The organism is Roseobacter sp. MED193 (assembly GCF_000152965.1).
Classification (GTDB): Bacteria; Pseudomonadota; Alphaproteobacteria; order Rhodobacterales; family Rhodobacteraceae; genus Pseudophaeobacter.
Genome location: NZ_CH902583.1, coordinates 98,987 through 214,329, shown reverse-complemented (window position 1 = coordinate 214,329; position 115,343 = coordinate 98,987). Strand labels below are relative to the sequence as shown.

Annotated in this window: 107 protein-coding genes (1 of these 107 cut by a window edge); 47 read left to right on the top strand and 60 right to left on the bottom strand. The window is 57.0% G+C overall.

All coding sequences use genetic code 11. The features are described 5' to 3' along the window. Together glp and lexA are read left to right on the top strand one after the other, a co-directional pair. Positions 1 to 998, top strand: partial view of a gephyrin-like molybdotransferase Glp gene (gene glp, locus MED193_RS03515; RefSeq protein ID WP_009808268.1) — the 3' portion only. 175 nt of this gene lie to the left of the window's left edge; only the last 998 of its 1,173 coding nucleotides appear in the window; its start codon lies off the left edge, out of view; its stop codon occupies positions 996 to 998. A 137-nt stretch (positions 999 to 1,135) separates the two neighbouring features. After that, entirely contained in the window at positions 1,136 to 1,852 is a 717-nt protein-coding gene (lexA, locus tag MED193_RS03510; protein ID WP_009808267.1) for a transcriptional repressor LexA, read from the top strand. 50 nt (positions 1,853 to 1,902) lie between these two features. On the opposite strand, the gene MED193_RS03505 is transcribed toward lexA, so the two are convergent. After that, positions 1,903 to 3,909, bottom strand: coding sequence for a ComEC/Rec2 family competence protein (locus MED193_RS03505; RefSeq protein WP_039966610.1), 2,007 nt, complete (start codon positions 3,907 to 3,909; stop codon positions 1,903 to 1,905). A gap of 77 nt (positions 3,910 to 3,986) precedes the next feature. Here MED193_RS03505 and gltX point away from each other — a divergent pair, with 77 nt between their 5' ends. From gltX to MED193_RS03490, 3 genes are all read left to right on the top strand, one after another. Continuing rightward, positions 3,987 to 5,387 (top strand): glutamate--tRNA ligase, encoded by a 1,401-nt coding sequence (gene gltX, locus MED193_RS03500; protein ID WP_009808265.1) that lies wholly within the window; start codon positions 3,987 to 3,989, stop codon positions 5,385 to 5,387. Positions 5,388 to 5,517: 130 nt separating this feature from the next. Then, the gene (gene gltA, locus MED193_RS03495; protein ID WP_009808264.1) at positions 5,518 to 6,813 is read left to right on the top strand and encodes a citrate synthase; all 1,296 of its coding nucleotides are present in this window, start codon (positions 5,518 to 5,520) and stop codon (positions 6,811 to 6,813) included. Positions 6,814 to 7,156: 343 nt separating this feature from the next. After that, on the top strand, positions 7,157 to 8,095 hold the full coding sequence (locus MED193_RS03490) for a calcium-binding protein (protein ID WP_039965820.1): 939 nt from the start codon (positions 7,157 to 7,159) through the stop codon (positions 8,093 to 8,095). Positions 8,096 to 8,251: 156 nt separating this feature from the next. Here the strand turns inward: MED193_RS03490 and MED193_RS03485 are convergent, their stop codons facing one another. The 8 genes from MED193_RS03485 to MED193_RS03450 form a co-directional block, all read right to left on the bottom strand. Continuing rightward, positions 8,252 to 9,028, bottom strand: coding sequence for an enoyl-CoA hydratase-related protein (locus MED193_RS03485; protein WP_009808261.1), 777 nt, complete (start codon positions 9,026 to 9,028; stop codon positions 8,252 to 8,254). 121 nt (positions 9,029 to 9,149) lie between these two features. Continuing rightward, positions 9,150 to 9,635, bottom strand: a complete 486-nt coding sequence (locus MED193_RS03480) for a cytochrome c-type biogenesis protein (protein ID WP_009808260.1) — start codon at positions 9,633 to 9,635, stop codon at positions 9,150 to 9,152. Continuing rightward, complete coding sequence (locus MED193_RS03475; RefSeq protein WP_009808259.1) at positions 9,632 to 11,602, bottom strand: heme lyase CcmF/NrfE family subunit; 1,971 nt, start codon at positions 11,600 to 11,602, stop codon at positions 9,632 to 9,634. Before MED193_RS03475 ends, MED193_RS03480 begins: the two co-directional genes overlap by 4 nt. Before the next feature lie 175 nt (positions 11,603 to 11,777). After that, complete coding sequence (gene ccmE / locus MED193_RS03470) at positions 11,778 to 12,221, bottom strand: cytochrome c maturation protein CcmE (protein ID WP_009808258.1); 444 nt, start codon at positions 12,219 to 12,221, stop codon at positions 11,778 to 11,780. 22 nt (positions 12,222 to 12,243) lie between these two features. Continuing rightward, on the bottom strand, positions 12,244 to 13,272 hold the full coding sequence (argC, locus tag MED193_RS03465; RefSeq protein ID WP_009808257.1) for an N-acetyl-gamma-glutamyl-phosphate reductase: 1,029 nt from the start codon (positions 13,270 to 13,272) through the stop codon (positions 12,244 to 12,246). Between the two features lie 134 nt (positions 13,273 to 13,406). Then, a complete protein-coding gene (locus MED193_RS03460; RefSeq protein ID WP_009808256.1) occupies positions 13,407 to 14,216 on the bottom strand; it encodes a glutamate racemase in 810 nt (269 codons plus the stop codon). A 23-nt stretch (positions 14,217 to 14,239) separates the two neighbouring features. After that, positions 14,240 to 15,118 carry a lysophospholipid acyltransferase family protein gene (locus tag MED193_RS03455; protein ID WP_009808255.1) on the bottom strand — a complete coding sequence of 293 codons (879 nt, stop codon included), beginning with the start codon at positions 15,116 to 15,118 and terminating at the stop codon, positions 14,240 to 14,242. Between the two features lie 170 nt (positions 15,119 to 15,288). Further along, complete coding sequence (locus MED193_RS03450) at positions 15,289 to 18,711, bottom strand: indolepyruvate ferredoxin oxidoreductase family protein (protein WP_039965818.1); 3,423 nt, start codon at positions 18,709 to 18,711, stop codon at positions 15,289 to 15,291. A 179-nt stretch (positions 18,712 to 18,890) separates the two neighbouring features. Here MED193_RS03450 and MED193_RS03445 point away from each other — a divergent pair, with 179 nt between their 5' ends. The 5 genes from MED193_RS03445 to grxD all read left to right on the top strand — a co-directional run bounded on the left by MED193_RS03445 (position 18,891) and on the right by grxD (position 23,762). Next, the gene (locus MED193_RS03445) at positions 18,891 to 19,796 is read left to right on the top strand and encodes a LysR family transcriptional regulator (RefSeq protein WP_039966609.1); all 906 of its coding nucleotides are present in this window, start codon (positions 18,891 to 18,893) and stop codon (positions 19,794 to 19,796) included. Between the two features lie 432 nt (positions 19,797 to 20,228). Further along, positions 20,229 to 22,394 carry a phosphoribosylformylglycinamidine synthase subunit PurL gene (gene purL, locus MED193_RS03440; protein ID WP_009808252.1) on the top strand — a complete coding sequence of 722 codons (2,166 nt, stop codon included), beginning with the start codon at positions 20,229 to 20,231 and terminating at the stop codon, positions 22,392 to 22,394. A gap of 168 nt (positions 22,395 to 22,562) precedes the next feature. Further along, positions 22,563 to 22,799, top strand: coding sequence for a BolA family protein (locus MED193_RS03435; protein WP_009808251.1), 237 nt, complete (start codon positions 22,563 to 22,565; stop codon positions 22,797 to 22,799). Positions 22,800 to 23,046: 247 nt separating this feature from the next. Next, positions 23,047 to 23,292 (top strand): hypothetical protein, encoded by a 246-nt coding sequence (locus MED193_RS03425; protein WP_009808249.1) that lies wholly within the window; start codon positions 23,047 to 23,049, stop codon positions 23,290 to 23,292. A gap of 107 nt (positions 23,293 to 23,399) precedes the next feature. Continuing rightward, positions 23,400 to 23,762: a Grx4 family monothiol glutaredoxin gene (gene grxD / locus MED193_RS03420; RefSeq protein WP_009808248.1), complete on the top strand. Its 363-nt coding sequence runs from the start codon at positions 23,400 to 23,402 to the stop codon at positions 23,760 to 23,762. A 138-nt stretch (positions 23,763 to 23,900) separates the two neighbouring features. Here grxD and MED193_RS03415 read toward each other — a convergent pair whose 3' ends face one another. Both MED193_RS03415 and MED193_RS03410 read right to left on the bottom strand, forming a co-directional pair. Next, positions 23,901 to 24,299 carry a cell division protein ZapA gene (locus MED193_RS03415; protein ID WP_009808247.1) on the bottom strand — a complete coding sequence of 133 codons (399 nt, stop codon included), beginning with the start codon at positions 24,297 to 24,299 and terminating at the stop codon, positions 23,901 to 23,903. Beyond that, the gene (locus MED193_RS03410; RefSeq protein WP_009808246.1) at positions 24,299 to 25,069 is read right to left on the bottom strand and encodes a hypothetical protein; all 771 of its coding nucleotides are present in this window, start codon (positions 25,067 to 25,069) and stop codon (positions 24,299 to 24,301) included. Before MED193_RS03410 ends, MED193_RS03415 begins: the two co-directional genes overlap by 1 nt. Positions 25,070 to 25,334: 265 nt before the next feature. On the opposite strand from MED193_RS03410, the gene tkt reads away from it, so the two are divergent. Next, positions 25,335 to 27,356: a transketolase gene (gene tkt, locus MED193_RS03405; RefSeq protein ID WP_009808245.1), complete on the top strand. Its 2,022-nt coding sequence runs from the start codon at positions 25,335 to 25,337 to the stop codon at positions 27,354 to 27,356. 46 nt (positions 27,357 to 27,402) lie between these two features. On the opposite strand, the gene MED193_RS22220 is transcribed toward tkt, so the two are convergent. The 3 genes from MED193_RS22220 to MED193_RS03390 form a co-directional block, all read right to left on the bottom strand. Further along, positions 27,403 to 27,819 (bottom strand): hypothetical protein, encoded by a 417-nt coding sequence (locus tag MED193_RS22220; protein ID WP_050757567.1) that lies wholly within the window; start codon positions 27,817 to 27,819, stop codon positions 27,403 to 27,405. An 83-nt stretch (positions 27,820 to 27,902) separates the two neighbouring features. Beyond that, positions 27,903 to 28,724 carry an FkbM family methyltransferase gene (locus MED193_RS22215; RefSeq protein WP_009808243.1) on the bottom strand — a complete coding sequence of 274 codons (822 nt, stop codon included), beginning with the start codon at positions 28,722 to 28,724 and terminating at the stop codon, positions 27,903 to 27,905. Between the two features lie 39 nt (positions 28,725 to 28,763). Continuing rightward, positions 28,764 to 29,711 carry a DUF808 domain-containing protein gene (locus MED193_RS03390; RefSeq protein ID WP_009808242.1) on the bottom strand — a complete coding sequence of 316 codons (948 nt, stop codon included), beginning with the start codon at positions 29,709 to 29,711 and terminating at the stop codon, positions 28,764 to 28,766. A 242-nt stretch (positions 29,712 to 29,953) separates the two neighbouring features. Here MED193_RS03390 and gap point away from each other — a divergent pair, with 242 nt between their 5' ends. Further along, on the top strand, positions 29,954 to 30,955 hold the full coding sequence (gene gap, locus MED193_RS03385; protein ID WP_039965816.1) for a type I glyceraldehyde-3-phosphate dehydrogenase: 1,002 nt from the start codon (positions 29,954 to 29,956) through the stop codon (positions 30,953 to 30,955). Positions 30,956 to 31,070: 115 nt separating this feature from the next. Then, a complete protein-coding gene (locus MED193_RS03380; protein WP_009808240.1) occupies positions 31,071 to 31,214 on the top strand; it encodes a hypothetical protein in 144 nt (47 codons plus the stop codon). A gap of 101 nt (positions 31,215 to 31,315) precedes the next feature. Here the strand turns inward: MED193_RS03380 and coaD are convergent, their stop codons facing one another. The 3 genes from coaD to MED193_RS03365 all read right to left on the bottom strand — a co-directional run bounded on the left by coaD (position 31,316) and on the right by MED193_RS03365 (position 33,430). Continuing rightward, positions 31,316 to 31,813 (bottom strand): pantetheine-phosphate adenylyltransferase, encoded by a 498-nt coding sequence (coaD, locus tag MED193_RS03375; RefSeq protein ID WP_009808239.1) that lies wholly within the window; start codon positions 31,811 to 31,813, stop codon positions 31,316 to 31,318. A gap of 230 nt (positions 31,814 to 32,043) precedes the next feature. Next, positions 32,044 to 32,478 carry a CBS domain-containing protein gene (locus MED193_RS03370; RefSeq protein WP_009808238.1) on the bottom strand — a complete coding sequence of 145 codons (435 nt, stop codon included), beginning with the start codon at positions 32,476 to 32,478 and terminating at the stop codon, positions 32,044 to 32,046. Positions 32,479 to 32,533: 55 nt separating this feature from the next. Beyond that, on the bottom strand, positions 32,534 to 33,430 hold the full coding sequence (locus MED193_RS03365; protein WP_039966606.1) for a LysR family transcriptional regulator: 897 nt from the start codon (positions 33,428 to 33,430) through the stop codon (positions 32,534 to 32,536). Positions 33,431 to 33,598: 168 nt separating this feature from the next. Between MED193_RS03365 and MED193_RS03360 the strand changes: the two genes are divergently transcribed. Both MED193_RS03360 and MED193_RS03355 read left to right on the top strand, forming a co-directional pair. Next, positions 33,599 to 35,098, top strand: coding sequence for a CoA-acylating methylmalonate-semialdehyde dehydrogenase (locus MED193_RS03360; protein WP_009808236.1), 1,500 nt, complete (start codon positions 33,599 to 33,601; stop codon positions 35,096 to 35,098). Between the two features lie 203 nt (positions 35,099 to 35,301). After that, positions 35,302 to 35,901 (top strand): L,D-transpeptidase, encoded by a 600-nt coding sequence (locus tag MED193_RS03355; RefSeq protein WP_009808235.1) that lies wholly within the window; start codon positions 35,302 to 35,304, stop codon positions 35,899 to 35,901. Between the two features lie 100 nt (positions 35,902 to 36,001). Here MED193_RS03355 and MED193_RS03350 read toward each other — a convergent pair whose 3' ends face one another. Continuing rightward, positions 36,002 to 37,678 carry a UDP-N-acetylglucosamine-peptide N-acetylglucosaminyltransferase gene (locus tag MED193_RS03350; RefSeq protein WP_157041261.1) on the bottom strand — a complete coding sequence of 559 codons (1,677 nt, stop codon included), beginning with the start codon at positions 37,676 to 37,678 and terminating at the stop codon, positions 36,002 to 36,004. A 638-nt stretch (positions 37,679 to 38,316) separates the two neighbouring features. Here MED193_RS03350 and MED193_RS03345 point away from each other — a divergent pair. Next, a complete protein-coding gene (locus MED193_RS03345; RefSeq protein WP_009808233.1) occupies positions 38,317 to 39,744 on the top strand; it encodes a Hint domain-containing protein in 1,428 nt (475 codons plus the stop codon). 172 nt (positions 39,745 to 39,916) lie between these two features. Here the strand turns inward: MED193_RS03345 and MED193_RS03340 are convergent, their stop codons facing one another. Next, on the bottom strand, positions 39,917 to 40,681 hold the full coding sequence (locus MED193_RS03340; protein WP_039965814.1) for a DeoR/GlpR family DNA-binding transcription regulator: 765 nt from the start codon (positions 40,679 to 40,681) through the stop codon (positions 39,917 to 39,919). Positions 40,682 to 40,849: 168 nt separating this feature from the next. On the opposite strand from MED193_RS03340, the gene MED193_RS03335 reads away from it, so the two are divergent. From MED193_RS03335 to MED193_RS03295, 9 genes are all read left to right on the top strand, one after another. Further along, positions 40,850 to 41,818, top strand: a complete 969-nt coding sequence (locus tag MED193_RS03335; protein WP_009808231.1) for an ABC transporter substrate-binding protein — start codon at positions 40,850 to 40,852, stop codon at positions 41,816 to 41,818. Next, on the top strand, positions 41,818 to 43,521 hold the full coding sequence (locus tag MED193_RS03330; RefSeq protein ID WP_009808230.1) for an iron ABC transporter permease: 1,704 nt from the start codon (positions 41,818 to 41,820) through the stop codon (positions 43,519 to 43,521). The genes MED193_RS03335 and MED193_RS03330 overlap by 1 nt, the downstream gene beginning before the upstream one ends. Next, positions 43,509 to 44,558, top strand: coding sequence for an ABC transporter ATP-binding protein (locus MED193_RS03325; protein WP_009808229.1), 1,050 nt, complete (start codon positions 43,509 to 43,511; stop codon positions 44,556 to 44,558). Before MED193_RS03330 ends, MED193_RS03325 begins: the two co-directional genes overlap by 13 nt. Beyond that, the gene (locus MED193_RS03320; RefSeq protein ID WP_198133849.1) at positions 44,559 to 45,626 is read left to right on the top strand and encodes an MBL fold metallo-hydrolase; all 1,068 of its coding nucleotides are present in this window, start codon (positions 44,559 to 44,561) and stop codon (positions 45,624 to 45,626) included. Further along, the gene (locus MED193_RS03315) at positions 45,623 to 46,168 is read left to right on the top strand and encodes a histidine phosphatase family protein (RefSeq protein ID WP_009808227.1); all 546 of its coding nucleotides are present in this window, start codon (positions 45,623 to 45,625) and stop codon (positions 46,166 to 46,168) included. Before MED193_RS03320 ends, MED193_RS03315 begins: the two co-directional genes overlap by 4 nt. Positions 46,169 to 46,603: 435 nt before the next feature. Further along, the gene (locus tag MED193_RS03310; protein ID WP_009808226.1) at positions 46,604 to 47,749 is read left to right on the top strand and encodes an acyl-CoA dehydrogenase family protein; all 1,146 of its coding nucleotides are present in this window, start codon (positions 46,604 to 46,606) and stop codon (positions 47,747 to 47,749) included. 117 nt (positions 47,750 to 47,866) lie between these two features. Beyond that, entirely contained in the window at positions 47,867 to 48,907 is a 1,041-nt protein-coding gene (locus tag MED193_RS03305; RefSeq protein ID WP_009808225.1) for an enoyl-CoA hydratase/isomerase family protein, read from the top strand. 3 nt (positions 48,908 to 48,910) lie between these two features. Continuing rightward, the gene (gene mmsB, locus MED193_RS03300) at positions 48,911 to 49,783 is read left to right on the top strand and encodes a 3-hydroxyisobutyrate dehydrogenase (protein ID WP_009808224.1); all 873 of its coding nucleotides are present in this window, start codon (positions 48,911 to 48,913) and stop codon (positions 49,781 to 49,783) included. A 268-nt stretch (positions 49,784 to 50,051) separates the two neighbouring features. Next, a complete protein-coding gene (locus MED193_RS03295) occupies positions 50,052 to 51,647 on the top strand; it encodes a choice-of-anchor L domain-containing protein (protein ID WP_009808222.1) in 1,596 nt (531 codons plus the stop codon). A gap of 8 nt (positions 51,648 to 51,655) precedes the next feature. Here MED193_RS03295 and MED193_RS03290 read toward each other — a convergent pair whose 3' ends face one another. Beyond that, positions 51,656 to 52,417 carry a helix-turn-helix transcriptional regulator gene (locus MED193_RS03290; RefSeq protein ID WP_009808221.1) on the bottom strand — a complete coding sequence of 254 codons (762 nt, stop codon included), beginning with the start codon at positions 52,415 to 52,417 and terminating at the stop codon, positions 51,656 to 51,658. Positions 52,418 to 52,545: 128 nt separating this feature from the next. On the opposite strand from MED193_RS03290, the gene MED193_RS03285 reads away from it, so the two are divergent. Continuing rightward, positions 52,546 to 52,992 carry a hypothetical protein gene (locus MED193_RS03285; RefSeq protein WP_009808220.1) on the top strand — a complete coding sequence of 149 codons (447 nt, stop codon included), beginning with the start codon at positions 52,546 to 52,548 and terminating at the stop codon, positions 52,990 to 52,992. Between the two features lie 35 nt (positions 52,993 to 53,027). On the opposite strand, the gene uvrA is transcribed toward MED193_RS03285, so the two are convergent. The 3 genes from uvrA to lpdA form a co-directional block, all read right to left on the bottom strand. Further along, positions 53,028 to 55,886 carry an excinuclease ABC subunit UvrA gene (gene uvrA, locus MED193_RS03280; RefSeq protein WP_009808219.1) on the bottom strand — a complete coding sequence of 953 codons (2,859 nt, stop codon included), beginning with the start codon at positions 55,884 to 55,886 and terminating at the stop codon, positions 53,028 to 53,030. A gap of 192 nt (positions 55,887 to 56,078) precedes the next feature. Beyond that, positions 56,079 to 57,245 (bottom strand): MFS transporter, encoded by a 1,167-nt coding sequence (locus tag MED193_RS03275; protein WP_009808218.1) that lies wholly within the window; start codon positions 57,243 to 57,245, stop codon positions 56,079 to 56,081. A 385-nt stretch (positions 57,246 to 57,630) separates the two neighbouring features. Continuing rightward, positions 57,631 to 59,025, bottom strand: a complete 1,395-nt coding sequence (lpdA, locus tag MED193_RS03270; protein ID WP_009808217.1) for a dihydrolipoyl dehydrogenase — start codon at positions 59,023 to 59,025, stop codon at positions 57,631 to 57,633. Between the two features lie 255 nt (positions 59,026 to 59,280). Here lpdA and MED193_RS22210 point away from each other — a divergent pair, with 255 nt between their 5' ends. After that, complete coding sequence (locus MED193_RS22210; protein WP_009808216.1) at positions 59,281 to 59,712, top strand: hypothetical protein; 432 nt, start codon at positions 59,281 to 59,283, stop codon at positions 59,710 to 59,712. Between the two features lie 132 nt (positions 59,713 to 59,844). Here MED193_RS22210 and MED193_RS03260 read toward each other — a convergent pair whose 3' ends face one another. From MED193_RS03260 to MED193_RS03245, 4 genes are all read right to left on the bottom strand, one after another. Further along, on the bottom strand, positions 59,845 to 60,423 hold the full coding sequence (locus tag MED193_RS03260; RefSeq protein WP_009808215.1) for a DUF924 family protein: 579 nt from the start codon (positions 60,421 to 60,423) through the stop codon (positions 59,845 to 59,847). Between the two features lie 138 nt (positions 60,424 to 60,561). Beyond that, positions 60,562 to 61,836: an MFS transporter gene (locus MED193_RS03255; RefSeq protein WP_009808214.1), complete on the bottom strand. Its 1,275-nt coding sequence runs from the start codon at positions 61,834 to 61,836 to the stop codon at positions 60,562 to 60,564. Positions 61,837 to 62,033: 197 nt separating this feature from the next. Next, positions 62,034 to 63,104: a tRNA preQ1(34) S-adenosylmethionine ribosyltransferase-isomerase QueA gene (queA, locus tag MED193_RS03250; RefSeq protein WP_009808213.1), complete on the bottom strand. Its 1,071-nt coding sequence runs from the start codon at positions 63,102 to 63,104 to the stop codon at positions 62,034 to 62,036. A gap of 77 nt (positions 63,105 to 63,181) precedes the next feature. Next, complete coding sequence (locus tag MED193_RS03245; protein ID WP_050757618.1) at positions 63,182 to 66,484, bottom strand: AsmA-like C-terminal region-containing protein; 3,303 nt, start codon at positions 66,482 to 66,484, stop codon at positions 63,182 to 63,184. A gap of 209 nt (positions 66,485 to 66,693) precedes the next feature. On the opposite strand from MED193_RS03245, the gene MED193_RS03240 reads away from it, so the two are divergent. Both MED193_RS03240 and MED193_RS03235 read left to right on the top strand, forming a co-directional pair. Then, positions 66,694 to 67,167: a peroxiredoxin gene (locus MED193_RS03240; RefSeq protein ID WP_009808211.1), complete on the top strand. Its 474-nt coding sequence runs from the start codon at positions 66,694 to 66,696 to the stop codon at positions 67,165 to 67,167. A gap of 188 nt (positions 67,168 to 67,355) precedes the next feature. Beyond that, a complete protein-coding gene (locus MED193_RS03235; protein ID WP_009808210.1) occupies positions 67,356 to 68,195 on the top strand; it encodes a ferritin-like domain-containing protein in 840 nt (279 codons plus the stop codon). 488 nt (positions 68,196 to 68,683) lie between these two features. Here MED193_RS03235 and MED193_RS22205 read toward each other — a convergent pair whose 3' ends face one another. Next, positions 68,684 to 69,259 carry an SDR family NAD(P)-dependent oxidoreductase gene (locus MED193_RS22205; protein WP_198133848.1) on the bottom strand — a complete coding sequence of 192 codons (576 nt, stop codon included), beginning with the start codon at positions 69,257 to 69,259 and terminating at the stop codon, positions 68,684 to 68,686. Then, entirely contained in the window at positions 69,201 to 69,512 is a 312-nt protein-coding gene (locus MED193_RS22200) for an SDR family NAD(P)-dependent oxidoreductase (protein WP_009808207.1), read from the bottom strand. Before MED193_RS22200 ends, MED193_RS22205 begins: the two co-directional genes overlap by 59 nt. Positions 69,513 to 70,021: 509 nt before the next feature. Here MED193_RS22200 and MED193_RS03220 point away from each other — a divergent pair. The 4 genes from MED193_RS03220 (at position 70,022) to MED193_RS03205 (ending at position 74,019) form a co-directional block, all read left to right on the top strand. Beyond that, entirely contained in the window at positions 70,022 to 71,353 is a 1,332-nt protein-coding gene (locus MED193_RS03220) for a M23 family metallopeptidase (RefSeq protein ID WP_039966600.1), read from the top strand. After that, positions 71,343 to 71,891, top strand: coding sequence for a polymer-forming cytoskeletal protein (locus MED193_RS03215; protein WP_009808204.1), 549 nt, complete (start codon positions 71,343 to 71,345; stop codon positions 71,889 to 71,891). Before MED193_RS03220 ends, MED193_RS03215 begins: the two co-directional genes overlap by 11 nt. A 195-nt stretch (positions 71,892 to 72,086) precedes the next feature. Continuing rightward, positions 72,087 to 73,322, top strand: a complete 1,236-nt coding sequence (locus MED193_RS03210; RefSeq protein ID WP_009808203.1) for a calcium-binding protein — start codon at positions 72,087 to 72,089, stop codon at positions 73,320 to 73,322. A gap of 166 nt (positions 73,323 to 73,488) precedes the next feature. Further along, entirely contained in the window at positions 73,489 to 74,019 is a 531-nt protein-coding gene (locus MED193_RS03205; RefSeq protein ID WP_009808202.1) for a hypothetical protein, read from the top strand. 43 nt (positions 74,020 to 74,062) lie between these two features. On the opposite strand, the gene MED193_RS03200 is transcribed toward MED193_RS03205, so the two are convergent. Further along, a complete protein-coding gene (locus MED193_RS03200; protein WP_009808201.1) occupies positions 74,063 to 74,608 on the bottom strand; it encodes a peptidylprolyl isomerase in 546 nt (181 codons plus the stop codon). After that, positions 74,601 to 75,107 carry a peptidylprolyl isomerase gene (locus MED193_RS03195; RefSeq protein ID WP_009808200.1) on the bottom strand — a complete coding sequence of 169 codons (507 nt, stop codon included), beginning with the start codon at positions 75,105 to 75,107 and terminating at the stop codon, positions 74,601 to 74,603. Before MED193_RS03195 ends, MED193_RS03200 begins: the two co-directional genes overlap by 8 nt. Positions 75,108 to 75,244: 137 nt before the next feature. On the opposite strand from MED193_RS03195, the gene pgk reads away from it, so the two are divergent. From pgk to MED193_RS03165, 6 genes are all read left to right on the top strand, one after another. Beyond that, entirely contained in the window at positions 75,245 to 76,435 is a 1,191-nt protein-coding gene (pgk, locus tag MED193_RS03190) for a phosphoglycerate kinase (protein ID WP_009808199.1), read from the top strand. A 273-nt stretch (positions 76,436 to 76,708) separates the two neighbouring features. Continuing rightward, complete coding sequence (locus tag MED193_RS03185; RefSeq protein ID WP_009808198.1) at positions 76,709 to 77,008, top strand: septum formation initiator family protein; 300 nt, start codon at positions 76,709 to 76,711, stop codon at positions 77,006 to 77,008. A gap of 243 nt (positions 77,009 to 77,251) precedes the next feature. Next, positions 77,252 to 78,241 carry a pyruvate dehydrogenase (acetyl-transferring) E1 component subunit alpha gene (gene pdhA / locus MED193_RS03180; RefSeq protein WP_009808197.1) on the top strand — a complete coding sequence of 330 codons (990 nt, stop codon included), beginning with the start codon at positions 77,252 to 77,254 and terminating at the stop codon, positions 78,239 to 78,241. A gap of 16 nt (positions 78,242 to 78,257) precedes the next feature. Next, positions 78,258 to 79,625 carry a pyruvate dehydrogenase complex E1 component subunit beta gene (locus MED193_RS03175; protein ID WP_009808196.1) on the top strand — a complete coding sequence of 456 codons (1,368 nt, stop codon included), beginning with the start codon at positions 78,258 to 78,260 and terminating at the stop codon, positions 79,623 to 79,625. A gap of 99 nt (positions 79,626 to 79,724) precedes the next feature. Next, positions 79,725 to 80,063, top strand: a complete 339-nt coding sequence (locus tag MED193_RS03170) for a hypothetical protein (RefSeq protein ID WP_157041259.1) — start codon at positions 79,725 to 79,727, stop codon at positions 80,061 to 80,063. 17 nt (positions 80,064 to 80,080) lie between these two features. Continuing rightward, positions 80,081 to 81,385, top strand: coding sequence for a pyruvate dehydrogenase complex dihydrolipoamide acetyltransferase (locus tag MED193_RS03165; protein ID WP_039965809.1), 1,305 nt, complete (start codon positions 80,081 to 80,083; stop codon positions 81,383 to 81,385). A gap of 97 nt (positions 81,386 to 81,482) precedes the next feature. On the opposite strand, the gene cysE is transcribed toward MED193_RS03165, so the two are convergent. The 24 genes from cysE to fabD all read right to left on the bottom strand — a co-directional run bounded on the left by cysE (position 81,483) and on the right by fabD (position 103,389). Then, positions 81,483 to 82,301 (bottom strand): serine O-acetyltransferase, encoded by an 819-nt coding sequence (gene cysE, locus MED193_RS03160; protein WP_009808193.1) that lies wholly within the window; start codon positions 82,299 to 82,301, stop codon positions 81,483 to 81,485. A gap of 146 nt (positions 82,302 to 82,447) precedes the next feature. Further along, a complete protein-coding gene (locus tag MED193_RS03155) occupies positions 82,448 to 82,690 on the bottom strand; it encodes a hypothetical protein (protein WP_254655429.1) in 243 nt (80 codons plus the stop codon). 127 nt (positions 82,691 to 82,817) lie between these two features. Further along, complete coding sequence (locus MED193_RS03150) at positions 82,818 to 86,783, bottom strand: glycoside hydrolase/phage tail family protein (protein ID WP_009808191.1); 3,966 nt, start codon at positions 86,781 to 86,783, stop codon at positions 82,818 to 82,820. Then, positions 86,783 to 87,277 (bottom strand): peptidase, encoded by a 495-nt coding sequence (locus tag MED193_RS03145; protein WP_050757617.1) that lies wholly within the window; start codon positions 87,275 to 87,277, stop codon positions 86,783 to 86,785. Before MED193_RS03145 ends, MED193_RS03150 begins: the two co-directional genes overlap by 1 nt. Further along, positions 87,277 to 88,164 carry a DUF2163 domain-containing protein gene (locus MED193_RS03140; RefSeq protein ID WP_009808189.1) on the bottom strand — a complete coding sequence of 296 codons (888 nt, stop codon included), beginning with the start codon at positions 88,162 to 88,164 and terminating at the stop codon, positions 87,277 to 87,279. Before MED193_RS03140 ends, MED193_RS03145 begins: the two co-directional genes overlap by 1 nt. Further along, positions 88,164 to 88,796 carry a DUF2460 domain-containing protein gene (locus tag MED193_RS03135; RefSeq protein ID WP_009808188.1) on the bottom strand — a complete coding sequence of 211 codons (633 nt, stop codon included), beginning with the start codon at positions 88,794 to 88,796 and terminating at the stop codon, positions 88,164 to 88,166. The genes MED193_RS03140 and MED193_RS03135 overlap by 1 nt, the downstream gene beginning before the upstream one ends. 14 nt (positions 88,797 to 88,810) lie before the next feature. Next, complete coding sequence (locus tag MED193_RS03130; protein WP_039966595.1) at positions 88,811 to 89,470, bottom strand: phage tail tape measure protein; 660 nt, start codon at positions 89,468 to 89,470, stop codon at positions 88,811 to 88,813. Positions 89,471 to 89,541: 71 nt separating this feature from the next. Further along, complete coding sequence (locus MED193_RS03125; protein WP_009808186.1) at positions 89,542 to 89,748, bottom strand: rcc01693 family protein; 207 nt, start codon at positions 89,746 to 89,748, stop codon at positions 89,542 to 89,544. After that, positions 89,745 to 90,068 carry a gene transfer agent family protein gene (locus MED193_RS03120; RefSeq protein WP_368072266.1) on the bottom strand — a complete coding sequence of 108 codons (324 nt, stop codon included), beginning with the start codon at positions 90,066 to 90,068 and terminating at the stop codon, positions 89,745 to 89,747. Before MED193_RS03120 ends, MED193_RS03125 begins: the two co-directional genes overlap by 4 nt. 39 nt (positions 90,069 to 90,107) lie before the next feature. Continuing rightward, a complete protein-coding gene (locus MED193_RS03115) occupies positions 90,108 to 90,521 on the bottom strand; it encodes a phage major tail protein, TP901-1 family (RefSeq protein WP_009808184.1) in 414 nt (137 codons plus the stop codon). Between the two features lie 68 nt (positions 90,522 to 90,589). Then, positions 90,590 to 90,997: a DUF3168 domain-containing protein gene (locus tag MED193_RS03110; protein ID WP_009808183.1), complete on the bottom strand. Its 408-nt coding sequence runs from the start codon at positions 90,995 to 90,997 to the stop codon at positions 90,590 to 90,592. After that, positions 90,994 to 91,341, bottom strand: coding sequence for a head-tail adaptor protein (locus tag MED193_RS03105; protein WP_009808182.1), 348 nt, complete (start codon positions 91,339 to 91,341; stop codon positions 90,994 to 90,996). Before MED193_RS03105 ends, MED193_RS03110 begins: the two co-directional genes overlap by 4 nt. Next, entirely contained in the window at positions 91,338 to 91,937 is a 600-nt protein-coding gene (locus MED193_RS03100) for a hypothetical protein (RefSeq protein ID WP_039966593.1), read from the bottom strand. Before MED193_RS03100 ends, MED193_RS03105 begins: the two co-directional genes overlap by 4 nt. Positions 91,938 to 92,101: 164 nt before the next feature. Continuing rightward, positions 92,102 to 93,283: a phage major capsid protein gene (locus MED193_RS03095; RefSeq protein ID WP_009808180.1), complete on the bottom strand. Its 1,182-nt coding sequence runs from the start codon at positions 93,281 to 93,283 to the stop codon at positions 92,102 to 92,104. A 28-nt stretch (positions 93,284 to 93,311) separates the two neighbouring features. Further along, positions 93,312 to 93,872, bottom strand: a complete 561-nt coding sequence (locus tag MED193_RS03090; protein ID WP_009808179.1) for an HK97 family phage prohead protease — start codon at positions 93,870 to 93,872, stop codon at positions 93,312 to 93,314. 31 nt (positions 93,873 to 93,903) lie between these two features. After that, positions 93,904 to 94,122 (bottom strand): hypothetical protein, encoded by a 219-nt coding sequence (locus tag MED193_RS03085; protein WP_009808178.1) that lies wholly within the window; start codon positions 94,120 to 94,122, stop codon positions 93,904 to 93,906. Beyond that, complete coding sequence (locus MED193_RS03080) at positions 94,115 to 95,326, bottom strand: phage portal protein (protein WP_009808177.1); 1,212 nt, start codon at positions 95,324 to 95,326, stop codon at positions 94,115 to 94,117. The genes MED193_RS03085 and MED193_RS03080 overlap by 8 nt, the downstream gene beginning before the upstream one ends. A gap of 175 nt (positions 95,327 to 95,501) precedes the next feature. Continuing rightward, positions 95,502 to 96,908 carry a DNA-packaging protein gene (locus MED193_RS03075; RefSeq protein WP_254655428.1) on the bottom strand — a complete coding sequence of 469 codons (1,407 nt, stop codon included), beginning with the start codon at positions 96,906 to 96,908 and terminating at the stop codon, positions 95,502 to 95,504. Between the two features lie 521 nt (positions 96,909 to 97,429). After that, positions 97,430 to 98,584 carry an endolytic transglycosylase MltG gene (gene mltG, locus MED193_RS03065; RefSeq protein WP_009808174.1) on the bottom strand — a complete coding sequence of 385 codons (1,155 nt, stop codon included), beginning with the start codon at positions 98,582 to 98,584 and terminating at the stop codon, positions 97,430 to 97,432. Continuing rightward, positions 98,585 to 99,850, bottom strand: a complete 1,266-nt coding sequence (gene fabF, locus MED193_RS03060) for a beta-ketoacyl-ACP synthase II (protein WP_009808173.1) — start codon at positions 99,848 to 99,850, stop codon at positions 98,585 to 98,587. Positions 99,851 to 100,091: 241 nt separating this feature from the next. Continuing rightward, on the bottom strand, positions 100,092 to 100,835 hold the full coding sequence (locus MED193_RS03055; RefSeq protein WP_009808172.1) for a HisA/HisF-related TIM barrel protein: 744 nt from the start codon (positions 100,833 to 100,835) through the stop codon (positions 100,092 to 100,094). 157 nt (positions 100,836 to 100,992) lie between these two features. After that, on the bottom strand, positions 100,993 to 101,226 hold the full coding sequence (locus tag MED193_RS03050; protein WP_009808171.1) for an acyl carrier protein: 234 nt from the start codon (positions 101,224 to 101,226) through the stop codon (positions 100,993 to 100,995). Positions 101,227 to 101,637: 411 nt separating this feature from the next. Continuing rightward, positions 101,638 to 102,375: a 3-oxoacyl-[acyl-carrier-protein] reductase gene (gene fabG, locus MED193_RS03045; protein WP_009808170.1), complete on the bottom strand. Its 738-nt coding sequence runs from the start codon at positions 102,373 to 102,375 to the stop codon at positions 101,638 to 101,640. Between the two features lie 78 nt (positions 102,376 to 102,453). Beyond that, positions 102,454 to 103,389 (bottom strand): ACP S-malonyltransferase, encoded by a 936-nt coding sequence (gene fabD / locus MED193_RS03040; protein ID WP_009808169.1) that lies wholly within the window; start codon positions 103,387 to 103,389, stop codon positions 102,454 to 102,456. 242 nt (positions 103,390 to 103,631) lie between these two features. Here fabD and MED193_RS03035 point away from each other — a divergent pair, with 242 nt between their 5' ends. Continuing rightward, positions 103,632 to 104,909, top strand: a complete 1,278-nt coding sequence (locus tag MED193_RS03035) for a cytochrome b/b6 domain-containing protein (protein ID WP_009808168.1) — start codon at positions 103,632 to 103,634, stop codon at positions 104,907 to 104,909. Positions 104,910 to 105,510: 601 nt separating this feature from the next. Here MED193_RS03035 and MED193_RS03030 read toward each other — a convergent pair. Together MED193_RS03030 and MED193_RS03025 are read right to left on the bottom strand one after the other, a co-directional pair. Further along, positions 105,511 to 106,086, bottom strand: coding sequence for a YceI family protein (locus MED193_RS03030; RefSeq protein WP_009808166.1), 576 nt, complete (start codon positions 106,084 to 106,086; stop codon positions 105,511 to 105,513). Positions 106,087 to 106,295: 209 nt separating this feature from the next. Next, positions 106,296 to 106,847 carry a hypothetical protein gene (locus MED193_RS03025; protein WP_254655427.1) on the bottom strand — a complete coding sequence of 184 codons (552 nt, stop codon included), beginning with the start codon at positions 106,845 to 106,847 and terminating at the stop codon, positions 106,296 to 106,298. 360 nt (positions 106,848 to 107,207) lie between these two features. Here MED193_RS03025 and rpsF point away from each other — a divergent pair, with 360 nt between their 5' ends. The 4 genes from rpsF (at position 107,208) to MED193_RS03005 (ending at position 108,952) form a co-directional block, all read left to right on the top strand. Continuing rightward, a complete protein-coding gene (rpsF, locus tag MED193_RS03020; RefSeq protein WP_009808164.1) occupies positions 107,208 to 107,561 on the top strand; it encodes a 30S ribosomal protein S6 in 354 nt (117 codons plus the stop codon). Between the two features lie 27 nt (positions 107,562 to 107,588). Beyond that, complete coding sequence (gene rpsR / locus MED193_RS03015; RefSeq protein WP_005982441.1) at positions 107,589 to 107,816, top strand: 30S ribosomal protein S18; 228 nt, start codon at positions 107,589 to 107,591, stop codon at positions 107,814 to 107,816. A gap of 13 nt (positions 107,817 to 107,829) precedes the next feature. Next, complete coding sequence (gene rplI / locus MED193_RS03010; protein WP_009808163.1) at positions 107,830 to 108,447, top strand: 50S ribosomal protein L9; 618 nt, start codon at positions 107,830 to 107,832, stop codon at positions 108,445 to 108,447. A 136-nt stretch (positions 108,448 to 108,583) separates the two neighbouring features. Next, positions 108,584 to 108,952 (top strand): hypothetical protein, encoded by a 369-nt coding sequence (locus MED193_RS03005; protein ID WP_009808162.1) that lies wholly within the window; start codon positions 108,584 to 108,586, stop codon positions 108,950 to 108,952. Positions 108,953 to 109,009: 57 nt separating this feature from the next. Here the strand turns inward: MED193_RS03005 and MED193_RS03000 are convergent, their stop codons facing one another. Both MED193_RS03000 and MED193_RS02995 read right to left on the bottom strand, forming a co-directional pair. After that, on the bottom strand, positions 109,010 to 109,225 hold the full coding sequence (locus MED193_RS03000; protein ID WP_009808161.1) for a helix-turn-helix transcriptional regulator: 216 nt from the start codon (positions 109,223 to 109,225) through the stop codon (positions 109,010 to 109,012). Between the two features lie 10 nt (positions 109,226 to 109,235). Then, positions 109,236 to 109,745: a hypothetical protein gene (locus MED193_RS02995; protein ID WP_009808160.1), complete on the bottom strand. Its 510-nt coding sequence runs from the start codon at positions 109,743 to 109,745 to the stop codon at positions 109,236 to 109,238. A 191-nt stretch (positions 109,746 to 109,936) separates the two neighbouring features. Between MED193_RS02995 and MED193_RS02990 the strand changes: the two genes are divergently transcribed. The 3 genes from MED193_RS02990 (at position 109,937) to MED193_RS02980 (ending at position 113,049) form a co-directional block, all read left to right on the top strand. Further along, on the top strand, positions 109,937 to 110,320 hold the full coding sequence (locus MED193_RS02990) for a glycine zipper domain-containing protein (RefSeq protein ID WP_198133847.1): 384 nt from the start codon (positions 109,937 to 109,939) through the stop codon (positions 110,318 to 110,320). 249 nt (positions 110,321 to 110,569) lie between these two features. Next, positions 110,570 to 110,992: a transglycosylase SLT domain-containing protein gene (locus MED193_RS02985; RefSeq protein ID WP_050757616.1), complete on the top strand. Its 423-nt coding sequence runs from the start codon at positions 110,570 to 110,572 to the stop codon at positions 110,990 to 110,992. A gap of 98 nt (positions 110,993 to 111,090) precedes the next feature. Beyond that, positions 111,091 to 113,049: a bifunctional 2',3'-cyclic-nucleotide 2'-phosphodiesterase/3'-nucleotidase gene (locus MED193_RS02980; RefSeq protein ID WP_009808156.1), complete on the top strand. Its 1,959-nt coding sequence runs from the start codon at positions 111,091 to 111,093 to the stop codon at positions 113,047 to 113,049. Between the two features lie 106 nt (positions 113,050 to 113,155). On the opposite strand, the gene MED193_RS02975 is transcribed toward MED193_RS02980, so the two are convergent. Continuing rightward, positions 113,156 to 115,343, bottom strand: a 2,188-nt coding sequence (locus tag MED193_RS02975) for a methyl-accepting chemotaxis protein (protein WP_157041448.1), incomplete at its 5' end; no start/stop codon positions are given.

Genomic DNA, 115,343 nt, shown 5'->3' with positions numbered 1-115,343 from the left:
ACGAAGTCGAGCTTCATGCCATGTTTCAAGTTATTGGCGAGGCCGCTGCCGGGCATCGCTTTGAGGGCAGCCTTAAGGCCGGTCAGGCAGTACGGATTTTCACCGGTGCACCCGTGCCGGATGGCGCAGATTTTGTGGTGATCCAAGAGGATGTTGCGCGCAAAAAAGACCTGATCACCATCCAGAGCGCGCCTGGTGCTTCCAACAATATACGCCCCAGCGGCGGCGACTTTGGGAGGGGCCAAACAGTGACCGCCCCCCGCCTCCTGCGCCCATCTGATGTGGCACTTTTGGCGGCAATGAATATCCCAGTGGTTCCCGTTCGCCGGCGTCCCGTGGTCGCTCTGATCTCGACCGGCGACGAGTTGGTCATGCCCGGCGGCACGCCAGGGCCTGATCAAATCATCGCCTCCAATACCTTTGGTCTAAAGGCCATGCTGGAGGATTTCGGCGCAAAGGTTCTGGTTTTACCTATCGCAAGAGACAGCGAGTCCTCGCTGAAAACAGCCTTCTCCCTGGCGCGCGATGTAGATTTGGTAGTGACCATTGGCGGCGCCTCTGTCGGTGATCACGACTTGGTCGCAAAGGTCTCGGCAGATCTTGGGATGGAGCGGTCTTTCTACAAGGTCGCGATGCGCCCTGGAAAGCCGTTGATGGCCGGCAGCATAGGTAAGAACGCTATGGTTGGGCTGCCCGGAAACCCCGTATCTGCAATGGTTTGCGGCCACATCTTCTTGCGACCTATGATCCAATCCATGTTGGGAACAAACCACGTGTCTCTGCCGCTGATGACAGCTGTTCTATCCCATGACCTCGCTGCAAACGGCCCACGCGAACACTATATGCGCGCCACGGTTTCTCACGGAGAAGTTACGGTTGCGGCCAATCAAGACAGCTCCCTTTTGTCCGTTTTAGCCGAGGCAAATGCGCTGATCGTCCTACCGCCGCATGCCCCGGCCCAGACCAAGGGAAACACTCTGCAATATCTGCCAATCTAGCCTTCAATAGAGTGTGCGTTGTTCTGTCCTCAGAAAGTGATTTCACCGCAAAAAATCCAGCGATGTTCTTGTACTGTTGACACAAAACGGGAACATGAATAGAACAAAATTTAACAGATGCAATTGGAGGGACAGAAATGCTAACCAAGAAGCAGTTGGATTTATTGAACTTCATCCACCGCCGCCTGCAAAAGGACGGTGTTCCCCCCAGTTTTGATGAAATGAAGGTTGCTTTGGACCTGCGCTCAAAATCGGGCATTCATCGGCTGATCACCGCATTAGAAGAACGCGGATTTATCCGCCGCCTTGCCCACCGGGCCAGGGCTATTGAAATTCTGCGCCTGCCTGAAAACATGGGCGGCGTTCCTGCGCCGTCGGCAAACCAGACCACAGCCGCAGGCGCTTTTTCCCCTGCCTCTGCGCGGCCACCCTCCACGCCCCGCAGTACCCCTGCGGCATCTGTTCTCGCCGCGCTGGAAATCCCTGTCATGGGGCGCATTGCTGCTGGTGTCCCAATCGAAGCAATCAACCAGATCACCCATCAGATCGCGATCCCTCAGACAATGCTATCGTCTAATGGCAAACACTACGCGCTGGAAGTTCGCGGTGATTCCATGATCAATGCTGGAATTAACGATGGTGATATCGTGGTGATCCGCGAAACAGATACTGCAGATGACGGGGACATCGTCGTCGCCCTTATTGCCGACGAAGAGGCCACATTGAAACGTCTGTTCCGGCGCAATGGTGCAATCGCGCTTGAGGCAGAGAACCCAGCCTATGAAACAAGAGTTCTGTCTCCTAATCAGGTCAAAGTCCAAGGGCGTTTGGTCGGCTTGATCCGCAGTTACTAGGCTCTGATGCATTCCCCCATAGTTCCCGCTTCCTTTTCTGCTCAGGAAAATCACTGGCGCGACCAGGGGCGATTGCCCGCTATGTCGGCTGCCGTCACCATTCTGCCATCGTGATCTATCCGTATACTGCCGCTACGCCGCAGGCGCTCTGGCCCCAAAACCTCGCAGTCGCCTCCGAGCTCCAGTCGCCTGTTGGAAACAATTAGATCCGTGGGCTGACAGTCCGTAACCACATCAGCATGCCGTTTGCCTGTGATATGGACCACCCGACGCCCCCCCACCCAGACCCCTCCTGCATCGATCTGCGAGTGCCAAAGCGCGGCTGCCGTGATTTGTGGCAAAGGCGTTCCATCTGCTGCGAGCCAGCGGGCAGCGATGTATCCCTGGCTTTTCTCACGGGACAACGCCCTGCCTTGCGGGGTCAAGACCCCGACCAGACCACCATTGGCAGAAATGAGCAGCAGCGGCCGCTCGACCTGGGCCCAGGTAAGCGATGACAACCCGATGAGTAGAAAGCCCGCCCATCGCAGCCGTCCCTGCCAAAGAAGCACAAAAAGCGCGCCGAGGGTAAAGAGCGGCAAGCCCCAGATACCTGGCATCACCACGCCACTTTGCGGCTTTGGAAGCGCAGATACCCAGGCGGCTACCGCTAAAATCCATTCAAGGCCGCTCTGCAAAAAGAAGATACCGATCTGCTCCCCCCCTAGGGGCGCCAGGCACATGGCCAGTACAGCAGCCGGTACTACGACCAATCCCATTATGGGAACGGCCAATACGTTTGCAATGAGCCCATAATGGGAGACAACATTAAAGTGGGCCGCGCCAAAGGGCGCTGTAGCGGCTCCAGCAACCGCAGATGACAAAACCACCGTGAGCACTGAGCGCAACCATGCTGGGCCCAATAGGGACCTTCGTGTTCTGAACCAGCCAAAGACACCAACAAGGGCGGCGGTCGCGGCAAAGCTCATCTGGAAACCCGGCGACAATAGTGTTTCCGGCCGCCGCAGCAAAACAAGCGTCGCCGCAACGGCGACCGCACGCAACGAAAGGGCGCGACGGTCCAGAAGAACGGCAACGAACAGAACCAAAACCATGATGAAGGCCCGTTCAGTCGAGACGTTGCCGCCCGAAATGCCGAGATAGAAGAGCCCAACCACCAGAGCAGCTCCTGCTGAGATCTTTTTGATATTCCACCGCAGCGCAATGGCCGGAATAACACACAGAGAGAACCGCAGCACCGTAAAGACAAACCCAGTGAGCAGCCCCATATGGAGCCCAGATATCGCGAGTAAATGAGCGAGATTGCTGGCTCTGAGGTTTTGAAGCTCCTGCGGCCTCACCCCGCTCCGGTCTCCCGCGATGATAGCGGCGGCCACCCCTCCGGTCGCTGGTTCTAGACGCTGTTGCACAATCTGAGACAGGCGATAGCGAAACCGTTGAAGATATAGCCCGTGGCGTGGGGGCGCCAGCACCACAAGCGGCGTTCGGGTATAGCCATTGGCGCCGATCTTCAAAAACCAAGCGTATCGGCGAAAGTCAAACCCACCAGGTTCACTTGGGCCCTGGGGAGGCATTAAATGTGCGGTGGTTGCAAGCCGCACCCCAACCTGGGGTATTGCGCTGTCTTGGGCCAAGGACAGACGCACCCGTGCGGGCCGGTTTCGTGGCGCCACGCGATTCAATCGCACCTGATCGAGCGTCAGACGCAGCGCGCCACTGCTGGAGCGATCTATGGCAATGAGCCGTCCTTCAACCGGGCCATAGTAGCGAAATGTCAGCACCGGCGCCTGCACCAGGGTACTGCGCACCCCGGCAAGAGCAAAGCCAAGCGCCACAAGCAGAATTGCCCAGACAAACAGCGCCCGAGCGTCGCCGCTCCGGGTCAGCGGCAGCAACAGACCGCTGACCAAGGTGAGCAAGCACCAGCTGCCCACACCAGGGTCGCTGCGCAGTAAAAAGAAGCATCCGATACCGATTCCCAGACACACAGGGATCCATGGCATCAAATGCCCTCGCTGTGCCTGCAGTGCCTGATCAATCCGCAGCAGGATCTGCATGGTTGCTCCAGCTACGCGGCCTCGGTAAACAGGCGCAAACTCCAGCTCATTCTTGGCTTCCAAAGGCAGATCACCTCATGTCCAAACCCATCGTCACTCGCTTTGCCCCCTCTCCTACAGGTTATTTGCATATTGGTGGTGCCCGTACCGCTCTGTTTAACTGGCTTTTTGCGCGCGGCCGTGGTGGCAAGTTTCTCTTGCGGATCGAAGATACTGATCGCGCACGCTCCACGCCCGAGGCAACAGCGGCTATTTTGCAGGGCATGAATTGGCTGGGGCTCAACCACGATGGCGAGATAGTCAGCCAGTTTGACGGGGCGAAACGTCATGCTGAGGTTGCAGAACAGCTTCTGGCTGAGGGCAAGGCCTATAAATGTTTTGCCACCCAAGAAGAGATCGCAGCCTTTCGCGATGCCGCCAAGGCAGACGGGAAGTCCACCCTTTTCCGCTCTCCCTGGCGCGAGGCGCCGGCAGAATCACATCCTGATGCCCCCTATGTGATCCGCATCAAGGCCCCTCAGGATGGCAGCACGGTGATCAAAGATCAGGTCCAGGGGGATGTCACAATCCGCAACGATCAACTGGACGATATGATTCTGCTGCGCTCGGATGGAACACCGGTCTATATGCTCGCCGTCGTGGTGGACGACCACGATATGGGGGTGACCCATGTGATCCGTGGGGACGATCATTTGAACAATGCCGCCCGCCAGATGGTGATCTATGATGCCATGGGCTGGGATATTCCGGTCTGGGCCCATATTCCCTTGATCCACGGTGCAGATGGCAAAAAGCTGTCCAAACGTCACGGAGCTCTTGGGGCGCAAGAGTACCAAGCCATGGGTTATTGTGCGGCGGGTATGCGAAACTATCTGGCCCGTCTGGGTTGGAGCCACGGCGACGACGAGTTTTTTACCGATGCCCAGGCCCGCGATTGGTTCGGCCTGGAGGCAATCGGCAAAAGCCCGGCGCGCTTTGACACAAAGAAGCTGGAAAACCTCTGTAGCCAGCACAACGCTGTTAGCGACGACGCTGCATTGCAGCAAGAGATCCAGTCTTATCTGGTCGCCTCCGGTCAATCACCGCTAGATGACGTAAAGTCAGCAAATCTTGAACGTGCGATGTATTGCCTCAAGGATCGAGCTAAAACCTTCCCCGATTTGCTTGAAAAGGCGCATTTTATCCTGACATCTCGGCCTATTGAACCAGATGAAAAAGCGGCTAAGGCCCTGGCAAATGTATCCGATGGTATACTGGCTCAATTGACGCCGCAGTTGCAAAGTGTTAGCTGGACGCGTGAAGATCTTGAGGCGCTTCTTAATGCATTTGCAGAAGCCCATGACACCAAGTTCGGCAAACTGGCCGCCCCCCTGCGGGCCGTGTTGGCCGGTAGAGCTGCAACGCCATCGGTGTTTGACATGATGCTGATCCTGGGCCGTGACGAAACGATGGCCCGGCTCAACGACGCCACAGGCTAACCCTGTCCTTAACCGGTCAGTAAGCCTGTTCCTATACCACCTCACCTGCGCGATCCGCGCGCAGGTTCTGCCTGCACCGTGCCCGGGATGAAATTCCGGGTATTCGTGCCTGATACAGGAAGGGACATCTATGACCGAGACACAGAAGACCGCAAAGCTCAGCCTGAACGACCAAGAATATGAGCTTCCCATTTTCTCGCCTACCACCGGGCCTGATGTTCTGGACATCCGCAAACTTTATGCCCAGGCCGGCGTGTTCACTTATGACCCGGGTTTCACATCGACCGCCAGCTGCGACAGCACCATCACCTTTATTGACGGTGCAAAGGGCGAGCTGCTGCACCGCGGCTATCCAATCGATCAACTGGCGTCACAATCTCATTATCTAGAGGTCTGCTATCTTCTCCTCTACGGTGAGCTGCCAACGGCGGCACAGCTGGAAGATTTTGAAGCCCGCGTGACCCGCCACACCATGGTGCATGAACAGATGCACAACTTCTTCCGTGGTTTCCGCCGCGATGCGCACCCAATGGCAACCCTGGTGGGTGTTGTCGGCGCCATGTCCGCCTTTTACCATGATTCGACCGATATCGCCGATCCGTGGCAGCGCGAAGTTGCCTCGATCCGCCTAATCGCCAAGCTGCCCACGATTGCGGCGATGGCCTATAAATATTCCATCGGTCAGCCCTTCGTCTATCCCCGCAACGATCTGGATTATGCAGCCAACTTCCTGCACATGTGCTTCTCGGTGCCGGCCGAAGAATATCACGTGAACCCAATCCTGAGCCGTGCGATGGACCGGATCTTCACCCTGCACGCGGATCACGAGCAAAACGCCTCAACTTCGACCGTGCGTTTGGCCTCCTCTTCCGGCGCAAATCCTTTTGCATGCATCGCGGCCGGCATTGCTTGCCTCTGGGGCCCAGCCCATGGCGGCGCCAACCAGGCCTGCCTGGAGATGCTCAAGGAAATCGGTTCCGTTGACCGTATTCCTGAATTCATCGCCCGTGCCAAGGATAAGGACGATCCCTTCCGTCTGATGGGCTTTGGTCACCGTGTTTACAAAAACACCGACCCACGCGCCACGGTTCTGAAACAGTCTGCCGATGAGGTTCTTGAACTCCTAGGCGTCGAAGACAACCCGCTGCTGCAGGTGGCCAAGGAGCTGGAACAGACAGCTCTGAATGACCCCTACTTCAAGGAAAAGAAACTATTCCCGAATGTGGATTTCTATTCCGGTATTATTCTGGAAGCGATGGGTTTCCCCACTTCGATGTTCACCCCGATCTTTGCGCTGTCGCGCACTGTAGGCTGGATCTCCCAGTGGAAAGAAATGATCACCGATCCACAGAACAAAATTGGTCGCCCGCGCCAGCTCTATCTTGGCCAAACTGCCCGCGACTACGTGGATATCGAAAACCGCTAAACTAGGTCTGGTGCCAGACTTCAAAGCCTCGCCATTTTGGCGGGGCTTTTTTATTGGTTGTCCTGTTGGAAACAGAGCCAATAGGAAAACCTTCCAGTGAGTCGCCTGCAATCCAAGTTAGTCATTTTTGTGTGCAGGAGACCGCTATCTATGGTCCCCATCGCGCTTCTTTTTGACCATTTAGGGGAATTGGTTCCTTTCGGTGAACAATAACGTCAGCGTAAAATCATTGTGGAGGGCTTGGTTCGAATTAAAAGACAAACACATTTAAATTGTCTTGTTCCAATGCTCCAACCAGAGGTATTTTAAACGAAATTCTAATCACTTTCTGGGGGACAATTCTATGATGTGGATGGCACTTTTGGGTATCGGCCTGGTTGCCGGTATCGCCTTTATTATCGACGACGATGATGATGCTCCGGCGGATAGCGGTGGCGGTGATGACACCGGTGGCGGAACTGACACCGGCGGCGGCAATGACACTGGTGGCGGCGCGGACATCGACTCCTTTATCGGCGCCAGCGGTGATGATGAGATCGAAGGTGACGAAGAAAACAACACGATCTTGGGTAAAAACGGCACCGATACACTTGATGGTAATGGCGGCGACGACCGGGTCTTTGGTGACGGTGGCGCCGATAGCGTCCAAGGCGGCGAAGGCAATGACAGCGTCTTTGGTGGCAATGGCGAAGACCTGGTTCAAGGTGGTGAAGATGATGATCTTGTGCGCGGTGGGCGCAATGATGATGTTCTCATTGACACAACTGGCACTGACAGATTGCAAGGCGATGGCGGCGATGATCTGATCATAGCAAGCGGGACCATGGACCCTGATGCTGAAGCGGCCTTCCTTGCGGATCCGACACCTGAAAATGGCATCGGGAACTTGCTTGACCAATTGCAAATCGATTTTTCTGCAGACAGTGACACTGAAGGTGATCAAGCCTTTGGCGGCTCTGGAGACGATACTGTGATTTTTGGCGTTAATGACACCGTTGGCGGTGGCAGCGGAGCGGATACTTTTGTGACCGCCTCCTGGCTCGAAGGTCAAGAAGCTGCAACAGTGACTGATTTCGACCCAGCCGAAGATCAGCTGATGTATGCCTATGACCCTGCGGATGGTGAACCTGAGCTCACAGTGGAACTGATCGAGAACAGTGACGGCACCTCTGATGCGGTTATCTCTGCCAATGGTTCGGAGGTGATCCGCGTTCTAGACCAAGACGACAGCTTTGATCTGACGGAACATGTGCTCCTGCTCAATGGCGTGCGTGCGGCGTAACGGCGTCATCTACCGATAGTCTTCCACAGCCTGCGTTGAACCTGCCAGTTCAACGCAGGCATTTTTGTGTTTGCCATGACCCGGCAGCCGACGCCAAAAAAAAACCGGCGGGGCCAACCCGCCGGTCTTTTTTGTTTCAATAAAGATGAAGATTCCTCAGCGCCCCTCAAAACTGGCAGGGCGTTTTTCTAAAAACGCTGTGACGCCCTCATTGAAATCGCGGCTTTTTCCGCATTCCCCTTGCAGGCTTGCCTCCACCGAGAGCTGCTCAGGCAAGCTGTTGCCGTAGCTGGCGCGGATCGCGGTTTTGATGGAGCCAAAAGCCTTGGTTGGGCCCTTGGCCAAATAGGCTGCACGGGCACGCCAGGTCGCTTCAAACTCGCTATCGGGAATGGCTTCCCAGATCATGCCCCAATCGCTGGCCTGCTTGGCGGAGATCTTATCAGCAAACAGCGCCGCCCCCATAGCCTTGGCCAGGCCCATCTGGCGTGGCAGGAACCAGGTGCCACCAGCATCGGGCATCAGGCCAATACGCGCAAAAGCCTGTAAAAAATAGGCACTTTCCGTCGCTATAACCACATCCGCAGCGAGGGCTAAATTGGCGCCTGCGCCGGCCACCGGCCCATTGATCACCGACAGGGTCGGAACCGGGCAATCATAAACCGCTTCCAGCATTGGGGTATATTCGTCACGCAGAGTGCGCTCCATATCAAGATCACCATTGCCGGAGGCATCGCTCAGGTCCTGACCAGAGCAAAAAGCCGCGCCTGCACCGGTTAGCACAACAGCCCGTGCCTCAGATGCTGCACGTTTCATCGCATGAGTGATCTCAGCACGCATCTGCCCTGTGAGTGCGTTCATCTTGCTTGGACGGTTCAGCGTGACAATCGCCAGATCATCCTCAAGCGCATACAGGATTTCCTTGTAGTCCATCAAAACCTCATATCTCACATGCCTCAAAGGCAATTTCAGGCGTTTTACCCTGCAGTCAAGTAACCGTGGCGCAAACAATGGAGGACGAAAAGCCGGACCCCGCGTCACAAAAGCCAAAATATCACTCGTCGAGGATCTGACTCAACCGCGCTTGTTCCTCATCACTCAGCGCCTGCTCACCCTCCTTGGCTGCGCGCCCACGACCGCGCATATAGCCAGCCGCCACGCCCAGGGCTAAGATCAGCATCAAGGGGCCAGCAGCCCAAAGCATCCAGTTGGCGCCGGTAGTGGTGGGGCGTAACAGCACATATTCGCCGTACCGTTCCACCACGAAGTCGATCACCTCGCCATTGCTGTCTCCAGCCACCAGACGCTCTCGCACCAGGACACGCAGATCGCGGGCCAGATCGGCATTGGATTCGTCGATATTTTCATTGCGGCACACGAGACAGCGCAAATCCTTGGACAGCTCACGAGCGCGGGCCTCCAGCGCCGGATCCGACAGAACCTCATCCGGCTGAACCGCCTGGACGGGGGCAGGTAGGACTGCAACGGAACACACCAGAGCCAAGGCCAGTGCGGAGGCACAGGTCTTTAACCTATTCATTCTGCAGCGACCCCCGCTGTTGCTTTGGTGTCGCCCTGGCCCTTAGCCGCGCCAGCCGCAACCCGGAACCGACGATCACTCAAGCTCAGGAAGCCCCCAAGCGCCATTAACAGACAACCGCCCCAGATCCAGTTGGCCAGGGGTTTAATATAGGTCCGCACGGTCCAGCCACCGTCTACCTGCTGGTCACCGATCACCACGTAGAGGTCCCGCGACAGTCGATAGTCGATCGCGGCCTCTGTGGTCGGCATCTTTGCCACTGGGTAGTTGCGTTTTTCGGGATACATAACCGCCACCGGACGACCGGCACGGGTTACACTGATCGTTGCCATGGTGGTGAAATAGTTGGGCCCGCGCGTGTTTTCGACCCCATCAAGCCGAAGCTCATAGGCGCCAACAGTAAAGGGCTCACCAATCTGGGCAATGCGGATATCTTCTTGCTCCCAAGCCGTTAGCCCGGCGATGGCAAAGATGGTTACACCGAGGCCAGCGTGGGCCGTAGCCTTTCCCCAATCCGCACGTGGCAGACGCATCAGGCGCGCCAAACTGCCGGTACGGCCCCACAGATCAACCAAAGCGCCAAACACTACCCAGGACCCCAGGAACAGGCCAATCGGGCCAAGGCCGGATCGTCCTGTCTGCATCGCCCAGGCCAGAACCGCCAGCGCCAAAGCCAGCGCAAAGACATAGCGCAGCCGTTTCAGCGTCCGCCCCAGGTTGCCGCGTTTCCAGGGCAACATTGCTCCAATCGGTAAGATTGCGCCCAAGAGCACCATAAAGGGCGTGAAGGCTGCATTAAAGAAGGGAGGCCCAACCGAGAGTTTCCGCCCAAAGGCCATTTCCGCCACGATGGGCCAAAGCGTGCCAAAAAAGACCACAAAGCAACCTACAGCCAGTAGGATGTTATTGGCTACCAGCGCGCCTTCGCGGCTGACCAGCCCAAAAACCCCCCGCGCCTGCATAGACTGGGCGCGCGCGGCAAATAGCGTGAGCGCGCCGCCAGTGAAGAACGCGAGGATCATCAGAATGAAAATGCCGCGTTCAGCGTCATTGGCAAAGGCATGGACAGATGTCAAAAGCCCGGACCGCACGATGAATGTCCCAATCAACGAGAAACCAAAGGCAAGGATCGCCAGGAGGATGGTCCAGCTTTTCAGCGATTCCCGTTTCTCCACTACGATGGCCGAATGCAGCAGGGCTGCGGCCAAGAGCCAGGGCATAAAGGAGGCGTTTTCAACCGGATCCCAGAACCAGAAACCGCCCCAGCCCAGTTCATAATAGGCCCACCAGCTGCCAAGCGCGATACCGATGGTCAAAAAGATCCAGGCGGCCAGGGTCCAGGGGCGCACCCAACGGGCCCAGGCCGCATCGACCCGGCCCTCAATCAGGGCGGCCACGGCGAAGGAAAAGGCCATCGAGAGCCCCACATAGCCCAGGTACAAAAACGGCGGATGAAAAGCGAGGCCCGGATCCTGCAACAGGGGGTTCAGATCCTGCCCGTCAAAGGGCGGCACCGCCAGACGCAGGAAAGGATTGGAAGTAAAGAGGATAAAGGCGAAAAACGCCACCCCGATAGAGGCTTGAACTGCCAGAACGCGGGCCTTCAGCGTCTGCGGCAGTCCACCACCAAAGACCGAGGCTACAGCGCCAAACAGGGCAACGATCAACACCCAAAGCAGCATTGAGCCCTCGTGATTGCCCCAGGTGCCTGAGATTTTATAGAGCATCGGTTTGGCGGAATGGCTGTTCAACATCACCAGCCGCAGGGAGAAATCTGAGGTTACAAAGGCCCAGACCAGCGCCCCAAAGGCAAAGGCGGTAAAGAAGAACTGCGCCTGCGCGGCGGGTTCTGCCACGGCCATCCATCCGGGCCAGCGTTTATGGGCACCGATCAGCGGAACCACCATTTGAACAATGGCAATCATGAAGGCGAGGATAAGGGCGAAATGTCCGAGCTCTGTAATCATGTCTTTGTCTATAGTCTTAACCGAGAAGCGGGCCAATGGTAAAACCCGCGTCCAGCCGCCGCAGGCTCTTCACTTTTACCCTCCCCCTTCTGAGATTCCAAAAAAATACCCCCAAAGAGCGGGCTCTGAGGGGGCACTTTTTTGGAATGAGTAGGACGGGTTTCCCTCAGCCGGATCAGGTCTCAGGCTCTTGATAGACACCCTGTGCTTTCAGGGCGTCAACAACCTCTTTGGGCATGTAGGTTTCATCGTGTTTCGCAAGAATTTCAGAGGCTTCAAAGACACCGTTGATATACTTTCCAGTACCAACCATACCCTGGTTCTCTTCGAACAAATCCGGCAAGACCCCGGTAAATGTTACCGGCACCGTTGCGCCACCATCTGTCACGGAAAACCGTACGGCTTCGCCCTGCCCCCGCACCAAACTACCTTCTTCGACCAACCCACCAATGCGGAAGGTCTCGCTGGGCGGCGGTGGGGTTTCCATCACCTGGCTGGGCGAGCGGAAATAGTTGATCCCATCCTTCAAGGCAGTGCCAATGGCTATAGTTGCCACCACCAAGGCTATGGCCGCTAGCGCGATGACCTGAATCCGGCGCTGTTTCTTGAGGTTCTTCATCCTTCAAACCTTTCGGGTGCGATCACGGGAACAGGGGAGCCATCATCAGCCCCGCTGTCTCCTCTTCACCTAACATTAGGTTGGCGTTCTGCAAGGCCTGGCCGCTGCTACCTTTTGTCAGGTTATCCAAGGCGGCAAAGACGATTGTCCGCCCTTCGATCCGATCCGCCGCCACACCGATATGGCAGAAGTTGGACCCCCGCACATGATGGGTGCTAGGCGCTTCGCCAAAGGGCAGGACTTCGACAAAGGGTTCAGCGGCGTAGGCGGTTTCAAAAGCCTGATGAATGGCCGCAGCATCGCCTTTGACATAGACGGTTGCCAAGATTCCCCGGTTGGTTGGCACCAGATGCGGGGTGAACTGGACCTTCACCGGACGCCCTGCCAGCGCGGAAAACTCCTGATCAAATTCGCCAAGGTGGCGATGGGTGCCTCCGACAGCATAGGCGTTGTAGCCCTCGCTCAGCTCTGCATGCAGCAGGTTTTCCTTCAGGGCGCGACCCGCGCCAGAGACGGCGCATTTCAGATCCAAGATAATCTCATCCAGATCAATCAACCCGTTGGTGATCAAGGGGCGAAGGGCAAATTGGCCCGTGGCCGCATTGCAGCCGGTCCCAGCAACCAGACGCGCTGATTTGATCTCTTCACGGTAGAACTCGCTGAGACCATAGACAGCCTCTTCTTGCTGCTCTAGCGCCGCATGAGGGTTGCCGTACCATTTTTCATATTCCGCCGGATCCCTCAGTCTGAAATCGGCCGATAGATCGACGATCTTCAGCGTCTTTGGAAGGGCTGCGATCACCTCCTGGCTGGTTTTATGCGGCAAGGCGCAGAAACACAGATCAATACCAGAAAAGTCAATTTCATTTATTTTACAAAGCTTTGGAAGCTTCATGTGACGCAGATGTGGAAACACTTGGGCCATGTTAAGCCCAGCCTTACGCTCTGCCGCCAGAGCTGCAATTTCGATATTTGGATGGTTCGCAATCAGCCGAACCAACTCCGCGCCTGTATAGCCACTGGCGCCAAGGATTGCCACTTTATGGGTCATGTCAGACCTCGCATTCTGAATGTGTATTTGGGTTTCATGCCGCAGCGTGAAACGAGAACTAAAGGAAGAGCTGCGCCCCGACTTTGTTCCAGATCATGGGCGGGATGGTACACCACCCCCCGATCCGGCAACAATCAGGCCGCCTGAAAACGGATTTCTCGTCGGAGAAACTGCGTTGCCCGGTCACTGACACGGGCGGGATCACCAGTAGTGAAATACCCGCCGTTACCGGTCCCAATCATATCCGGGTGACGGTCCAGGTAATCGGCAAGGCTGTCTGCGACCAGGTTACCCTGACTAAAGACCTTTACCCCAGCCCCCAGCGCGGCCTGAAACTCTTTTTCCATCAACGGGTAATGGGTGCAGCCCAGGATGGCTGCCTCTGGCTCTGGCATCTTACGCTTCAGCGCATCCACATGGCTGCGCACCAGGGCTTCTGCCAAGATCATGTCCCCGTCTTCGATGGCATCGACAATGCCACCACAGGCCTGGGCCTCCACGTCAACGCCAATGGCGCGAAAAGCCAGCTCACGCTGAAAAGCGCGACTGGACACGGTGGCGGGGGTGGCAAACAGTGCCACATGTTTCACTTCGACCTCGCGCGGCGGACTGTTATCGCCCCACTGGCGCTCGGTCATGGCCTCGATCAAGGGAACAAAAACACCCAGGACCCGCTTGCCAGCAGGCAGGCCTTCTTCTTGCATCCGCCGTAGGGCAGCAGCGGAGGCCGTGTTACAGGCCAAGATGACCAGATCACAGCCCTTGGACCACATATCATTCACGGCGGCCTTGGTCAGGTTAAAGATATCCTCTGCATCGCGAACGCCGTAGGGAGCACGGGCGCTATCCGCATAATACAGGAAATCCACGTCCGGCAGACGGGATTGGGCGGCTTTCAGGACGGTGAGCCCGCCCAGACCGGAATCAAAGATACCTACAGCCATGATCTCTCTTTCAGGCCTGACTATCAGGCGCGATGTTTCTCCTCGAACTCAAACCCGTAGTCATAGGATTTGAGAGGCTTCGGAGACAGCTCATACGTGGCTTTGCGCAGGAAATCCATCATTCCTTTTGTGTCTTTGGCCAGGGGCGTCAGGATATCGCGGCTGATCGGCTCACCAATCACCACCTTCACCGGGGTATCCACCCGTTTGTTGAACTCTTTGATCAACAGCCCCATGCGCAGCGTGCTGTGCAAATGACTGGCAATCTGGAATAGCCGCGAGGTATGGCCCTCAAAAAACACCGGTACCACCACCGCATCGGATTTGGCGATCATCCGCGCAGTAAAGCCGCGCCAACCGGGATCCATCGGGTGGGAAAAGGGCTTGGCCGCGGTGGAAACCGTCCCGCCAGGGAAGATGCCAATGGCCCCGCCCTGCCCTAGGTAATCAAGCGCCGCCTTGCGGGTCTGAAGGTTGGTCTTTAGCGCCTCTTTTGTTTCAGCAAAATCCACCGGCAGAATCACCTTGTTCAGGTCTTCGGCCTTGCGAAAGATCTGATGGGCCAGAATACGGAAATCGCCGCGCGTTTCGGCCATGATATGCCCCATCATCAACCCATCCAGAATTCCGTAGGGGTGGTTTGCGATCAATATCACAGGCTTATCCTTGGGGATATTCGCTAGGCTGCCGCCTGTGACATCCAGGGTCAGACCATAGCGATCGGCCATCACGCTCCAGAAACTGCGCCCATTGGCCACTTCCTGCTCGTAGCCATCGGCACGTTTGATCAATCGCAGCCGACCCGTGGTGTTTTCAAGCAGGCGGATCACGGTACGTCCAGGTGCCGATCCAGCAGAATGGGCGTAGGAAATATCACGGGCGATATGACGCGCTGAGGACAAAAGAAATCTCCCGAATTGTGGCGAGGCAGTCTAGGTCACTTATAAGACAATTTCTTAACAGCGACATGACAATAGGCCGTGCCGGCGTCACCTGGGCCAAATGACATAAGGGGAGGCAACCGATTTGGTCACCTCCCCTTTGTTCAGCATATGCCCTGTGTGCAGTGCAGTTATTCCGCCGCGTCCTTGAGAGGCGCCCCAGCCTGGCGCAGCGCAATCAACAGTTCTTCGCGGCGTTTGGCGGCCTTGGTCTCGCTTTCCAATTTCACCGGACCAAAGCCCCGGATCTGCAGCGGCAGCTCAGCGAGTGCAATCAGCGGCTCAAGGGTGTCGGCACTCGCTTTGGGCAGCCATTCTTTCATGTCGCGCTCATATTGCTTGATCAAGGCGCGCTCCATCTTGCGCTCAGCCGTATAGCCAAAGACATCCAGCGGCGTATTGCGCAGCGGCTTCATCTTGGCCAAGAGGCGCAGCCAACGGGTCATGCCGGGGCCAAATTTGCGCTTTTGCGGACGGCCATTGACCAGCTTTCCGCCAAAGATCGGCGGCGCCAGATTGTAAGAAACCTTCAGATCGCCTTCAAACTCTGCCGTCAGCTTCTCATGGCTCGACAAAAGTAGGCGGGCAACCTCGTATTCGTCCTTATAGGCCAGCAGCTTATGATAGCCCTTTGCAACCGCTTCTTTGAGCTGCTTGTCAGAAATCTCGTCCAAAAGCTTAGCGTAGCGCTTGGCCAGACCGCTGCCCTGATAGGCCACCAGCTGATCGCTGCGGAAGGCAATGATCTCGTCCAGAGTTTTTGGCAGCTCAACCACATTGGCAGGCTTGGCAATCTTGGCGGCCTCGGCGGGCGCGACAATGGCCCAGCGACCAATCTCAAAGGCGCGTAGGTTACGCTCAACCGCCGCGCCATTCAGCGTGATTGCCTGGGTGATCGCTGCGTGGCTCACCGGGATAAGCCCCTGCTGCCAGGCGGCGCCAAAGACCATCATATTGGAGAAAATGGAATCTCCCATGGTGGCACGGGCCAGTTCCGATGCATCAAACAGCGACAGATCATCGCGCAGACGCGCCTGAAGTGCGACCTGCAAGCGGTCGGTGGGCAGGTTGAAATTGGTATCGCGGGTAAAGTCCCCGGTGATGATTTCATGGCTATTGACCACACCGCCGGTCTGGCCGGTTTTCATCAACCCAATGGTCTTGGCGCCCGCACTCACCACCAGATCGCCGCCAATCAATGCATGGGCTTCACCAGTGGCGACGCGAATGGCGCTGATGTCTTCAGGCCGTTTCGCCAGACGGCAGTGGATATGCACTGCGCCGCCCTTTTGAGCGAGGCCGGCCATTTCCATCATGCCCGCGCCTAAGCCATCAATCTGCGCCGCCTGCGCCAGTACCGCTCCGATCGTCACCACGCCGGTTCCACCGACGCCTGTGATCACCACATTATGGGTACCCGAGATCTCCGGCAGTTTGGGGTCCGGCATGTGCGGCAGCTTTAGTTCCGCCGTAGCTTCCTTGCGGATCTTGGCACCCTCAACCGTGAGGAATGAAGGGCAAAACCCGTTGACGCAAGAGAAATCCTTGTTGCAGGAGCTTTGATCAATCGCGCGTTTGCGACCAAGCTCGGTCTCTTTGGGCACAATGGACACGCAGTTGGACTGAATACCGCAATCACCGCAACCTTCGCAGACATCCGAGTTGATAAAGAGCCGCTGATCGGGATCAGGGAACAGCCCCCGTTTCCGGCGACGGCGCTTTTCGGCGGCACAGGTCTGAATATAGATGATGCCAGAGACACCTTCGACCTGTTCAAATTCCTTTTGCACCTCCATCAACTCGGCACGTTCATGCATCCGCATGCCTGTCGGGAACAGCTTGGCGTCGACATCTTCCTTGTCGTCATAGACCACCGCAATGGTCTTCATTCCCATGGCCTTGAGCTCATGGGCAATCTGATGCGCCGTCAGCCCGCCCTCAGCCTGCTGGCCACCGGTCATGGCAACCGCATCATTATACAGGATTTTATAGGTGATGTTCGTGCCTTCAGCCAGGGCAGCACGAATGGCCTGAACCCCAGAGTGGTTATAGGTACCATCGCCAAGGTTCTGGAACACATGGCGACGCTTGGAAAACGGCGCTTCGCCGATCCAGTTGGCACCCTCCGCCCCCATATGGGTAAAGCCAGAGGTTTCACGGTCCATCCACTGCACCATAAAGTGACAGCCGATACCGGCATAGGCACGGCTGCCCTCTGGCAGCTTGGTCGAGGAGTTATGCGGGCAACCCGAACAGAAATAGGGCAGACGTGCCGCGATCTCTTCTGCGTTGTCCGCTCGCTTGGCATCATCCAGCGCGGCCAGACCCGCCTTGACCGCCTCGGTATCACGGCCTTCCTCAATCAGGATGCCGCCAAGTTTCTCGGCAATCATGATCGGGTCAAGCGCATATTTGGTTGGGAAAAGCTCTTCGCGATTGGCGGCACCTACGCCCCCCTTATACCAGCCGTAAACCCGGCGCCCGCGACGGTCGTCAAAGATCGCCTCTTTGATCTGCACCTCAATCAGTTTGCGCTTTTCTTCAACCACGACAATGAGATCCAGACCTTCAGCCCAGGCATTAAAGCCCTTCATGTCCATCGGCCAAGTCTGCCCAACCTTATAGGTAGTGATCCCCAGGCGCTCTGCCATGGCTTCATCAATGTTGAGCAGCGACATTGCATGCACAAGATCCAGCCAGTTTTTACCAGCGGCGACAAAGCCGATCTTGGCACCGGGTTTGCCCCAGACGCGCTTGTCCATCTTGTTGGCATGGCTAAAGGCTTCGGCGGCAAAGCGCTTGTAGTCGATGATGCGGTCTTCCTGCTGGAACCGATCATCCTGCACCCGAATATTCAGCCCACCTTCAGGCATCTCGAAATCTGGCCGCACGATCTGCATACGGTCCGGATCGCCATCCACCACGGATGTCACCTCGATGGTGTCTTTCATGGTCTTAAGGCCAACCCAAAGCCCGGAGAACCGGCTCAATTCATAGCCATAAACCCCGTAATCCAAGATCTCCTGAACGCCCGCGGGGCTAACAATGGGGAGGTAACAATCCAGCAGAGACCATTCTGATTGGTGCAGCACAGTGGAGCTTTCACCGGTGTGATCGTCGCCCATGGCCACCAGCACACCGCCGTTCTTCGAGGTGCCCGCCATATTTGCATGACGAAAGGCATCGCCAGAGCGATCAACGCCGGGACCCTTGCCGTACCACAGACCAAAGACACCGTCGTATTTACCCTCACCACGGATCTCAGCCTGCTGCGCCCCCCAAAGGGCCGTTACTGCAAGATCTTCGTTGAGCCCATATTGGAAAGTCACATCAGATTCAGTGAGCTGCTTTTGGGCCCGCTCCATCTGCATATCCACAGCGCCAAGCGGTGACCCCCGATAGCCCGTTACCAGACCCGCAGTGTTGAGCCCCGCGGCAACATCACGCGCCTTTTGCATCATCATCAGACGAACCAGAGCCTGGGTCCCATTCAGCATAATAGGTGATTTGCTCAGGTCATATTTGTCGTTGAGTGAGATTTTTTGCGTGCTCATTCGGGCCTCCCAACCAAAAATTAGCTTGCAGTACTTGCCCTCACAATAGGTCACAATTACTGACCTGTATAGGCGGTTTTTTCACTTTTCTCTCGCACAGACATGGAAAATTGATAAAAACCTATGATTTCATATAGTCTGCGACAGACAGATCGAAAGAGATGGATATGGATTGGGATATGGATTGGGATAAGCTCAGAATATTTCATGCGGTAGCGGATGCAGGCAGCCTGACCCATGCCGGGGATAAGCTTAACCTGTCCCAGTCAGCGGTGAGCCGCCAGGTACGTGCGCTTGAGGAAAGCCTCAATGCGACACTATTTCACCGCCATGCGCGGGGATTGATTCTCACGGAACAGGGGGAGCTGCTTTTTGATGCAACAAAATCCATGTCCACCCGGCTCGAGGCGGCATCTGCCCGCATTCGCGACAGCGAAGAAGAGGTTTTTGGTGAGCTGCGCGTGACCACCACCTTTGGCTTTGGCACCCTTTGGCTGGCGCCCCGCCTGACCAAGCTGTTTGAGCAATATCCCAACCTGAAAATCGATCTGATGCTCGAGGAACGCGTTCTCGATTTGCCTATGCGCGAGGCCGATGTCGCCATTCGCATGAAAGAACCGAGCCAGGCGGATCTGATCCGTAAACGGCTGATGACCGTTCAAATGAAGCTTTATGCCTCGCGCAAGTACCTGGACCATAACGGCACGCCGGAAGCGGCCGAGGATATTAAATACCATCGCCTGATCTGCCAAAACCAGCGCTCTGCTCAGGTGGGCTCGGCCTCAGTCCTGGTGCAACGGCTCCTGACTCACAATCCTGGTTCCCTGCTGACTGTGAACAACTACTTTGGCGTCTTGCAGGGTGTTTTGCACGATCTCGGAATCGGGATCCTTCCGGATTATGTCACCGAAGATTTCCCAGATCTGGTCGAAGTATTGCCCAATGAAGAAAACAGTGTGGTGCCCGTATACCTGGCCTACCCAGAAGAATTGCGGCATTCGCAACGAGTTTCTGCATTCCGGGACTTTGTCCAGAACGAGATTATGGCCCACCGCAAACATATGAAAGAACTGGGCAAATTATAAGCACCGCGAGAGAGCACATGAAAAAGCTCTCAAGCCATGCAAAAACCGCATAGCAGCAATGCTGCCATACCTGCATGAAAGATCTTGAAGGGTCAGCAGAGTAACCCTAAATGGGACCTATGAAGACGGGGCAAACGCCTCACTTCATACCTCCCTGTTGGACTTCGGCCGAGCTTAGTGCTCGGCCTTTTTTTTGGCAATTTGTCAAAAAGGGTGAAAGACTCAAGTCAATCCCGTTCGATTACTCTAGCAAATCCCGCGCTGCCTAAAATTGACGCAGCTCAAGCCCTGCGCGCCCAAGATGCGCGCATCAAGAAAACAGGATGCCCTGGACCAAATCGACACGACAGTGACTTGAGATACCCCCTTCCCCATTGGGCGTGGTTGCTCTAAAAGCCGCCTCAGTAGCACCATGGGGGGCCATATCGCGCCATGCAAGAACCAGCCATTACATCCGAACTGATCGCAAGCCACGGCTTGAACGCCGAAGAGTATGACATGATCCTAGAGATCATCGGACGCGAACCCAGCTTCACTGAACTTGGCATCTTCTCGGCCATGTGGAACGAGCATTGCTCCTATAAGTCTTCCAAGAAATGGCTGCGCACCCTGCCGACCGACGGTCCGCAGGTGATTTGTGGTCCTGGCGAAAACGCCGGCATCGTCGACATTGGGGACGGGGATGCAGTGGTTTTCAAAATGGAAAGCCACAACCACCCTTCATATATTGAACCCTATCAAGGTGCGGCCACCGGTGTTGGCGGCATCCTGCGCGATGTCTTTACCATGGGCGCGCGCCCCGTCGCCTCGATGAATTCGCTCTCTTTTGGTGAACCCTCGCACCACAAAACCCGCCAGTTGGTCAACGGTGTGGTTGAGGGCATTGGCGGTTATGGCAACTGCTTTGGCGTGCCCTGCGTTGGCGGCGAAGTCCGTTTTCACCCAGCCTATAACGGCAACTGCCTGGTCAATGCCTTTGCGGCGGGCCTGGCGAAAACTGATAGCATCTTCTATTCTGCCGCTTCTGGCGTTGGTATGCCGGTGGTTTATCTCGGCGCCAAGACCGGTCGTGACGGCGTTGGTGGTGCAACCATGGCCTCTGCCGAATTTGACGACACCATCGAGGAAAAGCGCCCTACCGTTCAGGTTGGCGACCCTTTCACAGAGAAGCGTCTGATGGAGGCCACGCTTGAGCTAATGCAGACAGGTGCCGTGATCTCGATCCAGGATATGGGTGCCGCTGGTCTCACCTGTTCTGCGGTGGAAATGGGCGACAAGGGCAAGCTGGGGATCAAATTGAATCTCGAAGACGTGCCCCAGCGCGAAGAAAACATGACCGCCTATGAGATGATGCTCTCAGAAAGCCAGGAACGCATGTTGATGGTGCTAAAGCCAGAAAAAGAGGCCGAAGCCCGTGCGGTGTTTGAAAAATGGGATCTGGACTTTGCCATCGTGGGTGAGACCATCGCCGAAGATCGCTTCCTCATCCTGCACAATGACGAAGTCAAAGCAGACCTGGTGCTGTCCAAACTGGCCTCTACCGCGCCCGAGTATGACCGGCCTTGGGTGGCGACCCCTGCAGCAGAACCTCTGACGGATGCGGATGTTCCCACCATTGATCCAATTGATGGGCTTAAGGCGTTGCTTAGCTCGCCCAACTACGCTGGCAAGCAGTGGGTCTATGAGCAATATGACACCACCGTTATGGGCGACACCGCGCGCCGTCCTGGGGTGGGATCGGGCATTATCCGGGTGCATGGCACTGACAAACGTCTGGCCTTCACCTCGGATGTGACACCGCGCTACGTCAAGGCAAACCCGGTTGAGGGTGGCAAACAGGCGGTGGCAGAGGCCTATCGCAACCTCACAGCTGTGGGCGCCAAGCCCCTGGCAACAACGGACAACCTGAACTTTGGCAACCCAGAAAAACCCGAGATCATGGGCCAGTTTGTTGGCGCGATCCAAGGCATCGGTGAAGCCGTCGCCGCGCTGGACATGCCCATCGTATCGGGCAATGTCTCGCTCTATAACGAAACTGACGGTCAGGGCATTCTGCCGACCCCCACAATTGGCGCGGTTGGCCTGATTGCAGCGGGTGAAGAAGCCATCACCGGCGAGGCCCGCGACGGTCATATCGCCCTTTTGATCGGTGAAACCCAGGGCCATCTGGGCCAGTCCGCCCTTCTGGCAGAGGTGTTTAACCGCGAAGATGGCGACGCCCCAGCGGTGGATCTTGCGGCAGAAAAACGCAATGGCGAATTCATCCGCACCAACCGTGAGCTGATCAAGGCCTGTACCGATCTCAGCGATGGCGGTCTCGCTTTGGCAGCGTTTGAGCTGGCCGACGAAGGCGGTGTTGGCGTTCAGATCGACGTGGCAGACACTCCCGGTCTGTTTGGTGAGGATCAGGCCCGCTATCTGGTAGCCTGTAACTTTGACCAGGCCGAAGGTCTGATGCTTGCTGCCGGCCAGGCTGGGATAACCTTGACAACTGTTGGCCGATTCACTGGCGACAGCGTAAAGATCGGCGGCTCCGAGGCACCACTGGCTGAATTGCAAGAGGTCTTCCGCTCGGGATTTGCTGCTGCGGTGGCCTAAAGACAAGACTTCTGCAATCAATACAAAGGCGCGCAATATTTGCGCGCCTTTTGATTTTTATCGACAGGTTCAGGCCAGCGCTGATGCCGTGCTAAATCGCTTGAGTGCTTGCACTGCCCCCATGCTCCCCCTAAGTTTCAACCAAGACCAATGCCAAGGATAGCCCAAATGCCAATGCAAGCCCAAGAAATCGAAGACCTCCTGCGCCAGACCTTCCCGGATGCGGAAATCCAGGTGGCAGGCAACGACGGCGTGCATATGTCCGCCATGGTGGTCGATGAGAGCTTTCGCGGCAAAAACCGGGTGCAGCAACAGCGCGCCGTCTATGCCGCCCTCAAGGGTAAGATGGATGGCTCCAACGGAGAATTGCACGCCCTGGCCCTGACCACCAAGGCGCCTGAATGACGCTAACAGGATGGATCATCCTAGGCGCTTTGGCAGCCCTGATTGTTGCAGTGGTTGTGCACGACGCGTCGAAACCAAGGCGGCATCGTCCACTGGCTAAAAGGCAGCCAGGACTAAGCGCAACAAAGCACCCGAATAAACCGGAGCTTGGCCTCGAAGCGGTCGACCATGAGCTGGTCGAGAAAGTTCAGAAGGAAAACAAGCGGCTCCAAGGATTGAACGGGCGGGGCATTCCGGGTCTGAAAAGATGATCCAATTTGCGACCAACCATCTCGTTTGGATTGTTAGCGGATGCCTTCTGCTTTGGCCTGCTGTGGTGATGGGAGCCTTGTTGTTCTTAAAGCGCAAAGACAAGCCGTCGAAAAAGCAAATGCCTTTTGTGCCTCTGGATGGTAACCACCCAGAACTTGAGGCAGAGTTGGAGCTGGAAAAGGAAGAGCGCATGACTGAGATGAATGTGCGAAATTTTGAAAAATACTTGAACCGCTTCTAACCTCAATCACTTCGACAAAGGCACGATTTGCGGGGCTTACTTTCCAAAAGCTTCTCCCCTATATCGAAACACACAGTGACCGGCAGCGACGACAGAAGGAAAAACACATGAGCGACGCACAGACCCGCATCGACGAAACCGTAAAAGCCAATGACGTTGTGCTCTTCATGAAGGGCAACAAGGAGATGCCGCAATGTGGCTTCTCCTCGCGTGTGGCTGGCGTGCTGAACTACATCGGCGTCGACTATACCGATGTGAACGTTCTGGCAGACGAAGAAATTCGCGCCGGCATCAAGGAGTATTCCGATTGGCCGACCATCCCGCAGCTCTATATCAAGGGTGAATTTGTTGGCGGTTGCGACATCATCACCGAGATGACCCTCTCCGGTGAGCTGGACGGCATGTTTGCCGATAATGAGATCGCCTTTGACAAAGAGGCTGCAGACAAGATCCGCGAAGCAAACGGCTAAAGGCTCTTTGACCCAGGCGCGGCGGCCCGGTAGTTGCCCAGCAGTTTCCGGGTTTATACCGACACCAAAAAACCCCCTTCCGGTCCAGACCAGAAGGGGGTTTTTTTTAGAAAGCAATGCGCAGGCGCCTTGCTACACTTATTCAGCGGTCGATTTTTCTTCCAGCTGTTGCGCCAAAGATTCGGCCCGTGCGGCCAGTTCCGCCAGTGTTTCCGGCACCTGCGGAGGCACCACCGGAACTTCAATACGCTCAGGCTCAGGAGCTGGGGTGTTTTTCAAGGTCTCCAGCTCAGCCGTGCGTTCGGCCAGCTCAGCTTCGACCTCTTTGATGCGATCCTCAACGGCTGCGGTCTTATCGGCCAGCATAAGGCCCGCCATCAACAGCATCCGCGCCTCTGGCATCCGCCCGATCTGGTCTGACAGCACCTGCGCCTCATCATCCAGCATCTTTGCAGCAGAATGTAGGTAGCTTTCTTCACCCAACTGGCAAGAGACTTCAAACCCACGGCCACCGATATGAATGGTCACTTCTGGCATCAGACTTCCTCCCCTTCAGGCAGATTTTGTTCGGGCAGATCCTGCGCATTTGCCAGGAGCGGCTCCAGCTTGGCGAGGACGGCATTGACCTGGGCCTGCTCCTCCGCCTGAGCAGTGCGCAGCGCTTCATTGGTGCTGTGTAGGTCACTATTGGCCTTGCGCAGCTCATCCAGCTGGGCCTGAAACTCGTGGTCCTGCGGTACAACTGCCGCGGCGGCCTGCGCCTCGGCGAGCTGTGTCTTCAGCGCAGTGATTTCAGCCTCCAGCGCAGCCTGATCCACCGCATCCCCCAGATCACCTGCGGCCTCACCAGAGGCCTCTTCGATTTGTGACATCATCTGTTGGTTGGTGAGTTTGAGGTCGGCCAGTTCAGTTTCCAAGGCTTCCTTCTCAGCGGCCAGCCCATTGCCAGCGCTCTCCAGCGCAGCTTTCAACCGGGTCACTTCCAGCTTCAGGGCATCCTTTTCATCGGTGTTACCGACCTCATTGCGCAAAAGCTCCAGCTCGGCTTTCAGGGCCTCCATCTCGCCGCTGTCAGCGGCGGGAGCCGCGGCCTCCTGCAGGCGGTTGTGCAAGACCTTTACCCGCTCTTCAAGCTGGGCATTGGCTGTTTTTTCTTCTTCCAGCGCGCGCTCGATATCAGAATTATCCGCCGCCGCCCGCGCCTCTTCTTGCGCCTGGGCACGGGCCAGTTCAAGCTTTTCAACCCCAGTGCCGATCCGCTCCATGGCGGCCAGAATACGACCCTGCAACTCTTCGATCTGCGTCATGCCTGTCACTCACCCCTCATCAGCTCTGCTGGCGCTTGTCGCCCTGTTTCGTTCGGCATTTCTTTGTAGCACGCGCGAATCGCTTTGCCTCATCCGAATTACCAACAGTTTAACGAAGTCAGGAGTAAAACACCCCCTCTTTGCTTTCAAGCACTTGCAGCTCTCACTTCGTGCGACCGGCAGGGAATGGCGCAGAAAGCTTGATCTTTGGGCTGTCACTGCTATTGAGCGGCAGACCAGACTGGTAACCCAAAGGAAAACTTCAGTGGATCTGACAGCCCTGCGCACCGCTAATCCCGATCATTGGAACAAAGCCGCAGCTATTCGCGCGCTTGCCCTTGACGCCGTCGCCGCCGCCAATTCCGGCCACACCGGCATGCCCATCGGCATGGCCGATGTAGCCACCGTGCTGTTTGAAAAGCACCTGAAGTTTGATGTGGCGGCCCCCCAATGGCCCGACCGCGATCGCTTCATTCTTTCGGCTGGCCACGGCTCAATGCTGATCTACTCCCTGTTGTACCTTTGTGGTGACAAACAGGTGACACTGGATCAGATCAAAAACTTTCGTCAGATGGGCGCTCTGACCGCAGGGCACCCTGAAAACTTCCTGCTCGACGCGGTTGAAACCACCACTGGCCCCCTGGGTCAGGGGATTTCCAACGCCGTTGGCTTTGCCATGGCCGAAGAGATGCAGCGCGCCCAGTATGGCCGCAAAATCGTTGATCACCACACCTATGTCATCGCAGGCGATGGCTGCCTGATGGAAGGCATCAGCCAAGAGGCCATCGGTCTGGCCGGGCGTCATTCGCTGGGCAAGCTGATTGTGCTGTGGGACAACAACAATATCACCATCGACGGCACGGTGGAGCTGTCGGATCGCACCAACCAGGTGCAGCGCTTCCGCGCCTCTGGCTGGCAGGTGATCGAGATTGACGGCCATGACCCCGTTGCCATCGACGAGGCCCTGACCGCGGCCAAGAAATCGAAGAAACCTTCGATGATTGCCTGTAAGACCCATATCGCCCTGGGCCATGCCGCACAGGACACCTCCAAGGGCCACGGCGCGCTGACCGATGCAGATCAGATGGCCGCCGCCAAAGAGGCCTATGGCTGGACCACAGGTCCCTTTGAAGTCCCCGCCGAGATCAAATCCCAGTGGGAAGCCATTGGCGCCCGTGGCGCTGATGAGCGTGCCGCCTGGGAATCCCGTTTCGCTGAGACCTCGCAGCAGAAACAGGACCGCTTCAACCGCGCCTATGCGCTGGACGCGCCCAAGAAGCTATCGGCCACCGTCAAGGCGCTGAAAAAGCAGGTCTCGGAGGAACAGCCAAAGGTGGCCACTCGTAAGGCCTCGGAGATGGCACTGGCCGCGATCAACCCGATTATGCCTGAAACCGTGGGCGGATCCGCTGACCTGACTGGCTCCAACAACACCAAAACCGGTGATCTGGGCGTGTTTGACACGGACAACCGCAAGGGCCGCTATGTCTATTGGGGCATCCGCGAGCACGGTATGGCCGCCGCGATGAACGGCATGGTCCTGCACGGCGGTATCCGCGCCTATGGTGGTACCTTCTTCTGCTTCACCGATTATGCCCGTCCGGCGATGCGTTTGGCCGCCCTGTCCAAGATCCCAACAGTGTTTGTCATGACCCATGACAGCATCGGCGTTGGCGAAGATGGTCCAACCCACCAGCCGGTCGAGCATCTCGCAATCTGCCGCGCAACACCAAACACCTATGTGTTCCGCCCAGCGGATGCGGTGGAAGCCGCCGAGGCGTGGGAAATTGCCCTGACCGAAAAGGAAACCCCCTCGGTCATGGTGCTCACCCGTCAGAACCTGCCCACCGTGCGCACCGAACACAAGCTGAGCAACCTCACTTCCAAAGGCGCCTATGTGCTGGCCGAGGCCGAAGGCAAGCGTCAGGCCATCCTGATTGCCACCGGGTCCGAGGTCTCTCTGGCGATGGAAGCCAAGGCCCAGCTCGAAGCCCAAGGCATTGGCACCCGCGTGGTCTCCATGCCATCGATGGAGCTTTTTGCCCAACAAGACGAAGCCTACCGCCGCAAGGTCCTGCCTGCAGGTCCTGTGCGTGTTGGAATCGAAGCTGCCGTCCGCGCCGGCGGTTGGGATCGCTGGTTGATGGGCGAGCGCGGCCAGGACAAAAAGGCTGGTTTCATCGGCATGGACCGCTTTGGCGCATCTGCACCAGCAGGTGAGTTGTTTGCAAAGTTCGGCATCACCGCCGAGGCCACCGTTGCCAAGGTAAAAGATCTGCTGGGTTAAGTCCCGCACATACGAGAACAAGAAAGGGCGCCGATGGCGCCCTTTATCATGTCTGCTCCTTCGCTTCGTGTAACGCAGCGAGAGCCTTTTGTGCATAGTCGACCCGAAGCTCATACTCCCCGCCTGCGATAATGAATTCTGGTGGTTCAATACGCATCGCGATAAAAGCCTGCCTCAAATGGGTACCGGACAAGGGAATATAGTCAGGGCTCTCTCCTGAAACCGCGTTGTACAAACGTCCCCCAAACCAGCTAGCACGGTCTGCAGCGGCTTTGGCCGTGGCCAGGCGAAAGTGCAAAAAGCCTTTCAATTGGTCTGCATCCAAAGGCACCAGGTCTGCGGCCTTGCTCAAAGCCGAAATCGGTGAGGCCGCGCCACCTAACACAGCTTCATTCACCCCAGTTTGGGTCGGCGAAGGTCCTGATAGAACCCGGATTATTGTTTTCCGGGGGTGGTTGGCCATCTTATGTCCATAAACCTAATTAGATAAGTAACACCCGTTTCCCCAGGCGGCATGATCAATAACGCCAGCTACAAGCCTGCAAATCATTTCGCAAATGGCGCCAAATCAAAGGTTTCGTGAACCATCAAGAAGTTCAACCCCTTCAGCAGATCCTGCCCCTGTTCCAGGCTCTGTTCAATGATCGCGCGTTCCACAGGGGTTTTGAGATCCTCAACCTTAAAGACCTGATAGCCCTGCGCGGCGAAGATATCAAAAACCCCCAGAAAGTCCTTGTTCAACTCGCCATCGGCGCGGTGGTCAGACAAACCGCTCTCGATCAGGAATACAGGCTTTTGGGCCGCGTCAAAGATACCCTTGGCGCCTTTCAGCACCTCCAGCTCGAATCCTTCGACATCAATGAGGAAGAAGCTGCGCCCCGTAAGGGCCGCAGGGGGGATCAGATCGTCGATGCGCCGGATATCGACCTTAAAGGACAGGCTCTTGGGATTGCGCGCCCAGCCCTGAACCAAAGAGGCCCCGGTGCCGACGCCAAAAATTTCGGCCTCTCCGGTCTCGCCGCCACAGGCATTGGCAAAAACAGTGACGTTGGGCTCGTAACCGTTCAGTTCCAGGTTCCTGCGCAACAACGCGACGTTGTCCGGAACCGGCTCGACCGCGATGGTAGGCAGGCCCATGCTTTGCGCTAGGCAAACATAGTAACCATAGTTAGCGCCAACATTCACAAAAAGATCCGCCTGGGACAGAAAGCTCTGGATCAGCTTGGTCTCTTCTTCCTCAAAACCACCGAACTGCATCACCTCGGGGCCGATGAATTTGAACCCTAAAGGCGTCTCAACGGCCGGACGCTTGTGAATGCGGCTCCCGCGCCGCGCCCGCAGCTTTCCTCTGACCCAGTCCAGCACCATCTGTCGTCTCCCAAAAATTCGTATTTTCGCGGTCGCCAATTAGGCTTTGGCGAAGACCCGCGTTGCAGCCAAGACTGCCGGTATCAGCAAAAACCCAAGTGCGACACCAAAAATGCCGTCCATGGTGGCCTTGGCGCTCCATTCCACGATGGCCGTCCAGCCGACGGGCACCATATGGCCAATTGCATAGGCCCAATCATGGATGTGATGGCCCAGCCAGCCAAAGCCCAGCACCTCAAGCCCGTGGATGACAATAGAGCCGCCAACCCAAAGCATCGCGGCAGTCCCCACGACCGACAAAATCCACATCAAGACAGGCATAAATTTCACTAATCCCCGGCCCAGGCCACGCCCCACAGGGGTTGGCGCGTTTTTGGCAAGGAATAGCCCCACATCGTCCATTTTGACGATCAGCGCCACCGAGCCATAGACCGCCACAGTCACCCCAATGCCCACGACCGCAAGCGTTGCCGCCTGCATCCAGACATTGGGCACCTCAATCGCGGCCAGCGCGATCGTCATGATCTCAGCTGAAAGAATAAAGTCCGTCTTGATAGCCCCCTTGATCTTTTGCTCTTCTAGGTGGCTGGGGTCCTTATCCTCCATATCTTCCTCGATCTCATGGCTGCCATGGGGAAACAGGACATGAAAGATCTTCTCGGCTCCTTCAAAACAAAGGTAACCGCCGCCCAGCATCAACAAGGGTGTGACCGCCCAGGGCGCAAAATTCGCCAGCAGCATCGCCACCGGCAAGAGCAGGATGATTTTGTTGAACAGCGAACCACGGGTGATGCGCCAGATGATCGGCAATTCACGGGCGGGGTCGAACCCCTGGATATATTTTGGCGTCACCGCCGCGTCGTCAATGATCACCCCAGCGGTTTTGGCCCCCGCCTTACCCGCCGCGGCCGCCACATCATCAACAGAGGCTGCCGCCACTTTGGCTATGCCTGCCACGTCATCCAGTAAAGCCAACAATCCGCTCATCGTAAACACCCTTAATCCCGGCAGTAATTTCCCTGCAACCTACCCTATCTGCGCGCTGTGACAAGCGTTAGCGCCACCGTGTCAAAGATGACGTTTCCCGTTAACGCCACCGGTAAAAACCGTTAACGCCACCGGTCTAGTTTTGCGCTAACATACTGTGTTTTCTTTATTATTGCCCCTTTAGCAGGAAACCAATGAGGTCTATACGCGACATCAAGATTGGCTCGCCTGGAGAAAAGCATATGACCATCAAAGTCGGGATTAACGGTTTTGGCCGCATTGGACGCTGCACCCTGTCACACATCGCCGCTTCTGGGCGCGATGATATCGAAGTCATCAAAGTCAACGCGACCGGGCCTCTGGACACTGCAGCCCACTTGATCAAATACGACTCCGTGCACGGACGTTTCCCAGGCGAAGTCACCACTGGCGAAGGTACTATGAACCTAGGGCGTGGTGATATGCAGATGTATTCGACCTATAAGATGGAAGAGCTGGACTGGTCCGGCTGTGACGTGGTTTTGGAATGCACCGGCAAATTCAACGATGGTGAAAAAGCCAAGGCACATCTGGAGCGCGGCGCCAAAAAGGTGCTGCTGTCAGCCCCTGGGAAAAACGTCGATAAGACCATCGTCTTTGGCGTCAATGACGGTGAGCTTGAAGCCTCGCACACCATGATCTCCAACGGATCCTGCACCACCAACTGTCTGGCGCCGCTGGCCAAGGTCCTAGATGAATCCTTTGGCATCGAACATGGCATCATGACCACAATTCATGCCTATACCGGTGATCAGCCAACACTCGACCGTCGCCACGACGATCTCTACCGAGCGCGCGCTGCGGCCATGTCGATGATCCCAACCTCCACAGGCGCGGCCAAGGCCCTGGGCGAGGTGCTGCCAAATCTGAAAGGCCGTTTGGATGGCTCTGCCATTCGTGTGCCAACACCCAATGTATCTGCTGTGGATCTCACTTTCCGCGCCAGCCGCGATGTGACTGCAGATCAGATCAACGCTGCGATGCAAGAAGCCGCTGCTGGCCCGATGAAAGGTGTATTGGGTTATGAGCCGGCCCCGCTGGTCTCGACCGATTTCAACCACTCTTCCGAGAGCTCGATCTTTGCCCCCGACCAAACCCGTGTGGTCGAAGATCGCATGGTGCGCGTTCTGGCCTGGTATGACAACGAGTGGGGCTTCTCCGTGCGTATGGCCGATGTGGCCGTTGCCATGGGCCGCCTGGGCTAAGCCCAGCCCGGCGCTGCCAGTGGCTCAAGCCTATTAGGCTAAGGGCAAGTCACTCTTGAGATTTTTCACCCGCTCAGGCATATCTGAGCGGGTGTTTTATGTTTGACGAGGCCCCATGACACCAAAAATTGCCACCTGGCTTGGCCTTCTCCTAATCTTTGGAGTTATCGCGGATGCCTTCCTCACGGGTGGGGACACGCTGTTGTTCTTGGCCAAAAAACTGTTTGAGTTGATCGATTGGGTCGCTTTCTGGCGCTAGTTTAGCGCCAAACTCCAGGCGTACTTGCTTCCCGGAACAAAAAAAGGCGCAGGCCCACTCAGCCCCACGCCTCCATTCTTAGCGTTTAATAAAGCTTTGCCTCAGCTCTTGCCAAGCCGTTTGCGCAGCTCCTCTAAGACCCGCGGCGTTACAAAGCTGGAGACATCCCCATCCAGCCGGGCAATTTCCTTGACCAATTTGGAGGCAATCGCCTGGTGGCGCGCCTCAGCCATCAAGAACACCGTCTCGACTGAGCTGTCCAACACGCGGTTCATTCCGACCATTTGATACTCATACTCAAAGTCAGCGACTGCCCGCAGTCCGCGCACGATGATCTGGGCCCCAACATCATGGGCACAATTGATCAGCAGGTTTTCAAAGGGATGCACAACAATTTCAGTACCGGTTTGCTCTGTCAGCTTCGCGCATTCGACCTCGATCATGGCGACGCGCTCTTCCAGAGAAAACATTGGTCCCTTATCGCGGTTGATCGCAACCCCGATGACCAATTTGTCCACCAGCGCACTGGCCCGGCGAATGATGTCGATATGACCCAAAGTGATCGGGTCAAATGTCCCGGGATACAAGCCGATACGCATAGGACTCTCCTGCCATGGTCCTGTTTCAAACTAAAATCTCGCGCAGACCAAACATCTTAACCCCTGCGGATGCAAGAGGGGGAAAATACGCAACTGCTTGTTCCCGCGCGTCATCTGGTCGCGCTCCCCTGATGATACAGAGCCAAAGGCCCTGCCCCTGTGGTTCTGGCGCGGATTTCCCGCGGTGACCAAGATGGCAAGACCTCCGTTGAACGGGCTTGGCTGCGGGATCAGTGCCCCATGATCATGCCTGCCAGCGCGTCTTTTTCCATGGCGATTTCGGCAAGCTGCGCCTTAACCACATCGCCCAGAGAGACCAAACCAACCATCTTCCCGTCTTCCACAACAGGCATGTGACGGAAGCGTCCCTCGGTCATCTGCTTCAGAACATCTTCCACATTGGACTGGCTGGAACAGGTCACCAGTTTGGTAGTCATATAGGCGCTCACGGGTTTTTGCAGACAGCCCGAACCACTGGTGCCCAGTTCCCGCACGATGTCACGCTCTGACAGGATGCCGTCAGCTGTTTGACCATCAGACGAGACCACCACCGTACCGATCCCCTTGTCCGAAAGCAGAGCTGCTGCATCGGCAACGGACGCATCTGGGGCCACGGTCACAACTGCGGCGCCCGCCTTGGACTTAAGAATCAATTGAACCAGCATATGCGCTCCTTTGGTAATTTTATTGCGTATTACCAAGCGTTGCCGCAACGCCGCGTCAAGTCAAGGCCTCCAGCCGCGCCACCTCATCGCGGATGCCCTTGGTCAGGGCGCGGGCAAAGCGGTTCAGCCGCTCGCTGCGCTGGTCCCCCTGATGGCGCACCAGATAGAAACTACGGGTGAGGCTGATCTTATCTGTTAGAACCTTGCGCAGCATCCGGTGCGCCGGTAGCGAAAAATCATGGGCGACACAAAGTGCCGTGCCCTGGGCCGCCAGTTTGATCTGCACCGAGACCGAATTGGAGGCCAGCGCCACCCGCTCAATCCCGAGATTGCTGATGTAATCCAGCTCCTGATCAAAGATCATATCCGGGATATAGCCGATCATTTTGTGGCCTTTGAGGTCTTCGAGCTTTTTGATCGGGGGGTGTTTGCGCAGATAGTGATGCGAGCCGACCATGTGCAGTTTGTAATCCGTCAGTTTCTGCACCAAGAGTTGCCCTGCGGTGGGGGCACTGACCGTCACTGCCATATCCGCCTCACGACGGCTGAGGTTTATCACCCGCGGCAAGGCAACGATCTGGATGTCCAAATCTGGGTGTTCCTCGCAGATTGCCGCACAGACCTGCGGTAGAATGTAATTGGCGCTGCCATCCGGCGCCCCAATGCGGATCTGCCCTGACAGGGTATCACTTGGTCCTGTCAAGGCCTCTGCCCCGGCACGCATGGCCTGTTCCGCCGCCTCCGCATGCACCAAAAGCCGGTCCCCTGCCGCGCTCAGCGCATAGCCCTGAGGGGATTTGACAAAAAGCGGGGTTTCTAATGCAGCTTCAAACCGGGCAATGCGCCGACCAACCGTGGCGGGATCCATTTTTAGGATACGCCCGGCGCCAGACAGGCTAGCCTCGCGGGCAACCGCCAAAAACACTTTCATATCATCCCATTGAGCATCCATCTGCGCGATCCCCTCAGTTTGATCCTGGGCTGTTCCCAGGGTGTTTCCAGGCCTTGCCGCCCGGTTAACCATTTGCGTTCCTGCAAATCCTCTTTGAAATCTTTCCCCTTTTCCACCTCTTTTTGCAAGACTAAGCTGTGGCCAACTGATCAAGAGGAGGTTTTTCCGATGCAAGAACTCACCCATTACATCAACGGCGAACACGTCAAAGGCACCTCGGGCCGTTTTTCTGACGTCTTCAATCCAGCCACTGGCGAAGTGCAGGCACAATGCCCACTGGCCAGCAAAGAAGAGATGGCACAGGCCGTCGCTGTGGCTGCCGCAGCTCAGCCTGCGTGGGAAAAAGTGAACCCCCAGCGCCGCGCCCGTGTGATGATGAAATTTGTCGACCTCTTGAACCGGGATATGGACAAGTTGGCCGAAGTGCTGTCGCGTGAGCACGGCAAGACTTTCCCCGACGCCAAAGGCGACATCCAGCGTGGTCTGGAAGTTGTAGAATACTGCATCGGCGCGCCGCAGATGCTGAAGGGTGAATTCACCGACAGCGCCGGCCCCGGCATCGACATGTATTCCATGCGTCAGGCCCTGGGTGTGACCGCGGGTATCACCCCGTTCAACTTCCCGGCGATGATCCCCATGTGGATGTTTGCCCCAGCAATTGCCTGCGGCAACGCCTTTATCCTCAAACCTTCCGAGCGTGACCCCTCGGTGCCTTTGATGCTGGCGGAACTGCTGGAAGAAGCGGGCCTGCCCAAGGGCATCATTCAGGTTGTGAACGGCGACAAAGAAGCTGTGGACGCGATCCTGTTTGACGACACCATCCAGTCGGTTGGTTTTGTGGGCTCGACCCCAATTGCTGAATACATCTACGGCACCGGCTGTGCCCAGGGTAAGCGCGTTCAGTGCTTTGGCGGCGCCAAGAACCACATGATCATCATGCCCGACGCCGACCTCGACCAGGCGGCTGACGCCCTGATCGGTGCAGGCTACGGCGCGGCAGGCGAACGCTGCATGGCGATTTCAGTTGCGGTTCCTGTTGGCAAAGAAACAGCGGACAAGCTGATCGAAAAGCTGATCCCCCGCGTTGAGAGCCTCAAGGTTGGCCCCTACACGGCTGGCGACGATGTCGACTATGGCCCAGTTGTGACTGCAGCTGCCAAGGCCAATATCGAACGCCTGGTTCAGACCGGTGTTGATCAGGGTGCGGATCTGGTTGTCGATGGCCGTGACTTCAGCCTGCAGGGCTATGAAGAGGGTTTCTTTGTTGGTCCGAGCCTGTTTGACAATGTCACCACTGACATGGACATCTACAAGCATGAGATCTTTGGCCCGGTTCTGTCCACCGTGCGCGCTGAAACCTATGAGGAAGCGCTGTCTTATGCGATGGATCACGAATATGGCAACGGTACAGCCATCTATACCCGCGATGGTGACACCGCGCGTGACTTTGCCAACCGGATCAACATCGGCATGATCGGCATCAACGTGCCAATTCCTGTGCCACTGGCCTATCACACCTTTGGTGGCTGGAAGAAATCTGCTTTTGGCGATTTGAACCAGCACGGTCCGGATGCGTTCAAATTCTACACACGCACCAAAACCATCACCTCGCGCTGGCCTTCGGGCATCCGTCAGGGTGGCGAATTCAACTTTAAAGCAATGGACTAACCCCTTGCTTAAATGACTAAAGAAAAGAGCCTCGAAGAAATTCGGGGCTCTTTTTTGTTTCTCCATTGAAGGGAACGGTTGAGGGGAACGGCGGCAAAAATCCGGTCAAAAACGCAAAAGTGATGCGCCCAGGTCTTTTCACACCCGCGTCCTATCCCATATGGGTAGACAGTCCCTCCCAAAAACCTCTGTGTGGCCCGAACATGTCTTCAAAACCTCTCCATCGCCGCGCCGCCCTTCTGGGGCTTGGTGCAACGCTTGCCACCCCTGCATTGCTGCGGGCACAATCGAGCGACGCCTTCCCGCAAAGCGAAGAGCCGATTTCGAACCAACCCTCCGTTCAGCGAAATATCTCGTCGTTTCGACAACAGAACTGGCAAGACCATTTTGATGACCTAGGCATGGGCTGTCTGCTGGCAGATGTAACGTCACGCGCCGTGCACTATTGGGGTGGGGACGGGGAAACCTATCGGCTCTATCCGTCTTCGGTTCCCATGTCAGAAGAGCTGACGAAGCGCGGCTACACCAAGGTGGTCCGTAAGGCGGAAAACCCGAGTTGGACGCCAACCCCGTCGATGCGCGAACGCGACCCTAGCCTGCCAACGCGGCTTCCTGGAGGCCCCGGCAATCCCCTGGGCACCCGCGCTATGTATCTAAGCTGGCCCGCCTATCTGGTGCATGGCACCCATGACACGCGAAAAATCGGGCGGCAGAGCTCATCTGGCTGTATCGGTCTGTATAATCAGCATGTTGAACAGCTATACCCGCTGGTCAAAGTGGGTACACAGGTGCGCATCCTTTAGGGATGCGACCAAGGATCAAAGTGTGGAGCAGTTTCACACGACGAATACGATTTGGTGTTGCTACACGCAGGCGGCAACACCTGGTCGGACCAGTGGCAGACTAGGTTGTTTGTCCCTGCTTGGCAGCAAATGTCTCATCTGGGGTCAAGGAGAGATGCCCTGGGGCTTTTCCAGATCTTTGACGTTCTACCGCCTTCTCCATCAGGTTCTCAAAATTCCGAATATAGGCTTCGGAGTCATATAGTGGAGTGGTCCATAGATTGTCTTTCAGGCGCTGTTTGATCTCTGCCAAGGCTTTGGGATCCTGTGCCAGCTTCAAGGCAAGATCATAGTAGTTTTCGGCGCTATCCGTAATCAAATCTTCGCAACCAATCGCGGTCAGGATGCTGGCAGCCACACGAGAGGCAAATTGATCCCCAGGTTTGGTGATCAGCGGCACGCCCGACCATAGGGTCTCGCTTGCCGTGGTATGCGCACAGCAATTAAACGTATCCAGGAACAAGTCAGCCTGAGGCAGGCGCGCCAAATGCGCTGTCGTGCTGACCCGCCCAGCAAAAAACAATCGCTCCGGGCCAATGCCCCTCGCCGCAGCTTCATCGATAAGGTTCTTTTGGACATAGTCATTTGCTGCCAGCAGCCAAAGGACACTGTCCGGAACCGCATGCAAGAGCCGCATCCATATGTCATATTCAACTGGCGTTACCTTGTAGGAGTTATTCAGGCTGCAAAAAACAAATTTGTCTTCGGGCAGGCCAAGCTCGGTCCTGGTTGGGATTGCATCGGGGTGTGAACGTGTGTTGTCGTTCACCTGATAGCAATCTGGCATGTACATGATTTTTTCGACGAAAAACCTGCGTTTATTGGCAGGGACAGTGACATTATCTGCAAGGAAATAGTCCATGGCAGAGATCCCAGTCGTCCCTGGGAAACCCAGATAAGAGACCTGAATTGGGGCCGCCCGGTGGCCAAAAATCACGGGCCGGCTGCCCTTGGTAAACCCTTTCATATCAACCGCAATATCAAGACCATCCGCACGCGCGCGTTCTGCCACTTCCTTGTCCGTCAGTGTCGCCACCGGAACATAGTGATCAGCGGCGTCCCGTACCTCACGCGCCTTGGCTGACTCTTCAGGCCTTTGCAAATCATAGAGGTAAACCTCAAATCGGTCACGATCATGGTTTTCAAAGAACTTTCCCAACAAAAACATCGTGGCGTGGCTATGGAAGTCTGAAGAGAAATACCCAATCCGGATTTTGTCGCCCGCAGTCCCTTTGGCAGGGAATTTCTCGTTCTTAAGAACATTTTTCTTCAACAATCGGTCCCGCTCAGCGAGGTTAACGCGATGCATGGCCGGATCATCCGTCACCGCCAACAGATTGAAAGGGTTTCCAAAAGACTTTCCGAGGTTCAGCGTCTTCAACATCTCCGGCAACTTTGGAAAAAAGCTCCAGTCGCTTTCTGCCATGCTGAGATGGATCAGATTGGAGATCGCCGCGAGGTTCTTTGGGTCTATCCCGAGGGCCGCCTGATAAAACCCGATCGCGTCATGGGGTTTGCCCCAGTTTTCAAGCGCATTGCCAATAGACACCAGAGTTTCGACGTTTTTGGGCTCAAGGGCCAGAGCAAGGCTGAGATACTTAATTGCCTCAATATGCTCCCCCTTCTTGACCAAATGGCTGGCCAAGAATTTGTAAAAACGAATATCTTTGGGAAACTGCTCTACGCCGCTCTTGGCCAATAGACCAACCTGGGCGCTCTCATTGTTCACCTCGGCCATGAGGACCTGCTTGTACAAAAGGTCCGCTTCAAGGGATTCAGCTGAGCCCTTCGCGGGGGTAAAAACGCTATTTCCGGACTGCTTTCCCTGATTTTTTTTAAGGCCCGGTAAACCTGCGCCCCCGGTATGGCCCAGAAAAGTTTGAGCTCCCCCCAGTGCGGTTCTGCCACGCGCATTTTTACCAAAGTCAATCGAGAAGGAATTGTTACCCAATTTGGTACCTCATGTTGATCTGTGTTCGTGCAGGGGTTGAATTCATAGCGCAAGAGAAGTGGCATAATAGTAGGCAGAACGAAGTTAACCCCCCATTACTATGCAAGGTCGTCACGAAGAAATTGACACCGCTCTTTGGTCCGCTTTGGAACTTTATCTGATTGGATCTAGGGTGCCGTCAGGAGGCACGTGACTCACAAAGGTGGTTAGAGAGCAGACTAGCGCGCTGCCGCTTGCACAAATCACATGTTATCCGGCGAAATCGAACGCCTCTCTCACAGCCTGCCATAATTCGGCTGCGTTTCTGCCACTGTGATCCCTTTCTGGGCGGTCATAAAGGTCGATGAAACTGCAGATCATACGATTGTTGTCGCCATTACGGACAATATCGCGTCGATAGCATCCATGTGAAAGAAGCTTGGGCCATGCCTACTGTCGAAATTATTCAGCTTGATGAGGATCCGCACGAAAGTGCCTTTAACGTTCGCACAGATACCTCCTCTCGCGGGGTCGATTTAGATGGCGCCCAAATCACTGCAACCTACGCTGACGGCACAACAGAAACGCTGACCTGGCAGGCGTTGGACCCTTACACCAATGGTGGGGCGACGGGCGAAAATATTGATATGTTTTTTGGCTACAGCTGGCATGAGCTGTCGACTACAAAACTGCTCACCTCGCTTCAGATCGATCTGGCCCCGGCCGATTCCGTCTTTGATACCACCTTTGCCATGGACGACGATCCCCTTGGCGGCTCCACACCGACCTCCAAGAATGGCTTTCCTTTCAAAGTGGCCCCCAAACACGAAGACATGTCTGGGAACATTACCGCCACCTATACCGGAATTGTGAATCTGTCCGGGAGCGAGGCTGTCGGGGACCTCTATACCACCATGATCGTCGATTTCTCTGGCCTCCCAGAGGGCGGTTTGCTCGGGGATTTGGTGTGGAATTCTGACATCGACACCCTGGAAGGGCCGCTTGAGCCCCAATTGCACGCAGTCAATGATGTCTTTCAGATTTCCGGCGACGGTTCCGAGCTCCTGAACGTTCTCGATAATGATCTCCACGGCGACGGCAGTGGCCTGACGATCACCCATATCGCAGGTCAGGCCGTTTCACCCGGCGGGATGGTGACGCTGGAGAGCGGGGAGGTCGTGACCCTGAATGCAGATGGCACGCTCACCATTGTGAACGACAGTGCCGCGTCTGAAACCAACACGTTTTCCTACACGGTCATCGATGATAAGGGAAACACTGACGTCGGATCAGTGCAGATCGAAACCGTTGTGGGGACTCCACCGTGTTTTGTGGCAGGCACACAGATCGATACCGGGCACGGTACTGTGGCCGTCGAAGATCTTGAAGTCGGAACCGAGATCATGACCCGAGATCATGGCCTGCAACCCCTACGCTGGATTGGCTTTAGCACCCGCCTGGCAACAGGACGAAGTGCACCGGTGGTCTTTGCAGAAAATGCACTTGGCGATCATAGTGCTATTGCCGTATCGCAAAACCACCGGGTTTTGATTTCTTCTGATCTGGCAGAATTGTTATTTGGACAATCAGAGGTCTTGGTCAAGGCGAAGTATCTTGTGAACGATACAACGATCCGACTGCGGGCGGATGGCCAGTTGGTCACCTACGTACATCTCTTGTTTGACGCGCATGAAATTCTCTGTGGCAATGGGCTGGAGAGTGAGAGCTATCATCCGGGCGCTGAAACACTGGAGGCTTTCGATGTGGACACGCGGAATGAGGTTTTGGAACTTATGACCAATCTTGATGGCTATGGCCCCACCGCGCGTATGACCCTGAAGTCCTACGAAAGCCAAATGCTGTTCTCAAGCTGACACCCCCTAGACCGGGTATTGCTCTCCTTCCCCCCAGGGCGACATGATCCAACCCACAGGAAAGACGGCATATTCCGCCCCTCCCTGGCCATCTGCGTCGCATGTGATGTCTGGTTGATTGGCGTCAGGACTGCAGAAATCAAGTGATCGTATCTGCCAAAGAAGGCTAAAGTCATACCTGGATAACATGGCAGTTGTTTCGTGCACAGTTTTCCATAACAAACGATGACAGCTTTGCGCCACTCACGATGACATCCACGTCCCAAACATGGCCCGCCTGACAGGCCAACTCCAATCCGTTCTTCGTGCTGTCCATGACCAGAATGCGCTTCTTGCCACAGGTCGCGATGGCCTTGCGGGCAGTGATTTCATCAACGTTATAGTCCATCACCTGCCCCGCCTTTGACAAGCCACCGCAGCTGAACAGCGCAAAATCAACGCGGTGGTTTGCAAAGAATTCGAGCGCATGCCCGCCGATCACATCGAGGTCACGCATCCTGACGGTTCCGCCCGCCAATTCAACCGCGACACCCGGGGCTTGCTGCACGGCGCAAACCGCGTGGATGCTGTTGGACACGACCCAAAGATCCTTATGTGAGGCGAGAAATCGCGCGCAGGTCTCGACAGTTGTGCCTGTCCCCAATGCCACCCGCGCGCCGTCAGGGATCAGGTTCTTGACGGCCCGGGCTATGCGCTGCTTTTCCTGTCGCGCTATGCCTTCGCGGGGCAGATAGCCGATGTTTTCGTTCGGCTTGCGTAGCCGTACCTTACCGCTGCGACGTTGAACGAGACCGGCCTCATCCAGAACGCGCAGATCTGCACGTATCGTTTGAACCGAGACGGCAAGTTCAGCCGAAAGCTCGACCGCAGAAAGTACTCCGATTTCAGACAATCGCGTAATGATCTCTTCTCTTCGCTGGGTCACATCCCGTCGCACGTTGGTATCCTTCGAAAAACTGCGAACGCCGCGAGATTAGGAAGACACCTTAAGCTTCGCAATATAAATAAATTTTTCAAAAACTCGTTACAAAACCGTCAGACTTGTCAGGGATAAGGCGAACCGTGATCTTCTTTCGTTCGAAAGTTAAACCCCCAGGAGAGCCCTATGAAATCCTTTGTCACATCAACCGCTTTCGCGCTCTTGGCCAGCACAGCCATGGCCGACACAATCACTCTTTATACCTCGCAGCCCAATGCCGATGCGCAGCGGACTGTTGATGCCTTTATGGCTGCCAACCCCGGGACCGAAGTCGACTGGGTTCGTGACGGCACCACCAAACTGATGGCACGCCTGCGCGCCGAGATTGCAGCTGGAAACCCACAGCCCGATGTCCTGTTGATCGCCGATACCGTGACGCTGGAAGGCATGGCGCAAGAGGGCCTTCTGACCGCCTATCAATCGCCCGAAGCCAAAGACTATGATGCAGCGCTTTACTCAGCCGACGGCTACTACCACTCGACCAAATTGATCACCACTGGGATCGTCTACAATACCGGCGTTGATACTGCGCCGACCTCTTGGAAAGACCTCTCAGAGGCCTCCATCAAGGGGCAAATTGCGATGCCTTCGCCGCTTTATTCCGGTGCCGCACTGATCCACCTTGCCACGCTGACAGGCAATGCCACGCTCGGCTGGGATTACTACAAAGACCTCGCGGCACATGAGGCTCGTGCTCAGGGCGGCAATGGCGGGACCTTCAAGGCTGTAGCCTCGGGCGAAAAACCCTACGGCATGGTCGTTGACTTCCTTGCGATCCGTAACAAGGCCCAGGGCTCGCCCGTTGATTTCGTCTTCCCTGAGGAAGGTGTTTCTTATGTGACCGAACCGGTGGCGATCATGTCCTCTGCCAAGAACATTGATGGCGCAGAAAAATTTGTCGACTTCCTCCTCAGCTCCGAAGGCCAAGAGCTTGTTCTGGACATGGGTTATATCCCTGCCCGGAACGGTATGGGCGTCCCAGAAGGCTTTCCCGCCCGTGAAGACATCAAACTGATGGCCTTTGACCCTGCCGAAGCCCTTGCAAACGCCGAGGCCAATAAGGCCAAGTTCTCAGAGCTTTTCGGCGCTGACTGATGAGCGCCGCTCAACAAAAAGGGGGTAGCCGGTCCGAAGCCCGGCTGCTCTCTGCCATTCTGGTTATCGCGATCTGTCTGACGCTCGCCCCGGTCCTGCGCCTGTTTCTTGAGGGCATCACCCATCAAGGCCATCCCAGCCTTGCCCTTATGCGTAACGTGCTCGCGCAGCCTGCCACCTTGAGCGCGCTCAAACATTCGCTGATCACGGCCGGTTTTGGCACTTTGGTTTCCTTGCTTCTAGGCGCGGCCTTTGCCTTTCTCGTGGCGCTGACAAATCTGCGGGCCAAGCCGGCCCTGGTCTTTTGTCTGATGATCCCGATGATGATCCCGCCGCAGATCACCGCGCTGTCTTGGACACAGATCATGGGGCCCTCTTCGGTGTTGCTAAAGACACTGGGCATCGCACCACCGCTTGGTGCGCCGCAGCCGCTGTATTCGCCGGAAGGGATCATCTTTTTGCTGGGGATCCAGCATATGTCGATCATCTTTCTGACTCTGCGCGCTGGTCTGCGGTCGATCCCACAAGACGTTGTTGAGGCCGCCCGGATCAGCGGTGCCAAAGGTCTGCGCACATGGTGGCAAGTCGTGATGCCGCTGACCTTGCCAAGTCTTGCAGCGGGCACGGCCATTACCTTTGTTACCGCGCTTGGCAACTTTGGCATTCCGGCGATGCTGGGCATTCCAGCAGGATATGCAACGCTACCAACGCTCGTCTATCAAAAGCTGGCCGGTATGGGGACAACCGTTTTGGCTGAAGTCTCGATTTTGGCAATGCTGATCGGAGCAGTGGCCGTGGCGGGCATCGTGCTGCAGCGTCTGTGTCAGTCACGCCAGAAACTGCATCTTGTTGGCAGCACCTCCCGCCCGCTGGCCCTGCCCTTGGGTGCGGCCCGCCTACCCGTTGAGATACTCCTATGGGCGGTTGTCTTTGCCATCCTTGTCTTGCCCATGTTCGGCCTTTTGGCAACATCTCTGGTGCCTGCCTACGGCGTGGCACTGCGCTTTGACACGGTGACGCTTGCCTCGTGGTACGAGGTGCTGTTCCGACAGCCCGTAACCGCGCGCGCCTTGACCAATTCTTTTGGGCTCGCAGCGGGTGCCTCTGTCGCTTTGGTCATGATCTGCCTCCCCCTGGCCTGGCTGATGGAGCGTCGCAGAACGCGGTTGGCGCGGCTTTTTGACAGCCTGCTTGATCTGCCCTACGCGCTGCCAGGTGTTGTCCTGTCGATTGCCATGATCCTATTGTTGATCAAGCTCCCCTTCACCGAGGCCACCCTATACGGCACCATCTGGATCATCTTTCTGGCCTACCTCGCGCGTTTCTTTGCCGTGATGTTCCGCCCGGTACAGGCAAGCCTGAAGCAATTTGATCCAGGCATGGACGAGGCTGCACAGTCCGTCGGAGCCTCCCTCTACCGGCGGCTGCGCGATGTGGTTTTTCCCCTTTCCGCACCAGCAGCGGCGGCAGGGGCAATCCTCGTTTTTCTGACCGCGTTTAACGAACTCACGGTCTCTGCGCTCTTGTGGTCTTCGGGCACAGAAACCCTTGGCGTGGTGATATTCAATCTCGATGACAGTGGCGAAACCGGCATGGCCAGCGCCTTGGCGATGACCATCGTTTTTGTGGTCGTCGTTCTTATGGCCCTGATCCAAGTGTATTCACGCCGCTTTCCCAAAGGAGTTGTCCCATGGCAGACATAGACCTGTCTTCGGTCGGCAAGACATTCGCGGGCACACCTGCGCTCCAAGACATCACAACCCGGTTTAACGACGGTGAGTTCATCGCGCTATTGGGGCCGTCTGGCTGTGGCAAAACCACCCTCTTGCGCATCTTAGCAGGTTTCGAAGAGCCCAGCACCGGCCGCCTTCGCATCGGCACGCGGGAAATGGCCAATGCCCAGACAGGGGCGAACCTTCCCCCCGAAGAGCGCAACATCGGGTTTGTGTTTCAATCCTACGCGCTTTGGCCACATATGTCGGTGCGGCGGAACGTGTCCTACCCGCTTGAGATCCGCAGGTTTGCCAAGGCCGAGATCGCCAGACATGCCGATGCAGCGCTCGCCTTAACGGGGCTTGAGGCATACGCCGACCGGATGCCCTCTGACCTTTCGGGCGGACAGCGGCAGCGGGTGGCTTTGGCGCGCTGCCTTGTCTCTGATCCCTGCGCTGTGCTGTTGGATGAACCCCTGGCCAATCTAGATGTGGCGCTGAGGACGACGATGCAGGGAGTCTTTAGCGATTTCCACAAACGCACGGGCGCAACAATGGTCTATGTCACCCATGATCAAGCAGAAGCCATGGCGATGGCCGACAGGATCGCGGTGATGGATCAAGGCCGCATTCAGCAGTTCGACACGCCGCAAACCCTCTATGAACGGCCCAAGAATCGCTTTGTTGCTGAATTCGTCGGACGCGGGACTGTGGTGCCGGTCCAAGAGGTCAAGCAATCCGGAGCTTCACAGCAAGCGCGGATACTGGGGGCTGAGGTTGCGGTGCAATCGGCCCCGCAAGAGGCGCGGATCAGCCATGTCTGCCTGCGGCCAGAAAACCTGACGATCACAGAGAGTGGCGATCTGCGCAGCGAGGTCGCGCGGGTCACCTATATGGGGGGTAAATACCTCCTGGAAACGGTAACCGAATGCGGCGCGCGCCTGTTTGCAGAAACCCGCGCGCGCTTCGAAGTCGGGGCGCAACTGGGCCTCACAATCACCACACCCTGGGCCTTTTCAGAGGATTAAATGCACAGCATACGACTACTTTCCGGCATCGGGGACAAAGGCCCTGCCTGCATGCAACTGACCGTGAATGATCGGATTTGGCTGCTTGACTGCGGCTTTGGCCCGGAGGCAAACGCGCATTTCGATCCCGCTTGGCTTGAGGGGGCAGATGCGGTGTTCATCACCCATGATCACATCGATCATATCGGTGGCGCCTCCCATGCTGTAGAGGCAGGGTTGCCCATCTATGCAACGGCGCAAACCGCCAAAGCCCTGCCGCCTGCGGCCAAGGTTCATCTGCTGCCCGAACAGGGCCAGACGCTGATAAACGGCGTCACCCTGACCACCGGCCGCAATGGCCATGCCATGGGCGGTGTCTGGTTCCACTTCGATCTGGGAGAAGGGCTTTTCTATTCTGGCGATTGGTCAGAGGAGTCAGACTGGTTCACCTTCGATGTGCCCCCCCCGGCCGCGACAGCGATCTTGGATTGCTCCTACCACCTTGATGACGTGCCGCAGTCGGATCGGTTGGAAGCACTGAATGCCCTGCTCGACCGGGTCGAGGGTCAAGTGCTTTTGCCCGTCCCGCCCTCTGGCCGCGCGGGCGAAATAGCACTGCATCTGATCCGGCGCTACGGATGTGAAAATGTAATGCTTGACCCTGAATGCCAAGACAGGCTGCGTGCCGCGCTGCACAGTGGTGCCGTTAGCGCAGATGCCCAGGAGATCGCACCGCTTTTGCACCGTGGGCCGATGGAGCAGGCTCGTTTCTTGATCTGTGACACCCCCAATGCCGACGGCGGGGCCGCGTGGGGCTATGTGCGGGCGTGGCATGAAAGCGGCCGTTTGGGACGCGACGCGCATGTGGTCTTCACCGGCCATATGACGGCCCATGCCCGTGGCATTTGCAGCGTCCCCGGTGGGTATTTTCAGCGCTGGAACGTACATCCGCCGCTGCGCGATCAAGTGAAAATGCTAAAACGTCTTGGCGCCAAGCGCTTTGCTCCTGCGTTCTGCACACAGCCCGAAGACTACCTAATCGAGGGGCTCGAAGCTGAGGTGTTCTTTCACGACCGGGTGCGCCTATGACCTCTGCACCTCTGCCATCGCGCAGCTTTTGTCTGATCCGCCACGGCGAAACCACCGCCAACGCAAATAAGATTATCGCGGGAGCAACGGATGTTCCGCTCAGTCAGATGGGCCGCGTTCAGGCAAGCGCCCTATCAAACAGGGTATGGCCAGATCCGATTGTGATCTATGCGAGTCCAAAATCCCGCGCCCAGCACACCGCTCAGCTCGCCTTTCCAGGGCGAAAGTTTAAGTTACACAATGGGTTGCGCGAACGTCATTGGGGCGTTTTTGAAGGACAACCCTTGACCGAGCAACCCGCAAGAGAAAACACGCCAGACCAGGGCGAGAGTTGGTCCGATATGCTGATGCGCGTGCGAAGCACTATCACAGAAATCTGCGCCACCTCAGCGGCCCCGCTGCCGGTTCTGGTATGTCATTCCGGCATAATCCGCGCCGCGCGGGTGTTATGGACCACAGGTGACGTCGGCCAGCGCCCGCCCAACGCACTGCCCCTGTTGTTTGAAAAAGCAGGTCAGAAAATTATCGAGACCCCCCTATGACAGAAGCTTCTGCCCCCCGCCTGACTGGGTATTAATCCAGATGGGCTTTGCTGCCTGGCCTCTGGCCTGCAACCTGTACTATCCATGGGCCGGTTCAGGGGGCCTTCGCTATGAAGCCCTAGCCGGGTCAAACCAGACCTAATGCGAACCGCGTGGTTTCAGGGCTGCAACATTCGGATACCAGCTCTCTATCAGGTCGCTCGTTGTGACCATTTGCGCATGGGTGTGAGCGATTTCGCTGGATCCCCACGATGGCTGCCCAGCGGAATCGCGACAACAAAGCCCCGCTACACCCCTATTGCAAAACCAAGGGTCCGGCTAAAGCCACATCCATTCTTGCAGGTCGAGTTTGCAGCAGCGCAGCTTGCTCTTGAGCTTCAGGGCGGCTATTAAATAAACAACCGTTCAATTCATACACGCCAGGGAGGACAGGACGTGGATTTTGCTTTGACCGAGGAACAGACCGCGATTTTTGATATGGCTCATGCATTTGGCCAGGAAAACATCGCCCCCTTTGCGCGCCAGTGGGAAGCAGAGGGCACCATCCCCAAAGAGCTATGGCCTCGGGTGGGCGAACTGGGTTTTGGCGGGCTCTATGTGAGCGAGGAGACCGGAGGCTCGGCCCTATCACGTCTCGATGCAACACTGGTGTTTGAAGCCCTCTCAATGGCCTGCCCTTCGGTAGCGGCCTTTTTGTCAATCCACAATATGTGCGCCAAGATGCTGGACAGCTTTGCCAGCGATGAGATGAAAGCGCGCATCATGCCGGATGTTTTGTCGCTGAATACTGTTTTAAGCTACTGCCTGACCGAGCCTGGTTCTGGCTCTGACGCTGCCGCATTGAAAACCCGTGCCGAGAAGACCAACGAGGGTTACACCCTGAATGGTAACAAGGCCTTTATTTCCGGGGGGGGCTATTCTGACGCCTATGTCTGCATGGTGCGCACCGGCGAGGAAGGGCCAAAAGGAATTTCCACCGTCTATGTCGAGGACGGCACCAAAGGTCTGTCCTTTGGCGGGCTGGAAGAAAAAATGGGCTGGAAAAGCCAACCCACGGCGCAGGTTCAGTTTGACGACTGCAAGATCCCGGCCAACAATCTGGTTGGCGAAGAGGGTAAGGGCTTTAAATACGCCATGATGGGACTGGACGGTGGCCGCCTGAACATCTCTTCCTGTTCTCTTGGTGCGGCCCAGACTGCGCTGAACATGACACTGCAATATATGTCAGAGCGCAAGGCTTTCGGCAAATCCATCGATCAGTTCCAGGGGCTTCAATTCCGCCTCGCTGATATGGAGATCGAACTGCAGGCAGCCCGCGTTTTCCTGCGCCAAGCCGCATGGAAGCTTGATCAGGGGGCGCTCGATGCCAGCAAGCATTGCGCCATGGCGAAGAAGTTTGTGACCGAGGCTGGCTCCAAAATTGTTGATCAATGTCTGCAACTGCATGGTGGTTATGGCTATCTTGCGGATTACGGCATCGAAAAACTGGTGCGCGACCTGCGGGTTCACCAAATTCTGGAAGGCACCAATGAAATCATGCGGGTGATTGTCGCGCGCCATTTGCTGGCCGAACATAGCTAAGCACAGTAGAAACCTTCCCACAGCCGCTGGCCAGGTCTGCCCCACAGGCCCTCCCCACAGGCCCCTGGTCAGCGACCGTTTGGATTGGATGCCTGTATTGGCCAATTGCGAGGAAATATGAGCGATATCAATATTCGTGTGACTGGCAAGGCCGGTCGCATTACTCTCACCCGCGGCAAAGCCCTGAACGCGCTGTCATATGAGATGTGCATGGCAATCGACGCCGCTATGCGCCAATGGGCCACAGACGACGCGGTCAAACTGGTTGTCATTGATGCCGAGGGCGAAAAGGCCTTTTGTGCCGGTGGCGATATTGCCGAACTCTATGACACTGGCACCGGAGGCGACTACGCCTATGGCCGGAAATTTTGGAGCGACGAGTATCGTCTGAATGCTCTGATCTTCAAATACCCCAAACCCGTCGTGAGCTTTCTGCAGGGCTTTACCATGGGCGGCGGTGTCGGCATTGGCTGCCATGGCACCCATCGCATCGTTGGCGACAGCAGCCAGATTTCTATGCCCGAAGCAGGCATTGGCCTTATTCCCGATGTGGGGGGCACTCTCATGCTCACGCTGGCGACCGGACGTCTGGGCGAATACCTTGGTATGACTGGTGCCCGTATGAAGGCCGCCGATGCGATCTATGCAGGCTTTGCAGATTTCTACATCCCCGAGAGCTATTGGCCTTTGCTCATCACTGGACTGGAGAAAGAGGGGGACCCTGCGATTGTTGACGTGGCCTCGCAGAAGCCTCCCACTGGCAGCTTGCAGCTCCAGCAAGAAGAGATAGACCGATACTTTGCTGGTGAAACCCTGACAGATATCCTGACCCTGCTGCAAACTCAGCCCAGCGAATTTGCCGAAAAGACCCTAAAGACACTGGGGCGCAATGCGCCACTTTCTATGGCCTGCACCGTTGAGCTTTTGCACCGGCTGCGCGAGAGCAACCTGAGCATTCACAAGGCGCTGGAGCATGAATACCGCTTTACCTATCGTGCTATGGAGAAGGGCGACTTTCTCGAAGGTATTCGCGCCCAAATCATCGACAAGGACCGCCAGCCCAAATGGCAATATGCAGAGCAGGATGTTCCGGCCACGGCTGTCAGTCAGATGCTTATGCCCCTCGGGGCTGATAGCCTGAGTTTTGAGGAGGAATAGAATATGAAAATCGGATTTATTGGCCTTGGTAACATGGGCGGCCCCATGGCAGCCAATCTCGCCAAAGAAGGCCACGAGGTTCTTGGCTTTGACAGGGCTGACGTCCAGGTGGAGGGCGTGACAATGGCTGCTTCTGCCGTTGCGGCAGCAACCGGAGCCGATGTGGTCATAACCATGTTGCCCAACGGCCAGATCCTGCGCGCTGTGGCAAACGACGTGGTGCCAGCCATGCAGGCCGGGGCGGCCCTGGTGGATTGCTCCACTGTGGATGTGGACTCGGCGCGCGCCGTGGCCGAACAGGCCGCTGCTGCGGAGCTGCTGTTTGTCGACGCGCCTGTATCTGGTGGCATCGGCGGGGCTGCTGGCGGAACTTTGACCTTTATGGCCGGCGGCAGCGCCGATGCCTTTGCCAAGGCAGAACCGCTGTTTGACATCATGGGGCAGAAGGCCGTCCATTGTGGCGAGGCCGGCGCCGGCCAGGCAGCCAAGATCTGCAACAACATGATCCTGGGCGTCACGATGATTGCCACCTGCGAAGCCTTTGCCCTGGCGGATAAGCTGGGTCTGGACCGCCAGAAGATGTTTGATGTGGTCTCCACCTCCTCGGGCTATTCTTGGACCATGAACGCCTATTGCCCCGCCCCTGGGGTTGGCCCGCAATCCCCTGCGGACAATGACTACAAACCTGGCTTTGCTGCGGAACTGATGCTCAAGGATCTGCGCCTCAGCCAGCAAGCTGCGACCAGCGCCGATGCCGATACCCCAATGGGAGAATTGGCGCAGGCGCTTTACACACAGTTTGTCGAAAACGAAGAAGGCACGGGTATGGATTTCTCAGCCATGCTGCCCCGGTTCGAACAGCGTGGTCGCGGCTAACCCTAAACGACTACGACAAGAGCCCTTTTGCCTTCATTGCCCGGCCCTGATCTGCCTCATCCCCATTGAGCCAGATCAGGGTCGGGCTTTTTGCTGCCCCCTAAAGCCCTTTACCCGCCAGGATCTGGGTTTTTTTTAAGAATTTCTTCAATTTGATTAAAATTCAGGAAATTGGCACCGGGTTTCCACATTTCAGTCTAAGTTCACGGCGACACCTGAGACCGGGTCACAGAAGTTTTGCGACCTGTCACAGAACGCAGGATCTCAGATGCCAACGGCCACAGAACTCAATATCAATACCTCCGCCACAGCCGATCAGATGGCTCAGGAGATTTTTGGCGATGGCACCACGGTCGTCAGCGCCAGCTATTCTGGCGATGGGGCCTCGTCAGGCATCTATTCCGGCGCGGATACCACCGTTGCTGGCGTGGCGCCAGCTGACAGCGGCGTCATCTTGTCCACAGGGCATGTAGCGGACTTTACCAACAGTTCCGGATCCACCAATACCAATACGTCCGGCAATACCAGCACCAATACCAGCGGCACCAATGGGGACAGCGATTTTAACGCCATCGCAGGCGCCGCCACCTATGACGCTGCCTTTATGGAGATCGACTTCATTCCTGATGGCGATGTGCTGACGCTGGATTTTGTGCTCTCCTCCGAGGAATACCCAGAGTTTTCCAACTCGCAGTACAACGATGTGGTTGGCGTCTGGGTCAACGGGGTTCAGGCCCAGGTCACCATCGGGGATGGCTCGGCCTCGATTGGCAATATCAACCAAAACGATACCCAAAATATCTACGTCGACAATACTGGCGATCAGTACAACACAGAAATGGACGGTTTCACTATCACCCTGACCTTTACCGCACCGGTAAATGCAGGAGAGGTGAACTCAATCAAGATCGGTGTCGCAGATGTCGCCGACAGCAGCTATGACACCAACCTTCTGGTGGCCGGGGGATCCGTCCAAACCGCCTTTGTTGCCCAGGATGATCAGGTAGACCTGAGCTACAACACTTCAAAAACACTAGATGTTTTGGCAAATGATGCCGATGCCTCTGGCGGCACACTGACCATCACCCATATCAATGACATCGCCGTCACAGCCGGGGATACCGTAACCCTGGCTACTGGCCAGGAGATCACACTGAACCCAGATGGCACGCTTGAAGTACTGTCTGACGGGGACGATGAAACCGTCTATTTCAACTACACCACTGAAAACGACAGCGGCGATAGCGACACGGCGCTGGTCGAGATCAACCAGGCCCAGGCCTGCTTTATGGCTGGAACCCGGATCGAGACGGAACAAGGCCCGGTGGCAATAGAAAACCTGGAACCGGGCATGATGATCCAGACCTATGATAACGGGTTCCAACCGCTGCGCTGGATAGGCCATAGCCAGGTTCCGGTCACAGCCACCACTGCGCCGATCCGCTTTGCCAAGGGACAATTTGGCGCTGACGCTGATCTCTGGGTCTCTCCCAATCATCGGATGCTTGTCACCGGCCAATTCGCCGAGCTGCTGTTTGGTGAAGATGAAGTCCTGGCCAAGGCCAAGGATCTGATCAACGATTCAGGCATTCGCCCCGATCTGAGCCTTGCAAGGGTCGACTACTACCATCTGCTGTTTGACCAGCATGAGATCCTAACCTCCCATGGGGTTTTAAGCGAAAGCTACCATCCCGGCCCACAGACAACCGCAGGCTTTGACGCTGAAACCCAGGCTGAGCTGTTTGCCCTGTTCCCAGAACTGTGCCCAAAACGCGGTGTCGGCTACGGCTATGCTGTGCGCCCTGCCCTGCGCCAGTTCGAAGCGAAACTGTTAAACACCTACCTTACCTCCACTGCGGTTTGATCAGAGCGTCAGAACAATTCCATAAGGAGGTTTTTGGTCGCGTCATCCGCCGGAAACATCATTTCCAATCGCAGCTCTGACATGGCGAGATCACCCGTAGAGATGAACTGGGTCAGGGTTGAAAACAGCTTCAGATCCAGCCCATTGAACCGGTAGTGGGTTGGAATGACAGCTGGAATGTCCTGCAGGACGGGGTGGGAATGCGCCCGAACTCGTCGCTGCAATTGTGCTATTGCACGTTCCAAAATCGGCGCCTTTCCCAGATGGGCAAGCTCGCTGCGCAGCCGCAACAGTGTCAGCGCTTCGACCTCCGCAAGATTGACCAGACCTGCGCGCAGGGTCTCGTTCTCCACTAAGGCGTCAACCAAATTGTCGCCCAGCTCTATCCCAGCGCCGGTCAGCAGAGCCGCGGCAGGTGGATTTGTCGCCTTAAGAACCCAATGATGATCAATTGCCATTGCAGGAAAGGGCGCATGGCGCTCCAACATCCATGTCACAGCCTGCTCTAGGGGCGCGCGATCCTGGTCCCTGAGACCATCGCCGCCAAAGGCCGGTGCCAAGCCTGCCGCAAGCAATAGCTGATTTTGCACCACCAACGGCATCTGCAAGACCGCCCCCAGTTGCAAAGCCATGTCTCGACTGGCGCGGGCACGTCCTGTTTCCAAGAACGAAACATGCCGGGCGGAGACCTCAGCCGAAAGCGCCAAGTCCAACTGGCTCATCCGGCGAATACTGCGCCACTCTTTTAAGATCTTACCAAAACCGCTCATCCAGTTCGCTCACCTCTATCTTCTCGCAACCTTATCCCGTTCACATCACCAGTTCACTTACCTCTGAGGTAATTGTTTTCAGAGGCAGCAATTGAAAGGGTCCTGCAATCACAGAAGAGGAGATTTCTATGACACATGACACTGCAACCAAGGCGCTGAAAACTGCTGCGCTTGCGACTGCGCTCTTTGGGCTGGCTATGGTCTTGGCTCTGATCACCCCACTTCGGGCGGTCTTTGAGATATTTCTCGATCTGGTGCACTATCCACTAGACGGGCAACAAAGCCTCAGCGGCGACAGTGCCCATGTTCTGACTGCAATTTCTGGCGGATTATTGGTCGGGCTCGGTGCTTTGATCTGGGGCATCACCCAAGAGCTCTATGCCAAGCGGCCAGATGTGGGAGGGCGTATCATTCTGCTGGGTGTTTTTGCATGGTACCTCCCAGACAGCTTTGGCTCTTACATGGTCGGGGCCTGGTTCAATGTGGTTTTGAACACCATTTTCCTGGCCATGTTTGTTCTGCCGATAGTCTTTCACCACCAGACCTACAAGAAAGCAGTGCTGGCCCGAGGTTAGAAAAGCGACGGCCGGGGGAGCCCCCGGCCATTTGCCTATTCAGCTGCAACTTTTTTGGCAGCCAACATCTCTTTGAGATAGTGCCCCGTGTGGCTGCGTGGCTCTTTGGCGACGGTCTCAGGCGTGCCGACCGCAACGATCTCTCCACCGCCATCGCCGCCTTCTGGGCCAATATCGATAATCCAATCCGCGGTTTTGATCACATCAAGGTTGTGCTCAATCACCACCACAGAATTGCCCTGATCTACCAGCTCATGCAGAACTTCGAGCAGCTTTTTCACATCCTCAAAATGCAGGCCCGTCGTGGGTTCGTCCAGGATATAAAGCGTCCGTCCTGTCGAGCGTTTGCTCAACTCCTTGGACAGTTTCACCCGCTGCGCCTCACCACCAGACAGGGTTGTGGCCTGTTGACCGACCTTGATATAGCCCAGGCCAACCCGCATCAGCGCATCCATCTTGTCGCGGATCGAGGGCACTGCCTGAAAGAACTCCTGCGCATCTTCCACAGTCATATCAAGCACATCTGCGATGCTCTTGCCCTTGAATTTGACCTCCAATGTCTCGCGGTTGTAGCGCGCACCTTTGCAGGTTTCGCATTCGACATAGACATCCGGCAGGAAATGCATCTCGATCTTGATAACGCCGTCCCCCTGGCAGGCCTCACAGCGCCCCCCCTTGACGTTGAACGAAAACCGTCCCGGTTTGTAGCCGCGGGTCTTGGCCTCTGGCAGACCCGCAAACCAATCTCGGATCGGGGTAAAGGCGCCAGTATAGGTGGCCGGGTTGGAGCGCGGCGTGCGGCCAATGGCCCGCTGGTCGATGTCGATCACCTTGTCCAGATGCTCCAACCCCTTGATGCTTTCGCAGGGCGCCGGTGTCTGGCGGGCGCCGTTCAATCGCATCGAAGCAGTCTTGAACAAGGTTTCAATGGTCAGGGTAGATTTCCCGCCCCCTGACACCCCGGTCACGCAGAGGAATTTCCCCAGCGGGAATTCTGCTGTGACATTTTTCAGGTTGTTGCCAGTGGCCTTGACCACCTTCAGCTTTTTCTTGTTGCCCTTGCGCCGCTTGGCCGGCACCGGAATCTCGCGCACACCCGCCAGATACTGGCCGGTAATAGACGCAGCATCCGCCGTCACCTGCGCCGCAGTGCCATGGCTGACCACCTCACCACCATGCACGCCGGCACCGGGTCCGATATCAAAAACGTAATCCGCTTGGCGGATCATATCCTCATCGTGTTCGACCACGATAACGGTATTGCCCTGATCCCGCAGGTTTTTCAGCGTGGTGATCAGCCGATCGTTGTCACGCTGATGCAGGCCGATCGAGGGCTCATCCAAGACATACAAAACCCCGGTCAGGCCAGAGCCGATCTGACTGGCCAATCGGATCCGCTGGCTTTCGCCGCCCGATAGGGTGCCACTTGAGCGTGACAGGGTAAGGTATTCCAATCCCACATTATTCAGGAACCCGAGCCTTTCGCGGATCTCCTTCACGATGGCGCGGGCGATCTCCTGTTTTTGCTTACTTAGGTGGTTGGGCACATCTTCAATCCAGGCAAGCGCCTCACGGATCGATTTCTGCACCACCTCGCCCACGTGGACACCGGCAATCTTGACCGCCAGCGCCTCTTCACGCAGGCGGTAGCCACCACAGGCCCCACAGGAACGATTGTTCTGGTAGCGTTCAAACTCTTCGCGGATCCAATTGCTGTCGGTCTCGCGATAGCGCCGTTCCATATTGGGGATAACACCCTCAAAAACGCGCGTCACTTCATAGACCCGGCCCCCTTCATCATAGCGGAAAGGGATTTCCTCCGTCCCAGAGCCGTGCAAAAAGACCTGCTGCACCTTGGGGTCCAGGTCTTTCCACTGAGTGTTCTTGTCGAACCCATAATGTTTGGCGATCGCCTCAATGGTCTGCAAGAAATAGGGCGATTTCCCCTTGCGCCAGGGCGCCAGGGCCCCGTCATAGATCTTCAGGCTTTGGTCGGGCACCACCAGGCGTTCATCAAAGAACAGCTCAACCCCCAGCCCGTCGCAGACCGAACAGGCGCCAAAGGGTGCGTTGAAGGAAAACAGCCGTGGTTCGATCTCGGGGATGGTGAACCCGCTGACAGGGCAGGCAAAATTTTCGCTGAAGGTCAGCCGTTCAGGATCACCCTCACGCGGAGCGGTCTCCAAAATGGCGATGCCATCGGCGAGATCCAGAGCGGTGCGCAGACTATCGGCAAGCCGGGTCTCCAGCCCTTCACGCACCACTAGGCGGTCCACCACCACATCGATATCATGGCGGAATTTTTTGTCGAGAGTGGGCGGCTCGTCCAGCTCATAGAATTCGCCATCCACCTTAACCCGCTGGAAGCCCTGCTTTCTGAGCTCCAGCATCTCTTTTTTGTATTCACCTTTGCGGTCCCGCACGATGGGCGCCAGAAGGTAGCCCCGCGTGCCTTCCTCCAGGGACATGACCCGGTCAACCATATCCTGTACCTGTTGCGCCTCAATCGGCAGGCCGGTTGCAGGGCTGTAGGGCGTGCCTGCACGGGCAAAGAGCAGCCGCAGGTAATCGTAGATCTCGGTCACAGTGCCCACAGTGGAGCGCGGGTTTTTCGACGTGGTCTTTTGCTCAATCGAGATCGCCGGGCTGAGACCGGAAATGTGATCTACATCAGGCTTTTCCATCATATCGAGGAACTGGCGCGCATAGGCGCTTAGGCTCTCAACATAGCGGCGCTGACCCTCAGCATAGATGGTATCAAAGGCCAGCGAGGATTTGCCCGAGCCAGAGAGGCCAGTAATCACAACCAGCTCATCGCGAGGGATATCCACATCAATGTTTTTGAGATTGTGTTCGCGTGCGCCGCGCACCTCGATGGATTTCAACTCAGCCATACTGCCCTCGTGCCAAATACTCTGGCCACCACGGGTTCACACCGCTGCCAGTCTTCGCCCTACAGATAGGCAATGTCGCGCAAGACTCCAACAGAAAAATGAGAACGTTAGAAGAACATTTTCCCGTATTTTTTCCGCCGCACCCCAAATCTGGTGGCTGTACCTATGCTCTGACACCTCCTGCAAGCGGGTTTACGCCTTTCGCTTCTGCGCTAGGAACTGGTGAACCAGAAAACCGCCCAAGAACAGTGAAAGCAATACCGTCATCAGCCCCGCAAATCCCGCAAGGCCGAGCGTCAGAACCATCAAGGGCGTCCCAATGGTATTGCCAAGGTTGCCAGCCTGGGCCAGAACGCCCCCGGCCTGCGCCCGCTCTGCATCGCCAAGGTTGAGCTGGGGCACCGAGGCGAAAGACCCCCCCTGCACCAACCCCATGGCTGCGGCAAGCGCAATGCAGGCCATCGGATCGCCAGGCTGGATCCAAAGCCACAGTACGCCACAGGCCGAGAGCACAAAGCCCAGCTGCGCAACCTTCACACCCGACATCCGGCGAAGCAAAAACACCCCCAGGATCATAGAGCTGGCAATGCTGGCCAGTGGCATGGCCGCCAGAACAAAGCGCCGCAGATCTTCTGCGATATAGGGGGGGATCACCGTCAGGATAGAAACAAAGCAACAGGTATAGAACAGCCAGCCCGCAGCGGGGGCCACGATCCAGGGGCTACGATAAACCGGCAGGTGCATCCCGGGCAGGCTACCCAGCCTGGGAAACGCAGTGCGCGGTGGCACCGGCACATCCCGTAGCGCGAATCCAAGCCAGAGCGCCAAGCCAGCCATGATCACAGCATGTGCCGCAAAAAGCGACAAGAGGCCAAACCCGGCAACAAGCGGCAGACCAAGCCAGGCCAATAGGGTGAATGCGACGCCAAAGAAGGTGCTCCAAAGAGTCATCGCTAGTCCGCGATCGCGGTGAGAGCTGAGCGCCGCAATCAATGTCGGCCCCGCAACCACCACGCCCAGATGCGATAACCCCTCAATCAGGCGACTGGCAAGAAACAGGCCAAAGGGCAGATGCAGCGCTTGCAGGGCAGACATCCCAGCCCCCACCCAAAGCGCCCAGACGAGGCTGCGCCGATAGCCAAAGCTGCTGACAAACAGCCCTGCTACCAACCCCAAAATGATCCCCACGAGCCCCACCAAGGAGACCGTAAAGCTGATAGAAGTTCCTGCATCTGGATAGAGCAGCGTCATACGATCAAAGATGATGCTGATTTTTCCGTATTGCGCCGCAACACCCAGACCCGCAGCCCAGATGGCAAAAATAGTTGGCCAGTCTGTGGTGCTCCGCTGCGATGTCATTGGCTGCGACTCCCTCTTGGGTTGAGGGCAGCTGCGCCCTGCCCTTAGACCCCACCTTTAGACTGGGCCACCTCGGAGTGCCAGCTCCGCAGTGCTGCCATTTTGTCAGAATGGGACCACCTCGACAGGCCCAAAACGGCACGCAGAGTTGAAAATGTCGTGTTTGCAACAGCTTCAATATTCATTCCAAAGGCTCCATTTTCCGATCCACAGGCCCGCAGACTTACGCAAGAAATTGAGAGCAATACGGCCAGAACGCCGCATTTGCCGAGATTGTTTCAAAGGCTTTAGGTAGATTTTAGCGACATCTCTGTGCTGACAGAAAAAACGCGCGCCCCCTACGGGACGCGCGCCTTGAATTTAACATCTCACTGATCTGGCCAACCTACATATGAATAACGCGGTCAAAGGCGTCCAGAACGCTTTCGTGCATCATCTCGCTCAGCGTCGGATGCGGGAAGACAGTGTTCATCAGGTCTTCTTCGGTGGTTTCCAGCTGACGGCCGACCACATAGCCCTGGATCAGTTCGGTAACTTCCGCCCCGACCATATGGGCCCCCAGGAGTTCCCCGGTTTTGGCATCAAACACGGTCTTAACCAGTCCTTCGGCCTCCCCCAAAGCGATGGCTTTGCCGTTGCCGATAAAGGGAAAGCGGCCAACCTTGATATCATAGCCAAGCTCTTTGGCGCGTGCTTCGGTATAACCGACACTGGCCACCTGCGGCTGGCAATAGGTGCAGCCTGCGATGCTTTCGGGTTTCACCGGATGAGCATGTTTGCCGCCGATCAGATCGGCGACCATGACACCTTCGTGGCTGGCCTTATGGGCCAACCAGGGCGCACCGGCGATATCACCAATGGCATAAAGCCCCTCAACCCCGGTGCGGCAGTATTCATCTGTCACCACATGGGTCCGGTCGACCTTGACGCCAAGCGCTTCTAGCCCCAGGCCTTCGACATTGCCAACAATGCCAACGGCAGAGATCACCGTGTCGAACTCCTGCTTCTCGACCTTACCGCCAACCTCAATATGAGCGGTGACCTTGCCCTTACCCCGGTCCAGCTGCTTGACCATGGCTTTTTCCATGATCTTCATGCCCTGTTTGACAAAAGCTTTCTTGGCGAAGGCTGAAATCTCAGCATCTTCGACTGGCAACACCCTATCCATGACCTCGACCACAGTGGTTTCGGCGCCCAGGGTATTGTAAAAACTGGCGAATTCAATGCCAATGGCACCTGACCCAATGACCAGAAGCTTCTTGGGCATCCGGGGCGGAACCAGCGCATCTCGGTAGGTCCAGACCAAATCGCCATCCCCTTCCAGCCCAGGCAGCTCCCGTGCCCGTGCACCGGTGGCAAGGATGATATTCTTCCCCGTCAGCTCCTGCGTCCCTTTATCGGTTATAACGCTGACCTTTCCTTTGGCAGGGATCATCGCCTCGCCCATCACTACGGTGATCTTGTTCTTCTTCATCAGGTGACCAATACCCGAAGACAGCTGCTTTGCGACCCCGCGGGAGCGTTTGACAACAGCATCCAGATCATAGGTGATATTCTCAGCGCCGAGGCCAAATTCCTTGGCCCGCTCCATCAGGTGAAACACTTCGGAAGAGCGCAACAGCGCCTTGGTGGGGATACAGCCCCAGTTGAGGCAAATGCCGCCTAGGTTCTCGCGCTCTACGATCGCGGTTTTCAGCCCCAGCTGAGCCGCACGGATTGCGGCGACATAGCCCCCCGGTCCTGCGCCAATTACAATGACATCATAGGTTTGTGCGGCCATGGTCTTCCCTCACCAAAAGGATAAACATAATTTAGTTCACCGTTAAACTACTTTCTGACAAACTGCAAACACTCAGTCAAATTGGATGAAAATCGCCTCCGACTCTGCGCGTTTCTCCTGTTAACCCGCCGGACTAAAACAGCGTGAGGCTCAGCAGACCTGGCGGTGCTCTTTTTGTCTTTAGGGAAACATAGCCCTGCAGTTTCGCCTATACTAGCCAGAATTTCCGCCAGAATCGTAAAGAGATCTCCCTGGATGACAAAGACAATTTGGAACCTCCTCAAAGCCCTGCTTAACGCAACATTGTTGTTACTGGCGCTCTGCCTTTTTTTAGGCTGGCAGCTCTTTGCCTCTGCACGCGGGGTAAGTGAGGACCTGGGAAAAATCAGCGCGCGCTTCACACCGATCCATGACCAACTGCAAACGATCAATGCGGAAGTCGCAGATTTGAACCGCAGCCTAACCGAATATGACTCCCCGGACAGTGCCGAGATGCGGTTCAGGCTTGCGCGATTGGAGGAGCAGCTATCGAGGATCAATGAAGAGACCGATAGAATGAGCGCATTGCCAGCCCAAGTGGTCACGACCGCAGTGGAGGCTGCCGTGCAGAGTATAACGGCCGAGATGTCCACGCGCCTGCCACGCCTGCAAAACTGCACGACAAAGGCGGCGACACTGTTGAACTAGCGCGAAATTTTGGCCCCCTTGGGGAGTACAAACCCAAGAGAGGCCATCACTGCCAAACGGATCAGCACCCTGGGCAAAACATAAGACCCAAAACAGGGAGCCTGCTACTGGCTCCCTGCTATCTGTTAGCCCTTAGCCTGCGGCCTGCAGGTTGCGCACTGTGGTGCCATAGCCGCCAGCGGTGACATAGTCTTTCTCCGGAGCCGTGCTGTTGCGCAGCAAAACCTCGTTGCGATAGGGGAAGCGGCCAAACAGGCGGATCACCTCCCGGTGGGCCCGCGCATGCAACATATTGGAGGCGCCACTCTTGGGCATGCGTTCTTTCATCAACCGAACACAGCGCTCCTGGTCGCATAGGTTTTCGGAATGCATCAAAGGCAGATAGAAGAACTGTCGCGCAGGTTCGTCGATCTTCAAGTCCCACTTTTTCTGGATCGCATTCTTAGCCGCGCTCAGCGCCATCCGGTCCGAGAAAAAGGCCTCTCCGGTTCCACGGAACATATTGCGTGGGAACTGGTCCATCAGGATGATATAGGCCAGTGTTCCCGACGGATAGGTCAGCCATAGGGAAAATTTTCCCTCACAGGCCGCGTCCCAGGTCTCCTTAAACCGGGTAACAATTGTCTCATCCAGCGCATCGTCGGCGAGATACCAACCTTTTTCGCCTACCTCATCCAGCCAAAACTTGAGGATATCTTCGGGGCCCTGCATGGTCCATCTCCACGTATTTATACTGAGGTTGAGTTCAGCCCCATTCGCCCGTTCTTTTCAAGTGACGCAGGGTCACTATTTGCAACATTTCGGTCAGTTTGCTGAAATATTCCTCACAGCCCCATAGGGTTAGCGCAATCAACCGGCCTCATTGGCGGCTTCTTGCTCCTCGATCTCCGTTTCAATGGCATATTCCTGGGCAAACTCGACCACCACAGGTGAGCCAGTGGGGGTCATCGGCGACATAATACCGGTCTCATCGGAGGGAATCGCCGCCCGCTGTGTAGTCCGGTAAAGTGCATAGACGGCCAAAGCCCCCAGCAGCACAGCCATAAACAGGAAATACCCCGAAGGGCCAAAGATGGCATCGCTCATGATCCAACCCGTGATGACCGGACCAGCAATGGCGCCCAGCCCGTTGATAAAGACCAGCCCGCCAGAGGCCGCCGCCATGTCATCATGGTCCAGATAGTCGTTTGTATGGGCAATCAGGAGAGAATAGAGCGGGTTGGACATGCCACCGATCAAGAAGGCCCCCAACAGCAAAAAGCTGTAATTGCCTCCCATAATCATTGCCAGGATCGCGGCACCACAACCCAGAGCAGAGACTGCAAGGACCAAAACGCGACGATCCATCCAGTCCGACATCCAGCCCAGCGGATACTGCAAGATAAGTGCCCCGACATAAAACGTCGCAATGAAGATAGAGATCTGCGACAGGCTCAACCCTGCCTCAGCCGCATAAACAGCACTCATCCCAAATTGGGCGGAAAAGATCCCCCCCAACAGGAACATACCGACACAACCAAGTGGAGAGACATTCATCAGTTCGCGCAGGGACATCGGTTTCGTGGTTTCAAAGGCCGGGGTCGGTGAGATCGACAGCAGGATCGGCGCGAAAGAAACCGAAATGACCACAGACGCGATGACAAAGGTCTCATAGCCTGCCGGATCGCCGACAAGCATCAGAGCCTGGGCCGTTACGATGCCCATCGTCTGCACGATCATATAAAGAGACAGCGCCTTGCCGCGGTTGGCATTGTCCGAAGCGTTATTGAGCCAGCTTTCAGCTGTCACATACACCCCGGAGAAGCAAAAACCGATCAGGGCACGCCCTAGCATCCAGGCGATCGGGTTGGCCACGGCCGGGTACAGGATCATGACGGCAGAGATCAGCGAAGCCAGCGCCGCAAAGACCCGCACATGACCAACTCGGCGGATCATTTCAGGCGCGAGCCGCGAGCCTCCGAGAAAGCCGATAAAATAGGCCGACATCACAAAAGACATCTCAAGGGTTGAAAACCCCTCTAACGCGCCCCGCACACCTAGAATGGTGCCCTGCATGCCATTGCCGATCATCAGCATGCCCATGCCCAAAAGCAGCGCCCAAGCGCTCGACAAAACCTGGAGCATTGCGGTCTCTCCTTTGTGGTCGGGCACGGGGCTGGCGAAACAGATGTTACAGCAGCAGCATTGGCCCGTCTGGTGTTAGTGACGGGGGTGCCCCGGATTTCAGAGGCAAGTGTCGGTTGATGTGAGATACGAACAAAGCACGGTATCCTGCTCTGATCAGAGCGGATCGTATCCTTGCTTGTCTACCTTCATTCGCGTCACTTCTGCGGCGTATTCGTCTCTTGGGGCAATAAAAGCGACCCATCGCCATAAGAAAAGAAACGATACCGACTATTTACCGCGTGCTCGTAGATCTCGCGCACACGATCCTGCCCCATCAATGCCGAGATCAACATCAAAAGGGTGGATTTGGGCAGGTGAAAATTGGTCATCAGGGCATCTGCCGCGTGAAAGACAAACCCCGGATAGATAAAGATATCCGTCTCGCCCTCCCAGGGCTGAACGGTGCCGCCACGCGCCGCACTTTCAATCAGCCGCAGGGCGGTGGTGCCGACAGGGATAACACGCCCTCCGGCGGCTTTGGTCGCGGCGATCTCGGCGGCAGCCTCAGCGCTGACCCGGCCCCATTCCGCATGCATCTTATGGCTGGTGACATCTTCGACCTTCACCGGCAGGAAGGTGCCCGCCCCCACATGCAAGGTCACATAGGTGAACTGCACGCCCTTTGCCTTCAGCACCGCCAGCAGGTCCTGATCGAAATGCAGTGAGGCCGTCGGCGCGGCGACCGCACCAGAGTGGCGCGCCCAGACGGTTTGGTAATCTTCCTTATCCTGATCATCAGCGGCGCGTTTGGCCGCAATATAGGGCGGAAGCGGCATAGCGCCTGCAGCGTTGAGCGCCGCATCAAAATCATCCCCTACAAGGTTAAAACGCAACAGACCCTGCCCTTCGGTAACGCCAACCAATTCGGCTGTCAGAGCGTCAGAAAACGCAACTGTTTCACCGATTTTGACCTTCTTCAAAGGCTTCAACAAGGCCGACCAGCTGCCATCCGCCTTGGGATCCAGCAGGGTCACCTCGATCTTGGCAGCCATCCGCCCCTGTGCGGTATCGCGATGGCGCAGACCTGACAGCCGCGCAGGAATGACCTTCGTGTCGTTCAGAACCAGTCGGTCTCCTGGTTGCAACAGGTCAACAAGATCCCCAATATGCCCATCCGTCATCTGGTCAGGCGTCGCCACAAGCAGGCGAGCAGAGCTCCGCGGTGTCGCCGGGCGGGTGGCGATCAACGCGTCGGGGAGGTCGAAATCAAAATCACTCAGTTTCATGGCGCCCCTTTAAGGCCTTTGTTCCGGCTTGGCCATGGCTGTCGGGTCCGACAGACACAACAAGGCGCTCAGCGGCTTCACCGATCCCCGCCTCTGGAGCTGGGCGGCGAAACTGGCTGGGATTGTGTTTCTTCCTGTGGCGCACCTGGAACGGTGGGCGCCTTGCCGCGGAAAATCTCCCGGAACATTCCGGGGGCGAGGGCCGATAGGGGGTTAACACTGACCTTCGGTTCATCCGAGGTGCCCCTTAGCTTGAAGGCAAAGCCAAACAGCCCCTCCCCCTTCCGAGCAACGACCCGACCAATCGCATTGATGATGTAGATGGGCGAGATCACACCACGCATATTTAGCGCGCCGGTTTTCAAATCATAAATCCCGTCCATCGACAGCCCCATAGATGGGCCAACTGCGCTGCTCTCATGGAGCACCAAATGCGTCGAGCCGAGCCGGAACTTTGCCTCCATCCCAGTGAACAAAATGCCTCCGCCAGACAGCTCATCCAGCAGACCAATAACACTGATCGCATTCAACAGGGCCGCCATGGAGGGGGCATTCTTGATCCGGGTGTTCTTGATTTTGATCTCGCCGTCATATTCTCCGGGCTGTTTCGACGGCAGCAAAGTCATGTCAAAGCTCCCGCCGCGGCCATGGCGCAGGATGCCTGCGGCCTGAAAGACTCCGCCGGCATCATCCGAACGGATCCGGGTGGCAATCCCGCCTGGCTTTGGAACCACAACACCAGAAACCGCTGTGGCCCCATTGAGATTGCCGGTAAACTGCCCATTCAGCCCGCCGCGTGTTGAGAACTTCCCCTGAAAGCTGGTCAGGGCAATGCTTTCGGTAACCTGCAAGCGGTCGAGCCGCATGGTGATGGGACCAGTCTGCGAGCTGTCGCCTGAACTGCTGCCGCTTTCCCCGGAAAACGGTGCCCTTTGCAGATCAAGGGTTCCGCCAGTGATGCGCGTTTCGGCCAAACCGTTGTTCAGGCCAATAAAGCTGACAGCTCCTCGCATCCAGTTGCCAACAGTAACTGTGCTCAGGTTGGCCTGACCAAGCCCGCCGTTTTCCTTGGTGCTCACCCAGCCCCGGGCCTGCAGGCCCGGCGCCTCAAGGGCCAGCCGATCGATCTTAACCGGGGTGGACAGAGTCACATCCATGTCCAAACGCCCCGCAGTTTGCGGAGGTTTGCGCCAACTAATCTGTGGAATGCGCAAATCAGTGCCCACCAAATCAGAGGAGAACCGCAACTGAGGCGGCTTCTCTGGGACAAGATCAAGCTGGTAACGGCCTAACCCCTGACCTGAAAGAGTGCCGCGGGGCAGACCAATCTGAAAGGTATCCAAGGCCTGTTGGTTGATTTCGATCTCACCCGTCACCGAACTTGCCGGGCTCGCCTTTGGCCCCACGTTCTGGCTCCATGTGGCACTGACCGGAATACCGGACAGACTGCCTGCCCCAGAGAGTCTCACCTGCCCCTGATCACCGCTTAGCGCCAGAGACTGGGCCGCCACCTCATGTCCGGGGACCAGGGTCGCGCTCTCCACCGCAGTGACTGTGCCTTGATAGTGGTACAAGATTTCCTCTGGCGCGACCTTTGGTTTCAATGGCAATGCAAGAGTTCCTACAACGCGCACCTGTCCAGCAGCCAAATCAACCGGCAGCTGCGCCTTGTCCATTATCGACAGCGGTGGACGATTGAGCAAAGACAACCCCGCCGTGACAGAGCCCTGAGCCACCACGCGCGCGATTCCCGGAGTGCCATCGCGCACCGAAGTATCTGGAATGATAAAGGACGTCCCCGCCACCTGCACGGAACCACCGTCATCTGCCGTGACCACGCCCTCAGAAGCCACAACGACCATCCGCGTATTATAAAGGCTGAAATGACCGGCCCCGCCCCGCACGCGCGGCATATGCTTTTGGAATTTGACCTCTGCCCCAGTGAAATTTGCATCCAGTGCATAGAACGGCTTGGCGCGCCCCTTACCCCGCAGGGCGAAATTCACGTCCTGGGCCTGAGCTTCAAAAACATTATCCAGCACCCATTGGCGGGGTTTTTCGGCCGCACCAGCAGGCCATAGAGATTTCACTTGCGCCAGATCCAGGCGGTCAGAACGCGCATCCAGCCCGTATTCCCAGCCCTCTGGACCAATTTCAAGCTTACCATCCAAACGAATCTGCCGTCCCTCGTGCTCGACCAGCATTTCCCCAAGCTGAAAGCGGAAGGGGTCCGGCTGCAGTCGGAAGTCCACCGTAACACCTTGGAAAATCTGGGGCTCTGCATACAGCCCGCGGGGGTTGAGAGTGAGGTCGGTGAACCGCAACTGTCCCACCAGATCTGTCAGACGGCCGTCGCGTATTCCTGCAAGCTCCGCATTGCCCTCCATCGTGCCCGAACCCCAGCCGCTGCTGATCTTCAGCTCGTCAAACTGAAGGCGCTGCTCAAGCGGAAAAAATGTAAAGTAGCTGTGGGCGCTGTGGATCGGAATTGGCAAGGCTTCGGGCGCAGGCTGAATAACCCCTTTGCCGATCTGGAGGCTCGCCGAAAGCGGCAAAAGGCCGCCATCACTGTTGATGCCGCCGCGCAGGGACCCTGAGATCGAGGTCCGCAGGACCTGCAGCCACCCCAAAGCCGGGGTCTGTAAGGCGATATCCTCACTGGCAATATCACTGATGAGAACCCCAAACTCAGCAGCGGCATCACCAATATCCGATTTGTAGTTGGCCTCAACAGCGCCAACGTCCTGGCGACCGCTCAGCACCGAGAACCCAGAGGAAATCGTCAAAGACTGGGCCTCACGCGTGAAGCGCACATGCCCCCCATCCAGGGTCCATACCCGCCCGATGCGTACATCCTCGTAGCGCAGTGTGACCCCATCGGTGGCCACTTCGGTCAGCGAGGAGAGCACCGGCAATTCAAACTGACGATCCCATTGCTCAATCAACTGCGGCAGGTTGGCCGCCTGGCGCAATGGCGATCCACCCTCAGAGAGGCTGAGGGCAATCCCATCAGATTCGCGGCGCAAATTGGCGTATAACCCGCTCAACGAAATGCGTTTGGGCTGTATCTTGCCCTGCAAAAGAGGCCTCATGGCCATAGAGATTTCCGCATCTGCCAGCTGCACGATTGGCGACCCATCTGCCGCAAGCAATGTGACGTCACGCATCCCGATGCGGGGACGCCAGCCCCGATTTACCACAAAATTGATTTCACCAAATTCAAGCTGCAGCCCCTTAAGCTCCTGCTCGATCCGGGCCTCCAGACGCTGGCGCAGCCACTGTGGTGCATCCATCCTTGTGCCAATGCCAAAATAGATCCCCCCCGCGCCAAGGAAACAGAGGACTGCCAGCAAACGGATGGACCACCGTAACGCACGCAAAGACCTGCGCCCGCGCCGTGGCGTAGGCTTGCCCACCAGCTCATCGACCTGGTGCGCGACGAGGTCCTCATTTTCCCTAACCGGTTCGATCAGTGTTTATCCTTTGGCCACGATGGCATAACAATATCAGATAGCCCTTGCCAAACAGTTCGTGTTCAATGCTCTGAGCGCCAGCCGTTTGGGACTAAACCTTTCAGGAGACCACATAAATGCTCGATGCAACTGATCAGGCCCCTCTGTTTTGCCTGCCCCGGGATGGCGGCGGTGAAATCTCTCTTGCAGAGCTGAAAGGCCAAGCCGTTGTTTTGTTTTTCTACCCCCGCGATGATACCCCGGGATGCACCAAAGAATCCATCGGGTTTTCCGCCCATCTGCAAGCCTTTGCCGATGCCGGGACTTCTGTGTTTGGTATTTCAAAAGACCCGATGTCAAAGCACGATAAATTCATCGCAAAGCACGACCTAACCGTGCCGCTGTTGTCTGATGCAGAGGGCAGCACCTGCGAGGATTATGGGGTTTGGAAAGAGAAAAACATGTATGGCAAGAAACACTGGGGTATTGAGCGCTCGACCTTTTTGATTGACGCCGAAGGGCACATTGCGCGCCTCTGGCGTAAGGTTAAGGTGCCCGGTCATGTGGAAGAGGTCCTGGAGGCGGCCCAAACCCTGGCGGCCAAGGGGTAAGATCACCCCGTTTTGTTTTTCTGAGACTGCACGGACATCAGTGAGGCTCTGCCTCACACTCCGGAATATTTTTGGAAAAGTGAAAGAGAAGCCGGGGCACGGGGCGCACTGAGCTCTGCGTTTTTGGGCGCAGAGCCGCCCCGCCCGCCTTCTGTGTCAACTTTTTCCTGCTAGGATGAGGATCCTCCATGAACCCACCGCTCTCCCTTGCCCAGATGGCCAACGAAGTGCTCACCACCGCAGACGGCGCTGCTAAGGTTGCCCTATCACGCCGCCATGCCGCAGCCTGGTTCGAGGCGCGAAAGCAAGATCCTTGTCCCATCGAGATTGGCACAGCCAAACCGCCGCTGCATCCAGCCCGCCCAGAAAAGCCAGAATTGCTGAACCCGCGCGACGTGCCCAAGCGCAAAGCCGGCAGTGAGGCCGGGCGCATTGCCATGCTACATGCAGTGGCCCATATCGAGCTGAATGCGGTGGATCTGCATTGGGATATCATTGCCAGGTTTTCGCATGTGCCGCTGCCGATTGGCTTCTTTGACGACTGGGTCAAGGCCGCGGATGAGGAGTCAAAACACTTTGGCCTGATGTGTGATTGTTTGGAAAGCCTGGGCAGCTACTACGGTGCGCTGCCGGCACACCGTGGCATGTGGCAGGCAGCCGAGGATACCGTGGATGACCTGATGGGTCGCCTGGCGGTGGTCCCGATGGTACTGGAGGCCCGTGGCCTGGACGTAACCCCAGGTATGATCAAGCTGTTCCAACAAGCCAAACTCACCCAGGCCGTTGAAGCTTTGCAGGTGATTTATGCTGAGGAAGTCAGCCATGTCGCTTATGGCTCCAAGTGGTTTTACTTTCTGTGTGGCCGAGACAATCTTGACCCTAAGGAGGTCTTTCATGCGCTTGTCAGCAAGTATTTCCGCAGCCCATTGAAGCCGCCCTTTAACGAGGAGAAACGCGCAGATGCCGGCATACCACCCGATTTCTACTGGCCGCTCGCGGATCAAATCAAGCCAATCGCCGGTGTCTGACTTAAAATCTGCGCACACCGGTTCCCTTTTGCCCGCTCATCCAATAAAATCAATACCCTGCGCCCCCACCCTCTCACTGCAGTTTTGAAATCGCAGTTGAACCCTTTACCTCTCGGCCTTGCGCCTCTGTCTTGCGTCCTGCCCAATAGGGCTCGATCGTCGCATTCTTCCTGAACTCATGTACTTTATGAGCGGGTCTTTGGTGCTTCATTTTGTTTTTGATGGGGCGCATTGCCTCGGCGAGGATAGGGTGGTTCACCCGCGCCCCCTTGACTTCAGTCAGGGCGAGGCCCTCTGTTAGAGACAGCCCATCGAGATGAGCCTTTAGACGGTCAGTGAGCCGGTGGGATAACGGCGCGAGGCAGACCACGATCTACAACAGTGTCAGCAACAAACATATGATAAATAATATTTTTCTGCAAACTCTGACCTGGATGCGAAACGCAACCAACGGCTAGCAAAGAGCCCAAATTTACGATTGTTCGACCCTAAATTCCGGCAGGGACGCCTCCGGTAACGGGGAGATTTATGCCTGTTACGTAGTTCGATTGCGGACCTGCGAGGTAAGCAACAGCGTTCGCCACATCAACTGGAAGGCCAGCCTCCCGTAAAGCGACATTGGCATAACGTTGCGCCTTGATTTCTTCGAGAGAGACATGATTTTCCTCCGCCAGCCTCGCGTTGGCGGCGTTGTGCATATCCGTGGCTATATAGCCGGGGCAGACAGTGTTACAGAGAATGCCATCGGCGCCGAATTCCGCAGCTAGTGTTTTCGACAGGCCAACCAGCCCGTGCTTCATTGCGGTATAGGCCCCAAACCCGGGCTCTGCGCCAAGGCTGCCGGTTGACCCGATATTGATGATCCTTCCGCCACCAACCTTGCGCATTTCAGGAATGGCGGCTTTTGACAGCATCATCGGACCTAAAATATTGACGCGAAAGCTACTTTCCCACTGATCAGGCGTTGTGGAAAGGAAGTTGTCCGACCCAGCCAACGAACCAGCATTATTGACCAGCACGTCGACGCGAGCGAACTGCGAGACTGTTTTTTTCAATGCACGCATCCACATCTTCTTGACAGGTCACGTCCAATTTTACGGCGAGCGCCCGGCCATTCGCCGCTTGGATTTCCGAGACGAGCTCATCGAGCAGCTCCCTTCTGGTCCGCCGCTCGTCATTGATCTCTAGGGTTCCGTCAATGTCCCCAACAACGACACTTGCACCGTCTTGAGCCAACCGAAGAGCTATCGCCCTGCCAATGCCTTGGGGTGCCGAGGCTCCGGTCACGATGGCTGTCTTTCCTGCTAGCAAGCCCATTCGAAAGACCCTCGGTTCAAGTAAAACTTGAGCCACAGTGCTACACTTTCGGGCCTGGGCATCAAGGTCTTTCGAAATGGAATCTTGGCCCGGATGTGAGCTGTCGGAGCGGGTTGCGGCGAAAGTGGCGGCGAAACTTTCGCATTTTTCATTCGCTGTTAGGGCGTATTCCCCCCTTGAACTGTTGACTTGGCCCTATTCGTTGAGGATTGGACCGTCGAGCTGAGGCCGGGCTCAGCAGCACGATTTGGAAAGACCCTTTGTTGCACCTACTGCAAAGCGCCCGGTGGAGAGGGAAAAGTTGCGGAGGTTTCCCGAATGGGCCAGGTCGCGATTATTGGCGGTATTTCGCTCAAAATGTTCGTTGACCCAGGCAAACGGATGGAACAACGACCAAAAATCGCCTTCCCACTTGCCCGGTGCGGGCTGCATGGCTAAAGATTTTGCGCAGAGTTCAGCGGCTGGGGATGGCGGCGGCTCTGCGATGGGGATGGGACAAGGATCAGAACGTGCGGACACGTCTGGCTATTAAGATACATGCGTTTCTGGAGAGACGCTTTCCGGAACGTCGGGTCTTTTTGAAATCTGATACTGATACCCGCTTTGTGCGGTTGAGACCCGGAACACAGTTGGTGGCCATTGGTGGTGTGGTCCTGTTTGTGGCCTGGGCCATCGTTGCCACTGCTATTGTTTTGATGGACAGCATTGGCGCGGGCAATTTCCGTGAACAGGCCAAACGGGACCAAATGACCTATCGCGCCCGTTTGAATGAGATTTCCAATGAACGCGACTCGCGCGCCGAGGAAGCTCTTGCAGCTCAGCAGCGGTTTAATGCTGCTCTCGCGCAGATCTCGATGATGCAATCAGAACTGCTCACCTCTGAGACCCGGCGCCAAGAGCTGGAAACGGGTATTGAAGTGATCCAGGCCACCCTGCGCCAGACCATGACCCAGCGGGACGGCACCCGGGCGGAACTAGAAGAGCTCCGAGAAAGCACCAAAGAAGAATGGTCTACGCCGCTGGCAGCGGCCGCCGCACCCCTGCAGATGGATTTCCTCTCTACGGTTCTGTCTGAAACCGCGACCGAGCGCGACCAGATAGAAGCAGACGCACAAGATGCCCTGCAACAGCGCGCCGAAATGGAGCTGGAACTGGAGTTGCTGAACGAGCGCAACGACCAGATCTTCCGCCAGCTTGAAGAGGCCGTCGCCGTTTCGGTAGCGCCGCTGGACAAGATGTTCAAAAATGCTGGCATGCCGCCAGACCGTATTCTGGAGCAGGTGCGACGCGGCTATAGCGGTCAGGGCGGGCCGCTCACCCCTTTAGCCCTGTCCACCCGCGGTGAAGAACCCTCCGCGGATGAGCTGCGTGCCAACCAGATTCTCAATCAGTTGAACCAGTTGAACCTCTATCGGATGGCAGCGCAGCAGGCGCCTTTTGCCAGCCCAGTTAATCTCAATCATGTGCGCCAGTCATCAGGATATGGCTACCGGCGCGATCCCAAAACAGGTGGCCGTCGCCTGCATAAGGGCTCCGATTTTGCTGGCCGTACCGGCACCGATATCTTTGCCACCGCCGATGGCATCGTCACCCATGCCGGCTGGCAATCCGGGTATGGCAAACTTGTTACCATTCAGCATGCCTTTGGGATTGAGACGAAATACGCTCATAACTCAAATCTGCGCGTTAAGGTTGGCCAAAGGGTCTCGCGCGGCGATCACATTGCTGATATGGGTACCACCGGACGGTCCACCGGCACCCACCTCCACTATGAGGTAAGGGTCAATGGCAAACCCGTAAACCCGATGATCTATATCAAGGCTGCAAGAAATGTTTTCTAAGAGCAAAATCAATGAGCCCGGACCTAAAGCCGAGGCAACACCAACAGCGGCCCCGGCGGCTTCCTCGACGCCTGCTGCCCCTGCCAGCGACTACAAGCCCTCTGCTCCAAAGGCAAAACCACCCGCATCGCTGCTCAGCTCAGATCTGCACATTACCGGCAATCTGAAAACCTCAGGCGATATCCAGGTCGAAGGCACCGTTGAAGGCGATATCCGCGCTCATCTTCTGACAGTTGGCGAAACCGCAACCATCAAAGGCGAAGTGATCGCTGATGACGTTGTGGTCAATGGCCGGGTTGTTGGCCGGGTTCGTGGCCTGAAGGTACGTCTGACCGCCACCGCCCGTGTGGAAGGCGACATCATCCACAAGACCATCGCAATTGAGAGCGGCGCCCATTTTGAGGGCTCGGTCCAGCGTCAGGATGACCCGCTGACCCCAGGCGGCAAAAAAGCCATGCCTGCCGCAGCGCCAGCCGCCGCTGCCGCGCCCTCCGCTGCCGTGAAAGCCGCCACAGCCGCTGCAAAGGCCGAAGGCTAAGCCAACGATCGATTGGCCATGCCAATTGACAGTCAAATTTTGAAAAGGCATCGAAACCTGTTTCGGTGCCTTTTTTTGTGGCTTCCATTCTCGCCCAGGGGAGAACAACCCAGAAGGGTTTCCATACCTTTACACCATCGGTGAAGATGATATTGATACGTTAACGTTTTGACACAAACTTTTGGAATTTTCAAAATGACCAACATTGTCATCAATGATCCCAGCGGTTACTGGACATCTAACTTTGTCAACAGCTCAGATTTTGCCTCCCCTACTCTGACGTATCGGTCTGCAACCACCTTAGTCATCTCTGGTAGCAATGGCGCAGCCATGACGCTGACAGGGAACTTTACTTCCAGCTACTATCAAATCTGGACAGTTAACTCGATTTCCGTCAGTGAATATGGTGTTGCAAAATACACTATTTCTGATTTCAGCTTGCGGTACTGGGAACTGGATTCCAAACTTGGGTCCAGTGCAATGTTCACCGGAGACGACAGCATTATTTCAAACATGTTGGCCGGCAGTACATACTTCACCTATGGCGGGAATGACACCATCAACGTTGGCAGCGGCAATGACACCATTAACGGTGGAACCGGTGTTGATAAGGTCATTATTGATGATCAATTCGCTGATGCTGAAATTTCTATGTTGGGATCCTTTCTCCAAGTAGACTCTGCGGATGGCATTGACCGGCTCCTGTCGGTTGAACTTATTGAATTTCAGGATAAAACCATCTCCGTGCAAAGCGGATCTTCTGGTACAAACATCTTAACCGGCAATGTTAGATCGGGCGTCATAGATGACTTCATCTTTGCCGGGAGCGGCAACGATGCGGTTGCCGGGATGTCAGGCAATGACACCCTCTGGGGCCAAAGCGGCAATGACACCATCCAAGGCAACCACGGCAGCGATAAACTGTTTGGTGGGGATGGCAATGACAGCCTGCTCGGCGGCACAGGGCGCGACCTCTTGGTCGGTGACCTCGGCGATGATCTGATGAAGGGCGGCAATGGCAATGACCGTTTGCTTGGCGGTGTTGGCAGGGACACAATGTTTGGCGATCTGGGCGCGGATCGTTTGTTCGGACGCAGTGGCAGCGATGAGCTTATCGGTGGCCACGGCTGGGATCAGCTCTATGGCGGCAAGGGCCACGACACCCTGAATGGACAGGTCGGCAACGATATTTTGCACGGTGGTGCGGGTGCAGATCGCTTTGTGTTCCACCGGGGGCATGGGGATGACACAATTCTGGACTTTGCAATCGGCCAGGACAAAATCGTCATCGGTCGCGGGGCCTCTTGGTTTGGCCAGCTGGATTTTGCGCAGCAGGGCGATGACGTATTGGTGTCCTTCTCCGATGTGACGATCCTGGTCGAAAACGTGACACTGGCAGAGATTCAAGACGCGGATAACTTCCTGTTCTAGGTCGTTTCGACCCAGGTCGCGGTCCTGACAGCTGCGTTTTGGGCTAGATCATGCTTCAGCCGCGCCAAGCCTGCTTGGTGCGGCTTTTTACCTTCACAGCCTATCCATGACACGGCTCAAAGGTGTACAATATTCACCTATTGATAGAATCAATTTGGAGCACTACATGCCATTTATTCTTGGCGCCGTCGCGGTCATCGCTGCCGCATATTTTTGGATCCAGCGGGCACGAAACGCAGCGGAGATGGGGCACGAACTGCTTGATGTCGCAAATGATATCCGCCTCGCCGCCCGGAGGTTCGGGTTTCGCCGCCGAAACAACCTGCACCCAGCGGAAACCATTGACGACCCAAAAATCGCACTCGCGGCGCTGGGTGCCAGCTTCCTGGAACTCGACGACTTTCCAACCGCCGAACAAAAAGAAGCCCTGATACGGGGCCTGCGCGAAGAGCTGAAAATTCCCCACGAAGAAGCCGAAGAGCTGGTCTTGCTGGGACGTTGGATCATGGGGGAATGCGGTGGGGCACAGCAGGCCATATCGCGTTTGAGCAGACGTCTCTACAAACTAAGCGAACAAACCCATTTCAATACGCTGGTCAGTCTTATCCAATCCATCGTCAAATACGGAAATGGCACGCTCAGTCAGTCGCAAAAAACCGCGCTGGAGGATGTCCAGCACGGTTTGAAAATTCGCTGATATGTCAAATCTCCCCAGCAAAAACCGCTGGGGAAATCTGAGTTTAGTCAGTAACGGTGACTTTGCTCATCATGTCGGGCTTGCCCACTACAGAGCCATTACCGCCAGTGCCCAACTTGATCGCGTCAACAACATCCATGCCTTCGGTGACCTCACCCACAACAGTGTATTGCCCGTTGAGGAAATGCCCTGGCTTGAACATGATGAAGAACTGGGAATTGGCGCTATTCGGATTGGATGAGCGCGCCATGCCAACGACACCACGATCAAAGGGGTGCTCAGAGAATTCGGCAGGCAGGTCGGAAAGCTCAGATCCGCCCATGCCGGCACGGCTCATGTCGCCGCCCATCAGCCCATACTGAACATCGCCAGTCTGCGCCATGAAGTCTTCGATCACGCGGTGGAAAACCACCCCGTCATATTTGCCTTCTGCCGCCAAGGCCGTGATCTGTTCCACGTGTTTAGGTGCCAGATCCTCAAACAGATCGATTTTGACGGTGCCATTGGCCTCGCCTTCGATCTGAATTTCCAGACCCGCAGCCAGCGTAGAGCTGGCCAGCAGGGAAAATGCGGCTGCGAGCTTAAACATCTGCGGCCACCTTGACGCTGATCATGCGGTCGGGGCTCGCAGGGGGCTCGCCACGGGTGATTGCGTCGACGTGCTCCATGCCTTCAATGACGCGACCATAGACGGTGTACTGACCGTTCAGGAAGTGGTTGTCGTTGAAGTTGATAAAGAACTGCGAGTTGGCCGAATCCGGGTTGGCAGAGCGCGCAGCACCCAGGGTGCCGCGATCATGTGGCAGGCTGGAGAATTCAGCAGGCAGGTTGGGCAGGCTGGAGCCACCGGTGCCGGCTGAGCGTAGGTTGAACCCGTCTTCCATGTCGCCATTGGCCACATCACCGGTCTGCGCCATAAAGCCGTCGATTACACGGTGGAAGCAGACGTTGTCGTATTCACCGCCGCGTGCCAGCTCTTTCATGCGCTCAGCATGTTTAGGGGCCACATCGGCCAGCAGCTCGATGACAACATTGCCATCTTTCAGCTCGATGATGACGGTGTTTTCTGGATCTTTGTACTCGGCCATGAGGCCCTCCTGTCTGCAAAATTTGCAACGATAGTTAAGGGTAGCGCTCGCAATTGCCAAGGGAGCATTGACTGATGGCTAAAAAGCGCTGAAAGAACAGCGTAATTACCTGCGATATTTGCACAGAGGAGCCTCTGATGGGCTGGAAAACACTCGACGACATGGATCTCAAAGGCAAACGCGTCCTGGTGCGTGTGGACATCAACGTACCGCTTGTCGACGGTGTGGTCACCGATTCCACTCGGATCCGTCGCATTGCCCCCACCGTACGCGACATCCTGGCCGCCGGAGGCCGCCCGATCCTGCTGGCGCATTTTGGCCGTCCTGGCGGGGAACGCCGCGAGAACCTGTCGCTGAACCAGTTGGTCCCGACGCTGGAGCGCGCCTTTGAAACCCCTGTGCGCTTTGCTGCCGATTGCGTAGGCGAAGGCGCCAAGGAGGCCGCAAGCGCCCTGCAACCCGGCGAAGTGCTGCTGCTGGAGAACACCCGCTTCCACGCGGCCGAAACCAAGAACGATCCGGTTCTGGCCGCCGGCATGGCTGAGCTGGGCGACGTTTACTGTAATGACGCCTTTTCTGCGGCCCATCGCGCCCATAGCTCCACCGAGGCCCTGGCACGCCTGCTCCCCGCCTGTGCCGGCCGCCTGATGCAGGCCGAACTTCAGGCCTTGGAAAGCGCCCTTGGCGCCCCTAAACGCCCCGTAACGGCCGTTGTCGGCGGCGCCAAGGTTTCTACCAAGCTGGAGCTCTTGGGCAATCTGGTGGAGAAGGTAGATTACCTGATCATCGGCGGCGGTATGGCCAATACCTTCCTGGTGGCGAAAGGCCTATCGGTGGGCGTCTCTCTGGCAGAACGGCTGATGAAAGATACTGCGGCCAAGATCATGGCCAAGGCCGAAAGCACGGGCTGCAAGATCATACTGCCCAGCGACGTCGTCGTCACAGAAAAATTTGAATCCCACGCGCCGCATCAAGTCCTGCCAACAGATCAATGCCCAGACAATAGCATGATCCTAGACGCAGGTCCGGAGAGCGTGAAAGTGATCAATGAAATCTTTGAACAGAGCAAAACCCTGATCTGGAATGGGCCGCTTGGCGCGTTTGAATTCGAGCCCTTTGATGCGGCCACCAATGCAGCCGCTCTCAAAGCCGCCGCCCTGGCCCGTGCAGGCCAGCTCATCGCTGTTGCAGGAGGAGGCGATACCGTCGCTGCCCTGAATGCTTCTGGTGCGGCTGGGGACTTCACTTATATCTCCACAGCGGGCGGTGCCTTTCTGGAATGGATGGAAGGCAAGACTCTGCCTGGTGTTGCCGCGCTGGAAAGCTGAGTTCTCCGGGCTCGTTGCTGAGCCTCTGCCACATATACGGGACCAAAAACCACGCCGCCGATCAGAGATCTTCTTTGGTCGGCGGTTCTTTTCTTGGGGCTATCCCTCTGCTCGCGCGCGAAAATTTCCTAACAAAGTGTTAACAGGAAAAATTCTATCCCCTTGGAGACAAAAGGGGATTCACAAAGCGAATCACTTGTGCCATAACAGGGTCAGAGGCTGGAACAACTGGCCCGCTAGCAGACTTGAGCAGTAAACATACAGGCACTTCCATTGACCCGAAGCAACAGGCCTTCCCTAGGTTCGTTTACCTTTTTCGTCGTCGCATTTGCGCTGGGCGCATATTTTACCTTCGCGGCGGTTCAGGGTGATTTCGGGTTGTTCAGACGGGTTGAGATCCAGGCAGAAGCCGATGAGCTTCGTCTGGATCTTGATCGTTTGAAGGTTGAGATCGCCGAGATCGAAAATCTCACCCACCGCCTCTCCGATGATTACCTGGATCTTGATCTGCTGGATGAACAGGCCCGTTCGGTTCTTGGCCTGTTGCGCGCTGACGAAATCGTCATCCGATAAACCCTTTTTGCACCTCTCCTGTGGCACAGCTAATCTACTGGGCTGTTGAACAGGTTTGATCCTCATGCAACGATAGAAAATCCCTGTACGAGCGGGCCTGCTTGCACGGCATCTTTGCCGCGATCTGCGCCCAATCTGCGGTGAAATGACCTGAAGTCACAAAAAGTCTCGCCAGCCGCGCCAAATTCAACTATGAATTAGTTTAACACTAAACTATCTAGCCTCAAGGGGGAGCCCGCACCGATGGCAGCTAGAAAAAGCACAAAGAAACCAAATGTTTCTGCCGAGGAACTGACCAAATTCTACCGCGACATGTTGTTGATCCGACGATTCGAGGAAAAGGCCGGTCAGCTTTATGGTATGGGTTTGATTGGGGGCTTTTGTCACCTCTACATCGGCCAGGAAGCGGTCGTTGTCGGTCTGGAGGCCGCTGCGGAGGAAGGCGACAAGCGCATTACCTCTTATCGCGATCACGGTCATATGTTGGCCTGCGGCATGGATGCAGACGGTGTCATGGCTGAGCTAACAGGACGCGAAGGTGGCCTGTCAAAAGGCAAAGGCGGCTCTATGCATATGTTCTCAAAAGAGAAACATTTCTACGGTGGCCATGGTATCGTTGGGGCTCAGGTGCCGCTGGGCGCTGGTCTGGCCTTCTCTGACAAATATAAGGGCAATGGCCGCGTGACCTTCACCTATTTTGGTGATGGTGCAGCCAACCAGGGCCAGGTCTATGAGACCTTCAACATGGCGGCGATCTGGGATCTGCCGGTGATCTTTGTCATCGAGAACAACCAATACGCCATGGGTACAGCCCAGGCTCGCTCGACCTCGACCCCGGATATCTATACGCGCGGCGAGGCCTTTGGCATCCCCGGAGAAGCGGTTGACGGTATGGACGTTTTGGCCGTCAAGGCAGCAAGTGAGCGCGCCACAGCCCACTGCAGAGCAGGAAAAGGGCCTTATATTCTTGAGGTCAAAACCTATCGCTACCGGGGCCATTCGATGTCGGATCCGGCCAAGTACCGCACCCGTGAAGAGGTGCAAAAGATGCGCAGCGAACGTGACCCAATCGAACAGGTGCGCGATATGTTGCTCACAGGCAAACATGCCACCGAAGACGATCTGAAAGCGATCGACAAAGAGATCAAAGAGGTGGTGAATCAATCCGCTGAATTTGCCCGCACCAGCCCGGAACCAGCGCTCGAAGAGCTCTGGACCGACATCTACGCCTGAGGGGAAGAGATAAGATATGGCAACTGAAATTCTGATGCCCGCCCTGTCGCCAACCATGGAGGAAGGCACACTGGCCAAATGGCTGGTAAAGGAAGGCGATACTGTGAGCTCTGGCGATATTCTGGCCGAGATCGAAACGGATAAGGCCACGATGGAGTTCGAAGCTGTTGATGAAGGCTTGATCGGCAAGATCCTGATCGCCGAAGGCAGCGAAGGCGTGAAAGTGAACACACCGATTGCCGTCCTCGTCGAAGAGGGGGAAAGCCTGGATGCAGCGCCTGCGGCGAGCAGTGAAGCGCCGGCGGCCGGGGCACCTGCGGCGCCCGCAGCCCCCGTCGCTGCTTCCGCGGCTGTGGCTGCACCCGAAGTGGACGACAGCCCCGATTGGCCAGAGGGCACGGAAGTGGTGAAGACCACCGTGCGCGAAGCCCTGCGTGACGCCATGGCGGAAGAGATGCGTGGCAATGAGAACGTCTTTTTGATGGGCGAAGAGGTGGCCGAATATCAGGGCGCCTACAAGATCAGCCAAGGCCTGCTGGACGAATTTGGCCCGAAGCGAGTCATCGACACCCCCATCACCGAGCACGGCTTTGCCGGCATCGCCACTGGTGCTGCCTTTGGCGGATTGAACCCCATTGTCGAGTTCATGACCTTCAACTTTGCCATGCAGGCGATCGACCATATCATCAACTCCGCCGCCAAGACGTTGTATATGTCAGGCGGTCAGATGGGCGCGCCCATGGTGTTCCGTGGCCCCAATGGCGCCGCTGCCCGCGTTGGTGCACAGCACAGCCAGGACTATGCCGCCTGGTACATGCAGGTGCCCGGCCTCAAGGTTGTGATGCCCTACTCCGCTTCAGACGCCAAAGGCCTGCTGAAATCCGCGATCCGCGATCCGAACCCGGTGATCTTTCTGGAAAATGAAATCCTTTATGGTCGCTCTTTCGACGTGCCCAAAATGGACGATTTCACCGTTCCCTTTGGCAAGGCACGGATCTGGCGGGAAGGCAAGGATGCCACCATCGTTTCCTTTGGCATCGGTATGCAATACGCCCTAGAGGCCGCGGATAAGCTGGCTGAAGAGGGCATTGATGCTGAAGTCATCGATCTGCGGACCCTGCGGCCCATGGATCTGCCCACTGTGATCAAATCGGTGATGAAGACCAACCGTCTGGTCACGGTAGAGGAAGGCTGGCCCCAGGGCTCCGTTGGCAGCTACATCGCCTCTGAGGTGATGCAGCAGGCCTTTGACTATCTGGATGCCCCAGTGATCACCTGCACCGGCAAGGATGTGCCCATGCCCTACGCCGCCAACCTGGAACGCCACGCTCTGATCACCACCGATGAAGTGGTCGCCGCTGTGAAGCAAGTGACTTACCGGTAAGACATGTTTGAGGCCATCGAACCCCAGCTCACGCTTTCACCAAAGCACGGGAGTTTCGTTTTGCTCGAGGGATATTCCTTCCAGAACGGAACTCTGAACGTGCGACTGCGTAGCGCGGGGGCGGGCGATGGCCTCACGCTCCCTTTCACCAATGTCATTGGCCTGACGATGTCGGAAGACGTCTTTGGATCAAATGGCGACCAGATCACCCGCGAAAGCGTTGACACAGAAGACGATGGCGCGGTTATGCCGAACGGCTTCTTTTGGTCGTCAGCAACTGCGCCGACGATCCGTGCCGTGCGCGATAGAGTGCCTGCACCATTCGACGACAGGGTGAAAGATCATAAACTATTCCTTTTGTCGCTACGGGAGCACGAGCTTTCCTTTGTGGCGCACAAAGCATTCGAAATCGAACACATGTCTTCGGACATGGCATGATTAAGGGAAGCTAAAAGATGCCCATCGAAGTCCTCATGCCCGCCCTCTCCCCGACAATGGAAGAAGGCACCCTGGCCAAATGGTTGGTCAAGGAAGGCGATACCATCCAATCCGGTGATCTGATCGCTGAAATCGAAACCGATAAGGCCACCATGGAATTCGAAGCCGTGGACGAAGGTGTTGTTGGCAAAATCCTGATCGCTGAGGGCAGCGAAGGGGTCAAAGTCAATACTGCCATCGCAGTCCTGCTCGAAGACGGTGAGAGTGTCGATGACATCGGTGCCAGCGCGGCGCCGGCTGCCCCTGCAGCCGCAGCTGCCGAGGTGGCGCCTCTTGCCGCCGAGACGGCTGCACCTGCCGCCACCCCAGCCCCAGCCCCTCCCGCCGCGGCGGATGGATCCCGCATTTTTGCTTCACCTCTGGCGCGGCGTATCGCGGCCGACAAAGGCCTGGACCTGGGCGGCATTACCGGCTCGGGCCCACGCGGGCGGATCGTCAAAGCAGATGTCGAGAGCGCAACTGCCGCACCCAAAGCCGCAGCAGCGCCTGCCGCGGCTTCAGCCCCAGCAGCGGCGGCCCCTGCCCCGGCAGGCCCCTCTTCCGATCAGGTGGCCCGCATGTATGAAGGGCGCGCCTACGAGGAGGTCACTCTGGACGGCATGCGCAAGACCATCGCCGCCCGCTTGACCGAGGCCAAGCAGACAGTGCCGCACTTCTACCTGCGCCGCGATATCCAGCTGGATGCACTGCTGAAGTTCCGCTCGCAGTTGAACAAGCAACTCGAAGGGCGTGGCGTCAAGCTCTCGGTCAATGACTTCATCATCAAAGCCGTGGCCCTGGCGCTGCAGGCTGTACCAGATGCCAATGCTGTCTGGGCTGGGGACCGCGTGTTGAAGATGAAAGCCTCAGATGTGGCCGTGGCCGTCGCGATTGAGGGGGGATTATTCACCCCGGTCCTGCAGGACAGTGAGTTGAAGTCCCTCTCGGCGCTGTCCGGCGAGATGAAGGATCTGGCCTCCCGCGCGCGGGATCGCAAGCTGGCCCCCCATGAATATCAGGGCGGCAGCTTTGCAATCTCCAACCTCGGTATGTTTGGCATCGACAATTTTGATGCCATCGTGAACCCTCCCCATGCCGGTATTCTGGCCGTGGGTGCAGGGGCCAAAAAACCAGTTGTTGGCGCGGATGGCGAGCTGAAAGTGGCGACGGTAATGTCTGTCACCATGTCCGTGGATCACCGGGTCATCGATGGTGCATTGGGGGCACAACTGCTGCAGGCCATTGTCGAGAACCTGGAAAACCCCATGGTGATGCTCGCCTGACCCTGCGCGGCCATCCCCCTGAAAACGCAAAAGCCCGCCTGCATAGTTTCCTGCAGGCGGGCTTTGTAGTTGTGGCGACCTCCGGGCAACCGTCGATCTATTTGGGGGTGCTATGTTCCGTCAGCACCTGATCCATGCTGATCGAAGGCTGATCGCAACCTGCCTCCCCAACAATCTTTGCGGGGACACCTGCAACAGTTTTGCAGGGGGGAACTTCGGACAGCACAACCGATCCGGCTGCGATGCGACTACAATGGCCCACACGAATATTGCCCAACACCTTAGCACCAGCGCCAATCAGTACCCCATCTTCGATCTTGGGATGGCGATCCTCTTCTTCTTTGCCGGTTCCGCCGAGGGTCACCGAATGCAGCATCGAGACATTGTCCCCCACCACGGCGGTTTCACCGATGACGATGGAATGAGCGTGGTCGATCATAATGCCCCGGCCAATGCGGGCTCCTGGGTGAATATCAACACCAAAGATCTCCGAAATTCGCATTTGGAAAAAGAACGCCAGATCTTGATCTCCCTGCCGCCACAGCCAATGCGCAATACGATAGGCCTGCACGGCCTGATACCCCTTGAAGTAAAGGATAGGTTGCAACAGGCGGTGGCAGGCCGGATCGCGATCATAGACCGCCATCAAATCGGCCCGCGCCGCCGCAATCAGGGAGGGATCCGAGGCAAAAGCGGTATCAACAATTTCGCGCAGGATCACCATCGACATTTCGTTGGAACAGAGTTTGGCTGCGATCCGGTAGGACAGCGCTTTTTCCAGCGTCGGGTGATGTAGGATGCAGGCATGTATCAACCCGCCCATAAGCGGCTGTTTTGCAACGGCTTCCTGCGCCTCAGTAGAGATTTGTTCCCAGACCGGGTCCAGGGGGGTTACAGCTGTACGCGTTTTGATCATGGCATTGCGTCCTCTTCTTCCGCCTAGGTTCGCATTTAGGGAAGAAAAACCCAAGCGCAAACCCGTGATGGAGAGGATTTCCAAATGGAATGGGTAAAATCTCGCCCGCTACCTGCCTCCAAGGAGATCCCCGCCCCCCGTTTCCGTCACCTTACATCCCCGCCTGCCGCCCCCTTTGGGCGGGTGAGACGCCGATCCAGGGCCGCAAGAACGATCCGTAAGCAATTGATATAGCGAACATCACTCCAAAGTGGCTCTTGATACAAGCGTCCCATACTGTGCCGTGCCGCCGCATCCAAAGAGCCATTGCCCCAGAGGGGATGCAGCGCGCCTGTCCGCGCAACATGCACCTCCGCCATATCAGCGCGATCAAACAGTGTCTGACACAAATTTGAACGCTCCTGGGCCGGTACCGCCAATAATGCGCGGGCCACACTGCTGACATCCTGGGGCAGAACTGGCTGGCACAGAGGGGATTTTCCAAAGAACTGAGGCGGCTGAGCCTGAGCCCTTTTCTCAGACAATTGGCTTTTGCGCCGCAAAGCCCGCCCCATAGCGATCCGACAACTGGGCCACTTCCACAATGTCTCCGCTGAGCACCGCATCTGCGGCTTGGTCGCTGGTGCTATAGATCCAACTCGGGGCAGTGACCTGTCGCTCCCGCAACAGCGTGGTACCGCGTAAGATTCGGATCCGGTAGGCCTCTTGCGTCTCCCCCAATGGGATTTCGGCCAGATCCCAACTGTCACCCTCTACCCGACTGCGGCGGATCCAGCTCATTGAGATATCATCGCCCAGCCTCCCATCCAGCCGCAGATGCACCGGCGCATAGGGACGCAATCCATTGCCATCAAAGGCCTCCACCCGATGAACATAACTCGGATCCTCATAGCCGCGCCGTGCCGGTCCAATCCGGTAATGGCGGGCAATTCGCCGCTGCGCCAAAGTCAGGTCCACCTGGGAAAGACTTCCATCCAACAGCACCACATAGGATCCTTCCGGCCACAGAGCAGGTATCAAACCATCGCTGCCCAACTGACCGCGCAGACGGTGGCGCAGCATATAGGTGTTTTCCGCAACCAGTTCAGCCTCACGGAATTGGAAGATCTCCCAATTGTCGCGGCTGCCATCGCCGATGGCCACGGCATTGGCCCCATTCAGCACCGCCAGCGCATCGCGGCTTTGCAACGCGCCAGAGATCAGTTTCACCTGCAGGTCAGCGCCGAGATCCCAGCGTCCCACTGCAGCAGAAGCCAGAGCAGTTTCTGTCACGCCAATAGTCCTACGCGCTGCAATGATCTGCGCGAGGCGATAGTCAGAATCGCTGCCCGATTCATAAAGCGCCACGGTTCCGGGCCAAGGAGAGGCCGTCACCGCAAGACGCGGCGCATGGGGCACCTCTTCGCCGGTCAGCAACGGCAAATCCATAAACAGCGGCAAAACAGGCAGAGGCGGCTCAAAAGCTTGACCACTGGGCAGGGTTTCAGGCGACGGTGCAGGCAGGTAGACCTCTGGGTCGATACGCACGGCATCGACGATCTGCGCCGCCCCAAGCTCCATTCGGTCCAACCGGTAACGCTGCGGGCCTGCGGGGCCTTCCAAGGCCCCAGCCCCGGACTCAGCAGATGATCCAGAAGAGAGGTCAGCAGGCAGCGTGATAACGTCCCCCACCCCAAGGTGCAGCTGCGATGGCGGCAGAACAAATCTGGCGGTATCGCGGGAGACCCGTGTCTCCGCCAACCAGCGTTCAACAATCTGACGTGCTTCGCTTTGTGTAAGCACGAGAGCGAGTTCGCTGGTGTTTACAGCATGGGTATCCTCATCGGGTAAGACCGCTTCCACAGCTCCAATTTCATACCCAGCCCCCCATTCGATGAACCGCAGGCGCACCCGCCCGGCCAATTCGGCCTCTGCCTCCCGGATCAGCTCAATCGCGCCTTCCGACTCCTCATCTTCAACCAGGTTTTGCGCTGTCAGGGTCTGATCGCTGTCACCTTGGCGCAGGCGGAACACCAGAACCCCATTGCGCTCAATGGTGTCAAAGCCGAATCGAAGGCTCAGCGGCTGTAGTGCTGCGCGGGCAGGCGCCACCTCGCTGAGGGCAAACCCATGTACGATCCCATAAAGCCCGGAGACATCAATCCGGGTCTGCCCGGCCTCTGCACAAATCTCGCGCACGACAGAAGCCAGACTGCGCTGCCCGGCCCGACCATTGAGCCAGTGCCCGCGCAGATAGTTCTCGCCATCGCTCCAGACCGCATCCAGATTTGGAAAGGCAGGAAAGGGGCGCGCATCCCAGGCCCAGACATAGGCGTTGCTCATATCCAGCATCCGCCCGTCATATTCGCTGGACATAGGGTTGTTTTCCTCCTCGCCCCAATAGCCCAGCACTGCCCGCAGATATTGCATCTGTATCAGATCATCACGCTGCCCATTGGAGTAGCGCGGCAGTTGCGATTCTGAACTCTTGGGGTCGAGAAACTTATTGGGCTGGTTTGTCCCTTTATCAATCGCCGCGCAGCCTAATTCGGTGAACCATATTGGCTTCTTTTGCGGCTGCCAGGCCGTTGGCTGGGCCTGACGAACCCCGTCTAGGCGTTCATAATGCTGGTTGCTCCACCAGTTTCTCAGATCTTTGTAGCGCCAGACCCAGGGCTCATCGTGGGCCCCATCGGTAATCGGCGTTCGTATCTGCGCCGCAGCCGCCTCGGCTGAGTGGTAATACCAATCATAGCCCTCGCCGCCTTCCACATTGGCGCGCAAATACTCCAAATCATAGATGCTGGGCACCCCGGCTGCGCGATCCAGATGATCCACACCATCGCGCCAGTCAGATAGCGGCATGTAGTTATCAATGCCAATAAAGTCGATATTGGCATCAGCCCAGAGCGGATCCAGATGGAAGTAGCGGTTTCCCTCCGGGCTTTGATAGCCCCAATATTCGGACCAGTCGGCGGCATAGCTAATCTTTGCTTCCGGCAGCAGCAGACGCACCTGGGCTGCGAGATCCCGCAGCGCGGTGACAGCAGGAAACCCGTTGGCCCCGCGGATCTGGGTCAGGGCGCGCATCTCGGAGCCAATGCAAAAGGCCGCAACCCCGCCGGCCGCCGCACAGAGCGCCGCATTGTGTAGGATAAACCGCCGCATCCCCCAGTCCGGCCCGCCACTGTAGGAGACCTGGCCAGGCGTTACGGTATAATCAGCGGCCGTGGCGTGGCCCATAAAGGCGGCGAGTTCAATATCCGCTGTCGCGGTCTGATCCGGTGTAGCCGCCTGCCCGGGTGCCTTTGACAGCGTGATGCGCCCACGCCAGGGCAGCGGCGGTTGGCTCTCTGCATCACTCCAGGGGTCAGGCAGATCATTACCCGCGACCTGGTCCATCAAGATAAAGGGGTAGAACATCACCCGCTTGCCAGCGCCGTGAAACGCCTCAATCGCCTCGATCACCGCTGCATCCGCAGGGGTGCCGCCATAAAGCGCCCGCCCCTCACTATCGACCGGCACCAGATCGGCACTCGCCCGGGTTTCGCCGCAGACCCGCCAGGGCATGGGAATACCCTCAGCCTGCCTTTGCTCCACTTTGGGTTTGATCTGGCACTGCCCACAGCGCAGGTCATCCCCGAACCACGACACAATCAAAGAAGTTGCATCGCAGCTTGGCAACTCAGCAGAAAGTGCCGAGAGCGAAGTCTCAAAATCGCTTGACCCAGATGCGGTATGGCTATTGCCGCCAACCGACTGCCCAGGGCCGACCCCATAGTGCACAGCTGTGGTCGCCAGAGCATATTCCCCGGTGCCCGGCATTAACGCCACCCCTTTCACCAACTGGCCAAGGTCCAGGTCATAATCCGGGCTGCTGGCCTGCTCTGGGCGCACCACCTCAAAGGAGAACTGCGGAACCCGGTTACCAAAGCTCTCCAGCGCGAGGTTTTCAAAGACCACATAGGCTGTCCCTCGATAGCCGGGCACCTCACCCGCCCCTTCCACTGCCTCCATCAGAGGATCAGGTTTCTGGTCCTGGGTTCCCCGGTAGAGGGTCATGTTCAGATCCCGCGGCGAGACCTCCTCCCCATCTGCCCAGATACGGGACACCGAGGCGATCTCTCCCTGACACAGAGCAATCGCCAGGGAGACCGTATAGCTGTAGCTGGTGGTCTGGGGCTGGCTTGGGGCCCCTTTTCCGCCCCCAGTCACAGTGGCACTCTCGGCAAATTCACTGGCCCAAATCACCTGACCACCGATGCGGGTTCGACCATAGATCTGCGGGATCGGCGCGCCCTGCCCGGCCTCTGTAAGGCGGAACCGATCCACCCGCCCGGTCTCTATCGCGTCAGATCCCGTGCCCAATAGCCGATCATCAATTGCCCGCCCCAGGGTGGCACCAATGGCACGCCCTATGGCAACGCTGGACAGCCCGGCCACGGTACCGCCAATCGAACCGCCAATCGCGGCACCCGCCGCGGAAAGCACAATTGTTGCCATCAGATCTGCTCCTCAGGAAAGGAAAACCGCGCCACAATGCGGCGTCGCCAGGGGGCGGTCAGAGCGCTTTCCACCACGCCGTGGCCGCTATAGGCATGAATAAAACTCGCGCCCCGCGCGCCATTCTCGCGGCTAAGCTGGGACTGCACGCCCAGATGTTTCGCCACTGCTCCGGCCCGCATGCGAAACAACAGCACATCCCCCAAAGCCCCCTCGTTCAGAGGCTTCGCCACAAGATGGGCCCGGGCCGCCTGCCAAAGCCTCTCTTCTCTTTGCGGTTCAGACCAATCCATCGAATAGGCTGGTGGCATTTCAGGCTCTTGGGTGAACCGCGCGCGCCAGATCCCACGGATCAAGCCCAAACAATCACAGCCCCCGCCTCGGCAACTGGCCTGATGCAAGTATGGCGTTCCGATCCATCGTCGTGCCTCTGCGACGACTGGGTGACAGGGATCCCTCCCCGTAATCTCGCCGCCAGGGCGCTCTGGAGCCATCATCTGCGGCTTCCCCCTGTCAAAGAGCCGCTCGCCTTGGGCACTGCCATAACCCAGTCTTCTCCTGGGATGTCGGGAAAGCCCTGAAAGTTGATCAGGTTGTTGAACTTCAGGCGACAGCTCTGCATGGATTTGTCACAACCCGGCTCTAGGCGGATAAGATCGCCCGCCGCCAGCCCACCGCGCAGGGGCTCCCATAGGGTGATAAGGCGCCCGCCCCCGAGGTCCTGATCGCGCTTAATGCTGCCCCACAGCCCTGCGGCCGCGCCACTGAGCACTGAGAGACGACCGGCAGTGAACCAGGCCTGTTCAAACCCTTCCAGACTCTGCCACTGATACGCCCCCTGTTCCGTCACTGTCTCCACCACGCCCTCAAATACATAGCCCGGGGTGGCAAGATCAAAGCGGCAATTGCCATCGCCCAGAACCGCCGTACAGGGTTTCTGATAGATCCGCCCCAGGGGCTGGTTCAGCGCTTCAGTGAGGCCGCGCAGTTCGGCCTCAAAGGCACCACCTGCCCGCTGCAACTCGCCAAGAGTGCCACGAAATTGCAGCCAACGCTCATCAGGGTTCTGCCAGTTCACCAGCCAACAGCTCAAATCCGCCCCGTCAAAACGCCCGGCCAAAATATCCTCCTCTTTCAAGGCGGCGTCACTCAACGCTCCCTGGGCCGAGGAGTTGTCGACCGAAAGCCCGGTTGTCTGTAACAACCTTCGCGCGCTGAGCCCGGACCCGGCTGCAAATTGCCAGCCCTCAAAGAACAGATCCAGATCATGATCGGTAAAGCCGAGCTGGGTTCCGTCGCGGCGTGTTAGTCCCCAACAGCGTGCCAGAGTGGTGACACCAGTGCGTGCATGGGCCCATAGTCCCTGAGCTGCTTGCTCCATCAGGCACGCACCTCTACCACCGGAACATTGGGCACATCCCCAGCCTGAAAAGAGGCCACGCTGGTCAGGATCCGATCCGTGTCGAACCGCACGGGGACATCAAATTCAAATCCTGCAACCACCTCAATTCCGTTTTCAGGAGGGTGGCTCAACACGACCATGCCAGTGGTCGGATCCAGCGTGAAATCAATGCCTTCCTTGATCTCTTCCTGCCCCAATCCCAGGCGCACTGTGCCGTCGACGGGCTTGGCGATAGGCCTGGGATAGATGCTGTCGCCCGAACGGTAGCTTTTCAGCAGCTGGAACCCAGTTTGCACCCCATCGCCCAGCCCAATGACCTGATCTCGAAAATCCACTTCCGCTGTGGGGCGGGCGGATTTGTAGTCAGACCAATCCTTCCAGCGAAACCCAAAGATCTGCCCCTGGCGGGCCTCAAAGAAAGCAATCAGTGCCTCGATATCATCCAAAGAACGCAGTCCAAGTCCTGCATCATAGCGGCGGCGCGAATGCGCCCAGGGGGTGTTGCGCTCCTCAAAGCCATTGGCCAGGGTCACCACATCAGTACGCCGTTCTGGCCCACCGACAGATCCAAAGCTGAGTGAGGCCGGAAATCTGATTTCATGAAAACTCATGGGCGCAGGCCCTCCTAACGATTGCGATTGCCACGGCTCAATGCCCGCGACAGCTGGGCGGCAATCTGGCCCCGGCTGCGCTCAAAGCCCTGAACATCAGGGGTGCTGACATTCATCACCACCGTGGTGCCGCCGCCCCCCGGCGCGCGCACCCCCAGGCTGCCGTCGGAGCTGCGGCTTAGTGGAAGAATGGCCTCAGGGCCGGCCTCCCCCATCAGCCCGATCCCGCCACGCATGGGAAAACTGGTGGGGGCGCTGACCACGCCGCCGCGGGCAAAGGGCACCACCCGGCCCTGGGAAAAAGCCGCACCATCTGCAAAGGGCAAAATCCCGCTGATAAGATCCCCAACCCCGCTGGAAATCATTCCCCCGACATGATCGGTGATGGGGCGAATTGCAGCGTTATAGGTGGTTTTCACCAGCGAGCGTGCCAAACCATCCAACGCTGAAGAGAGACTATCCCCATCAAAGACCACCTGTTCAAAGGAGCGCCGCAAACCGCGCGACAGCCCCCTTTCCAGAGTCTCCACATCTTTTCCGGTAGCCTCAAATGCATCGCGCACCCGGCGCAGTTCTGATTCAAAACTGGCGGCCATCCCTGCGGCATCGCCCAACGTGTCGCCAAGCGCCCCGCTTTGCAGTTCCAAAGCGGCAATGTCACGTGTATCAGCCATGATACGATCCTTTGTGAAAAGGCCTGACCACCTGTGGGTCAGGGCCAGAAAAACTGGACCCACAAGAACAATCACCCAAGTCCAAGGTCAGGCTCCCTCTGGTCAGGGAAGCGGCGCATCAAGGCCTCTAACCCGCTGCGATCCAGGCTGGGCACCCCATGGGCAGCCCCGAGTAGCAAATGCAGCTCGATCGGAGTGAGGTCCCAGAATATATCAGGGCGCATCTGGAGCCTGGTCAGGCCAGCCCGCATCAGCCCCGGCCAATCCAGCCCGCTCATTCGCAGGCACTTGTGGTGGGCTGGCTCGTTGCGGTCGGCAAGGAAAAACTGCGCGCCAAAAGCTGTGCGGCGACCCGGGCCGCCTCTACGGCTCCCCCGGCAATCTCGGCTTTGCCCAGGTCCAGGTTTTCCAGGTCATGGCCGCCCCCCTCCAGCCCTGCGGTCAGCAAGGCGAGAATGTCCGTTGCCGAAAAGCGCCCCGTTTCAAAGCGCTGCACCAGCGCCACCAGAGTATCCTCGCGCAACTGGCTCTCCAGCCGCGCCAAAGCGCCAAGACTGAGGCGGAGGAGCAACGGCCTGCCATTCACAGTCAAGGTCACCTCGCCCCTCCAGGGGTTCTCTGTCCGCGCAGCCATAGATCAAACCGCCGTAAAGGTGAGCGCACCGGCACTGGCCAGAGTGAGCTCATATGTGGCCTCACCATTGTGGCTCCCGGCATAGTCCAGCGCAGTGACCTGGAACGGCCCTTCGATGATGCCAAAATCAGGCACAACCACCTGACAGTCCGGTGTGACGCCATCAAAGAACAATTGCCGCGCCCGCTCATCCGTAGTTTCATCGCGAAATACCCCGGACCCAGAGATCGAAGCCGACCGAACTCCGGCCCCAGCGAGCAGTTCCCGCCAACCGCCTTGGCTTTCGAGACTGGTCACATCTACGCTCTCGGCGTTAAAACTGATCCGCGTCGCACGCAGACCTGCCAGTGTTTCGAACTGCCCATCTCCAGTCATATCCACCTTGATCAACAGATCCTTACCATTCTGGGTAGCCATGAGACCGCCCCCTTTCTAAAGTTTGATTTTGTTGGTTGGTTTTTCTAGCGATGTCTGAATCTTATGGGTCAGTCATCTTCCACCCGCGCCGCAAACATCAGAGTGATACTGCGACCGCCCTCGTCCAGACGCTGGGCGCTGGCACGTTCAAACCAGATGCCCACCAGACGCCCGCGGCTCAGGCTCAACGGCGCATCAACAAGAGCGTCGCATATGGCTGCCGCAGCTTCCTTGGCAACAACAAAACCGGCGCTGCTGGTAAAGACACTCACGATAAAGCGGTGACGCGCGCCACCGCCGCTGACATCCGAACGGTCCAGCACCTCCTCTGCGCCAAGAACTCCGTAGATCTGCGGTAAGGTTCCCGTCGGCATCGCGTCAAACAGATCACTGCCCAGGGTCGCAACCACCGCCGGATCCGCTGCAAGATGTTGAAACACCGACTGCTGTAAGGACGCTGCAAGCGCATAGGTCATTGGGCGAGCTCCTCGATGCATTGACAGGTAAGGTAGCGACCAGCAGGATCTGCCTCACCAACGGCTACGATACGGAAAAAGCGCTGATCCTGGCGAAATCGCTGGCCAGGGCGTGGTCGTGACTGGCTGCCCTGAGGTGTGGCGCGCAGAGTAATCCTGTAGCGTTGCAACGACAGGCTACCCCCCTCTTGCCCCGCGGTCCGGCCAGTTTGCGATTTTAGTGTCCCCCAGAGCAGCCCCAATGGAGCCCAACTCTCCCGGTAACCACCGGCCCCATCGCTGATCCGCTGCGGATCTTCGAGCACCAGCCGCCGCAGCGTTTGCGGCCCCTCGCTTTTGCTCATGCTGTGTCTCCGGTCGACAGCCGCAACAGGCGGTAGCGCTCAATCAGGCTGACAACGCCAAAGGGCATGCATCCTCCATGCAGGCCCGTGTCGTCTCGGTACTCATAATAATGGGCGGCAAGCATCAATACTGCCTGGGCCAAGTCATGGGGCAACCCCTGCCAAGTGGCTGCAAAACCTGCGGCAAATGTGATCTCCAACCGGGCGCCCCCTTGCAAGACCGGCAGGCTTGCGCCACGGGGGTGCAGGCGGGGTTGCTGACTATCTGGCTCCACCCAAAAGCCATCGTTGGGCAGAACTGTCTGATTGCCATCGCCATCAAACAGAGTGATCGAGGTCAGATTGACGGTTGGCGCAATCGGAACAGGTGCATAGTCCATTCGCCGCCAGCCCGTCACGACCCAAAGGAAGTCGCGTTGCAACAGCGCCTTGCTGGTTCGGTTTTCTATTGCGCTCAGAGAGGCCCGCAAAAATCCGGCCAAAACACCGTCCTGCAGATCATCTTCGCCAAAGCCGCTCCCCAATCGCAGGTGTGCCTTGAAGGCCTCTAGCGGCAGGGCCGAATCCGGCACTGGTGTCACTTCGCTCAACATCATCATCAACTCCGCAGGCTCTGATCCCCGAAACGTCCCAATCTGGTTCAGCGGGCACGCAAAGCTCTCTGCCGCTCGGACGGAGGGGGAGCAGCTAGACGACAGAAAACCAGAAGATGCGTACCCGCCAGGGAACCGGGCTGCCGGTTCCCCATTCAGCCAAAGCCCTAGCTCAGGCCGAATTTCAGGAACTTGATGGCAGCAAAATCACTGACATCGCCGCCGATCCGTTTTGTGGCATAAAACAGCACATGGGGTTTGGCGCTAAAGGGGTCGCGCAACACCCGCAAATCCGGGCGTTCTGCAATGGTGTACCCAGAGGCAAAGTCGCCAAAGGCCAAGGACAGGCTATCCGTTCCCGCATCGGGCATATCCTCGGCGATCAAGACCGGATAACCAAGCAGCCGGGCCGGTTCACCAGCGGCCAGACCGTCTGACCACAAGAAACGACCATCTGCGTCCTTGAGTTTGCGCACCAGCCCAGCGGTTTTGGAGTTCATTACAAAGCTGGCGTTGGCGCGATATTGCGCCCCCAAGGCGTAAACCAAATCAATGATCGCATCGCCATCACCAATGCCACCATCCTCCCCTGAGGCGATGTAACCGAGGCTACCCCAGCTCCAGCCACCGTTTTCCACCACAGGGTGGGTCAGAATACCTGTGGGCTTATCGATGCCATCACCGTTCAAAAAGGCGGCGGCTTCGGCGCGGGAAAATTTGTCGGCGATCCGACCGGCCAGCCAGCCCTCGATATCAAACGCACTGTCGTCAAGCAGACGCTGCGACGCCTTTGGCAGGGCGCTGAGCTCATGCAGGGGGATGGTGATCCGGTCGATCACGGGCGTGCCACTTTCAACGGTGGGATCCGTCTCGGTCGCCCAGCCTGCGCCAGTATCACCATGATCAATCAACACGTCGTAGGAGGTTGCTTCGACACTGACCACTGTTGCAACCGCGCGGATGGACGCGGTGGATTGCAGTACCGATTTCACGGTCTCGCAGGTCTGCGGATCCACCAGGTAGCCGCCATCGCTATTGACCGTTGTCGACAGGGCCTTGCTTTCGGGCAAAAGGCTACGCAGGGCTGTCTCATCCCCGGTGCGAATGTAGCCGCAAAAAGCTTTTTGATGGGGAGCCTCAGCTGAAGTGGCGGCTGCAAGATGCGGGCGTCCCGCGCGATTTGTCTTTCGATCCAGCATGGTCATTCGCTCTTCCGTCTGTTTGAACTTCACTTTTACAACGTCCTGAAAACCTCTGAATTCACGTAGAAACCCTGACATTGCCTGGGTCACATCCTGCATCAAAGGGGCTGCCTGTCCGGCCAAATCCGGGGTATCCCGCTTAGTCATGTTTTTGTCCTGTTCTGGTCATCGAAGGTTAAAGGGTTAAGCCTCCCATATCGCGGCTGGCACGGCGCAGATCAGACACCAGTTGCCTCAGCTCACGGTCCTCTGCCTCCGCCTTTTGGCCCATGATCCGCGCTGAGGGCAGCATCGGAAACGTCACCAAAGACACCTCCCAAAGCTCAACCTCGGTAAGCACGCGCCCACCAGCCTCGCCTTTGCGGGCTCGCTTGGTCCGATAGCCGATCGACAGGCCTTCAATGGCTCCGGCTGCGATCAGTGCAGCAGCCTCCGCCCCACGAGAGATCTCCGTTAACAGGCGGCCCTTGACCCATAGGCCACGACCGTCCTCACGTAGCTCTTCCCAAACACCAATGGGCTGCGCCGGATCATGTTGCCAAAGCATCTTGACGCGGCACCCCGTCTTTGCGAGCTGTTTGAGCGAGGCCCCATAGGCCCCCGCTGCGACAATGTCGCCACCTTGATCGGCCTCTCCGAACAGGCTGGCGTAGCCTTGGATCACGTTGTCATCTTGAACCGTCAGCATCTCTCCAAAACGAGAGAACTTATGTTCAAATCCAGTCTCAACCTTCATGAAAGTCCTCACTTAACAGATTGAAAGTACGTCAACTTATCGCCAGCAGGGACTGGAGCGCCCGCATCAGTATCACTGCAGCAACGCCGTATAGCGTCAGCCAAAGACGTCGCTCTAGCCGCTCCAAAAGTTGCTCCAACTGCTGATGTCGGCGTTCCAGGGATTGCAGCTGGACCTGAATGACCTTCTCATGGGCCGAAAGCCGCAGTCCTGGCGCGCAGTCAAAGGGCGGCATTGGGTATTCAGCCATCCATTTCCCCCTCGGGCAGCGGCGGCAGGCCAAGCAGTTTCCGTTTCTCCGCCTGACTGAGGAAATCGGCCGTCGCAACCCGCCGCCACTGGCGTTCGCGCTCTTCTGACAGGGCAGATACCTGGTCAAGATCTGGCTTGAGCTCAATCAACTCACCGCCATAACCAGAGAGCCAATCGGAGAGGCCAGCGGCGATCCGGGCGACCAAAGGCACCACTGTCAGCCGATAGAAGGCCCGGTTCGCTTCTTGATAGTTTGAATAGGCGGTGTCTCCGGGAAGGCCCAAGAGCATGGGCGGCACCCCAAAGGCTAGGGCAATTTCACGGGCAGCGGCTTCCTTTGTCTTTTGGAACTCCATATCTGACGGAGAAAACCCCATCGGTTTCCAGTCCAGCCCACCTTCCAGAACCATGGGTCGCCCAGCATTACGCGCCCCCTGAAAATTGGCCTCGACTTCATCGCTCAATCGGCGAAACTGGTCGTCTGACAGGGCTCCCTGCCCATCACTGCCCGCCCAAACCAGCGCCCCTGAGGGGCGCGCAGCGTTGTCCAATAACCCTTTGGACCATTGAGACGCTGCTGAATGCACATCCAACGAAAGCGCCGCAGCCTGAATCGGTGCTAGCCCATAGTGGTCATCCTGCGGATGAAAGTTCTTCAGATGCAGGATCGCAGCACGCCCGCCCTCACAGGCAAAGCGATGCTTGCGCCCGCCCACCGTGTAGTCATAGGCCTGTGGCCAGCCATCTGGCCCAGGGACAATCGACATGCGATCGGGGCGCAGCAGGTGCAGCTCCGCAGGCCAGTTCTCGTCCTCGCTCACGGCCTCTACATAGGCGTTTCCAGAAAGCATCAGGTGGCCAAACAGAGTTTCGAAGAAATCCTGTCGGGTCTGCGCCGCATTTGGGCGAGTGATGAGCGTGAGCAACGGATGGGTCTCATACCGCTGCGCAGCGTCCTGCACCACCAGCGGCAGCGCTGCTGCTGCTTCGATCACCATACGCACCGCGCGAAAGCCGACGGGGTTGCTCTGGTAACCCAGACGCGTCAAGGAGTTGTTATCCCTTGCACTGAGCGGGAATGCCCCACCGGCCTGAATAGCAATACCACGCGTGGCGGCACTGGACTTGGACTGCGTTGCATTAGCCGGAACCGCCAGAGGCTCGCTGGGCTGTGTCTTGCGCCAAGGTAGGTCAAACCTCATGGGCCGCTCCTGTAATCAAGTCTTCGGGCATCGCGCCCTTTGCAGAAGAAAAGATATGACCTGGAGATCTAAAGATCCGCGATGGGCAGCGTGCTCGCCTCGCGAAACGGAGAGTCTATGGCACTGTATTTAAGGGCATATACCTCTGTGTGAGATGTTGCATCGCCCCATAGGCCTAGACCATTCGGGCCCGTGGCAGGCCTTTGCGCAGGCTCGGTTCCAGGATAAGCTGGTGCAGCGCCCAAACCAGTGCATCAACCCGGTCCGGAGAGCCCTGCCCCTGAAAGCCCTGTTGCGACATCTGGCACATCTGCTCTTCCAACTCCGCCAGGCCTGGCAAATGATGCACCCGATGCTGCTCATAAAGTGCGGCAACAGGTTCTGCGCGCACGACCTTCCCCCGGCTGGCGTGAACTGGCTGAAAACCCACCAATGGGTCGATCTGGCGCAACAGATTTTCCACCAACGCGCCCCCCTGGTTTACCTCGGCCACCACCCGATCGGCTGCAAACTCCTGATGTGCTGCGATCACCGCCTTGGCCCAGGCCAGCGGGCCGACCCCCTGAACTGTGCGGTCCGCCAAGACATAGGCGCGCCAAGTCTCCACTGGCCCCTGCAGGCAGGCCCCCGCAACAATGATCCCACAGGCATCCGAACCCTTCCCCGAACTTACAGCCGGATCCACCGCCACAACGATACGGTCCAGCGCAGGGGCTGTGGGCACCTGCAACTCGGCCAATTGAGCGGCCCGCCAAATTGCCCCCTCAACGTCGCTCAGTAGAATCCCATCCAGCTCCTGACGCCCCAGTCGGGACCCTGCATAGCGGGCGCGGACTTCGCTCAGGAACGACGGCGCCAGATTGGCCCGGTTGGCCTCGGTGGCTGCGTGGCTTTTCACCGTTGATGGGCTTGCCAACAGTTGCCGCAACAGGGCTGCGTTACGCGGAGTCGTGGTCACACAAACGCGCGGATCATCCCCCAACCGCAGCGAAAACTGCAGCATATCCCAGGCCTCTCTCGCGCGCCGCCATTTGGCCAGTTCATCCGCCCAGGCAGTGTCAAACTGCGGCCCGCGCAGTGCCTCAGGGTCATGCGCAGAAAAGGCCTGAGCCATGGCACCATTGGCCCAGATCAGTTTACGTTCACCAGCCTTCCATTGTGGCCTGCGGTCTGAGGGGGAACAGGCCAGAATGCCACTATCGCCCAGGATCATAACATCACGCACCTGATCATAGGTTTCCCCAATCAGGGCAAGCCTTCGCCCCCGTCCAGGGCCAAGGGGGGTGGCCCCTTCGACCTGCGTGCGGATCCATTCTGCGCCAGCGCGGGTTTTGCCTGCCCCACGCCCCCCCAGGATGACCCAGGTGCGCCACTCTCCCGACGGGGGCAATTGGTGCGCATGCGCCCAGAACTCAAACAGATAGGGCAAGCAGAGGATCGCATTGTCACTTAAGCCGTTGATCAGTGCTTTCTGCACCTGCGGTGACGCGCAGGCGATCCAGGCGGCAGCTGACTTCAGCTCGGGCTGCGGCGAGATCTCGCCCTTGCTGATCCTCGAGGCCCTGGGCGGTGTGTTCGACAAGGGTTTTCTCCACTTTCTGGCAATCTCTGATGAGCCCCTCAAGTTTTGCGATCCGGGGAAGTGGCCCATTCAGAGCCTCCTCCCCGGATACGGCAAGCTGTTGCTGAAGATCTTCAGCCTCCTGACGCAGACGTTGGATTGATCGCGACAGCGAACGAAACAGATCCTGGGTGTTTTGAGTTTGGTGGGTTGGCTCGGTCTGTGACATCTGAGCATGGGCCTTTCATTCAAGGGGCCCCCAGCACGATAAAAGACACAGAGGTTAAAGAGCTGACGCTGAAAGCTTGTTTCAGCCGCCAGAACATTCACCTTCGGTCTTTTTTCAGCTGCTGGGTAAATTAGGCCATGGCGCGTTCAAAAGTCAAATGAGCCGGAGTTGCCAAGCGTCCGAGAATAAAAGGAAAGCTTAACCACACGGGGTTCTGAAACGTGCAGTGGCAGGGGCACGACAACAAAAAACCGCCCCCGTCAAACGACGCGGGCGGGATCATGTCTCATGGTATTTGCGCGCAGCAGCGCAGTTAGTTGTTATTGCGCTGCGCCTCGATCTCACGCCATTTGGCAACGTTGCGATTGTGTTGCTGTAGCGTCTCTGCAAAGGCGTGGCCACCAGTGCCATCCGCAACAAAGAACAGGAAATCGGTCTCATCCGGATTTACCGCAGCCAAGAGGCTCGCCTGACCAGGATTCGCGATGGGGGTGGGCGGCAGCCCCTCAATAACATAGGTATTCCAGGGGGTTACCTTGCGCAGCTCGCTTTGGCGCAGGCCACGGCCCAGCACACCTTCTCCCTTGGTGACCCCATAGATCACGGTTGGATCCGTTTGCAGTCGCATGCCGCGGTTCAGACGGTTGGTAAAGACACTGGCCACTTGCCCCCGTTCACGGGCAACACCAGTCTCTTTCTCAATAATTGAGGCCAGGATCAACATCTCCTCAGGGCTTTGGACAGCGGCCTCTTCGCTGCGGTTTTCCCAGGCCGCAGCAATCAGCAATTCCTGCCGCTGCTGCATCCGCGCGAGAACCTCGGCACGGGACTGGCCAGAGATAATCTCGTAGCTGTCAGGCGCCAACATGCCCTCTGCCGGGCGCTCACCGGGGTCACCGGAGAGGATGTCGATGTTTTGCAACGCAGTCATTACCTGCCAACTGGTCACACCCTCCGCAAGAGCCACGCGAAAGCGGGTATCTGCAGCAGACTTCAGCTCGGTAAAGATCTCCGGTGCCTCATCAACGCCCAGCTCAAACTCTGCCCGCTCAACAAATTTTCCAGAGGCAGGATCCAGCTCCCGCACTTCGGCGCGCAGCCGTGTAACGCCAACGCGGTACACAACTTCGGTGCCGCAGGTGCTCGCCCCGCCCTGGGTGATCTGATCCAGGATGCTTTCCATTGAAGTGCCAGGTCGTACCAAGAAGCTACCAGCCTTAAGCTGGCTGGACTTTTCCGTGTACTTCGCGCTGAGCCGGAACATCATGCCAGAGGCAACTGCCCCTTGACGTTCCAGTTCGTTACTCACCCGTGTCATGTTGGACCCGGGGCGGACCTGAAGACAAATTGCTGTCTCCAAGGGACCTTGGCTGGTGTACTGAGACTTACCCCAGAGGATGAGACCGCCCAAAAGGAACAGCAGCACCACCAGAACGGTCAGCATATTTGAGGCCAGGCTACGCCACATCTATTTGGGCTTCCCGAAGACAACAGAGGCATTGGTGCCGCCAAAGCCAAAGGAATTGGACAGGGCCACATCAATCTTGCGCGCACGCTTGGTATTTGGCGCCAGATCAATCGGTGTTTCAACCGCTTGGTTGTCCAGGTTAATGGTCGGCGGGGCCACCTGATCCCGAATCGCGAGGATCGAAAAGATGGCCTCGATCGCACCAGCAGCCCCCAAGAGGTGGCCGGTAGAGGATTTGGTCGAGGACATGGTGACATTGGCCGCGTGATCCCCAAGCATCCGCTCTACGGCACCAAGTTCAATCGTATCGGCCATAGTTGAGGTGCCGTGGGCATTGATATAATCAACGTCCTTGGGCTCAAGACCCGCATTCTTCAGCGCGGCACGCATGGAACGCTCGCCGCCTTCGCCTGTCTCGGATGGCGCGGTGATGTGGTAGGCATCACCAGACAACCCGTAGCCCAGAACCTCGGCGTAGATCTTGGCGCCGCGCGCCTTGGCGTGCTCATAGTCTTCCAGCACTACAACCCCAGCCCCCTCGCCCATGACAAACCCGTCACGATCGGAATCATAAGGGCGCGAGGCAGATTTGGGGTCATCCGCCCGTTTGGTCGACAGCGCCTTACAGGCGTTAAAGCCGGCAATGCCAATCTCACAGATCGCCGCTTCGGCTCCGCCTGCAATCATCACATCGGCATCACCGGATTTGATCAGCCGGGCCGCATCGCCAATGGCGTGGGCCCCCGTCGAACAAGCTGTCACAACCGAGTGATTTGGGCCTTTGAAGCCAAAGCGGATGGAAACCTGGCCAGAGATCAAATTGATCAAGGCACCCGGAATAAAGAAAGGAGACACCCGGCGCGGGCCTTTTTCCTTGATCATCACGGCTGTATCCGCGATGGAACTGAGCCCTCCGATACCGGAGCCGATCATCACGCCAGTGCGCTCCAGGCTTTCTGTGTCTTCTGGAGTCCACGCCGCATCCCGCACGGCCATTTCGGCGGCGGCGATGCCATAGAGGATAAAGTCATCGATCTTTTTCTGATCTTTCTTGATTACCCAGTCATCGGGATTAAAGGTGCCCTCTGTGCCATCCCCACGCGGAACCTCGCAGGCATAGGTGGTTGCAACACCGCTGGCCTCTGCGTCAAACAGCGTAATTGGCCCGGCGCCAGACTGACCGTCCAACAGGCTCGACCAAGTCTCTTCGACTCCGGTCGCCAATGGTGTGACCAATCCCAGTCCGGTTACAACGACTCGACGCATTCCTTGCTCTCCTCTGCCTCGGCAATTCGCTCACCCAGATAGCTTGTAATGCCCAAGAGGTGCAAGTGCGCCAATAAAACCTTGGCAGAGGAGTTTTCAAAACAAGTCGATCTTCGCCACAAACGAGCAACCGGGCAAAGGGCAGCGCGCGCCCACCACGAAAACTGCTGCTCCGTTCCCCCCCCGCGGAGGGACGACCCGGTCATTGCCCGTGCAGGGTCAAGAACAACGCCGGTCTAGATCAAATGAATTCAGCGACTTGCTCGGGCTGTGGCTGGGCGACATCCAAGGCCTCTTCTAGCGTTAAGGTCTTACGGAACAGCGCCCGACCGACCAATGTGCCCGCAATATTGTTGATATATTTCAGGCGCGAGATATCATCGGCGCTGCGCACAACACCGCTGGCGATCACCGGGGCATGCGCGACCGCAGCCAGACCCGAGATCAAACCCAATTGCGCATCTAGATCAGACATATCGCTGTCGATATCTGTAACAATGATTCCTGCAAAGGGAGCCGTTCCAAAGGCGGAAATATAGGTTTCTGGATCAAAAGCCCCTGCTTTTCGCCAGCCTTCAGTCATGACCTGCCCCTGCCAGACATCCACCGCCAGCACAATTTGATCAGGGTGCTGTTTCGCCAACTCAGAGACCAAAGTCGGATCCAAAGCCGCCAGTGTCCCGACCACCACACGGCCCGCTCCCTGGTCGATCCAGGATTCGACGCTTTCTCGGCTCCGCATGCCACCACCCAGCTGGACCGGGATACCCACGGTGCGGATGATTTCCTTGACCAGATCTTGGTTGCTGTCATCGCCCTGGACTGCGTTGAAATCGGTCAGATGCATCCATTCGGCGCCGCAGGCGGCAAATTCTCTCGCCTTTGCGATCGGATCCACATGCCAGACAAGAGGGTCATCCAAGCGCCCCTTTTCCAGGGTAACACAGTGCCCGTCTAGCAGTTCCATTGTTGGATAAATCTGCATCCCGAAGTTCCTCCTGATTGCTCAACCTCTGCATGATAGCACATATCGATGCACCATAGGTCGAGCCTGCGGCAGAACAGAAAGGGGCGGGAGACGCAAAACGGCGCTTCCCTGGTGGAAAGCGCCGTTTAGTCGATCACATTACTGTGATTGAAACTTAGGAAGCTTCGGTGATGAACTTCACTGCGTCGCCAAATGTCTGGATGGTTTCCGCCGCATCATCGGGGATTTCGATACCGAACTCTTCTTCAAATGCCATGACCAGCTCAACGGTGTCGAGGCTGTCTGCACCCAAATCGTCGATGAAGGACGCGTTTTCGGTCACTTTTTCTTCTTCAACACCCAGGTGCTCTACAACGATCTTTTTTACGCGGTCTGCGACGTCGCTCATGTCATTTCCTCGTTCTTCAGGGCAGATTGCCCGGTTTTGCCCGTTCCCGCTTGGGGTGGCATTGTTTTGCCCGATGCGGGCGGTTCTGCTCTCAGAAACGAGAGCTACCCGATCGCTTCCCCTTCCCAGGGAAACGTCAGGACGAATACGGGCCGCCTATAGCACAGACCAGCGCAGAGGCAAATGGTTTCGCTACATCTGCTGTTCACGCCTATGGTCTGCAGTGACCGGCCCAGTCGAGCAAATGGCGCCGCCCGTCCTCAAGGACAAGGGGCAACACCGAGTATTTCTAAGACCCTATTGATATCAATATGATATTCTCAACGGCCAGGGGGAACTTGTGCTGTGAGCAACCCGATTCTGCAACATTTTTCTGTTCCGTTTTAGGGCAATATCACAACACAAACACCGCTAGAGCATCGCCATACCGCCGTTCACATGCAGCGTCGTCCCAGTCACATAGGCAGCCTCTGGGCTGGCGAGATAGAGCACCGCTGCGGCGATTTCTTTCGAATCCCCCATACGCGCGGCAGGAATCTGGGTCAGGATGGCGTCTTTTTGCGCATCGTTCAGCTTATCGGTCATGGCGGTGGCAATGAAACCAGGTGCAACCGCGTTCACCGTGATGCCCCGATTTGCGACCTCATAGGCGATGGATTTCGACATGCCGATCATCCCCGCTTTGGAAGCGGCATAGTTGCCCTGCCCCGGATTGCCGGTGGCGCCAACAATCGAAGAGATATTAATGATACGACCCCAACGGGCCTTCATCATCCCGCGCATCACCCCACGGCACAGGCGCATGGTTGAGGTGAGGTTCACCTCCAGCACACTCTGCCACTCGTCATCCTTCATCCGCATGAACAGATTGTCTTTGGTGATCCCGGCATTGTTCACCAGGATATCAACGCTGCCCATGGCCTCAGCCGCCTGTTTAGGCAGAGCCTCAACGGCCTCGGCATCGCTCAGATTGCAGGTCACCACATGGGCCCGCTCGCCAAGTTCAGCTGCCAGTTCCTGCAGCGGGGCTTCGCGGGTGCCAGAGAGCGCAACAGTTGCCCCCGCTGCATGTAGGGCGCGGGCGATATCGCCGCCGATGCCACCCGAGGCACCGGTTACCAAGGCATTTTTGCCAGTCAAATCAAACATGTCATTTCCTCTGTTTTCAGGTACTTGGCCCAGGTCATTCCTGCCACACCCGGCCACACCTATCTCATGTGCGTGGGCTCAAGCTTCCTTGACGGCTGCAACCGCCTCGGGGGTGCCAAACTGGCGACAGGTCAGGCTGCGCTCAATTTTTCGGATCATGCCCGACAGCGCCTTGCCAGAGCCGATTTCCCAAAATTCAGTGACGCCCTTGGCAGCCATCACCTGAACGCTTTCGCGCCAGCGCACCGACCCAGTGACCTGCTCGACCAACAATTGGCGGATTTCAGCCGGATCGCTCACCGCATCAGCGCGTACATTGGCGATCAGCGGCACGGCAGGGGCTTTGATCTCGACCTCAGCCAGGGCCTCTGCCATGACATCTGCAGCAGGCTGCATCAGCGCACAGTGAAACGGAGCCGAGACCGGCAGCATTACTGCACGCTTAGCACCCCGCCCCTTGGCGATCTCAGCGGCGCGCTCCACAGCGGCCTTGTGACCAGAGACAACCACCTGAGTAGGATCATTGTCATTGGCGGCCTGAACCACTTCGCCTGGCGCGGCGGCTTCGGCGGCGACCTCTTTTACGGTGGCAAAATCCAGCCCCAACAGCGCAGCCATAGCGCCCACACCGACGGGAACCGCACTTTGCATGGCTTCGCCGCGAGTACGCAGCAAGCGTGCGGTATCGGCAATGGAAATCGCACCAGAAGCGGCCAGCGCCGAATATTCCCCAAGCGAATGACCCGCTACAAATTTGGCATGATCAATCGCAATGCCCTCGGCCTCCAACGCGCGCATCGCCGCCAAAGACGTGGCCATCAGGGCTGGTTGGGCGTTCTGGGTCAGGGTCAGCGTCTCGATGTCGCCCTCCCAGATCAATGTGCTGAGGTTTTCCTCCAGCGCCGCGTCGACCTCCTCAAAGACAGCCTTTGCCGCCGGATAAGTCTCTGCCAATGCCTGGCCCATTCCAATGGCCTGGGCGCCCTGCCCCGGAAATACAAATGCGATCGTCATTAAGGGTCACTTCCTTCGCTGTCGTTTTCCCCGGTTTAGCCGCAGCTGACCCAACGTACAAGAGAACTGGACAGAGTTCTCCTTTGCCTGTCTCGCCTAGGGCCAAGGCGCCCGGCGAAGGGACCGCGCTCGTTGCCGCGTTCTGCACAGTCGCTGTTCGCAAACGGACATTGCCCCCCATTGCATGGTTTTGCCGTATGGCTAGATTGAAAGGCACCCTACCTGTACAAGGAACCGCCCAAGTGTCCGCCCAAAACACCACCTCCAGCTACGGCAGTGTCACCAAGAGCTTTCACTGGCTTACAGCTCTGTTGTTAGTTTCGGCCTTTTTGATTGGATTGATTGCCAACAATCTGGCACACGAAATCCAAAGCCCCAGTTTTGATGGCTCTGCGCAGACGCTATCGCGCGCCGTTTTACTGTTTACGATCCACAAGACCATTGGCGTTGCAGCCTTTTTTACCGGGCTAGCCCGTATCCTATGGGCGCTGTCTCAGCCCAAGCCAGGCCTACTGCACCCTGAAAACAAACCTGAAGCGCTGGCGGCAGAGGTTGTGCACTGGGTACTTTATGGGGCCATGGTCGCAACTCCCTTGACCGGCTGGATCCACCATGCTGCCAGCACAGGTTTTGCCCCAATCTGGTGGCCCTTTGGACAAGATCTGCCCTTTGTCGCCAAGTCTGAAGCCACCGCCGGGCTGTTTGGAGCGCTGCACTGGATTTCTACCAAAGCCCTGCTTGTCACTTTCGGGCTGCACGTTGCGGGCGCGTTGAAACATGCGGTGATCGACCGCGATGCAACCCTACGGCGCATGCTGCCCAACTCAGGCGATCTGCCAATGCCTCCCGCGCAGCAGCACAGTATGGCACCGGCAGGCATTGCATTGGTGGTCTGGGCTGCAGTGCTAACCGGCGGTACCATGCTGGGATCAGAAGCCCAAGATCACAGCAGTCATAGCCATGCCGAGCCGAACCCGGTGACAGAACAGACCGCAGAGGCAGGCGCCTCCAGCGAGATGGCTGAGACCGCAGGCGCTGGGAATTGGGCGGTTCAGGAGGGTACTCTTGGCCTCACGATCCAGCAGATGGGCAGTGGCGTCAGCGGATCTTTTGCCAACTGGGAAGCAGCTATCACTTTTGATAACCCGGAATCACCCGGCCCCGCAGGCAAGGTTGCGGTTGAGATAGACATTGCCTCACTTACCCTTGGGACCGTCACGGATCAGGCTATGGGGGCGGATTACTTTGATAGCTCCACCTACCCCAAAGCCCGGTTTGAGGCCCAGTTGGAAAAGCTGGAGAACGGTTATCAAGCAGTCGGAGAGCTGACGATCCGTGACAAGACCCAGCCCCTCACTCTGCCCTTTACCCTGCAGATCAATGGCGACACCGCCCAGATGCAGGGCCAGGCAGTGGTGAACAGGCTCGACTTTGACATTGGTGCGGGCACCCAGGACGAGGGTACACTGGGCTTTGAAGTTGTTCTGGATATTTCCCTGACCGCTCAACAAACCAACTAACGCCGCGCCCCACTCACAAACCACCACTCACCAAACCTCTCCAGGGCAACCTGGGGAGGTTTTCCGTTTCTAGGGTCGAGGGCCAGGTCCGTGAGTGCTGATTTATGGATTGGGGGTTAGGATAGCATCGACAGCCTGGCCTACCTGCGCCATTTTGAGGCGATGTTGACCCGCATTTCCTACGACGTAAGCCACTCTAGCACACCAACTGGCGCGCTCTGGCTTGTTTGGTCAGTCGCAAACGCCAAGTGGTTTACGCAGCAAAGCAACCTCGCAAAGGGCAGCGCGCTCTTTTACCTAAAGAGCACGGAACGCCCGCAGGACAGCCTGTTGCGGGTTTTGTGGGAGGTCGAAGATCACCACCCACAGGCTGAGGCATTTCAGATAGATTGCCTCACGCTCACAAATCCACAATTCAACGCCCTCGCTGATAGTCTGCGACATGAGGGGTTTGGTATCACAGATGTCACCATGGTTTTTGGGTTATGCGACGAGGCAGCAGCGCGGAATTACCGCCAGGGCCTCATACATGAAAAAGCGCCGCCTCCCTGTGGGACGCGGCGCCTCAACCTTATTGCTCACCAAAGCTGCTCAGCAGCTGTTAGTCAGCTTTCATCGCTTCAACAGAGATCTGCAAAGCCACTTCGTCGCTCACATAGGGTGCAAATTTGCCCAGGCCAAAGTCGTTGCGCACCAAGGTTGTGGTGGCGTCGAAACCAGCCCAGGGCTTACCTGCCATCGGGTGATCACCAGCTTGGTTCAGTGTCGCATCCAGCACCACCGACTTGGTGACGCCATTTAGGGTCAAATCACCAGTGATCTTGGCGGTGGTGTCGCCAGTCACTTCGATCTTGGTCGATTTAAAGGTGACCAGTTCGTCGCCCTCGGCGCCAAAGAAGTCTTTGGACATGAAGTGGTCGAAACGGGCCTGCCAGCCTGTCAGCATCGAGCTCAGCGGCATGGAAACGGAGACACTGGAGTTTGCAGGGGCTTCCTGATCGAACATGATCTCGCCTTCGAAACCAGAGAACATGCCCCAGGTGGTCGAGAACCCAAGGTGGTTATAGTTGAACACAACCTGGCTGTGGCTGGAATCCAGCACGTATTTCTCGGGGGCCGCGAGGGCTGCGGTGGTGCTCAGGCCGACAAGTGCTACAGCAGCTAGGATATTTTTCATAAGTTCAGGCTCCGTTGGAGATAATGCGTTTTGAAGGTGTTTTCACCGTACGAACTGAATTTGTAACCTAGGACAAAAAAATGAAACCGGCATTTTCCAACATAACCTGTTGAGAAAAGAACAAAGGCTCTACGCGGTGACGCAGAGCCCTGTGTTTACTGACTATCTTAGGTGTGCCCAACAGTACCGATCACGCGGAAGTGAACGGATCAGCTGAACAATTGTACAGCACCGCTCAGCTGGTCCCGCAATTGGCTACGGGCGGCGGAACTACCAAGAGGCACCTCGATCAAGAGGCTGCCGTCATTTTCAAACAATTGCACTGCGCCGTTGCTCAACCGGGCACCGCCAATAGTGTCATAGCTACGACGCAGCACAGTCTTGGGCTGCCCATGCGCATCTCGGCGCAGCACGCGCAATTCACGGCGCACCGGGTCAAAACAAGCCTCCGGCTGGTTGCGCAGATCACGCGTCGTCATCAACACGGCACCGAGCACAAAGAACAGCACCGACAGCCCAACCTTCAACAGGTTAAGCTCAGGGTCAGCAACACTGCCAGGAAACAGCCAAAGCCCGCTGGCACTGACCATCATGGCAAGTCCCAAGCCCCGCAGCAAAACGGTGCGCAGCCGCCAGTTCGCCTCAAAACTCAATACCAATGGCATCGCCGTTGCGAGGCCTCCACCAGAAAGTGTACTGCCCGCAAACCTGTTACGATGTTGCTGCCCATAAGGCAGGCTTGCCTCGCTGGATATGCTCATTGTCTACCTCAATCTGCCCAATCGCCCCCACTTCGCGCGGGTTAACCTTTTGTTAACCAAGGTTGACGCGAAGAATGGGGCAACAATGGGGCAGAATGGCGGGAATTGTTGATTTTTGGTTCTTTTTTCGCGTTTCCATGGGTATACGGAGCCCAGCTCACCCCAGAAAGCGGTTCAGAAGATCGCCTTTGCACGCCTAACATGTGTGATCACCCATTTTGCCTTGCGCTTTGCGTCAAAGCCGCTATATGAGGCCATCCTTCCGCGACACATTCGATCCGCGCAGACTCTCGTGACAGGGCAGCGGAAGGCTCAACCGCCCGGTCTATGAAATGCGCCTTGAAACAAACTGGAGTTCGCATGCCCCTCTATGAGCATGTTATGATTGCGCGTCAGGATCTGTCCAACTCGCAAGCTGAAGGTCTCGTCGAACATTTTGGTGCCGTATTGGCTGACAACGAAGGTAAGCTCGTTGACAGTGAATACTGGGGCGTCAAAACGATGGCCTATAAGATCAACAAAAACCGTAAGGGCCACTATGCCTTCCTGCGTACCGATGCACCTGCAGCGGCTATCCAGGAAATGGAACGCCTGATGCGCCTGCATGATGACGTGATGCGCGTACTGACCATCAAGGTCGACGAGCACGCCGAAGGACCTTCGGTCCAGATGCAGAAACGTGACGAACGCGACACCCGTCGCGAGCGCCGCTGATCTAGCTTGAGAAAAGGACGCTAAACCATGGCAGCCAAACCATTTTTCCGCCGTCGTAAAGTCTGCCCCTTCTCGGGCGACAACGCGCCAAAGATCGACTACAAAGACACCCGTCTTCTGCAGCGCTACATCTCTGAGCGTGGCAAGATCGTACCTTCGCGCATCACCGCCGTTTCGGCAAAGAAGCAGCGTGAACTGGCCCGTGCTATCAAGCGCGCCCGCTTCCTCGCCCTGCTGCCCTATGCTGTTAAGTAAGGAGACCTGAGCAATGCAAGTTATCCTTCTTGAACGTGTGGCCAAGCTGGGCCAGATGGGTGACGTCGTAGACGTCAAACCCGGTTTTGCCCGCAACTTCCTGTTGCCTCAGGCGAAAGCCAAGGTCGCATCGGAAGCCAATCTGGCCGCCTTTGAGGCCCAGAAAGCGCAGCTGGAAGCACGCAATCTGGAAACCAAAGCAGAAGCTGCTGCTCTGGCTGAAAAGCTGGACGGTCAACAGTTCATCGTGATTCGCTCTGCTTCCGATGCTGGTGCGCTCTACGGTTCCGTTACACCACGTGACGCAGCTGAAGCCGCAACCGAAGCTGGTTTCTCGGTCGACAAAAAGCAGGTTGTCTTGATCGATCCGATCAAAGACCTCGGCCTGCACACCGTTGTTGTTAAACTGCACCCCGAAGTCGAAGCTCAGATCAAGATGAACGTAGCCCGTTCTGAAGAAGAAGCTGAGCTGCAGGCCTCCGGTAAATCGATCCAGGAGCTCGCTGCCGAAGAGGAAGCCGCTGCTGAATTCGAAATCTCGGAACTGTTTGACGATATCGGCGCAGCCGCATCTGACGACGATGAGGGCGATGCCCCAGCTGCAGCCTCTGACGAAGAGCCCGCAGCCTGATCAGCCGGTTGATCTGACATCTATTCGAAAAGGCCACGCCCCTGCGGTGTGGCCTTTTTTCATTCAGTACTAGCTCAATGGACCGCTCCCCCCTACCTTGATACTGTGATATCGATGGATTTAAGGAGCAAAGCATATGAACAGCCGAATTTTGACAGGTCTTACCGGCAGCTTCCTTTTGCTGGCACTGGCGGCCTGTAACACAATCCCCTTGGAGGCGCCGCTCCAAGTGAGCGGTACACCCTCCTCAAGTTTTTCAGCTGATGAGGCCCAATGCCGCGCAGAAGCCCGCCGTGTTGGACAGGGGCATATCGGTAAAACTGCCGCGATCGGTGGCACAGGTGGGGCCATTGGCGGGGCTGTTGAGAGTGGCGACAAGGCACTGGCTGGTGCCATCGTCGGTGCCGCCGTTGGCGCCGCAATTGGCGATGCTCAGGTCAAGGAAGCGCAGCGCAACTATCTGGTGCAATGTATGCAGCAGCGCGGCCACCCCGTATCTGGCTGACCCTGGCACGATTTTTGGCCGGCTAGATCCGATCTGGTCCTTCGGGGGAGGAGGCAGCTAAGCCTCTTCCTCTGGCAGATACTCCAGAATATCGCCTGGCTGGCACTCAAGAAACTGACAGATCGCATCCAGCGTCGCAAAGCGCACGCCCTTTACCTTGCCAGATTTCAGCAGGGACAGATTTGCCTCGGTAATACCCACGGCGGCAGCCAGCTCTCGTGACTTTACTTTGCGACGCACCAGCATCATGTCGAGGTTCACCCGGATCGGCATGCCTATCCCCTTATAGGAACTGGTTATTTTCGTCTTCGATCTCTGCCGCACGTGTCAAGGTCTCTGACAGGGCCATCATCACCACTGCCAACACCAGAAACACTGTTTCGATCTCAAAGGGTGCCCATTGGATCTCCATGAGTTCGGGCGCGACCCGTCCCATGGACATTGCCAATGGCACCACGTTCATAAAGGCATATAGGCCCAGCCACATCATTGCCAGGCCCCCGCCACACAGGCGCAGCCGATGCGCCAGCGCGCGAAACAGGTGATCGCGCCCGAGTTTCAGCAACAGGTGTGATTGCCAGAAGGTTATCAGAATTCCGCCAACAAATACGACAGCAAAGAACAGGCCCAGAACAATACCCAGCACAGCTGGGGCAAAGTCCTGTGGCGGGAAATCGGCAAGATCCCAGATCTCATCATAGTCTCCGATGATCACCAGACTGAAAATCAACACCATATAGGCCACCATCAACGCGCTGGTCACCCCCATCAAAATTCTCGCGACCAAGGCCATGGCATCTCCTGTTGCATTCCTCTCTGGTCATCGCAGCCTCCATGGAGGATAGCAAGAGTTTTTCGTCAGATCGTCATTTTTTATTGTTTTACAGAAATTTTTTGTTGCAGATCGAAATTTGCCCCCTATGTTCCAGGCCGATCACAACATCAGGCATTTCGCCTTCCAATTCAGTAACGAGGATCACTGCAATGACCGTAAACATGGTAACCACCAAATTGATTTTGACCGCTTCCGTAACCGCACTTGGCCTGGTGGTGAGCGCCTGCGACCTATCGCCGACAGCGGAACCGCTGCGCACCAGTGGCCCAATCAATGCGCGTTACAACAATGACCTGGTGGAATGCCGCCAAATAGCATTGCAATACGACAACGAGCTGACCTCCGAAGGGGCCATTGCGGGTGCCTTGCTTGGCGCAGCAGCTGGGGCAACCGAGTCCCACGAAGAAGCCCTTGCCGGCGCAGCCATCGGTGGGCTGTTAGGCGCGGCTGAAGGCACAATGGACAAGGAGGAAAAGCAGCGGGAAATGATCATTCGCTGCATGCAGAACCGGGACCACCCAGTCATCGGCTAGATCCTGCCTGCCCCAAGAGAGCGCCAAAGCAGGATAATCTCCCCTGTTTTGGCGCAGCCACTCCAATCATGAGAGCCTTCCCGCCGACCCGAGCAGAGCTTTCTTTCCTTTCCAAAAGGAACCTCTAGAATCCACTATGCAGGTCTAAGACCTCTCTCTTGATCGAATGGAGATTTCACCATTTTGCCCCTAAACATCAGCCATAAGACTTTTGTTCTTTTGATTGCTTTGGCGGCTCCGTTGGGAACCATGGCCTGCAGTCAGGCCCTCGACAGCGGTGGTCAGAGACAACCTGCCCTGCCGCTTTATCCCAACGAAACCCCAGAGCTACGCCAAAGCATCAATTACTGGGCCGACTACTACGAGGTGCCCCGCCCCCTGGTGCACCGGCTGGCGATCCGAGAAAGCACCCACCGCCCCTGGGCCATCAACCGGCCCTACTATGGGCTGCTGCAAATCCTGCCTGCCACTGCGCGGTCCATGGGGTTTTCCGGCAAGCCAGAGGATCTGCTAGATGCTGATACAAACCTAGAGTTTGCCGTGAAATACCTGCGCGGCGCCTGGCTTTTGTCGGATGGGGATTATGACACAGCCGTAAAACACTATTCGCGAGGCTACTATTACGAGGCCAAACGGCGGGGCATGCTAAAAGAGACCGGATTGGTGAACTAAACGCCCGAGGCCTTTGGCGAGTTTCAGCAGCACCTTTGTCATTTTGCTGTTATCGTTACCGGATAGTCACGCAGAAAATTGACACTGGGAGTTTCAACATGCCGATCTCACTTGACCGCCGGTCTTTTCTCGCTGGTAGTGCTGGCCTCATCGCGCTGCATCCTTTTTCGCTTCAGGCGTCCACCAATCAGGTGCATCTGCGCCTGATGGAAACCACGGATTTGCATGTGCATGTCTTCCCCTATGATTACTACGCCGACAAACCGCGCGATACCGTTGGGCTTGCCCGCACAGCCACCATTGTCAATGAGATAAGGGCTGAAGCCACCAATGCGCTGCTGCTGGACAATGGCGACTTTTTGCAGGGCAACCCCATGGGGGACTACATCGCCTATGAGCGTGGCATGCGCGAAGGCGATCTGCATCCAGTAATTCAGGCTATGAATACTGTCGGTTTTGACGCCTCGACCCTGGGCAACCACGAATTCAACTATGGACTTGATTTCTTGATGAAATCCCTCTCGGGAGCTGCCTTCCCAGTGGTCTGTGCCAATATCGCCAAAGAGACAGGCGCCGACCCGAGGGCGGACAAAACCCTGCTGCCCCCCTATGTGTTGATGGATCGCGAGCTGACCGATGGCGCCGGACAAAAACATGCGATCAAGATCGGTCTCATCGGCTTTGTGCCACCGCAGGTGATGAACTGGGACCGCCGCCATCTGGAAGGCAATGTGCAGGCCCGCGACATCCTGCAAACAGCCCGCGCCTATGTACCTGAAATGAAGGAAAAAGGCGCCGATATTATCATCGCCCTGTCGCATTCTGGAATTGGTGAGACACAGGAACGCGAGGGCATGGAGAACGCCTCGCTTGTACTGGCCGGGGTTGAGGGGATTGATGCCATCATGACCGGCCACAGCCACCTGGTGTTCCCTTCGTCAAAATACGACGGGTTGGAAGGCATCGACGTAGCCAAAGGCACGTTGCAGGGCAAACCTGCCACCATGGGCGGCTACTGGGGCAGCCACCTGGGTCTGATTGATCTGATGCTGGAACGCGACGCGGGCGGCTGGCGCGTTGTTGGCCATGCCTCCGAGGCGCGGCCTATTTCAAAACGAAATGAGGATCGCTCGATCACCGCGCTGGTTGAAAGCGACGCCAAGGTCCTGGCTTCGGTCCAACAGGAACATGACGAGACCTTGGCCTATGTGCGCCGTGCCGTTGGTAAAACCGATGCGCCGCTGCACAGCTATTTCGCCCTGGTTGCGGATGATCCTTCAGTGCAGATCGTCTCCATCGCGCAGAGTTGGTACATTGCTCAGATGCTCAAGGGCACCGAATATGAAGGCCTGCCCATTCTTTCCGCGGCGGCCCCGTTCAAGGCCGGTGGCCGTGGTGGGCCCGAGTATTTCACCGATGTGCCAGAGGGTGATGTGGCGATCAAAAATGTCTCGGATCTGTATCTCTACCCCAATACCGCCCGGGCTGTTCTGGTGACTGGCGCCCAGGTCAAGGACTGGTTGGAGCGCTCTGCGGGCATGTTCAATCAGGTGGAAGCAGGCAAGGCTGATCAGCTGCTGCTCAACCCCGAATTTCCCAGCTACAACTTTGATGTGATGGATGGGGTGAGCTATCAGATCGACCTGAGCCAGCCCTCAAAATTCAACAGCAAGGGAACACTGGAAAACCCAGAGGCAAATCGCATCATAAATTTGACCTTCAACGGCGCCCCCATTGATCCAGAGGCCAAATTTATCGTGGCCACAAACAACTACCGGGCCTCCGGCGGGGGGGCCTTCCCGGGTGCCGAGGGCGATACCATCGTCTTTGAAGGACCAGACACCAACCGCGATGTTATCGTTCGCTATATCGTGGAAAAGGGCACCATCAGCCCCCGCGCCGATGCAAACTGGAGCTTTGCGCCTTTACCCGGCACCAGCGTTTTGTTCGACACCGGCCCCAAGGCAAGCGACTATGTTGAGGATGTTCAGGGCGTTACCATTTCACCGGCGGGCGAAGGACCAGAGGGATTTGCCCGTTTCAGGATCAAGCTGTAACAGCGCTGGCGCTACGGGGCTGTCATCTGCCCCCCAAAAAACTAAGGGGCCCGCCAATTGGCAGGGCCCCTTTTTCATCTTTGTCCAGCTGGAATAGATTTAAAGGTTAGAAATCTTCCCAACCACGCACCCCGTCGGTGCCGGTGGCAGCCAGGGCGGGCTGATCCTCTGCAAGGTCCTCCCAGTTCTCTTCGCTCTCAAAGCCCCCCAAATCCAATGCTGGTGCTTCTTCAGGCGTGGAAAAACTTGGCACAGGCGCGGTTTGGGGCGTGTCTTCAATCTCAAAGCTCCCCATCAGCTCCACCAGTTTGCCAGCATCCGTTTTCAGCAGCATGCTAGCCGCAGTGGCCTCTTCGACCATAGCCGCATTTTGCTGGGTCACCTGGTCCAGCTGCATCATACCAGAGTTGATTTCATTCAACCCGGTGGACTGCTCAACTGCGCCTTCGGCAATACCCGAGATTTGAACAGAGATCCGGCTCACTTGCTCTACGATATTTTGCAGCGCGCCGCCTGCCCGGCCCACCAGATCAACCCCGCGTTCGACCTGCTTGCTACTGTCATCAATCAAAGTTTTGATCTCCATCGCAGCATCAGAGGATCGCTGGGCCAGGGCACGAACCTCACTAGCCACAACCGCGAACCCGCGTCCCGCCTCGCCAGCACGGGCGGCTTCGACACCGGCATTCAGTGCCAAGAGGTTGGTCTGGAAGGCAATATCGTCAATCACTGAGATAATCTGCGAAATGCTCTCAGAGGAGCTTTCGATTTCTGTCATTGCAGCCACAGCTTTCTGAACCACTGCATCGCTGCTCTGAGCTTCAACGCGGGCTGCTTCCATGGTCGTTTCCACGGCTTTTGCCCCCTCAGCCGCAGATTTGACCGAAGCTGTCAGCTCATCCAGTGCAGCAGCTGTTTCCTCCAGAGTAGCCGCCTGGCTTTCGGTGCGATGTGACAGATCCTGCGAGGCCTGGCTGATTTCTACCGCGCCATTCCCAATACTGCTGGATGTGTCCATTACCTGACCAACGATACTATGCAGGTTTTGAACGGTATTATTGAAATCGCTCCGCAGCTTTTCGTAATCCTCTGGGAATTGTTCCTTGATCTGCGCCTGGAGATTGCCTTTGGACAACTGCGATAGCTCCGTTGTCAATCGCTCCACCACATGGTTCAGCTCGGCATCGCGACCTTCAGCCTTTTTCTGTTCCAAGGCTTGCATCTCAACCAGAGCATCGCGAAAGACATCAAGCGCTCGCGCCATCTCGCCGACCTCATCGCCCCGTTCCTGACCCAGGATTTCGACGGTATTGTCGCCACCCGCCAACCCTTTCATAGATCCAGTGATGCGGTTCACCGCACGTGCAAGGCCGGTGCCGATGACCAATGCAAAAGCACCGCCAAGAAGAATAGCCACTGCGATCGCGACAGGTATCATGGTCTGAGCTTGCGCGGAGATCGCCAAGTTGTCAGCACGACGCGCCTGCATCAAGGCCAGCTCCTCCGCCTCAAAAGCAGAGATGATATCCATGAATTCGGCAAAATATGCAGCTCCGCGCCCTTCACGTACGAAATCAGACATATCATCCATCGTCTTGGCATCGCCAATCTCTCGACGCAATTGCAGCAGCGGCTCGACCGCCTGTTCACGCCAATCGGCGATGATTTTAGCCATCTTTTGCGCCCGGATCTCCTGCATCATGCTATCGACGGACTTAACTTCCAATTCAGCTACCAGCCGTTCGAACTCAACTGCACCAGTGTTAAAGGAGTCCAAAAGGGAGCTTTCACCAACCAAGAGGAAACCACGCATTCCCGCTTGCAGATCTGTTGCGATGGTCTGCAGGTCTTTGGCGTCGCTGATGATTGAATGAGACCGTTCCACCGCTTCCAGTGAACTATTCATAAACTCGGGGCTGGCAATGCCGGTCTTCACCAGGGTCACAAAAGCCTGACGGCGATTGCTTAGGTTCACTTCTTCCTCATCAATGAAACTCTCAATCTCCGAACGGAAAGCATCAAAATACTCAGCGCCCTTGGCCTTCCTGACTTCGGCGGCCATATCATTCATGGTCATTGCGTCCCCTATATCGCGGCGAAGCTGAATGGCCTGCTCAGCAACCCCATTCTGCCAGGCACGCAGGATGTTCTCCGCCTGCGTTAGCCGCTCCATCATCTCAGGCTCATCGCTGACGGTCACATACAACTCATCAAAGGCGGCAAAGGTCTCGGTGACGCCGTTTTCATAGGGTGCTAGATATTGTTCCTGCCCGGCCAAAAGATAGCCCCGCAGG

Coding starts and splice junctions, on each gene's coding strand:
- lexA (WP_009808267.1), top strand. CDS start 1,136: ATGCTAACCAAGAAGCAGTTGGATTTATTGAACTTCATCCACCGCCGC.
- MED193_RS03505 (WP_039966610.1), bottom strand. CDS start 3,909: ATGCAGATCCTGCTGCGGATTGATCAGGCACTGCAGGCACAGCGAGGG.
- gltX (WP_009808265.1), top strand. CDS start 3,987: ATGTCCAAACCCATCGTCACTCGCTTTGCCCCCTCTCCTACAGGTTAT.
- gltA (WP_009808264.1), top strand. CDS start 5,518: ATGACCGAGACACAGAAGACCGCAAAGCTCAGCCTGAACGACCAAGAA.
- MED193_RS03490 (WP_039965820.1), top strand. CDS start 7,157: ATGATGTGGATGGCACTTTTGGGTATCGGCCTGGTTGCCGGTATCGCC.
- MED193_RS03485 (WP_009808261.1), bottom strand. CDS start 9,028: ATGGACTACAAGGAAATCCTGTATGCGCTTGAGGATGATCTGGCGATT.
- MED193_RS03480 (WP_009808260.1), bottom strand. CDS start 9,635: ATGAATAGGTTAAAGACCTGTGCCTCCGCACTGGCCTTGGCTCTGGTG.
- MED193_RS03475 (WP_009808259.1), bottom strand. CDS start 11,602: ATGATTACAGAGCTCGGACATTTCGCCCTTATCCTCGCCTTCATGATT.
- ccmE (WP_009808258.1), bottom strand. CDS start 12,221: ATGAAGAACCTCAAGAAACAGCGCCGGATTCAGGTCATCGCGCTAGCG.
- argC (WP_009808257.1), bottom strand. CDS start 13,272: ATGACCCATAAAGTGGCAATCCTTGGCGCCAGTGGCTATACAGGCGCG.
- MED193_RS03460 (WP_009808256.1), bottom strand. CDS start 14,216: ATGGCTGTAGGTATCTTTGATTCCGGTCTGGGCGGGCTCACCGTCCTG.
- MED193_RS03450 (WP_039965818.1), bottom strand. CDS start 18,711: ATGAGCACGCAAAAAATCTCACTCAACGACAAATATGACCTGAGCAAA.
- MED193_RS03445 (WP_039966609.1), top strand. CDS start 18,891: ATGGATTGGGATAAGCTCAGAATATTTCATGCGGTAGCGGATGCAGGC.
- purL (WP_009808252.1), top strand. CDS start 20,229: ATGCAAGAACCAGCCATTACATCCGAACTGATCGCAAGCCACGGCTTG.
- MED193_RS03435 (WP_009808251.1), top strand. CDS start 22,563: ATGCCAATGCAAGCCCAAGAAATCGAAGACCTCCTGCGCCAGACCTTC.
- MED193_RS03425 (WP_009808249.1), top strand. CDS start 23,047: ATGATCCAATTTGCGACCAACCATCTCGTTTGGATTGTTAGCGGATGC.
- grxD (WP_009808248.1), top strand. CDS start 23,400: ATGAGCGACGCACAGACCCGCATCGACGAAACCGTAAAAGCCAATGAC.
- MED193_RS03415 (WP_009808247.1), bottom strand. CDS start 24,299: ATGCCAGAAGTGACCATTCATATCGGTGGCCGTGGGTTTGAAGTCTCT.
- MED193_RS03410 (WP_009808246.1), bottom strand. CDS start 25,069: ATGACGCAGATCGAAGAGTTGCAGGGTCGTATTCTGGCCGCCATGGAG.
- MED193_RS22220 (WP_050757567.1), bottom strand. CDS start 27,819: ATGGCCAACCACCCCCGGAAAACAATAATCCGGGTTCTATCAGGACCT.
- MED193_RS22215 (WP_009808243.1), bottom strand. CDS start 28,724: ATGGTGCTGGACTGGGTCAGAGGAAAGCTGCGGGCGCGGCGCGGGAGC.
- MED193_RS03390 (WP_009808242.1), bottom strand. CDS start 29,711: ATGAGCGGATTGTTGGCTTTACTGGATGACGTGGCAGGCATAGCCAAA.
- gap (WP_039965816.1), top strand. CDS start 29,954: ATGACCATCAAAGTCGGGATTAACGGTTTTGGCCGCATTGGACGCTGC.
- MED193_RS03380 (WP_009808240.1), top strand. CDS start 31,071: ATGACACCAAAAATTGCCACCTGGCTTGGCCTTCTCCTAATCTTTGGA.
- coaD (WP_009808239.1), bottom strand. CDS start 31,813: ATGCGTATCGGCTTGTATCCCGGGACATTTGACCCGATCACTTTGGGT.
- MED193_RS03370 (WP_009808238.1), bottom strand. CDS start 32,478: ATGCTGGTTCAATTGATTCTTAAGTCCAAGGCGGGCGCCGCAGTTGTG.
- MED193_RS03365 (WP_039966606.1), bottom strand. CDS start 33,430: ATGGATGCTCAATGGGATGATATGAAAGTGTTTTTGGCGGTTGCCCGC.
- MED193_RS03360 (WP_009808236.1), top strand. CDS start 33,599: ATGCAAGAACTCACCCATTACATCAACGGCGAACACGTCAAAGGCACC.
- MED193_RS03355 (WP_009808235.1), top strand. CDS start 35,302: ATGTCTTCAAAACCTCTCCATCGCCGCGCCGCCCTTCTGGGGCTTGGT.
- MED193_RS03350 (WP_157041261.1), bottom strand. CDS start 37,678: ATGGCCGAGGTGAACAATGAGAGCGCCCAGGTTGGTCTATTGGCCAAG.
- MED193_RS03345 (WP_009808233.1), top strand. CDS start 38,317: ATGCCTACTGTCGAAATTATTCAGCTTGATGAGGATCCGCACGAAAGT.
- MED193_RS03335 (WP_009808231.1), top strand. CDS start 40,850: ATGAAATCCTTTGTCACATCAACCGCTTTCGCGCTCTTGGCCAGCACA.
- MED193_RS03330 (WP_009808230.1), top strand. CDS start 41,818: ATGAGCGCCGCTCAACAAAAAGGGGGTAGCCGGTCCGAAGCCCGGCTG.
- MED193_RS03325 (WP_009808229.1), top strand. CDS start 43,509: ATGGCAGACATAGACCTGTCTTCGGTCGGCAAGACATTCGCGGGCACA.
- MED193_RS03320 (WP_198133849.1), top strand. CDS start 44,559: ATGCACAGCATACGACTACTTTCCGGCATCGGGGACAAAGGCCCTGCC.
- MED193_RS03315 (WP_009808227.1), top strand. CDS start 45,623: ATGACCTCTGCACCTCTGCCATCGCGCAGCTTTTGTCTGATCCGCCAC.
- MED193_RS03305 (WP_009808225.1), top strand. CDS start 47,867: ATGAGCGATATCAATATTCGTGTGACTGGCAAGGCCGGTCGCATTACT.
- mmsB (WP_009808224.1), top strand. CDS start 48,911: ATGAAAATCGGATTTATTGGCCTTGGTAACATGGGCGGCCCCATGGCA.
- MED193_RS03295 (WP_009808222.1), top strand. CDS start 50,052: ATGCCAACGGCCACAGAACTCAATATCAATACCTCCGCCACAGCCGAT.
- MED193_RS03290 (WP_009808221.1), bottom strand. CDS start 52,417: ATGAGCGGTTTTGGTAAGATCTTAAAAGAGTGGCGCAGTATTCGCCGG.
- MED193_RS03285 (WP_009808220.1), top strand. CDS start 52,546: ATGACACATGACACTGCAACCAAGGCGCTGAAAACTGCTGCGCTTGCG.
- uvrA (WP_009808219.1), bottom strand. CDS start 55,886: ATGGCTGAGTTGAAATCCATCGAGGTGCGCGGCGCACGCGAACACAAT.
- MED193_RS03275 (WP_009808218.1), bottom strand. CDS start 57,245: ATGACATCGCAGCGGAGCACCACAGACTGGCCAACTATTTTTGCCATC.
- lpdA (WP_009808217.1), bottom strand. CDS start 59,025: ATGGCCGCACAAACCTATGATGTCATTGTAATTGGCGCAGGACCGGGG.
- MED193_RS22210 (WP_009808216.1), top strand. CDS start 59,281: ATGACAAAGACAATTTGGAACCTCCTCAAAGCCCTGCTTAACGCAACA.
- MED193_RS03260 (WP_009808215.1), bottom strand. CDS start 60,423: ATGCAGGGCCCCGAAGATATCCTCAAGTTTTGGCTGGATGAGGTAGGC.
- MED193_RS03255 (WP_009808214.1), bottom strand. CDS start 61,836: ATGCTCCAGGTTTTGTCGAGCGCTTGGGCGCTGCTTTTGGGCATGGGC.
- queA (WP_009808213.1), bottom strand. CDS start 63,104: ATGAAACTGAGTGATTTTGATTTCGACCTCCCCGACGCGTTGATCGCC.
- MED193_RS03240 (WP_009808211.1), top strand. CDS start 66,694: ATGCTCGATGCAACTGATCAGGCCCCTCTGTTTTGCCTGCCCCGGGAT.
- MED193_RS03235 (WP_009808210.1), top strand. CDS start 67,356: ATGAACCCACCGCTCTCCCTTGCCCAGATGGCCAACGAAGTGCTCACC.
- MED193_RS22205 (WP_198133848.1), bottom strand. CDS start 69,259: ATGCGTGCATTGAAAAAAACAGTCTCGCAGTTCGCTCGCGTCGACGTG.
- MED193_RS22200 (WP_009808207.1), bottom strand. CDS start 69,512: ATGGGCTTGCTAGCAGGAAAGACAGCCATCGTGACCGGAGCCTCGGCA.
- MED193_RS03215 (WP_009808204.1), top strand. CDS start 71,343: ATGTTTTCTAAGAGCAAAATCAATGAGCCCGGACCTAAAGCCGAGGCA.
- MED193_RS03210 (WP_009808203.1), top strand. CDS start 72,087: ATGACCAACATTGTCATCAATGATCCCAGCGGTTACTGGACATCTAAC.
- MED193_RS03205 (WP_009808202.1), top strand. CDS start 73,489: ATGCCATTTATTCTTGGCGCCGTCGCGGTCATCGCTGCCGCATATTTT.
- MED193_RS03200 (WP_009808201.1), bottom strand. CDS start 74,608: ATGTTTAAGCTCGCAGCCGCATTTTCCCTGCTGGCCAGCTCTACGCTG.
- MED193_RS03195 (WP_009808200.1), bottom strand. CDS start 75,107: ATGGCCGAGTACAAAGATCCAGAAAACACCGTCATCATCGAGCTGAAA.
- pgk (WP_009808199.1), top strand. CDS start 75,245: ATGGGCTGGAAAACACTCGACGACATGGATCTCAAAGGCAAACGCGTC.
- pdhA (WP_009808197.1), top strand. CDS start 77,252: ATGGCAGCTAGAAAAAGCACAAAGAAACCAAATGTTTCTGCCGAGGAA.
- MED193_RS03175 (WP_009808196.1), top strand. CDS start 78,258: ATGGCAACTGAAATTCTGATGCCCGCCCTGTCGCCAACCATGGAGGAA.
- MED193_RS03165 (WP_039965809.1), top strand. CDS start 80,081: ATGCCCATCGAAGTCCTCATGCCCGCCCTCTCCCCGACAATGGAAGAA.
- cysE (WP_009808193.1), bottom strand. CDS start 82,301: ATGATCAAAACGCGTACAGCTGTAACCCCCCTGGACCCGGTCTGGGAA.
- MED193_RS03150 (WP_009808191.1), bottom strand. CDS start 86,783: ATGGCAACAATTGTGCTTTCCGCGGCGGGTGCCGCGATTGGCGGTTCG.
- MED193_RS03145 (WP_050757617.1), bottom strand. CDS start 87,277: ATGGCTCCAGAGCGCCCTGGCGGCGAGATTACGGGGAGGGATCCCTGT.
- MED193_RS03140 (WP_009808189.1), bottom strand. CDS start 88,164: ATGGAGCAAGCAGCTCAGGGACTATGGGCCCATGCACGCACTGGTGTC.
- MED193_RS03135 (WP_009808188.1), bottom strand. CDS start 88,796: ATGAGTTTTCATGAAATCAGATTTCCGGCCTCACTCAGCTTTGGATCT.
- MED193_RS03130 (WP_039966595.1), bottom strand. CDS start 89,470: ATGGCTGATACACGTGACATTGCCGCTTTGGAACTGCAAAGCGGGGCG.
- MED193_RS03125 (WP_009808186.1), bottom strand. CDS start 89,748: ATGAGCGGGCTGGATTGGCCGGGGCTGATGCGGGCTGGCCTGACCAGG.
- MED193_RS03115 (WP_009808184.1), bottom strand. CDS start 90,521: ATGGCTACCCAGAATGGTAAGGATCTGTTGATCAAGGTGGATATGACT.
- MED193_RS03110 (WP_009808183.1), bottom strand. CDS start 90,997: ATGACCTATGCGCTTGCAGCGTCCTTACAGCAGTCGGTGTTTCAACAT.
- MED193_RS03105 (WP_009808182.1), bottom strand. CDS start 91,341: ATGAGCAAAAGCGAGGGGCCGCAAACGCTGCGGCGGCTGGTGCTCGAA.
- MED193_RS03100 (WP_039966593.1), bottom strand. CDS start 91,937: ATGATGTTGAGCGAAGTGACACCAGTGCCGGATTCGGCCCTGCCGCTA.
- MED193_RS03095 (WP_009808180.1), bottom strand. CDS start 93,283: ATGACTAAGCGGGATACCCCGGATTTGGCCGGACAGGCAGCCCCTTTG.
- MED193_RS03090 (WP_009808179.1), bottom strand. CDS start 93,872: ATGAAGGTTGAGACTGGATTTGAACATAAGTTCTCTCGTTTTGGAGAG.
- MED193_RS03085 (WP_009808178.1), bottom strand. CDS start 94,122: ATGGCTGAATACCCAATGCCGCCCTTTGACTGCGCGCCAGGACTGCGG.
- MED193_RS03080 (WP_009808177.1), bottom strand. CDS start 95,326: ATGAGGTTTGACCTACCTTGGCGCAAGACACAGCCCAGCGAGCCTCTG.
- mltG (WP_009808174.1), bottom strand. CDS start 98,584: ATGTGGCGTAGCCTGGCCTCAAATATGCTGACCGTTCTGGTGGTGCTG.
- fabF (WP_009808173.1), bottom strand. CDS start 99,850: ATGCGTCGAGTCGTTGTAACCGGACTGGGATTGGTCACACCATTGGCG.
- MED193_RS03055 (WP_009808172.1), bottom strand. CDS start 100,835: ATGCAGATTTATCCAACAATGGAACTGCTAGACGGGCACTGTGTTACC.
- MED193_RS03050 (WP_009808171.1), bottom strand. CDS start 101,226: ATGAGCGACGTCGCAGACCGCGTAAAAAAGATCGTTGTAGAGCACCTG.
- fabG (WP_009808170.1), bottom strand. CDS start 102,375: ATGTTTGATTTGACTGGCAAAAATGCCTTGGTAACCGGTGCCTCGGGT.
- fabD (WP_009808169.1), bottom strand. CDS start 103,389: ATGACGATCGCATTTGTATTTCCGGGGCAGGGCGCCCAGGCCATTGGA.
- MED193_RS03030 (WP_009808166.1), bottom strand. CDS start 106,086: ATGAAAAATATCCTAGCTGCTGTAGCACTTGTCGGCCTGAGCACCACC.
- MED193_RS03025 (WP_254655427.1), bottom strand. CDS start 106,847: ATGAGCATATCCAGCGAGGCAAGCCTGCCTTATGGGCAGCAACATCGT.
- rpsF (WP_009808164.1), top strand. CDS start 107,208: ATGCCCCTCTATGAGCATGTTATGATTGCGCGTCAGGATCTGTCCAAC.
- rpsR (WP_005982441.1), top strand. CDS start 107,589: ATGGCAGCCAAACCATTTTTCCGCCGTCGTAAAGTCTGCCCCTTCTCG.
- rplI (WP_009808163.1), top strand. CDS start 107,830: ATGCAAGTTATCCTTCTTGAACGTGTGGCCAAGCTGGGCCAGATGGGT.
- MED193_RS03005 (WP_009808162.1), top strand. CDS start 108,584: ATGAACAGCCGAATTTTGACAGGTCTTACCGGCAGCTTCCTTTTGCTG.
- MED193_RS03000 (WP_009808161.1), bottom strand. CDS start 109,225: ATGCCGATCCGGGTGAACCTCGACATGATGCTGGTGCGTCGCAAAGTA.
- MED193_RS02995 (WP_009808160.1), bottom strand. CDS start 109,745: ATGGCCTTGGTCGCGAGAATTTTGATGGGGGTGACCAGCGCGTTGATG.
- MED193_RS02990 (WP_198133847.1), top strand. CDS start 109,937: ATGACCGTAAACATGGTAACCACCAAATTGATTTTGACCGCTTCCGTA.
- MED193_RS02985 (WP_050757616.1), top strand. CDS start 110,570: ATGGCCTGCAGTCAGGCCCTCGACAGCGGTGGTCAGAGACAACCTGCC.
- MED193_RS02980 (WP_009808156.1), top strand. CDS start 111,091: ATGCCGATCTCACTTGACCGCCGGTCTTTTCTCGCTGGTAGTGCTGGC.